Origin of the sequence: Nonomuraea sp. NPDC049504 (assembly GCF_040676845.1) — a bacterium.
In the GTDB taxonomy this organism is placed as follows: Bacteria; Actinomycetota; Actinomycetes; order Streptosporangiales; family Streptosporangiaceae; genus Nonomuraea; species Nonomuraea salmonea.
The window spans coordinates 1-110465 of the sequence record NZ_JBFAPT010000015.1 but is presented as its reverse complement, the minus strand read 5'-3'; the positions used below and the strand labels follow the sequence as shown (position 1 = coordinate 110465).

116 protein-coding genes, 3 tRNA genes and 3 pseudogenes (1 of these 122 running past the window's edge) are annotated in these 110465 nt (G+C 70.0%); 66 read left to right on the top strand and 56 right to left on the bottom strand.

The genetic code is table 11. The features are described from left to right. A protein-coding gene (locus AB0K28_RS27565) for a hypothetical protein (protein ID WP_364375527.1) crosses the window boundary here: on the bottom strand, positions 1 to 235 show its 5' portion. Its footprint begins 11 nt before the window's first position; 235 of the gene's 246 nt are visible here — the first part of the coding sequence; it begins with the start codon at positions 233 to 235; the stop codon falls past the left edge of the window. 83 nt (positions 236 to 318) lie between these two features. Between AB0K28_RS27565 and AB0K28_RS27560 the strand changes: the two genes are divergently transcribed. Beyond that, the gene (locus AB0K28_RS27560) at positions 319 to 441 is read left to right on the top strand and encodes a hypothetical protein (protein WP_364375524.1); all 123 of its coding nucleotides are present in this window, start codon (positions 319 to 321) and stop codon (positions 439 to 441) included. A gap of 191 nt (positions 442 to 632) precedes the next feature. Beyond that, on the top strand, positions 633 to 1622 hold the full coding sequence (locus AB0K28_RS27555) for a LacI family DNA-binding transcriptional regulator (RefSeq protein WP_364375522.1): 990 nt from the start codon (positions 633 to 635) through the stop codon (positions 1620 to 1622). A 195-nt stretch (positions 1623 to 1817) separates the two neighbouring features. On the opposite strand, the gene AB0K28_RS27550 is transcribed toward AB0K28_RS27555, so the two are convergent. The 7 genes from AB0K28_RS27550 to AB0K28_RS27520 all read right to left on the bottom strand — a co-directional run bounded on the left by AB0K28_RS27550 (position 1818) and on the right by AB0K28_RS27520 (position 7345). Further along, the gene (locus AB0K28_RS27550) at positions 1818 to 3308 is read right to left on the bottom strand and encodes an altronate dehydratase family protein (protein WP_364375520.1); all 1491 of its coding nucleotides are present in this window, start codon (positions 3306 to 3308) and stop codon (positions 1818 to 1820) included. Next, complete coding sequence (locus AB0K28_RS27545) at positions 3305 to 4477, bottom strand: amidohydrolase family protein (protein WP_364375517.1); 1173 nt, start codon at positions 4475 to 4477, stop codon at positions 3305 to 3307. The genes AB0K28_RS27550 and AB0K28_RS27545 overlap by 4 nt, the downstream gene beginning before the upstream one ends. 1 nt (position 4478) lies before the next feature. Further along, positions 4479 to 4622, bottom strand: a complete 144-nt coding sequence (locus tag AB0K28_RS27540; protein WP_364375514.1) for a hypothetical protein — start codon at positions 4620 to 4622, stop codon at positions 4479 to 4481. A 4-nt stretch (positions 4623 to 4626) separates the two neighbouring features. Further along, positions 4627 to 5406, bottom strand: coding sequence for a glucosamine-6-phosphate deaminase (locus AB0K28_RS27535; RefSeq protein ID WP_364375511.1), 780 nt, complete (start codon positions 5404 to 5406; stop codon positions 4627 to 4629). Positions 5407 to 5556: 150 nt separating this feature from the next. Next, positions 5557 to 5700 carry a hypothetical protein gene (locus AB0K28_RS27530; RefSeq protein WP_364375508.1) on the bottom strand — a complete coding sequence of 48 codons (144 nt, stop codon included), beginning with the start codon at positions 5698 to 5700 and terminating at the stop codon, positions 5557 to 5559. Positions 5701 to 5764: 64 nt separating this feature from the next. Further along, complete coding sequence (locus AB0K28_RS27525; protein ID WP_345394800.1) at positions 5765 to 6313, bottom strand: VOC family protein; 549 nt, start codon at positions 6311 to 6313, stop codon at positions 5765 to 5767. Between the two features lie 87 nt (positions 6314 to 6400). Next, positions 6401 to 7345, bottom strand: coding sequence for an acyltransferase domain-containing protein (locus AB0K28_RS27520; protein WP_345394803.1), 945 nt, complete (start codon positions 7343 to 7345; stop codon positions 6401 to 6403). Positions 7346 to 7405: 60 nt separating this feature from the next. Here AB0K28_RS27520 and AB0K28_RS27515 point away from each other — a divergent pair, with 60 nt between their 5' ends. The 4 genes from AB0K28_RS27515 (at position 7406) to AB0K28_RS27500 (ending at position 10265) form a co-directional block, all read left to right on the top strand. Beyond that, the gene (locus AB0K28_RS27515) at positions 7406 to 8314 is read left to right on the top strand and encodes an alpha/beta fold hydrolase (protein ID WP_364375504.1); all 909 of its coding nucleotides are present in this window, start codon (positions 7406 to 7408) and stop codon (positions 8312 to 8314) included. Continuing rightward, a complete protein-coding gene (locus AB0K28_RS27510) occupies positions 8292 to 8876 on the top strand; it encodes a TetR/AcrR family transcriptional regulator (RefSeq protein WP_364375501.1) in 585 nt (194 codons plus the stop codon). Before AB0K28_RS27515 ends, AB0K28_RS27510 begins: the two co-directional genes overlap by 23 nt. 60 nt (positions 8877 to 8936) lie before the next feature. Next, complete coding sequence (locus AB0K28_RS27505; RefSeq protein WP_345394812.1) at positions 8937 to 9515, top strand: cyanamide hydratase; 579 nt, start codon at positions 8937 to 8939, stop codon at positions 9513 to 9515. Between the two features lie 183 nt (positions 9516 to 9698). Continuing rightward, on the top strand, positions 9699 to 10265 hold the full coding sequence (locus AB0K28_RS27500; RefSeq protein WP_345394815.1) for an NUDIX domain-containing protein: 567 nt from the start codon (positions 9699 to 9701) through the stop codon (positions 10263 to 10265). 4 nt (positions 10266 to 10269) lie between these two features. Here AB0K28_RS27500 and AB0K28_RS27495 read toward each other — a convergent pair whose 3' ends face one another. Further along, a complete protein-coding gene (locus AB0K28_RS27495) occupies positions 10270 to 11631 on the bottom strand; it encodes an SLC13 family permease (RefSeq protein ID WP_364375498.1) in 1362 nt (453 codons plus the stop codon). 78 nt (positions 11632 to 11709) lie between these two features. After that, a complete protein-coding gene (locus tag AB0K28_RS27490; RefSeq protein WP_364375495.1) occupies positions 11710 to 12897 on the bottom strand; it encodes a CoA transferase in 1188 nt (395 codons plus the stop codon). A gap of 111 nt (positions 12898 to 13008) precedes the next feature. On the opposite strand from AB0K28_RS27490, the gene AB0K28_RS27485 reads away from it, so the two are divergent. Beyond that, positions 13009 to 13890 carry a LysR family transcriptional regulator gene (locus AB0K28_RS27485; RefSeq protein WP_364375492.1) on the top strand — a complete coding sequence of 294 codons (882 nt, stop codon included), beginning with the start codon at positions 13009 to 13011 and terminating at the stop codon, positions 13888 to 13890. On the opposite strand, the gene AB0K28_RS27480 is transcribed toward AB0K28_RS27485, so the two are convergent. Beyond that, positions 13883 to 15265, bottom strand: a complete 1383-nt coding sequence (locus tag AB0K28_RS27480) for a tannase/feruloyl esterase family alpha/beta hydrolase (protein ID WP_364375490.1) — start codon at positions 15263 to 15265, stop codon at positions 13883 to 13885. The two genes, AB0K28_RS27485 and AB0K28_RS27480, sit on opposite strands and share 8 nt — an antisense overlap. Positions 15266 to 15559: 294 nt before the next feature. Between AB0K28_RS27480 and AB0K28_RS27475 the strand changes: the two genes are divergently transcribed. Genes AB0K28_RS27475 through AB0K28_RS27455 form a run of 5 tightly spaced genes read left to right on the top strand, consistent with a single transcriptional unit; the run spans position 15560 to position 20319 of the window. After that, the gene (locus AB0K28_RS27475; protein WP_364375487.1) at positions 15560 to 16375 is read left to right on the top strand and encodes an ABC transporter ATP-binding protein; all 816 of its coding nucleotides are present in this window, start codon (positions 15560 to 15562) and stop codon (positions 16373 to 16375) included. Beyond that, positions 16362 to 17072: an ABC transporter ATP-binding protein gene (locus AB0K28_RS27470; RefSeq protein WP_364375484.1), complete on the top strand. Its 711-nt coding sequence runs from the start codon at positions 16362 to 16364 to the stop codon at positions 17070 to 17072. The genes AB0K28_RS27475 and AB0K28_RS27470 overlap by 14 nt, the downstream gene beginning before the upstream one ends. Before the next feature lie 59 nt (positions 17073 to 17131). Further along, positions 17132 to 18373, top strand: coding sequence for an ABC transporter substrate-binding protein (locus AB0K28_RS27465; protein ID WP_364375481.1), 1242 nt, complete (start codon positions 17132 to 17134; stop codon positions 18371 to 18373). A 9-nt stretch (positions 18374 to 18382) separates the two neighbouring features. Beyond that, positions 18383 to 19246, top strand: a complete 864-nt coding sequence (locus AB0K28_RS27460; protein WP_345394836.1) for a branched-chain amino acid ABC transporter permease — start codon at positions 18383 to 18385, stop codon at positions 19244 to 19246. A gap of 2 nt (positions 19247 to 19248) precedes the next feature. Next, positions 19249 to 20319, top strand: a complete 1071-nt coding sequence (locus AB0K28_RS27455) for a branched-chain amino acid ABC transporter permease (protein WP_364375832.1) — start codon at positions 19249 to 19251, stop codon at positions 20317 to 20319. On the opposite strand, the gene AB0K28_RS27450 is transcribed toward AB0K28_RS27455, so the two are convergent. The 3 genes from AB0K28_RS27450 to AB0K28_RS27440 form a co-directional block, all read right to left on the bottom strand. After that, entirely contained in the window at positions 20201 to 22117 is a 1917-nt protein-coding gene (locus AB0K28_RS27450) for a GAF domain-containing protein (protein WP_364375478.1), read from the bottom strand. The two genes, AB0K28_RS27455 and AB0K28_RS27450, sit on opposite strands and share 119 nt — an antisense overlap. Before the next feature lie 316 nt (positions 22118 to 22433). After that, positions 22434 to 23066 carry a TetR/AcrR family transcriptional regulator gene (locus AB0K28_RS27445; RefSeq protein WP_364375475.1) on the bottom strand — a complete coding sequence of 211 codons (633 nt, stop codon included), beginning with the start codon at positions 23064 to 23066 and terminating at the stop codon, positions 22434 to 22436. A 193-nt stretch (positions 23067 to 23259) separates the two neighbouring features. Beyond that, positions 23260 to 23697: an HIT domain-containing protein gene (locus AB0K28_RS27440; protein WP_345394843.1), complete on the bottom strand. Its 438-nt coding sequence runs from the start codon at positions 23695 to 23697 to the stop codon at positions 23260 to 23262. A 346-nt stretch (positions 23698 to 24043) separates the two neighbouring features. Between AB0K28_RS27440 and AB0K28_RS27435 the strand changes: the two genes are divergently transcribed. Further along, the gene (locus AB0K28_RS27435; RefSeq protein WP_364375472.1) at positions 24044 to 24589 is read left to right on the top strand and encodes a dihydrofolate reductase family protein; all 546 of its coding nucleotides are present in this window, start codon (positions 24044 to 24046) and stop codon (positions 24587 to 24589) included. Positions 24590 to 24628: 39 nt separating this feature from the next. Here AB0K28_RS27435 and AB0K28_RS27430 read toward each other — a convergent pair whose 3' ends face one another. Continuing rightward, complete coding sequence (locus AB0K28_RS27430; protein WP_364375469.1) at positions 24629 to 26254, bottom strand: AMP-binding protein; 1626 nt, start codon at positions 26252 to 26254, stop codon at positions 24629 to 24631. 131 nt (positions 26255 to 26385) lie between these two features. On the opposite strand from AB0K28_RS27430, the gene AB0K28_RS27425 reads away from it, so the two are divergent. Both AB0K28_RS27425 and AB0K28_RS27420 read left to right on the top strand, forming a co-directional pair. Next, on the top strand, positions 26386 to 27438 hold the full coding sequence (locus AB0K28_RS27425; protein ID WP_364375466.1) for a serine hydrolase domain-containing protein: 1053 nt from the start codon (positions 26386 to 26388) through the stop codon (positions 27436 to 27438). A gap of 56 nt (positions 27439 to 27494) precedes the next feature. After that, positions 27495 to 28163, top strand: a complete 669-nt coding sequence (locus tag AB0K28_RS27420; RefSeq protein WP_364375463.1) for a flavin reductase family protein — start codon at positions 27495 to 27497, stop codon at positions 28161 to 28163. On the opposite strand, the gene AB0K28_RS27415 is transcribed toward AB0K28_RS27420, so the two are convergent. The 3 genes from AB0K28_RS27415 to AB0K28_RS27405 form a co-directional block, all read right to left on the bottom strand. Then, positions 28160 to 28657, bottom strand: coding sequence for an NUDIX domain-containing protein (locus tag AB0K28_RS27415; RefSeq protein WP_345394854.1), 498 nt, complete (start codon positions 28655 to 28657; stop codon positions 28160 to 28162). The two genes, AB0K28_RS27420 and AB0K28_RS27415, sit on opposite strands and share 4 nt — an antisense overlap. Positions 28658 to 28699: 42 nt before the next feature. Continuing rightward, positions 28700 to 29443 (bottom strand): ABC transporter permease, encoded by a 744-nt coding sequence (locus AB0K28_RS27410; RefSeq protein WP_364375460.1) that lies wholly within the window; start codon positions 29441 to 29443, stop codon positions 28700 to 28702. Positions 29444 to 29732: 289 nt separating this feature from the next. Continuing rightward, positions 29733 to 30704: an ATP-binding cassette domain-containing protein gene (locus AB0K28_RS27405; protein WP_364375457.1), complete on the bottom strand. Its 972-nt coding sequence runs from the start codon at positions 30702 to 30704 to the stop codon at positions 29733 to 29735. 230 nt (positions 30705 to 30934) lie between these two features. On the opposite strand from AB0K28_RS27405, the gene AB0K28_RS27400 reads away from it, so the two are divergent. The 11 genes from AB0K28_RS27400 to AB0K28_RS27350 all read left to right on the top strand — a co-directional run bounded on the left by AB0K28_RS27400 (position 30935) and on the right by AB0K28_RS27350 (position 38340). Beyond that, positions 30935 to 31477, top strand: coding sequence for an AAA family ATPase (locus tag AB0K28_RS27400; RefSeq protein WP_364375454.1), 543 nt, complete (start codon positions 30935 to 30937; stop codon positions 31475 to 31477). Between the two features lie 8 nt (positions 31478 to 31485). Further along, positions 31486 to 32490: a lysozyme gene (locus tag AB0K28_RS27395; RefSeq protein ID WP_364375452.1), complete on the top strand. Its 1005-nt coding sequence runs from the start codon at positions 31486 to 31488 to the stop codon at positions 32488 to 32490. A gap of 20 nt (positions 32491 to 32510) precedes the next feature. Continuing rightward, positions 32511 to 33056, top strand: coding sequence for an NlpC/P60 family protein (locus AB0K28_RS27390; RefSeq protein WP_364375449.1), 546 nt, complete (start codon positions 32511 to 32513; stop codon positions 33054 to 33056). A gap of 427 nt (positions 33057 to 33483) precedes the next feature. Then, a tRNA-Thr gene (locus AB0K28_RS27385) sits at positions 33484 to 33559 on the top strand. Positions 33560 to 33927: 368 nt separating this feature from the next. Then, positions 33928 to 34001 (top strand) — tRNA-Met (locus tag AB0K28_RS27380). A 71-nt stretch (positions 34002 to 34072) separates the two neighbouring features. Next, the gene (gene rpmG, locus AB0K28_RS27375) at positions 34073 to 34237 is read left to right on the top strand and encodes a 50S ribosomal protein L33 (protein WP_019632658.1); all 165 of its coding nucleotides are present in this window, start codon (positions 34073 to 34075) and stop codon (positions 34235 to 34237) included. Between the two features lie 200 nt (positions 34238 to 34437). Beyond that, complete coding sequence (locus tag AB0K28_RS27370) at positions 34438 to 34887, top strand: MaoC family dehydratase N-terminal domain-containing protein (RefSeq protein WP_345394869.1); 450 nt, start codon at positions 34438 to 34440, stop codon at positions 34885 to 34887. Between the two features lies 1 nt (position 34888). Next, complete coding sequence (locus AB0K28_RS27365; RefSeq protein WP_345394872.1) at positions 34889 to 35317, top strand: MaoC family dehydratase; 429 nt, start codon at positions 34889 to 34891, stop codon at positions 35315 to 35317. A gap of 173 nt (positions 35318 to 35490) precedes the next feature. Continuing rightward, entirely contained in the window at positions 35491 to 36492 is a 1002-nt protein-coding gene (locus AB0K28_RS27360) for a hypothetical protein (RefSeq protein ID WP_364375444.1), read from the top strand. 11 nt (positions 36493 to 36503) lie between these two features. Next, positions 36504 to 37541, top strand: coding sequence for a UDP-N-acetylmuramate dehydrogenase (locus AB0K28_RS27355; protein ID WP_364375441.1), 1038 nt, complete (start codon positions 36504 to 36506; stop codon positions 37539 to 37541). Positions 37542 to 37773: 232 nt separating this feature from the next. Beyond that, a complete protein-coding gene (locus AB0K28_RS27350; RefSeq protein WP_345394878.1) occupies positions 37774 to 38340 on the top strand; it encodes a TMEM165/GDT1 family protein in 567 nt (188 codons plus the stop codon). A gap of 9 nt (positions 38341 to 38349) precedes the next feature. On the opposite strand, the gene AB0K28_RS27345 is transcribed toward AB0K28_RS27350, so the two are convergent. Then, positions 38350 to 41202, bottom strand: coding sequence for an AAA family ATPase (locus tag AB0K28_RS27345; protein ID WP_345394881.1), 2853 nt, complete (start codon positions 41200 to 41202; stop codon positions 38350 to 38352). Positions 41203 to 41326: 124 nt separating this feature from the next. Beyond that, the gene (locus AB0K28_RS27340; protein ID WP_345394884.1) at positions 41327 to 41473 is read right to left on the bottom strand and encodes a hypothetical protein; all 147 of its coding nucleotides are present in this window, start codon (positions 41471 to 41473) and stop codon (positions 41327 to 41329) included. Between the two features lie 230 nt (positions 41474 to 41703). Between AB0K28_RS27340 and deoC the strand changes: the two genes are divergently transcribed. Genes deoC through AB0K28_RS27320 form a run of 4 tightly spaced genes read left to right on the top strand, consistent with a single transcriptional unit; the run spans position 41704 to position 45083 of the window. Continuing rightward, complete coding sequence (deoC, locus tag AB0K28_RS27335; RefSeq protein WP_364375436.1) at positions 41704 to 42633, top strand: deoxyribose-phosphate aldolase; 930 nt, start codon at positions 41704 to 41706, stop codon at positions 42631 to 42633. A 3-nt stretch (positions 42634 to 42636) separates the two neighbouring features. Further along, the gene (locus tag AB0K28_RS27330; RefSeq protein ID WP_364375433.1) at positions 42637 to 44058 is read left to right on the top strand and encodes an aldehyde dehydrogenase family protein; all 1422 of its coding nucleotides are present in this window, start codon (positions 42637 to 42639) and stop codon (positions 44056 to 44058) included. After that, a complete protein-coding gene (locus AB0K28_RS27325; protein ID WP_355416814.1) occupies positions 44048 to 44245 on the top strand; it encodes a hypothetical protein in 198 nt (65 codons plus the stop codon). The genes AB0K28_RS27330 and AB0K28_RS27325 overlap by 11 nt, the downstream gene beginning before the upstream one ends. Further along, a complete protein-coding gene (locus AB0K28_RS27320; protein WP_364375430.1) occupies positions 44238 to 45083 on the top strand; it encodes an aldehyde dehydrogenase family protein in 846 nt (281 codons plus the stop codon). The genes AB0K28_RS27325 and AB0K28_RS27320 overlap by 8 nt, the downstream gene beginning before the upstream one ends. Positions 45084 to 45150: 67 nt before the next feature. On the opposite strand, the gene AB0K28_RS27315 is transcribed toward AB0K28_RS27320, so the two are convergent. Continuing rightward, the gene (locus tag AB0K28_RS27315) at positions 45151 to 46593 is read right to left on the bottom strand and encodes an amidase family protein (protein ID WP_364375428.1); all 1443 of its coding nucleotides are present in this window, start codon (positions 46591 to 46593) and stop codon (positions 45151 to 45153) included. Positions 46594 to 46649: 56 nt separating this feature from the next. Between AB0K28_RS27315 and AB0K28_RS27310 the strand changes: the two genes are divergently transcribed. Beyond that, entirely contained in the window at positions 46650 to 47828 is a 1179-nt protein-coding gene (locus AB0K28_RS27310) for a pyridoxal-phosphate dependent enzyme (RefSeq protein ID WP_364375425.1), read from the top strand. Positions 47829 to 47831: 3 nt separating this feature from the next. Here the strand turns inward: AB0K28_RS27310 and AB0K28_RS27305 are convergent, their stop codons facing one another. From AB0K28_RS27305 to AB0K28_RS27295, 3 genes are read right to left on the bottom strand one after another with little or no spacing between them, the layout of a single operon-like run. Further along, on the bottom strand, positions 47832 to 48512 hold the full coding sequence (locus AB0K28_RS27305; RefSeq protein ID WP_364375422.1) for a hypothetical protein: 681 nt from the start codon (positions 48510 to 48512) through the stop codon (positions 47832 to 47834). After that, a complete protein-coding gene (gene hrpB, locus AB0K28_RS27300) occupies positions 48464 to 50854 on the bottom strand; it encodes an ATP-dependent helicase HrpB (RefSeq protein ID WP_364375419.1) in 2391 nt (796 codons plus the stop codon). The genes AB0K28_RS27305 and hrpB overlap by 49 nt, the downstream gene beginning before the upstream one ends. Positions 50855 to 50872: 18 nt before the next feature. Next, positions 50873 to 51256: a metalloregulator ArsR/SmtB family transcription factor gene (locus tag AB0K28_RS27295; RefSeq protein ID WP_364375416.1), complete on the bottom strand. Its 384-nt coding sequence runs from the start codon at positions 51254 to 51256 to the stop codon at positions 50873 to 50875. A gap of 88 nt (positions 51257 to 51344) precedes the next feature. Between AB0K28_RS27295 and AB0K28_RS27290 the strand changes: the two genes are divergently transcribed. Both AB0K28_RS27290 and AB0K28_RS27285 read left to right on the top strand, forming a co-directional pair. Further along, a complete protein-coding gene (locus AB0K28_RS27290; RefSeq protein WP_364375413.1) occupies positions 51345 to 52496 on the top strand; it encodes an MFS transporter in 1152 nt (383 codons plus the stop codon). A gap of 66 nt (positions 52497 to 52562) precedes the next feature. Continuing rightward, a complete protein-coding gene (locus tag AB0K28_RS27285) occupies positions 52563 to 53246 on the top strand; it encodes a hypothetical protein (protein WP_345394914.1) in 684 nt (227 codons plus the stop codon). Here AB0K28_RS27285 and AB0K28_RS27280 read toward each other — a convergent pair. Then, entirely contained in the window at positions 53215 to 54045 is an 831-nt protein-coding gene (locus AB0K28_RS27280) for an undecaprenyl-diphosphate phosphatase (protein WP_364375410.1), read from the bottom strand. The two genes, AB0K28_RS27285 and AB0K28_RS27280, sit on opposite strands and share 32 nt — an antisense overlap. Before the next feature lie 216 nt (positions 54046 to 54261). Between AB0K28_RS27280 and AB0K28_RS27275 the strand changes: the two genes are divergently transcribed. The 3 genes from AB0K28_RS27275 to AB0K28_RS27265 all read left to right on the top strand — a co-directional run bounded on the left by AB0K28_RS27275 (position 54262) and on the right by AB0K28_RS27265 (position 55946). Further along, on the top strand, positions 54262 to 55182 hold the full coding sequence (locus tag AB0K28_RS27275) for an AraC family transcriptional regulator (protein ID WP_364375407.1): 921 nt from the start codon (positions 54262 to 54264) through the stop codon (positions 55180 to 55182). Beyond that, positions 55179 to 55688, top strand: coding sequence for an HAD domain-containing protein (locus tag AB0K28_RS27270; RefSeq protein ID WP_364375404.1), 510 nt, complete (start codon positions 55179 to 55181; stop codon positions 55686 to 55688). The genes AB0K28_RS27275 and AB0K28_RS27270 overlap by 4 nt, the downstream gene beginning before the upstream one ends. A gap of 66 nt (positions 55689 to 55754) precedes the next feature. After that, on the top strand, positions 55755 to 55946 hold the full coding sequence (locus tag AB0K28_RS27265) for a PspC domain-containing protein (RefSeq protein WP_345394922.1): 192 nt from the start codon (positions 55755 to 55757) through the stop codon (positions 55944 to 55946). Here the strand turns inward: AB0K28_RS27265 and AB0K28_RS27260 are convergent. Further along, the gene (locus AB0K28_RS27260; RefSeq protein WP_364375401.1) at positions 55931 to 57121 is read right to left on the bottom strand and encodes an MFS transporter; all 1191 of its coding nucleotides are present in this window, start codon (positions 57119 to 57121) and stop codon (positions 55931 to 55933) included. The genes AB0K28_RS27265 and AB0K28_RS27260 overlap by 16 nt on opposite strands. A gap of 84 nt (positions 57122 to 57205) precedes the next feature. Here AB0K28_RS27260 and AB0K28_RS27255 point away from each other — a divergent pair, with 84 nt between their 5' ends. The 3 genes from AB0K28_RS27255 (at position 57206) to AB0K28_RS27245 (ending at position 60117) form a co-directional block, all read left to right on the top strand. Next, positions 57206 to 57784 (top strand): TetR/AcrR family transcriptional regulator, encoded by a 579-nt coding sequence (locus tag AB0K28_RS27255; protein WP_345394930.1) that lies wholly within the window; start codon positions 57206 to 57208, stop codon positions 57782 to 57784. Between the two features lie 45 nt (positions 57785 to 57829). Beyond that, positions 57830 to 58465 (top strand): lipoyl(octanoyl) transferase LipB, encoded by a 636-nt coding sequence (lipB, locus tag AB0K28_RS27250; RefSeq protein ID WP_364375398.1) that lies wholly within the window; start codon positions 57830 to 57832, stop codon positions 58463 to 58465. 122 nt (positions 58466 to 58587) lie between these two features. Beyond that, complete coding sequence (locus tag AB0K28_RS27245; RefSeq protein WP_364375395.1) at positions 58588 to 60117, top strand: alpha/beta fold hydrolase; 1530 nt, start codon at positions 58588 to 58590, stop codon at positions 60115 to 60117. 50 nt (positions 60118 to 60167) lie between these two features. Here the strand turns inward: AB0K28_RS27245 and AB0K28_RS27240 are convergent, their stop codons facing one another. Both AB0K28_RS27240 and AB0K28_RS27235 read right to left on the bottom strand, forming a co-directional pair. Next, positions 60168 to 61700 carry an amino acid permease gene (locus tag AB0K28_RS27240; protein WP_364375392.1) on the bottom strand — a complete coding sequence of 511 codons (1533 nt, stop codon included), beginning with the start codon at positions 61698 to 61700 and terminating at the stop codon, positions 60168 to 60170. Positions 61701 to 61844: 144 nt separating this feature from the next. Beyond that, a complete protein-coding gene (locus tag AB0K28_RS27235) occupies positions 61845 to 62393 on the bottom strand; it encodes a type 1 glutamine amidotransferase domain-containing protein (RefSeq protein WP_345394942.1) in 549 nt (182 codons plus the stop codon). A 120-nt stretch (positions 62394 to 62513) separates the two neighbouring features. On the opposite strand from AB0K28_RS27235, the pseudogene AB0K28_RS27230 reads away from it, so the two are divergent. After that, positions 62514 to 62717: pseudogene (locus AB0K28_RS27230) on the top strand (cation transporter); the annotation flags it as partial. 70 nt (positions 62718 to 62787) lie between these two features. On the opposite strand, the gene AB0K28_RS27225 reads toward AB0K28_RS27230, so the two are convergent. Next, positions 62788 to 63495 carry an SDR family NAD(P)-dependent oxidoreductase gene (locus tag AB0K28_RS27225; RefSeq protein ID WP_364375388.1) on the bottom strand — a complete coding sequence of 236 codons (708 nt, stop codon included), beginning with the start codon at positions 63493 to 63495 and terminating at the stop codon, positions 62788 to 62790. Between the two features lie 89 nt (positions 63496 to 63584). Between AB0K28_RS27225 and AB0K28_RS27220 the strand changes: the two genes are divergently transcribed. The 6 genes from AB0K28_RS27220 (at position 63585) to AB0K28_RS27195 (ending at position 70297) form a co-directional block, all read left to right on the top strand. After that, positions 63585 to 64430 (top strand): helix-turn-helix transcriptional regulator, encoded by an 846-nt coding sequence (locus AB0K28_RS27220; RefSeq protein ID WP_345394947.1) that lies wholly within the window; start codon positions 63585 to 63587, stop codon positions 64428 to 64430. Between the two features lie 150 nt (positions 64431 to 64580). Further along, complete coding sequence (locus AB0K28_RS27215; protein ID WP_364375385.1) at positions 64581 to 66395, top strand: ABC transporter substrate-binding protein; 1815 nt, start codon at positions 64581 to 64583, stop codon at positions 66393 to 66395. Continuing rightward, on the top strand, positions 66392 to 67444 hold the full coding sequence (locus tag AB0K28_RS27210; protein WP_345394956.1) for an ABC transporter permease: 1053 nt from the start codon (positions 66392 to 66394) through the stop codon (positions 67442 to 67444). The genes AB0K28_RS27215 and AB0K28_RS27210 overlap by 4 nt, the downstream gene beginning before the upstream one ends. Next, entirely contained in the window at positions 67441 to 68322 is an 882-nt protein-coding gene (locus AB0K28_RS27205; protein WP_345394959.1) for an ABC transporter permease, read from the top strand. The genes AB0K28_RS27210 and AB0K28_RS27205 overlap by 4 nt, the downstream gene beginning before the upstream one ends. Continuing rightward, positions 68319 to 69296 carry an ABC transporter ATP-binding protein gene (locus AB0K28_RS27200; RefSeq protein ID WP_364375380.1) on the top strand — a complete coding sequence of 326 codons (978 nt, stop codon included), beginning with the start codon at positions 68319 to 68321 and terminating at the stop codon, positions 69294 to 69296. Before AB0K28_RS27205 ends, AB0K28_RS27200 begins: the two co-directional genes overlap by 4 nt. After that, positions 69293 to 70297 carry an ABC transporter ATP-binding protein gene (locus AB0K28_RS27195; protein ID WP_364375377.1) on the top strand — a complete coding sequence of 335 codons (1005 nt, stop codon included), beginning with the start codon at positions 69293 to 69295 and terminating at the stop codon, positions 70295 to 70297. The genes AB0K28_RS27200 and AB0K28_RS27195 overlap by 4 nt, the downstream gene beginning before the upstream one ends. A 3-nt stretch (positions 70298 to 70300) precedes the next feature. On the opposite strand, the gene AB0K28_RS27190 is transcribed toward AB0K28_RS27195, so the two are convergent. Further along, positions 70301 to 70948 carry a response regulator transcription factor gene (locus AB0K28_RS27190; protein ID WP_364375374.1) on the bottom strand — a complete coding sequence of 216 codons (648 nt, stop codon included), beginning with the start codon at positions 70946 to 70948 and terminating at the stop codon, positions 70301 to 70303. A gap of 31 nt (positions 70949 to 70979) precedes the next feature. Further along, positions 70980 to 72095 (bottom strand): histidine kinase, encoded by a 1116-nt coding sequence (locus AB0K28_RS27185; RefSeq protein WP_364375371.1) that lies wholly within the window; start codon positions 72093 to 72095, stop codon positions 70980 to 70982. 147 nt (positions 72096 to 72242) lie between these two features. On the opposite strand from AB0K28_RS27185, the gene AB0K28_RS27180 reads away from it, so the two are divergent. Further along, on the top strand, positions 72243 to 73349 hold the full coding sequence (locus tag AB0K28_RS27180) for an alpha/beta fold hydrolase (RefSeq protein ID WP_364375368.1): 1107 nt from the start codon (positions 72243 to 72245) through the stop codon (positions 73347 to 73349). Between the two features lie 34 nt (positions 73350 to 73383). On the opposite strand, the gene AB0K28_RS27175 is transcribed toward AB0K28_RS27180, so the two are convergent. Together AB0K28_RS27175 and AB0K28_RS27170 are read right to left on the bottom strand one after the other, a co-directional pair. Beyond that, positions 73384 to 74019: a maleylpyruvate isomerase N-terminal domain-containing protein gene (locus tag AB0K28_RS27175; protein ID WP_364375365.1), complete on the bottom strand. Its 636-nt coding sequence runs from the start codon at positions 74017 to 74019 to the stop codon at positions 73384 to 73386. Positions 74020 to 74121: 102 nt separating this feature from the next. Further along, a complete protein-coding gene (locus AB0K28_RS27170) occupies positions 74122 to 74850 on the bottom strand; it encodes a nucleotidyltransferase domain-containing protein (protein ID WP_364375362.1) in 729 nt (242 codons plus the stop codon). Positions 74851 to 74860: 10 nt separating this feature from the next. Between AB0K28_RS27170 and AB0K28_RS27165 the strand changes: the two genes are divergently transcribed. After that, positions 74861 to 75472 (top strand): SDR family NAD(P)-dependent oxidoreductase, encoded by a 612-nt coding sequence (locus AB0K28_RS27165; RefSeq protein ID WP_364375359.1) that lies wholly within the window; start codon positions 74861 to 74863, stop codon positions 75470 to 75472. Positions 75473 to 75609: 137 nt separating this feature from the next. On the opposite strand, the gene AB0K28_RS27160 is transcribed toward AB0K28_RS27165, so the two are convergent. Both AB0K28_RS27160 and AB0K28_RS27155 read right to left on the bottom strand, forming a co-directional pair. Next, a complete protein-coding gene (locus AB0K28_RS27160; protein WP_364375357.1) occupies positions 75610 to 76047 on the bottom strand; it encodes an ATP-binding protein in 438 nt (145 codons plus the stop codon). A 143-nt stretch (positions 76048 to 76190) separates the two neighbouring features. Further along, positions 76191 to 76604, bottom strand: coding sequence for a GntR family transcriptional regulator (locus AB0K28_RS27155; RefSeq protein ID WP_364375355.1), 414 nt, complete (start codon positions 76602 to 76604; stop codon positions 76191 to 76193). Positions 76605 to 76840: 236 nt separating this feature from the next. Between AB0K28_RS27155 and AB0K28_RS27150 the strand changes: the two genes are divergently transcribed. The 3 genes from AB0K28_RS27150 to AB0K28_RS27140 are packed head-to-tail and all read left to right on the top strand — an operon-like array spanning position 76841 to position 77931. Beyond that, positions 76841 to 77233 (top strand): hypothetical protein, encoded by a 393-nt coding sequence (locus AB0K28_RS27150; RefSeq protein WP_364375352.1) that lies wholly within the window; start codon positions 76841 to 76843, stop codon positions 77231 to 77233. Positions 77234 to 77284: 51 nt separating this feature from the next. Beyond that, the gene (locus AB0K28_RS27145) at positions 77285 to 77608 is read left to right on the top strand and encodes a hypothetical protein (RefSeq protein WP_364375350.1); all 324 of its coding nucleotides are present in this window, start codon (positions 77285 to 77287) and stop codon (positions 77606 to 77608) included. Positions 77609 to 77655: 47 nt separating this feature from the next. After that, entirely contained in the window at positions 77656 to 77931 is a 276-nt protein-coding gene (locus AB0K28_RS27140) for a transposase (protein ID WP_364375829.1), read from the top strand. Between the two features lie 200 nt (positions 77932 to 78131). On the opposite strand, the gene AB0K28_RS27135 is transcribed toward AB0K28_RS27140, so the two are convergent. Both AB0K28_RS27135 and AB0K28_RS27130 read right to left on the bottom strand, forming a co-directional pair. Continuing rightward, positions 78132 to 78533: a hypothetical protein gene (locus AB0K28_RS27135; protein ID WP_364375347.1), complete on the bottom strand. Its 402-nt coding sequence runs from the start codon at positions 78531 to 78533 to the stop codon at positions 78132 to 78134. Between the two features lie 560 nt (positions 78534 to 79093). Further along, positions 79094 to 79519 carry a hypothetical protein gene (locus tag AB0K28_RS27130; RefSeq protein ID WP_364375344.1) on the bottom strand — a complete coding sequence of 142 codons (426 nt, stop codon included), beginning with the start codon at positions 79517 to 79519 and terminating at the stop codon, positions 79094 to 79096. 207 nt (positions 79520 to 79726) lie between these two features. Between AB0K28_RS27130 and AB0K28_RS27125 the strand changes: the two genes are divergently transcribed. The 6 genes from AB0K28_RS27125 to AB0K28_RS27100 all read left to right on the top strand — a co-directional run bounded on the left by AB0K28_RS27125 (position 79727) and on the right by AB0K28_RS27100 (position 83462). Beyond that, on the top strand, positions 79727 to 79909 hold the full coding sequence (locus AB0K28_RS27125) for a hypothetical protein (RefSeq protein ID WP_364375342.1): 183 nt from the start codon (positions 79727 to 79729) through the stop codon (positions 79907 to 79909). 6 nt (positions 79910 to 79915) lie between these two features. Beyond that, a complete protein-coding gene (locus AB0K28_RS27120; RefSeq protein WP_364375339.1) occupies positions 79916 to 80281 on the top strand; it encodes a hypothetical protein in 366 nt (121 codons plus the stop codon). After that, entirely contained in the window at positions 80282 to 80518 is a 237-nt protein-coding gene (locus tag AB0K28_RS27115) for a hypothetical protein (protein WP_364375336.1), read from the top strand. It begins immediately after the preceding gene. 194 nt (positions 80519 to 80712) lie between these two features. After that, positions 80713 to 80901, top strand: a complete 189-nt coding sequence (locus AB0K28_RS27110) for a hypothetical protein (RefSeq protein WP_364375333.1) — start codon at positions 80713 to 80715, stop codon at positions 80899 to 80901. A 33-nt stretch (positions 80902 to 80934) separates the two neighbouring features. Beyond that, entirely contained in the window at positions 80935 to 81276 is a 342-nt protein-coding gene (locus tag AB0K28_RS27105) for a hypothetical protein (protein WP_364375330.1), read from the top strand. Beyond that, entirely contained in the window at positions 81276 to 83462 is a 2187-nt protein-coding gene (locus AB0K28_RS27100) for a cell division protein FtsK (protein ID WP_364375327.1), read from the top strand. Before AB0K28_RS27105 ends, AB0K28_RS27100 begins: the two co-directional genes overlap by 1 nt. 714 nt (positions 83463 to 84176) lie before the next feature. Here the strand turns inward: AB0K28_RS27100 and AB0K28_RS27095 are convergent. Next, positions 84177 to 84836, bottom strand: a complete 660-nt coding sequence (locus AB0K28_RS27095; RefSeq protein ID WP_364375324.1) for a hypothetical protein — start codon at positions 84834 to 84836, stop codon at positions 84177 to 84179. Between the two features lie 63 nt (positions 84837 to 84899). Further along, positions 84900 to 86432 carry a recombinase family protein gene (locus tag AB0K28_RS27090; RefSeq protein WP_364375321.1) on the bottom strand — a complete coding sequence of 511 codons (1533 nt, stop codon included), beginning with the start codon at positions 86430 to 86432 and terminating at the stop codon, positions 84900 to 84902. Here AB0K28_RS27090 and AB0K28_RS27085 point away from each other — a divergent pair. After that, on the top strand, positions 86420 to 86710 hold the full coding sequence (locus tag AB0K28_RS27085) for an SDR family oxidoreductase (protein WP_364375318.1): 291 nt from the start codon (positions 86420 to 86422) through the stop codon (positions 86708 to 86710). The two genes, AB0K28_RS27090 and AB0K28_RS27085, sit on opposite strands and share 13 nt — an antisense overlap. Here the strand turns inward: AB0K28_RS27085 and AB0K28_RS27080 are convergent. Together AB0K28_RS27080 and AB0K28_RS27075 are read right to left on the bottom strand one after the other, a co-directional pair. Beyond that, a complete protein-coding gene (locus AB0K28_RS27080) occupies positions 86697 to 87635 on the bottom strand; it encodes a ribose-phosphate pyrophosphokinase (protein WP_364375315.1) in 939 nt (312 codons plus the stop codon). The two genes, AB0K28_RS27085 and AB0K28_RS27080, sit on opposite strands and share 14 nt — an antisense overlap. A gap of 66 nt (positions 87636 to 87701) precedes the next feature. Then, positions 87702 to 88340 carry an HAD family phosphatase gene (locus AB0K28_RS27075; protein WP_364375313.1) on the bottom strand — a complete coding sequence of 213 codons (639 nt, stop codon included), beginning with the start codon at positions 88338 to 88340 and terminating at the stop codon, positions 87702 to 87704. Positions 88341 to 88437: 97 nt separating this feature from the next. Between AB0K28_RS27075 and AB0K28_RS27070 the strand changes: the two genes are divergently transcribed. Beyond that, positions 88438 to 90240: an alkyl sulfatase dimerization domain-containing protein gene (locus tag AB0K28_RS27070; protein WP_364375310.1), complete on the top strand. Its 1803-nt coding sequence runs from the start codon at positions 88438 to 88440 to the stop codon at positions 90238 to 90240. On the opposite strand, the gene AB0K28_RS27065 is transcribed toward AB0K28_RS27070, so the two are convergent. Next, complete coding sequence (locus AB0K28_RS27065) at positions 90237 to 90698, bottom strand: hypothetical protein (protein ID WP_345394988.1); 462 nt, start codon at positions 90696 to 90698, stop codon at positions 90237 to 90239. The genes AB0K28_RS27070 and AB0K28_RS27065 overlap by 4 nt on opposite strands. A 22-nt stretch (positions 90699 to 90720) precedes the next feature. Further along, complete coding sequence (locus AB0K28_RS27060) at positions 90721 to 92136, bottom strand: cytosine permease (RefSeq protein ID WP_364375307.1); 1416 nt, start codon at positions 92134 to 92136, stop codon at positions 90721 to 90723. 104 nt (positions 92137 to 92240) lie between these two features. Here AB0K28_RS27060 and AB0K28_RS27055 point away from each other — a divergent pair, with 104 nt between their 5' ends. Together AB0K28_RS27055 and AB0K28_RS27050 are read left to right on the top strand one after the other, a co-directional pair. After that, positions 92241 to 93641, top strand: a complete 1401-nt coding sequence (locus tag AB0K28_RS27055; RefSeq protein ID WP_364375304.1) for an MFS transporter — start codon at positions 92241 to 92243, stop codon at positions 93639 to 93641. 88 nt (positions 93642 to 93729) lie between these two features. Then, a complete protein-coding gene (locus tag AB0K28_RS27050; protein WP_364375301.1) occupies positions 93730 to 94803 on the top strand; it encodes a HAMP domain-containing sensor histidine kinase in 1074 nt (357 codons plus the stop codon). Positions 94804 to 94807: 4 nt separating this feature from the next. On the opposite strand, the gene AB0K28_RS27045 is transcribed toward AB0K28_RS27050, so the two are convergent. After that, positions 94808 to 96595, bottom strand: coding sequence for a bifunctional metallophosphatase/5'-nucleotidase (locus AB0K28_RS27045; RefSeq protein ID WP_345395006.1), 1788 nt, complete (start codon positions 96593 to 96595; stop codon positions 94808 to 94810). Between the two features lie 108 nt (positions 96596 to 96703). Between AB0K28_RS27045 and mshD the strand changes: the two genes are divergently transcribed. After that, a complete protein-coding gene (gene mshD / locus AB0K28_RS27040) occupies positions 96704 to 97612 on the top strand; it encodes a mycothiol synthase (RefSeq protein ID WP_364375298.1) in 909 nt (302 codons plus the stop codon). Between the two features lie 15 nt (positions 97613 to 97627). On the opposite strand, the gene AB0K28_RS27035 is transcribed toward mshD, so the two are convergent. The 3 genes from AB0K28_RS27035 to dcd form a co-directional block, all read right to left on the bottom strand. After that, positions 97628 to 98635, bottom strand: coding sequence for an inorganic phosphate transporter (locus AB0K28_RS27035; RefSeq protein ID WP_364375295.1), 1008 nt, complete (start codon positions 98633 to 98635; stop codon positions 97628 to 97630). An 8-nt stretch (positions 98636 to 98643) separates the two neighbouring features. Next, positions 98644 to 99261, bottom strand: coding sequence for a DUF47 family protein (locus tag AB0K28_RS27030; RefSeq protein WP_106243913.1), 618 nt, complete (start codon positions 99259 to 99261; stop codon positions 98644 to 98646). 251 nt (positions 99262 to 99512) lie between these two features. Further along, entirely contained in the window at positions 99513 to 100088 is a 576-nt protein-coding gene (gene dcd, locus AB0K28_RS27025) for a dCTP deaminase (protein WP_364375826.1), read from the bottom strand. Between the two features lie 98 nt (positions 100089 to 100186). Between dcd and AB0K28_RS27020 the strand changes: the two genes are divergently transcribed. Beyond that, positions 100187 to 100257 (top strand) — tRNA-Gly (locus AB0K28_RS27020). Between the two features lie 250 nt (positions 100258 to 100507). On the opposite strand, the gene AB0K28_RS27015 is transcribed toward AB0K28_RS27020, so the two are convergent. The 6 genes and pseudogenes from AB0K28_RS27015 to AB0K28_RS26990 all read right to left on the bottom strand — a co-directional run. Further along, positions 100508 to 101746, bottom strand: coding sequence for an IS256 family transposase (locus tag AB0K28_RS27015; RefSeq protein ID WP_364375823.1), 1239 nt, complete (start codon positions 101744 to 101746; stop codon positions 100508 to 100510). A 75-nt stretch (positions 101747 to 101821) separates the two neighbouring features. Then, entirely contained in the window at positions 101822 to 101947 is a 126-nt protein-coding gene (locus AB0K28_RS27010; protein ID WP_364375292.1) for a hypothetical protein, read from the bottom strand. Between the two features lie 195 nt (positions 101948 to 102142). Next, positions 102143 to 102367: a hypothetical protein gene (locus AB0K28_RS27005; protein ID WP_345395012.1), complete on the bottom strand. Its 225-nt coding sequence runs from the start codon at positions 102365 to 102367 to the stop codon at positions 102143 to 102145. Continuing rightward, complete coding sequence (locus AB0K28_RS27000; RefSeq protein WP_345395015.1) at positions 102364 to 103176, bottom strand: N-terminal phage integrase SAM-like domain-containing protein; 813 nt, start codon at positions 103174 to 103176, stop codon at positions 102364 to 102366. Before AB0K28_RS27000 ends, AB0K28_RS27005 begins: the two co-directional genes overlap by 4 nt. Next, positions 103176 to 103382 carry a helix-turn-helix domain-containing protein gene (locus AB0K28_RS26995; protein ID WP_345395018.1) on the bottom strand — a complete coding sequence of 69 codons (207 nt, stop codon included), beginning with the start codon at positions 103380 to 103382 and terminating at the stop codon, positions 103176 to 103178. Before AB0K28_RS26995 ends, AB0K28_RS27000 begins: the two co-directional genes overlap by 1 nt. A 12-nt stretch (positions 103383 to 103394) precedes the next feature. Continuing rightward, positions 103395 to 104510 (bottom strand): annotated as a pseudogene (locus tag AB0K28_RS26990) (replication initiator); the annotation flags it as partial. Between AB0K28_RS26990 and AB0K28_RS26985 the strand changes: the two are divergent. Together AB0K28_RS26985 and AB0K28_RS26980 are read left to right on the top strand one after the other, a co-directional pair. Beyond that, positions 104435 to 104761, top strand: a pseudogene (locus AB0K28_RS26985) (DUF5919 domain-containing protein); the annotation flags it as partial. The pseudogenes AB0K28_RS26990 and AB0K28_RS26985 sit on opposite strands and share 76 nt — an antisense overlap. Positions 104762 to 104920: 159 nt before the next feature. Next, on the top strand, positions 104921 to 105760 hold the full coding sequence (locus tag AB0K28_RS26980; RefSeq protein ID WP_364375820.1) for an inositol monophosphatase family protein: 840 nt from the start codon (positions 104921 to 104923) through the stop codon (positions 105758 to 105760). Positions 105761 to 105797: 37 nt separating this feature from the next. Here AB0K28_RS26980 and AB0K28_RS26975 read toward each other — a convergent pair whose 3' ends face one another. Further along, positions 105798 to 107627: an IS481 family transposase gene (locus AB0K28_RS26975; protein ID WP_364375817.1), complete on the bottom strand. Its 1830-nt coding sequence runs from the start codon at positions 107625 to 107627 to the stop codon at positions 105798 to 105800. A 359-nt stretch (positions 107628 to 107986) separates the two neighbouring features. Between AB0K28_RS26975 and AB0K28_RS26970 the strand changes: the two genes are divergently transcribed. Continuing rightward, complete coding sequence (locus tag AB0K28_RS26970) at positions 107987 to 108670, top strand: SMI1/KNR4 family protein (protein ID WP_364375287.1); 684 nt, start codon at positions 107987 to 107989, stop codon at positions 108668 to 108670. Positions 108671 to 109678: 1008 nt separating this feature from the next. Here the strand turns inward: AB0K28_RS26970 and AB0K28_RS26965 are convergent. Together AB0K28_RS26965 and AB0K28_RS26960 are read right to left on the bottom strand one after the other, a co-directional pair. After that, positions 109679 to 109999 (bottom strand): hypothetical protein, encoded by a 321-nt coding sequence (locus AB0K28_RS26965; RefSeq protein ID WP_364375284.1) that lies wholly within the window; start codon positions 109997 to 109999, stop codon positions 109679 to 109681. 46 nt (positions 110000 to 110045) lie between these two features. Then, positions 110046 to 110465, bottom strand: a 420-nt coding sequence (locus AB0K28_RS26960; RefSeq protein ID WP_364375281.1) for a transposase, incomplete at its 5' end; no start/stop codon positions are given.

Below are 110465 nucleotides of genomic sequence, written 5' to 3'. Positions count from 1 at the left end.
GCTCGGCGATGTCGATCGGGCGCCGCTCGACGGCCGAACGCCAGATCGCCTCGCCCGTCGCCACCGCGAGCGCCCCCTGCAGGGCGTCGGCGGGCAGGCCGAGGCGCAGCGACTCCGGCTCCGGCGTGCCGAACAGCGGGGAGAACGTGAACGTGCCGGAGCCGGGCAAAGGGGTGCAGTCCGGGGTCCTGCCGTGGCGGGACTCGATCTGGCCGTGGGTGCCGCTGATCACCACGCGGAAGCCCTCCCAGGGTGAGGAGAAGTCGAGGGTGTACGCCAGACTTGCGCCGTTCCGGTAGCGACCAGCGCGGAGTAGGCGTGCTCGATGTCGATCTCGTCGTCGTACAGATAGGTGTCGGTGGGGTATTGGTGCTCGTACGCCAGGCCGTACAGGCCGGTGCGCACACCGCCGGGCTCGCGAGCGTGCCGCTGCCCGCCTGACCCCGATGGTAGGGGTCGCGCTCGTAGAGGTCCGCCCCGGTGTACGGTTCCCCGGCCGCGTCGTGGGGGCGGCGCGGGCTACGCAATCGATGGCCGCAATGGCAGCATTATCTTGCAAACGCGGTCGCTTCGGCCGGTACGCACCTGCGATATGGTCGCCTTCGTTGCAGCAAACCAGGAGGGTCAGGCACATGCCAGTCACGCTTGCGGACGTCGCTCAGGCAACGGGGCTGTCTGCGTCGACCGTCTCGCGGGCGCTGTCCGACCCCGACAAGGTCAACGTGCACACGCGCGAGAGAGTTCGCCGCGCGGCCCGCGAACTGGGCTACGTCCCCAACCAGACGGCCCGCTCGCTGATCTCGGGGCACCACGACATCCTCGGCCTCATCGTGCCCGACATCGCCAACCCGTTCTTCCCGCCGATCATCAAGGCGATCCAGGCGCGGGCGGGCCTCAAGGGCAAGACCGTGATCATCACGGACGTCGACGAGCACCCCGGCGACGAGGTGGAGCGGGCGCAGATCCTCCGCAAGCGGGTGGACGGGCTCATCATGGTCTCGCCGCGCACCGGCGACGAGCGGCTCGCCGAGCTGGCCAGGCTCAAGCCCATCGTGTTCGTCAACCGGCGGGTCGAGGGCGCGGCCAACGTCCTGGTCGACAACGCCGACGGCATGATCGAGGCCGTCGAGCACCTCGCCGCGCTCGGCCACCGCAAGCTCGCCTACCTCAACGGGCCACGGCGCTCGTGGTCCAACGCGCAGCGGCGCAAGGCCGTCGTCGCGGCCTGCCTGGCGCAGGACATCGAGCTGGTCGAGTACGGCCCCTTCGAGCCGCAGGTCCAGGCCGGAGTGCGGGCCGCCGACCTGGTGCACGCCGGCGACGTCACCGCGGTCATCGCCTACGACGACCTGATCGCCCTCGGCCTGATGACCCGGTTGGCCGAGCGCGGCGTACGGGTCGGCCAGGACCTCAGCGTGATCGGCATCGACGACAGCCCGATGTCCGGCATGGCGTACCCGACGCTGACCTCCATCCACGTGCCGGGCACGGAGGCCGGGATGGCCGCCGTCGACCTGCTCCTCGACATGATCGCCAACCCGACGGACGAGGAACCCCCGGTCGTCCAGCTCGAAACCCGCCTGGTGGTCCGCGGCTCCACCACCCCAGCCCCCGCCTCCTGACCACCGATGTTCCCCGCCGGCCGGGCGCCGCGTTGGGAGGTGAGGTGTCGCGTCGGTCCTGTCCTGTGACGCACGCGGGGCGGGGCGAGAAGCCTCGGGGTTGTTCCTCGCGACCTTTCGGCCGGGTCACATGATGGCGCTGGGCCGGATCACATGATGGCGCTGGGCCGGATCACATGATGGCGCTCGGCCGGGTCACATGACGGCGCCGAGGTGCCAGGGGGCGAATTCTTCGTCGCCGAAGCCGAGCAGTTCGCTGGCCGTCTGACAGCCTGATGCGGTGGCCAGGATCAGGTCGTAGACGGCGCGGCCGATCTCATCGATCGTGGCTTCGCCTGTGGCGATCGGGCCGCAGTCGATGTCCATGTCGTCGCGCATGCGCCGGTAGACGTCGCTGTTGGTGGCGAGCTTCAGGCTCGGGACCGGTTTGCAGCCGTAGACGGAGCCGCGTCCCGTGGTGAAGCAGACGATGTTCGCGCCGCCGGCCACCATGCCGGTGACCGAGACGGGGTCGTAGCCGGGGGTGTCCATGAAGGCGAGGCCGGGCTGTCGTACGGGCTCGGCGAAGCCGTGGACGCCGGTCAAGGGCGCGCTTCCGGCCTTGGCGACCGCGCCGAGCGACTTCTCCAGGATCGTGGTGATCCCGCCCTCCTTGTTGCCCGGGGACGGGTTGTTGTCGAGGGAGCCGCCGTGCCGCGCGGTGTAGTCGCGCCACCAGTCGATGCGGTCGAGCAGTGCCCGCGCGACCTTCTCGTCCACGGCCCTGGCCGCGAGCAGCCGCTCGGCGCCGTAGATCTCCGGCGTCTCGGCCAGGATCGCGGTGCCGCCCTGCGCGATCAGCAGGTCGGCGGCGACGCCCAGCGCGGGGTTGGCGGTGATGCCGGAGTAGCCGTCGGAGCCGCCGCACTTGAGCCCGAGCACCAGGTGCGAGGCGGGCACGGGGGTGCGGGTCACGTCGAGCGCGGGCAGCAGCTCGCGGATGGCCTCGACGCCCTTGCGCACGGCCGCCGCCGTGCCGCCCGCCTCCTGGATGGTCATCGTCGCGATCGGGGTGCCGGCGGGCAGGTCCAGCTCGGCGATCTGGTTGACCTCGCAGCCGAGGCCCAGCACCAGCAGCGCGCCGAAGTTGGGGTGGGCGGCGTAGCCGGACAGCGTACGGCGCAGCAGGTCGAGCCCCTCGCCGTCGGAGGCCAGCCCGCATCCGCTGCCGTGGGTGATGGCGACCACGTCGTCCACGTGCGGGGCCGCGTCCAGCACCCCTGAGCGGCGGGTCTGGTCGGCGATGAGCTTGGCGACGGTCGCCGAGCAGTTGACGGAGGTGATGATGCCGACGTAGTCGCGGGTGGCGATCCGGCCGTCGGGACGCACGATGCCCTGGAACGTCTCGGGCTCCTGGGGGACGACCGTCCCCGGCGTGGGGACGACCTCGGCGCGCTCGGTGTCGTGGAAGCCGAGGTTGTGCGTGTGCACGTGGCGGCCGGGCGCGATGGGCTCGGTGGCGTGCCCGATGACCTGGCCGTACTTGATGACCTCCGCCCCGGGCTCGACGGCGGTGAGGCTGACCTTGTGGCCGGGCGGGACGTCCTGGGCCGCCGTGAGCCCGTACCCGATGGGGTCGCCGGCGGCGAGCCCGCCGAGCGTGACGGCGACCGTGTCGCCCTCCCGCAACCGGATGACTCTGGTCATGCGCTGTTCCCTTCTGGGCCGATCCACCTGCCGCGCAGGACGGTCGCCCACGGATGGAAGCCCTCGTCGAAGACGGCGAGGTCGGCGTCGGCGCCGGGCGCGATCACGCCCTTGCGGCCGGTCAGTCCGAGCACCCGCGCCGGCGTGGCGGTGGCGGCGGCCACGGCCTCGGGCACGGGCCAGCCGAGGTCGCCGGTCAGGTGGCGGAGCATGGCGGGCAGTGCCGAGGTGGAGCCGCCGAACGCGTCCGCGCCCACCACGAGCCCGACGCCGTCGCCGACCTCGCAGGTCACGGTGCCGAGTCGGTAGCGGGCGCCGCGCGGCAGGCCGGTGCCGGGCGTACCGTCCGAAACCACGCACAGGCGATCGCCCACGCAGCGGCGGGCGATCTCCAGCAGCGCGGGCGGCAGGTGGCGGCCGTCGGCGATCACCTCGGCGGTCAGGTGGTCGGCGGCCAGCGACTCCTCCAGCAGGCCGGGCAGCCGCCACGGGCCCTGCCTGATCGTGCTCGACTGGCCGCTCCACAGGTGGGTGACGTGGGTGAGCCCGGCGTCGACGGCCGCGCGCAGGTCGTCGCCGCGTGCCTCGCTGTGACCGGCGGCGACGACGACCCCGGCGGCGGCGAGGCGGGCCGTGGCCGCGACGGCGCCGGGCAGCTCGGGGGCGAGCGTGATCATGCTGAGCACGTCGCGGTGCTCCAGGAGCACGCCGACGTCCGCGGTGGTCGGCGGGCGCAGCACGGCGGGGTCGTGCGCGCCGCACTGCGCCGCCGCCAGGAACGGCCCTTCCAGGTGGACGCCGAGCAGCTCCGCGCCGCCCTCGACGGTACGGTTCACGCCGCCGAACCCGGCCAGCAACTCCTCCAGCCGCCCGACGGAGGCCGACACCAGCGACGCCTGCACGCTGGTGACCCCCTGCCCGGCCAGGCCACGCAGCACCGCGACCCCCTGGCCGGGCCCCTCGTCGAAGCACGCGCCCGCGAACCCGTGCACGTGCAGGTCGATCAGCCCCGGCGTGACCAGCCGTCCACCGACGTCGATCGCCTGCCCGTCGGCACGGCTCCCGCGCGCCGCCACCGCCGCGACGCGCTCACCCGAGACGACCACGTCCACGTCATCACGAACCCCCTCGGCCAGCACCACCCGGCCACCGGTCAGGATCACGCCCACGTCACCACGCTTCCGGATGGGGGAAGGTCAGGATCACTTCCACGTCACCGCGCTTTCGGATGGGGCCGCCGGTCAGGGTCGCGTCCGTGGCGTAGCGGACGCCCTCAGGAGGGGTCACGTCGGCGCCGCCTTCGAACCGGAGCACCCGATCACCGCGGCAGGTCGAGCTTGCCGGCGGAGTCGGGGTCGAGGAACAGGGTGGCGTGGGAGGTGCGGCGGAGGATCGTGGCGGGGCAGGCGGGTGAGATCGGCTCGGTGAGGGTGGCGGCGATGGCGGCGGCCTTGCGCTGCTCGGGGACGCACACCTGCACCGACGCGGCCGCCAGCAGGGCGGGCACGGTGAGCGAGATCGCGGTCTCGGGCACGTCGGCGACGGTCGCGAAGTGGCCCTCGCCGACCTGCTGCTCGCGTGAGCGCTGCGTCAGCGTGATCACCCTGGCCCACCGGTCGTCGTCGAAGCGCGCCTGGTGCGGCTCGTTGAAGGCCAGGTGGCCGTTCTCGCCGACGCCCATGCACACCAGGTCGAGCGGCAGCGTACGCAGCTCGGCCTCGTAACGGGCGCACTCCGCTTCGGGGCCGGGGGCGTTGCCGTCGATGTAGTGGACGGCGGCGGGCGCGAACGGGTCCTCGATGCGCTCCTTGATCCACCGGCGGAACGAGGCGGGGTGGTCGGCCGCGATGCCGACGTACTCGTCCATGTGGAAGACCGTCACCCGATCCCACGGGATCCCCTGCTCGCGCAGCGCGTCGGTGAACGCGTACTGGGAGTTTCCCGTGGCGATGACGACGCGGGCGGTGCCGCGCCGCGCCACCGCGTCCCTGATGGTCGCGGCGGCGCGCTCGGCCGCGGCGCGGCCCAGGTCCGCCTCGCTCGGGTGAACCTCGACGGGCAGGCTGTCCGCCGTGAACCGGGTCAGTGGGGTGGACAAGGTGCTCCTCCTCGGGCTGGGCGTACACCACCTTTGCAAACGCATGCAGCACTTGCAAGGAGGAGCAGCGACCGTCCCGGGGACGATTGCGGTGATCCCCGTGGAAGCGATTGCCACACGAACGTCCGTGTGGCAATCGCTGCAAGCCGGCTACGGGCGGCGCGCGTCCGTCCGCCGGAGTTCGTGCCTGATGGCGAGCCTGATCGTCCAGTAAAGGAAGAAGAGGACGACTGCCGCTGGAATGACCCAGGAGAAAAGCAACATCAGCACGTCGGGCAGCCCGATGTTCATCACGTCGATCCTCCTCCGGGACGGCAGGCGTCCAGCATCCCTCAGGCGTTTCCGCACGTACAGCGGATCATCGATCGCGCGGGTCCTTCAGCGAGCGCATCGTGTCGACCAGGGTCTCGTGGATGTACTCCAGCTCCGGCGAGGTGAAGCCCGTCCAGTCACCGGCGTCCTGGTCGGCGGCGTCCGCCGACCAGGACGCCTCGTCGGAGTCGCTCCAGGTGCTCTCGGCCGCCGCCGGGTCGTGGCGGTACACCCACCACAGGTTCCCCGAGGGGTCCTGGAAGCGGGCGAGGGTGTCGCCGAAGAAGTCGGTCGGGCGGGTCACGATGCGGGCCCCGCGCGCCGCCGCCCGGTCGAGGGTGGCCTCCACGTCGTCCACGTAGACGCGGGTGAGCGCCGGCGTGAACGGCCAGTCGGGCTTGCGGTCGGCGATGGTCAGCAGTGAGTCGCCGACGCGCAGCTCGGAGTGCAGGATGAGCCCGTCCTTGTCGTTCGTACGGGCCTCGGGCACGTCCACCGCACCGAACACCGCGATGAGGAAGTCGATCAGTCCGGCGGCGTCGTCGGTGACGATGAACGGGTTCACGGTGTTGGAACCCGCGGGCACTGCGGTCATGGTGCGTCCTTTCAGCAAGCTGAACGAAGGGATGCACGTATGGTCGCCAGCGGTGCGGCCACTTGATGTCCTGAATGCGGCCGCTTTTCAGATGGGGAAGCGGCCGTCGCGCCACTGCCAGTGGCGGCCCGCCTTGAGGTGGTCGATGACCGCCCGTTGGAGCGCGGTGCGGCGCGGCAACTGGTCGAGCGGCGTGGTCAGCGTGCGGAAGACGAACCGCAGCACCTCGACGTCGGCGTCTATCCCCTTGGGCTCCTCGTACGGCTCCAGCTCGAACCTGCGCTGGAACCGCACGATGTTGGAGTCGGCCGGCAGATATTCGCTGAGCTGCGGATCGAGCAGCCACGAGCCGCACGAGAACGCCGTGCGGTGCTCGTCGGGGAAGTGGCGGGGGAAGAACGCGCGGGCCCGGTCGAGCGAGGCGTCGATGGCCTCGGGGGTCAGCGGACCCGACTCGGGGATGTGCAGCTGAACGGCGGTGTCGCCGCGGTGGAACTGCAGCCGGCCCAGCTCGTAGAGGCCGCCGCGGACGTGCAGCGTCAGCCAGCTCTGGATGACCGGCCAGCCCTCGCGCTCCATCCGCCGGTCGACGGCGAGGTTGCGGCCGAGGTCGGCGAGGGTCGTCCAGGACACGTCCTCGGGTACGCCGTGGTCGCGGTGGTAGCCGAGGACGACGTCGATCAGCGCGAGGTAGGCGTAGACGTACAGGTGCCGCCAGGCGGGGCCCCGATCGCGCGGCAGCGAGGGGCCGAACGGCAACCAGCCGTAACCGCCGAGGTCGGCGCGGACCATGGCGGTCGCGCGGTCGAGCAGCCAGCGCAGCTCCGGCGTCCACAGCGGGGAATCGGGGTCCGGCCAGCCCTCCATGATCTCGGCGGCGTCGTCGGGGCGTACGGCGAGCCGGTCGAGGATCGCGGGGGCGTCGGTCTTGGCGGGCAGCGGCGCGGACGGGAGATCGCCGGCGAGGCGATGGACGCGCTCGACGTCCTCGAGGGGAACCCCGAGCCGGGAGGCGATGTCGTCAAGCTTCATCTCGCCGACTTTACTCGCGATAGGTTAGGATACGACTGTATCCATAAGGAGGTCGCCAGCATGCCTGACCAGCCGTCCGCCTTCACCAGCGACCGTGCCCGTGACCGCTACCACGCCGTTTACGACCGCGTGGTCCAAGAGTTGTGGCCGGTGCCCGTGGACGCCTTCGACGTCGAGACCCGCGCCGGCACCGTCCGCGTGCATCGCGCGGGTCCCACGGCCGGCGACCCCATCGTGCTCCTGGCCGGGGCCGGGGGGAACGCGCTCGCCTGGCACGCCTCCATCGAGCCGCTCGCCCGCGCCAGGCCCGTCCTCGCCGTGGACCCGCTCGGCGAGCCGGGCCGCTCGATCCAGCGCTGCCCGCTCACGAGCGGCGCCGACATCGGCGGCTGGGTCGCCGACCTGCTCGCCGTCGTCGGAGCCGAGCGCGCGCACCTTGCGGGCTTCTCGTCCGGCGGGTGGGCCGCGATGGAGCACCAGCGTGCGGGAGGCGGCGGGGTCGCGGCGCTGACGCTGGTGGACCCCGGCGGTCTCGCGCCGCTGTCCAGGAGGTTCGTCCGGTGGGCGGCGGCCGGGGCCCTCGCCTCGATGCTGCCGGGCCCGCTGCGCCGCCGCTCGGCCGGCCTGGTGAACAACGGGGTGTTACGCGATGACGGGCTGGTGGCGCTGCTGCGGGCCGGCTGGTCCTTCCGCCGGCGGGTGCCGATCCCGCCCGGCTACCGCGACGAGGAGCTCCGCGCGGTGTCCGTGCCCGTACAGGTGCTGATGGGCGCTCGCAGCGCGCTGTTCGACGTGGGGGCGCTGGCCGCCCGGCTGGCGGAGGTGGTGCCGTCCTGGCGGGTCGAGATCGTGCCTGGCGCTGGCCATTCGCTGTCCGTCGAAGCCCCCGAGCTGGTCGCCGACCGTATCCTCTCCTTTCCCGGGACCGAGCAGGCGGGAGACGCGCATGCCCCGACAGGTGGATCATGACGAGCGGCGGCGGCAGCTGACCGACGCGCTGCTGCGCATCGCGAGCACGCGCGGGCTGGGGGCGGTGTCGATGCGCGAGATCGCCGCCGAGGCCGGGGTCTCGCTGCGCGTCGTCCAGTACTACTTCGCCAACAAGCAGGCCCTGCTCGAATCAGGCCTGACCGAGCTGGGCGCCCGCATGAACCACCGGGTCAGGCGGCGGATCACCGACTCGGGCACGCCGGCGCCGCGCGAGCTGCTCGCCGCCGTGCTGGCGACGATCGTCCCGTACGACGAGCAGAGCCGCCTCGACTCCCTGGCCTGGACCGCCTACTACACGGCCGCGCTCACCGACCCGGCGCTCGCCGCCGCCGGCCTCACCCTGCCCGACGCGCTGGAGGACTTCCTCACCGTACGGCTGACCGGCGCCATCGCCGCGGATCGCGACCCGCGCATCGAGGTCGCGTCCCTGCTGGCCCTCGCCAACGGCCTGACCTCCAGCGTCCTCAGCGGCCAGCGCAGCCACGAGGACGCCCTCGACATCATCGACTACCGGCTGGACCGCCTCTTCGAGCAGGACTGACCGGCGACACGCACCCCTGACCACCGGGCCGCGGCCTTTCCCGTGACGGACACTCGACTCGTGACCTCGGAGACTCCCGCCACCACGGCGGCACTGACGGTGGCCCGGCGTTTCTATCCGCCGGCGCTGCTCGACCACTGCGTCCGCACCCGCCTGTGGGGCACGACGTACGCCGCGGCGCACGGCATCGCCATCGACGACGAGCTGTTCTCCGTCGCGGCCCTGCTGCACGACATGGGCCTGACGAAGGCGTTCGACAGCCACACGGTGCCGTTCGAAGAGGCGGGCGGGTGCCTCGGCTGGGTCTTCTGCACGGCGGCCGGCTGGCCGGACGAGCGGGCCGCCAGAGCCGAAGAGATCATCGTGCTGCACATGCGCGCCGACGTGCCCGCCGCCGACGACCCCGAGGCGCACGTCCTCCAGGTCGCGTCGAGCTTCGAGGTGGTGGGGCGATGGCACGAGCAGTTCCCCGACCACGTACGCGCGGACGTGCTCACCCGCCATCCCCGCCGCGACTTCCCGGCCGGCCTCCTGGCCGCCTTCGAGGACCAGGCGCGCCGCAAACCCGGCAGCGCCGCCGCCCGGTCGGTGCGCAACGCGCTCGCCGAGCGGATGGCCGCCAACCCCCTCGACAGCTGAGGTCAGAACCAGGCGACCGGCGCCCCGGCGAAGGAGGCGCCTACCGGCCGCCCGGGTGATGCGGGCGACGCGAGAACCCCTGACCCACGCCGCCCGAGCAACCGTCCCCACGCTACGGCTCCGCGGGCCCGTCCGGTGTCCGGTGAACACCCGACAACCGCGCCTTCCCGTACGGTGGCGATCATGGCGGACGGATTCCGAGAGCGGCTGGCGCGGCAGGTCGCCGGCATCACCCCGTGGGACGAGCAGGAGGCCGCGCACCTCGCCGAGACGCTCGCCTGGATCGACAGCGGCGCCCCGCTGCACCGGGCGGACGCGCCCGACGTCCCCGACCCGCATCTCGTCGCCTACACCGTGGTCATGGACCCGGACGGGCGGCTGCTGCTCGTCGACCACCGCAAGGCGGGGTTGTGGCTGCCCAGCGGCGGCCACGTCGAGCCGGGCGAGGAGGTGTGGCAGACCGTCGAGCGGGAGTGCCAGGAGGAGCTGCACATGGCGGCGCGGCCGGGTCCCGTCGCGGGGCGGCGGCCGTTCTTCGCCACCGCGACGCGGACCAGGGGCGCGCACCCGCACACCGACGTCTCGCTCTGGTTCCTGCTGGAGGCGGACACCGTCACCTCCTACGACGAGGGGGAGTTCGCCGGCATCAGATGGCTGTCGCCGCGCGAGGTGCTCGACGAGCCGGCCGGGCGGCTCGACCCGCACATGCACCGCTTCACCGCGAAGCTCATCGACGCCGTAGGGGCGTGACGCCTCACCACCATCCGAAGGCGGCCCAGGTCAGGGCCGGTGCGACGACGATCGAGATCAGTCCGTACGTGAGGAGCTGCCGGAACAGCCTGGGCCGCACCGCGGGCTCGGCGGCGCCCAGGATGAGGCCGCCGGTGATGCCCAGCGGGTTGAGGTCCACCAGCACCGAGGCCAGCGCCAGGGCCAGCACGCCGCCGACCGGGGATAGACTGGCGTCCACCAGCGGGGGCAGCAGCGGCGTGACGGTCGCGAACACCGCGATCGAGCTGGCCGCGAAGGACGTGATGCCGGCGACGTAACACAGCACGAGCAGGCTGAGCAGCGGCGCGCCCGTCACCCCGAGCAGGTCGCTGATCTGCTTGAACGCGCCCAGGTGCTGCATCAGCCCCACGTACGTCAGCAGGCCGCCGATCAGCAGCACCACGTTCCACGGGATCCGCGACACCACTTCGCCGATCGGCATCCTGAACGCCAGTTGCAGGATCAGGGCGGCGGTCAGGCCGAGGTACCCCACGTTCATGTCGAACCCGACGGACAACACGACCACCGCACCCATGCACACCAGGGTGAAGGCGCGAGCCCCCGACCGCTGCGGCGCCATGGCAGGCGCCTCCGGCTCAGCGGTCACCGTCACCGCGCCGCTCCCGGGAGAAGCCGGGGTGGGGACGGGCGCCACCGGAGCCGGTGCGCCCGGCGCTTCCGTGGCAGGGACGGGGGTGGTCGGGGTTTCGGCGGGCGTTGAGGTGCGGCCGCGGGGGATGCCGCCTTTCCAGCGGCCCACCGCCAGGACGCCCGCGCACACGACGAGCCCGGCGAGCAGGCCCCCGGCCAGGAACGTGACCGGGGCGGAGCCGGGCAGGCCGATGCCGAGCTTGCCGCTCAGCTCGCGCGCCGTGACCCCGTACACGGCGAGGGGTGACAGCAGGCCGCTGATGATGCCGGTGACGCCGAGCACGGCGGCGAGCATCGGTGAGATGCGGTAGCGCGCGGCGAAGCCGAGCGCGATGGGGGAGACGATGGCGGTCGCGGCGGCGGGCAGGGTGCCGGCGGCGGTGAGGACGGCGCCGATGGCGAACGGGGCCAGCGCGATCAGCACGAGCCGCCCGCCGGCCAGCCGTAGCAGCAGGTCGAGCAGCCAGTCGAGGGTGCCGTTGTGCTGGGCGACGGCGAACAGCGCGGTCACCCCGACGATGAGCACGAAGAAGTCGGCGGGGAAGAACGCCGTCACGTCGTTCTCGGTGACGCCGGCCGCGAGTCCGAGCAGGAACGCCGCCGCCAGGGCGCCGAGCCCGAGGTCGAAGCCGGGGATCAGGGTGGCCGCGAGCAGTCCGGCCAGCACGATGATGGACAGGGTCGCCAGGGTCATGGGCAGCCTCTTCCGTCGGTCAGGCGAGCCCTGCGCGGGCAGGGACGGTTCGCTCGGGGGGTGTCAGGGTCAGGTCGGTCAGACCACTCCTCGGTGGTGCAGGGCTTGGATCTCGGAGTCGGTGAGGCCGGCGAGGTCGCGGAGGACGTCGGCGGTGTGTTCGCCCAGCGCGGGGGCGGGGGTGCCGGGTGCGGGGTCGAAGCCGGAGAAGCGGCCGGCCGGGGCCTGCATGAGCCGGGGGCGGCCGGTTCTGGCGTCGGGCACCTCGACGATCGAGCCGCGGGCGCGGATGTGCGGGTCGGCGCAGATGTCGGCGGCGGTGTTCACCGGTCCGGCGGCCACGCCGGCCTCGGTGAGCAGCGCCATCAGGGGGTCGAGGTCGTGCGCGGCGACGAAGGCGGCGACCCGCGCCTCGATTTCGGTGCGGTGGTCCAGCCGGGCGGTCATGGTGTCGTGGACGGCGAGGTCGTCGGCGTCCATGACCTTGACGAGCCGGCGCCACATCTGCTCGGTCGAGGCGGGCAGGGCGAGCCAGCGGCCGTCGCGGGTGCGGTAGAGGTCGTTCGGGCTGATGTGCGGGTTGCGGTTGCCCTGGCGTTCGCGGTTCTCGCCGGTGACGCCGTACTCGACGATGAAGTCCTCCATCATCCGCAGCAGCGGCTCGTACAGGGGGATGTCGGCGAGCTGGGCCTGCCCCGTGCGGTCGCGCTGGCGCAGCGCGAGCATGGCGGCGAACGCGGCGTAGATGCCGGTGACGCCGTCGGCCACGGGATAGCCGGCGAAGATCGGCGGCCCGTCGGGCGAGCCGGTGCGGTGGGTGAGGCCGGCGAACGCCTCGGCGACGCGGGCGAAGCCGGGCCGGTCGGCGTAGGGGCCGGTCCTGCCGAACGCGCTCACCTGCACCATCACCAGGTCGGGCCGGTAGGCGCGCAGGTCGTCGAAGTCGATGCGGAAGCGGCGCAGGGTGGCGGGGCGGAAGTTGGTGACGACGACGTCCACGGCCGCGGCCAGCCGCCCGACCAGACCGGCGGCCTCGGCGTGGTGCAGGTCGATGGTGACGCTGCGCTTGCCGCGCCCGACCATCGTCCAGGCGGCGGACTCGCCGTCCTCCAGGGGCGGGTAGTGGCGGGCCGGGTCGCCCGTGGCGGGATGCTCGACTTTGATCACTTCGGCGCCGAACTCTCCGAGCAGCGCGGCCGCCAGGGGCCCGGCCAGGATCGTCGACACGTCCAGGACGCGCACTCCGCTGAGCGGACGATCAGACAAAGAACTTTCCTTTCACCCGAGAGTACGAGGGTCACGATCCCCCTCAGCCGGAGCGGCGGGAAGACGGCGGAGGGATTCACAGGTGAAAGGATTCGCCTTTATGGTGGCGCGGTGCGGGTGGAACGGGCGCGATACTTCCTGGCGGCGATCGAGACGGGCTCGCTGCGTGCGGCGGCGGCCAGGTGCGGGGTCAGCCAGCCGACCGTCGGGCAGCAGATCGCCCTGCTGGAGGAGGAGCTCGACGTCGTGCTGCTCACCCGCAGCAGGCACGGCGTGCACCCGACGCCGGCCGGCCAGGCGCTGATCGAGCCGCTGCGCAGGCTGGTCGCGGCCGAGGAGGCGGTGCGCGAGTCGGCGATGGAGACGAGCGGCTCCTATCGCGGGCGGGTGCAGATCGGCGGCGTCACGGTGGCCGTGGAGACCGTGATCGCGCCGGTGGTGGGCCGGTTGCGGCGTTATCACCCGGGGCTGCGGTTCAGCGTGCGCGAGGGCGCGTCGGCGGCCGTCGAGGCGGCGGTGCTGGACGGCGAGCTGGACTTCGGGGTGGTCACCATGCCGGCCGGGCCGGCCGCGCCGGGACTGCGCAGGATCCCGCTGGCGTCGGCGCCGGTCGGCGTGTACGCGCGTACCGACCACCCCTTGGCGGGCCGCGACCAGGTGCAGTGGCGTGACCTGGAGAGCTGGCCGGTCGTCACCATGCGGGCGGGCACCGTCATGTGGGAGACCCTGCACCGGCACGTGCCCGCCCCCGACGTCGTCGTGCAGGCCATGTCGGCGCGGACGGTCAAGGTGATGGTCGGCCAAGGGGTCGGGCTGGGCGTGCTCGCCCGCTTCGACACCTCGGCCGACATCACCGACGTGGTGTGGCTCCCGCTGTCCGACGCAGAGCCCGTGCACCTGTGCCTGACCCAGCGTCAGGACAGCAGGCCGTCGCCGTCCGCGCTCATCGTGCGCCGGCTCATCAGGGACCGGGCGGGCGAGCTGGTCAGCTGATGGCGCAGGTGTTGACCAGGTCACCCGAGGTCGCGCGGGGGACGGTGGCACTGCGCGGCGGCTGCTTGCCGCGGTCGGTCCAGCGCTCCAGGGCCTCGAACGCCGTCCGCATGCACGGCAGCAGGGGCCGCATGCGGTCGGGGAACATGTCGTACTCGATGTCGAGGTGCGAGGCGCCCTCCATGCGGTAGTAGCGGTGCAGCGCGCCCCTGCCCTGCTCGCGCACGGCCTGGGCGTAGGCGTCGCCGTGCACCCTGATCGGCAGCAGCGTGTCGAGCGTGCCCATCACGGTGATCAGCGGCTTGCCGATGCGGCCGGAGTGGGAGGCCCGCCGTACGGCGTCGTGCACGCTCTTCGGGCGATTGGCGTAGTCGTAGTCGGCGTCGCAGTTGGGGGTGCCGCTCTGGCAGTACGGGATGCCGGCGTCCAGGTCGCCGTCGAAGCCGGGGTCCACCTCCTCGCGGTAGCGGCGCTGGGTGCCGTCCCACAGGACGCTGTAGTTGAAGTCCCACAGGAACTCAGAGCCCGGCGCGAAGCCCGCCCGCAGCATCGCGGCGTGCGCCTGCTCGTCGCCGGTCGCCTTGTACTTGGGGTATTCGCGCAGCGCCACCGGCAGGTACGTCAGCGCGTTGCGCTGCTGGCCGCCCGGCGGCCAGTAGGTGCCCTCGGAGTCGACGCCGCCGTCGTACAGCTCGGGGTGGTTCTCCAGCGCCCACCGGACGAGCTGGCCGCCGTTGGAGATGCCCATCGCGTACGTCCTGCGCGCCTGCCGGCCGTAGTGGCGGGCCACGGTGGCCTTGGCGGCGACCGTCACCTCGGTCATCCGGTGGTACCACTCCCGGATGGCGTCGCCCGGCCGCTTGCCGTCGTGGTAGAAGTTCGCGTCCACGTTGCCCTTGTCGGTGGAGGCGTAGGCGTACCCCTTGGCCAGCACGAAGTCCGCGATCGTGTAGTCGTTGGCGTACTGGCGGCGGTTACCCGGCGCGCCGGCGACGACCAGCCCGCCGTTCCACCGCTCGGGGAGGCGGATGACGAACTGGGCGTCGTGGTTCCAGCCGTGGGTGGGGTTGGCGGTGGAGGTGTCGGCGAAGTAGCCGTCGATCTGGATGCCGGGCACGCCGCTCGGGTTGCGGGTGCCGGCCGCGTGCAGGCCCTGCCAGTCGGCCTGGTCGGTGTGGCCCGAGGCGAGCGTGCCGGCCGTGGTGAGGTCGTCCAGGCAGGCGGCGACCTGGTGCTGCGCGCCGGGCACGCGCAGCCGGTTGATGCCGTGGCAGCGGGCGTCCGCGGCGGCGGGGGACGCCACCGGCGCCAGGGGGATCGCCACGAGCGCGGCCATCAGGGCGGAGAGAGACGTTCGGCGAAGGGACAGAGGCATGTGCGACTCCCATCGATCAGACGGACGCCATGCTGATCCAGCGTTCCCGGCGCGGCGACGTACGTGATCTCCACTGTTCGGCGGCGACCTGTGGAGGGGGTGTCCACCGGTTCGCCGGTGAGAGCCCGATCGGCCGGCCGGAAGGCCGGAACAGGCGCCGGATGCCGCGTACCGGTGTGTGTCACCGCATAACGGGCGGCCCGAATGTGTGGGTGCCTCACCTGGTCCGCCGTCGTGGGCGCGACCTAGCGTTCACGGTGTCCGAGGTCGCGTTGTGACACGTGAGGAGGGCGCATGGGAGCAGGCCCCACGGGCTCCGCGGGTTCCGCGGCGCAGGCGGCGAGCCCGCCCGCCGGGCCGGTGCTGCGGGCGCGCGGGCTGGTCAGGGAGTTCCGCGGGTTCCGCGCCGTGGACGGCGTCGATCTCGACGTGGCCGAGGGCAGCGTGCACGCGCTGGTGGGGCCGAACGGCGCCGGCAAGACCACCCTGTTCAACCTGCTCACCGGCTTCCTGAAGCCCACCGCGGGCAGCGTGGTGATCGACGGGCACCGGGAGCTGGTCGGCCGCAGCCCCGAGGCGATCAGCCGGCTCGGCGTGGCGCGCTCGTTCCAGATCACCAGCCTGTTCACCGACCTGACCCCGCAGCAGCATGTGGAGCTGGCGCTGGCCGGGCCGACGGGCCTCGGCTGGCGGTTCTGGCGCTCCGACCGGGCGCTGGAACGCTTCGCCGCGCCCGCCGCCGAGCTGCTGGACCGGGTCGGGCTCGCGGGCCACGCGGGCGTCCCGGCCGGCTCGCTGTCGTACGGCCGCAAAAGGGCGCTCGAGCTGGCGCTCGCGCTGGCCATGGACCCCAAGGTGCTGCTGCTCGACGAGCCGACCGCCGGGATGGGCGTCGAGGACGTGGACCGCACCATCGAGCTCGTCCGCACCATCCGCGCGGGCCGCACCGTCGTCATGGTGGAGCACAACATGAACGTGGTCGCCAGCCTCGCCGACCAGGTGACCGTGCTGCAGCACGGCAAGGTGCTGGTCGAGGGCGCGTACGCCGAGATCCGCCACGACCCCCGCGTCATCACCGCCTACCTCGGAGACGCCGATGCTGCGCGTTGAGGGACTGTCCGCCTGGTACGGCGAGGCGCAGGCGCTGCGCGAGGTGTCCATGCAGGTCGACGAGGGCGAGATCGTCACCCTGGTCGGCCGCAACGGCGCCGGCAAGACCACGCTGCTGCGCTGCCTGATGGGCCTGCACGGCACGTACGGCAGGACGACCGGCACGATCGCGCTGTCCGGCGCCGACGTCACGGCGCTGCCCCCGCACGCCAGGGCCAGGCGCGGCCTCGGCTACGTCCCCGACGACCGCGGCATCTACGCGACGCTGTCGGTGGAGGAGAACCTGACGCTGGCGCCGCCGGTCAAGGGCGGCGGCCCGGAGCCGTGGTCGCTGGAGCGGGTCTACGAGACGTTCCCGCACCTGAAGGAGCGGCGCCGCTCGCCCGGCACCACGCTGTCGGGCGGCGAGCAGCAGATGCTCGTGCTGGCCAGGGTGCTGCGCACCGGCGCCAGGCTGCTGCTCTGCGACGAGCCCACCGAGGGCCTGTCGCCGCTGTTCGTGCAGCGCATCGGCGAGATCCTGCGCGAGGTGCGCGCGGCGGGCACGACGGTGCTGCTGGTCGAGCAGAACGTGCACTTCGCCGCCACGGTCGCCGACCGCCACTACCTGCTGGCCGAAGGGCGGATCGTCGAGTCGCTCGACCGCGACCAGGTACGCGAACGCGAGCACCAGCTCCTCGAATACCTCGGAATCTGACGACATATGGACGATTCGCCACCCCTGAGGAAGACAGAACGGTAGAGGAGATGCCGCACATGAGAATCACGGGCTGGAGCGGCGGGCTGGCCGCCGCGACGCTGGTGCTGGCCGGATGCGGCGGCGGGCCCGGCGGTGGCGGCGGCGCGATCAGCGACGGCGGGGTGGTGCTGGCCGTGCTGAACGACCAGTCGGGCATCTACGCCGACACCTCGGGCCGCAGCACGGTCGAGGCCGTCAAGATGGCGGTGGACGACTACCGCGCCAAATACGGCGACAAGGCGGTGGCCAAGCAGGTCGAGGTGGTGGCCGCCGACCACCAGAACAAGCCCGAGATCGCCAACTCCAAGGCGCAGGAGCTCTACGACCGCGAGCACGCCGACGTCATCCTCGACGTGCCCACCTCCTCGGCCGCGCTCGCCGTCGCCACGGTCGCCAAGAACAAGAAGAAGGTCTTCATCGACGTCGGCGCCGCCAGCACCGAGCTGGAGGGCAAGGCGTGCAACAAGTACACCTTCCACTACGGCTACAACAGCTACATGCTGGCCCACGGCACCGGCACCGAGGTCACCAAGGACGGCGCGAAGAACTGGTACATCGTCTACCCCGACTACGCGTTCGGGCAGGACATGAACAAGACGTTCAGCACCGCCATCCAGGGGGCCGGCGGCTCCGTGGTGCAGTCGGACCCGACGCCGTTCCCCAACGACAACTTCTCCACGTTCCTGCTCAAGGCCCCTGGGCTCGACCCGAAGCCGCAGGTGCTCGGCACGATGCACGCCGGCGGTGACCTGATCAACCTGGTCAAGCAGTATAACGAGTACAAGCTGCGCGACAAGGGCGTGCAGCTCGCGCTCGGCCTGCTGTCGATGAGCGACATCCACTCGCTCGGGCCCGACGCCCTGGCCGGCACCCGCTACACCACCATGTGGGCCTGGACCTTCGACGAGCAGACCCGCGCCTGGGCCGACAAGTTCCAGGCCAAGGTCGGCAAGCGGCCCACCTCCAACATGGCCGCCAACTACTCGGCCGCCCTGCAGTACCTGGAAGCCGTGCAGCGCGCCGGCACCGACAACTCCGACAAGGTGGTCGCCCAGCTCGAAGGCCACTCCATGGAGGACATGTTCGTCCGCAACGGCACCATCCGCGCCCAGGACCACCTGCTGCTGCACGACGCGTACCTGACGGAGGTCAAGGCGAAGAGCGAGGTCAAGGAGCCGTACGACTACGAGAAGGTGCTCAAGACCATCCCGGCCGCTGAGGCGTTCCAGCCGCAGCCCGACCCGGCCTGCAAGCTGTAGGCGGCCGGCGTGCTCCAGCAGGCGTTCAACGGGCTGGTGGGCGGGTCGTTCTACGCCCTGCTCGCCCTCGGCCTGGCCGTCATCTTCGGCATGCTGGGCGTGGTCAACCTCGCCCACGGCGCGTTCTACATGCTCGGTGCCTTCGGCGCGTTCATCGCGCTCGACTCGTTCGGGCTGAACTTCTGGGTGGCGCTCGCGCTGGTGCCGCTGGTGCTCGGCGTGGCGGGCGCGGTGCTGGAACGATTGTTCATCCGGCGGCTCGCGCCGCTCGACCCGCTCTACAACTTCCTGTTCACGTTCGGGCTCGCGCTGATACTCCAGGACCTCATCCGCCGCGAGTACGGCGTCAACTCCCAGCCCTACCCCCGGCCGCCCGCCCTGGAGGGCACGGTCGACCTGGGGCTGTTCACCTATCCGGCGTACCAGGTGTTCGTGCTCGGCGTCTCGGTCCTGATGTGCCTCGCGGTGTGGGTGGTGCTCACCAGGACCCGCGTCGGCATGATCGTCAGGGCCTCGACCGAGCGGCCCGAGCTGACCCGCGCGCTCGGCATCGACGTCGGCCGCTGGGTGACGCCGGTGTTCGGCTTCGGCATCGCGCTGGCCGCCTTCGCCGGGGTGCTGGCCGCGCCGATGCGCGCGGTCAACCCGCTGATGGGCGCCGACCTGATCATCACGGTCTTCGCCGTGGTCGTGATCGGCGGGCTCGGCTCGGTGTTCGGCTCGGTCGCCGCCGGGTTCGCCGTGGGGCTGGTGTCGGCGCTGGGCAACCTGTACGTGCCCGCGCTCTCCCAGATCCTCGTCTTCATCCTGATGGCCGCCGTGCTGCTGTGGCGGCCCGCCGGGTTGTTCGGACGCGAGGAGGCGTACCGGTGATCATGTCCAGGCTGGCCCGCTCCGGCAGGGGCGGGATCGTGCTCCTGGTGGCCGGGCTCGTCGCCGCCCTCGTCCTGCCGTGGCTCATCTACCCGCCGGTCGCGCTGGACATCGTCTGCTGGGCGCTGTTCGCCGCGGCCGTGGACCTGCTGCTCGGCTTCACCGGGCTGCTGTCGTTCGGGCACGCCGCGTTCTGGGGCGGGTCGGCGTACGCCACAGGGCTGATCGTGCTGCACGGCGGGCTGCCGTTCCCGGTGGCGATCATCGGCGGCGCGGTGTTCGCGGCACTGCTCGCACTGCCGATCGGCTACCTGTCCGTCCGCCTGACCGGCATCTACTTCGCGATGGTCACCCTGGCCTTCGCCCAGATGCTCTACTTCCTGGCCAACCAGTGGCGCGGCGTCACCGGCGGCGAGAACGGCCTGCAGGGCATCCCGCGCGACCTGCTCGGCCTCGACCTCAACGACCCCTTCTATTTCTATTACGCGGGGCTGCCGTTCGTGCTGCTCGGCCTCGCCGCCGCCTGGCGGATCGTGCGCTCGCCGTTCGGCCGGGTGCTCGTCTCCATCAGGGACAACCCCTCCCGCGCCCGCGCACTCGGCTACCCCGTCGAGCGGTACCGGCTGCTCGCGTTCGTGCTGTCGGCCGCGCTCGCGGGCGTCGCCGGCGGCGTCTTCGCCATCGGGCACGGCTTCGCCTCGCTCGACGGCCTCTACTGGACCACCTCGGGCCAGGTCGTGATGATGGTCATCCTCGGCGGCATCGGCACGCTGTGGGGCGGTGCCATCGGCGCCGCCATCGTCGTCCAGCTCCAGGACTTCCTCGCCACCGCCGGGTTCGAGGGCATCGGCATCGTCACCGGCACCATCTTCATCGTCATCGTGCTGCTGTTCCGTCGCGGCATCTGGGGGACCGTCCGCCACCTGATCGCCACCCGCCGTACCACGCCGCCGCTCAGCTCCGCAGCCGATGCAGGCGCAGCGCCAGCTGGATCTCCAGAGCCCGCTCCGGCTCCTGCCAGTCCTCGCCCAGCAGGCGGCTCACCCGATGCAGCCGCTGGTGAACGGTGTTGATGTGGACGTGCAGCCGCTCCGCCGTCCTGGACAGCGCGCACCTGCTGCCGAAGTACGTCTCCAGCGTCCGCACCAGCGACGTGCCCCGGCGCGCGTCGTAGTCGAGCACCGGGCCCAGCGTCGCCTCCAGGAACCCCTTGGCGTCGCGGTGCGCGCCGATCAGCAGGCCGACGAAGCCCAGCTCGCGGGCGTCGGCGCCGTCGTCCATGCGGTCGAGCGCGAGCAGCGTGTCGGCGCACCGCCTGGCCTCCCGGTGCGCGGCGGGCACCCCGGACAGGTCGCGCACCGGGCCCGCCGCGCCGACCGTCACCGGCGCCGCCAGCGCCGCCCCCAGCTCCTTGGCCACCCGCCGTGCCGTCTCACCAGGCACGTCGCCGGGCAGCAGCAGCACGACCTCCTCCCCGCGCGCCGCCGCCAGCCCGTGCGCCGCCGCCGCATAGGACGCCGCCCAGAACGCGGCCCGTCCGCGATGCCTGGGCGAGGCGCACCGCGCCGACAGCACCACGTAGGGCACGTTGCGCTCCAGCCCCACCCGCCGGATCCGCGCCTCAAGCGCAGCCGCCCCCTCTGCCCGGGAGTCCGTGCTGTCGCGGGCCTTGCCGTCCAGGAGGTCGTCGAGCAGCTCGCCCTGGACGCGCGCCTCGGCCTCCGCCGGGCTTCTGCGCAGCAGCATCACCAGCGCCGTCACCAGCGCGGCGCGTTCCAGGATGCGGCGGTCGGCGTCGTCAAGGTCGGCGTCCGTACGCAGGGCCAGCGTGCCCAGCACCTCGCCGGGCGTCGAGATCGGGGTGATCCATAGGTCGCCGTGCCGGGTGGTGCCGCCCCGGGGATGCGTGGGGGCGGTGACGGCCGGCAGGTCGTCCTCGGCCGGCGGCACCGCCTCGCCCGAGGCGACCAGGCAGCGGCCGGCCGCGTCCAGCACGTACAGGGTGCCGCCCAGCACCTCGGTGACCACCGCCGCCACGTCGCCCGCGTCGCCGCCCTTGACGACCAGCGCCGTCATCCGGTCGTGCGCCTGCGCCGCCCGCTCGATCGCCGCGCCGCGCGCCCGCAGCCGCCCGTTGACCGCGTCCAGCTCCTCGACCGTCGCCCTGGTCTCCGCCAGCAGCCGCGCGTTGCCGATGGCCAGCGCCGCGTGCGCGGCCAGCGAGCCCAGCAGCACCGCCTGCTCGGGCGCGAACGGCCGCTCGGTGCGGTTGGCCGCGTACAGCACGCCGATCACCCGGCTGCCCACCCGCATCGGCACGCCCAGGATCGCCACCAGCGCCTCCTCGGCCACCGCCGCGTCGATGAACGCCTGGTGCCTGAACTGCGGATCGCGCAGGTAGTGCTCGGTGCTGTACGGCATCGCGGTCTGCGCCACCAGCCCGCCGAGGCCGTCACCGAGCGGGATCCGCAGCCGCCGGAACGCGGCCGAGATCGAGCCGTCCGTCATGCGCATGCGGGTCTCGCCGCACTCGTCGTCGTTGAGCGTCACGTACGCGATGTCGGCGTTCAGCAGCCGCCTGGCGCGGCGCACGATCGCCTCCAGGATCGCGTCGAGGTCGCGCAGCCCGGCCAGGTCGCCGGCCAGGTCGAACAGCGCGGTCAGCTCGGCCTCGCGGCGCGCCTGCCTGCGCATGCCGGCGCTCACCCGCAGCGCGGTCAGCTTGGCCGCCTCCAGCTGAGTCAGCGTCTCAGGGGTCGCGCCCGCCGCGCGGGCCGAGGCCACCGGCTCCTCGAACTCGACCGGCGCGGCCTCCCTGGCCAGCAGGTCGAGGAAGACGTTGCACGAGGCGAGGGGGGTTTGCACGGTCATTTGCACGGTCATCGGCGCGTCCGTCCGGGTGCGGGGGGTCGGCGGCGGCACAGTCTGGGGCACGCCCTGGGGCGCTGGCCGGGGCGCTGTTCGGGGCGCTGTTCGGGGCGCTGCCCGGGGTGCGGGCCGGGGCGCGGGCACGGCATGGTCACGCATGCGGGCCGGCGGGTCGTGTGCGTGGAAGGGTGGTCAGGTCCTGCGGCAGGGCATGCAATGGGGCCTCCAGAGCACAACGAGCAGGGGTCTGATCGGAGTCCGCCAGGTTACTAAGCGCATAGTCAGTCCGTGAACGGTCGCTTGTCAACCGGTGGCCGGACTATTCGCCGTCCGGCGCCAGCAGCTTCAGCGCGAGGTCGGCGTAGAACTCGCCGAGCTGCTCAGGGGAGTCGGGCCCGTCCAGCCGGTACCACCGGACCAGGTCTATGGTCAGCGACAACATCGCCCGCGTGACCCGCTTGACGTCGACTTTCGCGAACGACCCGTCCGCCACGCCGCGCGCCACCGCGCCCCTGAAGTAGCCGTTGGTCTGGTGGCGCAGTTCCACGATCTCGCCGTAGTGTTCGGGGGTCAGATGGTTCAGCTCCATCTGGCAGACGCGCGCCGTCACGTGGTGACGGGCATGCCACACCGTGTACGCCGACACGATCGCCCGCAACCGCTCCGCCGACCCCTCAAGCGCCACGATCGCCGGGTCCCTGATGTGCGCGAGCACCCGCTCATGGCCGGCCCTGATCACCTCGAACAGGACCAGCTCCTTCGACGGGAAGTGCACGTAGAGCGCGGCCGGGCTGAGCCCGACGCACTCGGCGATGTCGCGCGTCGTCGTGGCGTGGAAGCCGTTGGCGGCGAAGCAGCGCACCGCCGACGACAGCAGGCCGCGCTGCACCTCCCCGAGGTCCGCCCGCCACAGATCGGGAGAGTGGTCACGCAGCCGGGGATCTGCCGCCAAGTCCTGCGCGGTGAATCGGGCCTGCCGTCGGGCCATCCGCGACCCTCGCCCCCTTCGACTCCGAGTGCGTGGTATCGATGCCGCCCGCGGAGCCCGCCGGCCACCTGGTCGTGACCTCTTGCCGCGAGTGTTTCGTACTCGCAGTCTAGAGCTGACTATGCGCTTAGTCACCACCTCTCTCGAAGCCCGTTGCTCAGCCGGGCAGCGCGTCCCGGATGAGCGCCGCGTCACCGTCGAGCAGGCCCCGCGCCCGCCGCCGCCCACCGGCCGCGATCACGATCCCGTCACCCGGATGACGCGGCACCACATGCAGGTGGAGATGGAAGACGTCCTGCCCGGCAGCCACCCCGTCGGCCAGCGACAGCCGCACTCCTTCACACCGCACCCCGGCTCCCTGCGAGCCGGCCGCTGCGCGCAGGCCGGCGGCGACCCTCCGGGCGGCGTGCCAGAGGGGCGCGCCGATCTCGTCGGTCGCGTCGGTGAGGCCGACCATGTGGGTGCGGGGGATCACGAGCGTGTGGCCGATGGTGGCCGGGTGGATGTCGAGGATCGCCATCACGCTGTCGTCCTCGTGGACGACGCTCGCCTCGGCGCGCCCGGCGACGATCTCGCAGAAGATGCAGCCGTTCATGCGCATCATCCTTCCGGGCCGCGGCCGCTCATCGCATCCGCATCACACGTCGCCGCATCCGCTTCCGGACGCGCGGACGGCATTGCGCCGTACGAGGGCGGTGACCGCGGCGCCGGCGAGCGCGCGGGGCCGCCGGCGAGGACGGCCGGCTCGTACGCGTCCCTGACCCCTCCCATGACGACGCGCCTGACCCTGCCCCAGGCCGCCGCAGGCGCGGCACGGGCCACCTCCTACCGCGCATGCCACCAGGGAAGCGCCGCTGTCGGTTCTGTACAAGACCGGGAGGGGCTCGGCCGCCTAATGTCACGTTCATCGACGAAAGCGACGAAGGAAAGAGGACGCAGCCGTGGGCAAGATCGTGTCGAGCTTCTTCATCTCGGTGGACGGCGTGGTCGAGTCGCCGGACCAGTGGCACTTCCCGTACTGGTGCGATGAGATGGGAGCGTTCGTCCAGGCCGGGATGGAGAGCGCGGCCGGCTTCCTGATGGGCAGGAAGCTGTACGACGAGTGGTCCGGCTACTGGACGACCACCGACGCCGACCCCGAGATCGCCGCGACGTTCAACGAGGCAAGGAAGTTCGTCGTCTCCAGCTCCCTGGAGAAGGCCGACTGGGCCAACACCACCGTCATCTCGGGCGACGTCGCCGCCGGGCTGCGCGAGCTCAAGGAGCGGAGCGAGGGCGACCTGCAGATGTCGGGGTCGGCGACGACCGTGCGGTGGCTGCTCGCCAACGGCCTGCTGGACGAGCTGCACCTGCTCGTCCACCCGATCGCGGTGGGACGCGGGCAGCGACTGTTCGAGGACACACCGACGCACCCGCTCAAGCTGACCGGGTCGGAGACGTGGTCGTCGGGCGTGATCCTGGCGAGTTACGCCCCCGCCGACGCCTGAGGGGGCACGCTCAACGGGGGCGGGCGCGGCTGGGTGGCCTCAGCGCGAGACGTCGTGCAGGCCGAGCAACTCCACGGCCTTGTCACGCATCTCGACCTTGCGGATCTTCCCCGTCACGGTCATCGGGAAGGCGTCCACGAGGTGCACGTACCGGGGGATCTTGAAGTGGGCGAGGCGTCCGGCGCAGTACTCCCTGACCGCCTCGGCGGTGAGCGGCGGCGCGCCGGGCCGCAGCACGATCCAGGCCATCAGCTCCTCGCCGTACTTGGCGTCCGGCACCCCGATCACCTGGACGTCCGCGATGTCGGGATGCGTGTAGAGGTACTCCTCGACCTCGCGCGGGTAGACGTTCTCGCCGCCGCGGATCACCATGTCCTTGATCCGGCCGACGATGTTGACGTACCCCTCCTCGTCCATGGTGGCGAGGTCGCCGGTGTGCATCCAGCGGGCGGTGTCGATGGCCTCGGCGGTCTTGTCGGGCTGGTCCCAGTAGCCGAGCATCACGGAGTAGCCGCGGGTGCACAGCTCGCCGGGCTCGCCGCGAGGGACCGCGAGGCCGGTCTCCGGGTGCACGATCTTGATCTCCAGGTGCGGCATGACCTGCCCGACCGTCTCCGTACGCCGGGCCAGCCCGTCGTCCCGCCTGGTCATCGTGGACACCGGGGAGGTCTCGGTCATGCCGTAACAGATCGCCACCTCGCTCATGTGCATCTCGCCGATCACCCGCTTCATCACCTCGACCGGGCACGGCGAGCCCGCCATGATGCCGGTGCGCAGCGACGACAGGTCGTAGCCGGCGAAGCGCGGATGGCCCAGCTCGGCGATGAACATGGTCGGCACGCCGTACAGGGACGTGCACCGCTCGCTCTCGACCGCCCGCAGCGTCGCCTCGGGGTCGAAGCCGGGCGCGGGCAGCACGACGCAGGCCCCGTGGGAGGTCGCGCCCAGGTTGCCCATGACCATGCCGAAGCAGTGGTAGAGCGGCACCGGCAGGCACACCCGGTCGGCCTCGGTGTAGCCGACGCCCTCGCCGACGAAGTAGCCGTTGTTGAGGATGTTGTGGTGTGACAGCGTCGCGCCCTTGGGGAAGCCGGTCGTGCCCGAGGTGTACTGGATGTTGATCGGGTCGTCGAACGACAGCGTGGCGGCCCGTTCGCGCAGGGCGGCGGGGTCGGCGCGACGGCCCGCGGCGACCAGCTCGTCCCAGCCTGGCTCGCCGATGAACACCACGGGCTCGAACCCGATCTCGGCCAGCATCGCGCGGTAGTCGCTGGTCTTGTGCTCGACGGCGCTGACCATCAGCCGCAGGCCCGACTGCCGGACCACGAAGTCCAGCTCGTGGCCGCGGTAGGCCGGATTGACGTTGACGAGGACGGCGCCGATCTTGGCGGTGGCGTACTGCGTGAGCACCCATTCGGCGCAGTTCGGCGCCCAGATGCCGACCCGGTCGCCCTTGGCGATGCCGCGCGCGAGCAGGCCGAGCGCCACCTCGTTCACGGCGGTGTCGAACTCCGCGTACGTCCACCGCCGCCCCGTCGCCACCTCCACCAGCGCCTCCCGGCCGGGGTGCCGGGCCACCGTGCGTTCCAGGTTCTCCCCGATCGTCTCGCCCAGCAGGGGCACGGCGGAGACGCCCGACGCGTACGAGAGCGGTGAATCACTCATGATGCGAAGCATCCGTCAGCGGGGACGCCCGCGCCAGCCCCGGCTCACGGAGCGCCCTGCGGTTTTCCGCAGGAGAAGTGGACGGAGCACCGCATTCTGCCGCGATCCGGCGGTCCCTAGCGTTAGGGATCATGATGCAGACGCTGATGAACGTGCTGGTGGCGGCGAGCGTGGCGACGGCCGGACCGGGGGTGGGCCAGGACCTGGAGAAGATCGTCGCGGGCAAGGGCGCGACGGCCGCGCTGGCCCGCGTGACCGACGGCGGGAAGACGTGGGCGGGCGCCGCCGGCGTACGCGACCTGCGCCGCGCCGGCAGACCCGCGCCGAACGGCTACTTCAGGATCGGCAGCGTGACCAAGACCTTCGTCGCCACCGTGGTGCTCCAGCTCGTGGACGAGGGCAAGGTGCGCCTCGACGACCCCATCGCCGATCACCTGCCGGGGCTGGTGCCCGGTGGCGAGAAGATCACCGTCCGGGCGCTCCTCGACCACACGAGCCACCTGTACGACTACATGAGCGAGCCCGGCCATTCCACCAACCGGTGGCGCGGCACGGCCAGGTTCCGCTCGTACCGGCCGAAGGACCTGCTCAAGGTGGCCTTCGCCAAGAAGCTGCCCGACGACGGGAAGTGGCACTACTCCAACACCAACTACGTGGTGCTCGGCCTGCTGGTGGAGAAGCTGACCGGCCGACCGTACGGGAAGGAGGTCGAGCGCCGCATCCTGCGCCCGCTGAAGCTGCGGCACACGCTGGTGCCGGGCAACAGGGCGGGGGTGCCGTCGCCGCACGCCAAGGGGTACGAGCCGGTGGACGGCGAGCTGGTGGACGCGACCAGGATGAACCCGTCGCTCGACTGGGCGGCCGGCGAGATGATCTCGACTGCGGCCGACCTCGACCGGTTCATGGCGGCGCTGCTGGGCGGCAAGCTGACCAGCGCCGAGTCGCTGCGCGCCATGCGGACGACCGTCGAGACGGGGGCCGGGTTCGGCTACGGGCTGGGGCTGCAGGCGTACAAGCTGCCGTGCGGCACGGTCTGGGGGCACAGCGGCGAGCTGATCGGCTATCTGACCTTCGTCTTCCGCTCCGACACCGGCAAGTCGCTCACCCTCTCGCTCAACCCCTCGACCCGCAACCCGTCGACGGAGGAGGTCATGGGCATCGCGGTGAAGACGTTCTGCGGCTGACGCGAGGTCCGAAGGCCGCCAGCGCACGCGGTGAGCACCCGCGACAGTGGACGTTCATGACCACGACCGTCCACGCTCACACCGCGATCGAGCCGAACATCCTCTACTTCGGCACCCCCGTCGTCCTGATCTCCACCGCGAACGAGGACGGCACGCCCAACCTGGCCCCGATGTCGTCGGCCTTCTGGCTCGGCTGGCGGGCCGTGCTCGGCCTCGGCCGGCGCGCCAAGACCGCGCAGAACCTGCTGCGCACCCGCGAGTGCGTGCTGAACCTGCCGTCGGACGCGCTCGCCGCCGCCGTGGACCGGCTGGCGCTCACCACCGGCTCCGACCCCGTGCCCGAGGGCAAGCAGCGGCGGGGCTACCGGTTCGTCCGCGACAAGTTCGGCCGCGCCGGGCTCACCCCGCTCGCCTCGGAGACGGTGGCGCCGCCCCGCGCGGCCGAGTGCCCGGTCGCCATGGAGGCCGTGCTGGAGCGCCACCACCCCGTCGACGACGGCGGCGTGCTGGCGTTCGAGGTGCGGGTGCAGCGCGTCTGGGTGCACGAGGACATCCGCATGACGGGCACGGACGACCGCGTCGACCCGGACGCCTGGCGGCCGCTCATCATGAGCTTCCAGCACCTGTACGGCCTCGGCCCCCAGGTCCACCGCTCGACCCTGGCGACGATCCCCGAGCGCCTCTACCGGCCGGACGACGACCTGGAGCGCGCGCACGGCGTCTAGAGCAGCAGCGACCACGTCTGCTCGCCGCAGAGGCGGTCGATCTCGGCCCGCGTGAGCCACGCCGCCCTGGTGCTCTCGGACCCGGCCGGCGGGCGGGTGGCGGCGCCGGGCCCCGGCAGCGCGGCCCGGCACATCACCATGTAGGCCAGCGAGGGGTAGCGGTAGCCGGCGGGCGGCGGCTCCAGCAGCTCGATGCGCTGCCAGGCGAAGACCGACAGGGCGGACGGCGGCAGCCGCAGCCCGGTCTCCTCATGGAGCTCCCTGGCCGCCGCCTCGACGGCGCCCTCGCCCGGCTCCAGGTGGCCGCCCGGGATGTCCCAGCCGCGGCCCTCGCGGTCGACGCACGTCATCAGCGTGCGGCCGGCGGAGTCGGAGACGAACGCGAACGCCGACGTCGTCCGCCCGTCGGGCGGCAGGCTCGCGGCCCTGACGACCTCGAGGCGGTGGGCCACCGGGATCCACGGCACGGTCAGCGTGGCCAGCACTTGAGTCACCGGCTCACTCTGGTCCCCGCCGCGCGGGGGTGTCAAAACGGCTCAGAGACCCTTGCTCATGGCGCGGTTGCCCAGATAGAGGCCGATCGCGGCGACGACGCAGGCGGTGAGCGTGCCGTACAGGACGCTGGGCGCGGCCAGGTTCCCGGCGAAGAGGGCGCGCTGGGCGTCCACGATGTACGTGACCGGGTTGATCTGCCCCAGCACCTTCAGCCATCCCGGCGCGGTCTCCAGCGGCAGCAGCACCCCCGACAGCAGCAGCAACGGGAACAGCAGCGACTGGCTGACCACGTAGAACAGGGTGCCGCTCGGCACCGACTTCATCGCCAGCACGAACGACAGCGCGCCCAGCCCCACCCCGAAGATCGCCAGTTGCGCCAACCCGGCCAGCACCCCCGCCGCGTGCAGCTCGAACCCGAGCGGCAGCGCCAGCACGATGATCAGCACGGCCTGCACGACCAGCGTGACCACCGCTTTCATGCTCTTGCCGATCAGCATCGCCGTACGGCTCAGCGGCGTCACCATCATGCGCTCCATCGCGCCGCCGATCAGCTCGACCAGCAGCGTGTATCCGGAGCTCATCGGCCCGGTCAGGCACATCATGACCAGGATGCCCGGCACGAACCACTGCCACGACGGCCCGACCGCCCCGCCCAGCAACGACCCGAACAGGAACAGGAACAGCAGCGGCTGCCCCATGTCGAAGAGCATCGCGGCCGGGTTGCGCAGGCTGGGCCGCAGCTCCCTGGTGAAGACGGTGGCGGTGTCACGCAGGAACGTCGTCATCAGATACCTCCGAGGAAACTCCCGCCTTCAGGCGGGAGAGGAATCGGACCCCTGCGGAGCAGGACAGGGGCAGCCGGTTCGCCGTCAGGCGAACCGGCGTCAAAACGCCGTGCGGCACCGCAGGGTTCGGTAGTGTGTTCGACGGTGGCGATGACCAAGCCACCGGACGAACGATCGGAAACATCCTCGCCGCCGGGCCGGCGGAGAGGTGAAACGCCTGTGGAGCTGGTGTAAGACCTCAACGAGAGTTCCTTTCTCGGGCGGGCGACCGGCTGTGAAGCAGGAAGCCTCACGGGCGACCGTGGGAATCCCCCTCGTTCACGAGTGGGAGGAGGTCAACTTCGAGGCTTCTCCCTGTGAGGGTCAGGAACACGTCGTCGAGGGTCGGGCGGGTGGTCTCGGCCGTGGTGACCTTGATGCCGGCGGCGTCGAGCGCCCGCAGGTAGTCGGGCAGCGCGGCGGGTGCCTGGGCGACCCGCAGCCGCACGGTGGTGCCCTCGGCGCTGCCGCCGCCGATCCCGGCCGCCGCGGCGGCCTCGCGCTCGGTGCCGGTGGTGACCGTGATGTGGTCGCCGGCCAGGTCGTTCTTGAGCCGCTCCGCGGTGCCGTCCGCGATGATCAGGCCGTTGTCGATGATCACCACCCGCTCGGCCATGGTGTCGGCCTCCTCCAGGTAGTGGGTGGTCAGGAACAGCGTCGTCCCGTACGTCTCGCGCAGCCGCAGGATGTGCCGCCAGACGTCGGCGCGGCTCTTGGGGTCGAGCCCCGTCGAGGGCTCGTCGAGGAACAGCAGGTCGGGGCGGTGGATGAGGCCGAGCGCGATGTCGAGGCGGCGGCGCTGGCCGCCCGAGAGCGTGCCCGGCGCCCGCTTGGCCAGCGGGGTCAGCTCCAGCAGGTCGAGCAGCTCGTCGGCGCGGGCGCCCGCCTCCTTCGGGCGCAGGCCGTAGCAGCGGCCCTGGGAGACCAGCTCGTCGCGGACGAGCTGGTCCTCGCCCGCGCCGTTGCGCTGCCCGACGTAGCCGATGCGGGAGCGCACCGCCCTCGGGTCGGCGGCCACGTCGTGGCCGGCCACGGTGGCGGTGCCCGAGGTGGGCGGGAGCAGCGTGGTGAGCATCCGCAGGGTGGTGGACTTCCCCGCGCCGTTCGGGCCGAGGAACGCGACGAGCTGGCCGGCTTCGACGTCGAGGTCGATGCCGCGTACGGCGGTGACGGTCTCCTTCTTCACCTTGAAGTCACGGGTCAGTCCCCGTGTGTGGATCATGGTCGGCCTCCTGCGGGCATGACGAAGAAACCCCTGGTCGGGGCCGCATTCGTGGGTCGGCTCAAGTTTGGGCGCCGGAGCGGATTTCAGCAAACGTGAATGTCACGTACACAAACGGCTCTGACCTGCGAAAACGACGTCATTCCGACGTCTTCGACATAGGCCGATTTCCGGCCGCTGAAGTGCGGTTTCTCCCTACGTCATGAAGATTTTTTGCCACGATGCCCGTCATGTGCGAACTGGTCGTCCTCGTGAACGGTCTTCCCGGCTCGGGAAAGACCACGCTGGCCCGCGAGCTCGGCTGGCGGCTGCGGTTGCCCGTCTTCACGAAGGACGTGATCAAGGAGACGCTGGCCGACACGATCCCGCGTCCCGAAGGCGTGGAGCCGCGCGAGTGGAGCAGGCATCTCGGCAGGGCAGCGGCCGAGAGCCTGTGGACGCTGCTCGCCACCGCCGGGCCCGGCGCGGTCCTGGAGAGCCCCTGGCTCGCACCGCTGCGGCCGGTGGTGGAGGCCGGGCTGCGGCGGGCGGGCATCGAGCCGGGCCCGCACGTGCGCGAGGTCTGGTGCGACGTCCCGCTCGACTTCGCCAGGACCCGGTACGAGAGCCGCGTACGGCATCCCGTGCACCACGACGACGAGGTCGGGGACGAGCGATGGGCCGAATGGGCGAACGGGGCGCGGCCTTTGGCGCTGGGTCCGGTCCAGCGGGTCGACACCACAAAAGACGTTGATATTTCCGAGCTTGCGAAATGGTGTAAGGGTCCGGAATGATCACCGGCGTGAAACGTCTGTTGTTATCTACGGTGATCGCCTCGATCGGCATGACCGGCGTCGCCCATGCCGCCGATGACGTGCCCGGCGTGGACGTCAGTAATTGGACGGGCGAGATCGACTGGCCCGCCGTCGTGGCCGGTGGCGGGAAATTCGCGTTCGTGCAGGCCACCGAGGGCACGAACTATCGCAACCCGATTTTCGACTCCCAGTACGGCGGCGCCGCCGCGGCCGGTCTCATCCGCGGCGCATATCACTTCGCGCAACCGCACGAATCCGATGGGACAGCGCAGGCCGACTATTTCCTGCAGAACGGCGGTAACTGGGTCAGCGACGGCCAGACACTTCCGGGTGTGCTCGATTTGGAGGACAACCCGTACCAGTCGAAGAACGGCAAGAACTCGTGTTACGGCCTGACCGCCAAGGACATGGTCAGTTGGATCACGGACTGGACGAAGAAGTACTACGAGGCCACCGGGCGGCGGGCGATCATCTACACCACCACGAGCTGGTGGCGTACGTGCACGGGCGACTCCAAGAAGTTCGCCGCCAACCCGCTCTGGCTGGCCCGCTGGGGGAGCGAGCCGGGCGAGCTGCCGAAGAGCTGGAAGAAGCACACGTTCTGGCAGTCGGCGGAGAAGGGGCCGCTGGTCGGCGGCGGGAACGCGTTCAACGGCTCGGAGTCGCGCCTGAAGGAGCTGGCCAACCCGCCCGCCGAGGTGCGGGTGTCGGGCCGGGTCGGCGGCAGGACGTCGTACGCGGTCACGATCGCCAACACCGGCCCGCACCCGGTCACGAACGTCAAGCTGTCCGGCCGCGCCTTCGGCGGGCAGCGCGTGGTGAAGGCGCCCGGCTGCACGTTCAGCGGCACGGCGGTGCGCTGCGTGGTCAAGGAGCTGCCGCGCAGGAAGAAGATCACCTTCGTGTTCACGACCAAGCCGAGGAAGTCGAAGGGCACGGTCGGGATCAACGTGACGGTCGGATCGGTGAAACTTACCCTTAAAGCCCGATAAATCGGTGTTTGGGGGGCGGAATGAGGCGGCGGTCAGCCGTGGCGGCGGCGCTGCTCCTGCTGACCGCCCTGGCATCGGTCACGGCACTGGTCACGGCATCAGTGCCACTGGGGCTGTCCCTGCCCCCATTGACCGTGCGGCTCGCGTACGAGATCCAGCAGCGCGGCATCGCCTACTCCTGGGGCGGCGGCCACGCCCCCGACCCCGGGCCGTCCAAGGGCACCTGCCGGGGCTACCGCGGCTCGATCAAGCCCTGCCCGGCCGCCAAGACGCGCGGGCTCGACTGCTCAGGCTTCACCCGCTGGGTGTACGCGCTGGCGCACGGCCGCGACGTGCTGGGCCCCGGCAACACCGACGCGCACGTGCGCAGGATGCACCGGGTCAGCCGGCCCAAGCCGGGTGACCTGGTCTTCTTCGGCAAGATCGGCAAGAAGCGGATCAGGACCCACCACGTCGGCATCTACCTCGGCGGCGGCAGGATGATGAACGCCCCCGAGACCGGGGCCGTGGTGCGCGTCGACTCCATCGCCGAGAAGAAGGACCTCGCCGGCTTCTACCGCTACTGAACGCCCGGCTCCTACCGATTCGGTATACCGGTAACGCGTGGTGCGTGACGAAAAATGAGAGACCCCAGGGCTACTCTGTGCCGTTGTGGAAAGGCCAACGGGAAGGCGCTGGGTCGGCGTCGACGGCTGGGAGGTCGTCGGAGCCGTGCGCGCGGGGCGGCAGGTGCTGCGGGTGCGCAGAAACGGGTGGGTGGTCGCCGACTGCTCGTCCGTGGCGGAGGTGGCCTCACTCGTCGATCTGGCCGATCTGTGCGAGGTCGTCGAGTTCCCGCGGCGGCGGCCGGTCGGCTCCGTGAATGACTCCGTGACGGATTCCGTGACGGACTCCGTGACAGACCCTTCTGCGGGCTCTTCTGGAGAGGGCCGAACGAGTTCGCATCATCGGTGAGTGCCGTGTATGGTTACACCTGTCCGCAGCGCCGGACAGGCCCCTATAGCTCAGTCGGCAGAGCGTCTCCATGGTAAGGAGAAGGTCAACGGTTCGATTCCGTTTGGGGGCTCCACTTCGCACCGACATCACGCCCGCTCCGGGTTTCGGAGCCGGGCGTTTTTCGTTGTCCGGGCCCGCCCGCTGGGGGAGCGGCCGGGGGCGCGGCCCGGATTCGCGCCGGGGCCGCGCCCGGGGCGTCGTAGGGCGGGGGCCGCGGGCGGCCGTACGGGTGGCTGCGCGGGCGCGTGCGGGTTCGCGGCGGTCGGGTGGCGCTGCTACGCTGATCACCCTCGCGTGGTGCGGCATGGGGGATGCCGCACAAACGATTTCGATTGACGGGGGTTCCTGAGGCATACTGGGAGCACCCCACCCGATCGGGCGAGTTACTCACGTGCTCACCGCTTCGGGTATCCTCTACGGGCCGGGTCGTTCCGGCTCAAAGGCGGAGTAGCTCAGTCAGGCAGAGCAAACGGCTCATAATCGTTGTGTCGCCGGTTCAAGTCCGGCCTCCGCTACTGCCCTCGCCCAGGTCCACCGACCTGGGCACGGGCGTGTCCATGTCCCGAACGTAGAAAGGCACTCCCAAGTGGCTGCCACCGACGTTAGGCCGAAGATCACGCTGGCCTGCCAGGAGTGCAAGCACCGCAACTACATCACGCGGAAGAACCGGCGCAACGACCCGGATCGGCTTGAGCTGAAGAAGTACTGCCCCAACTGCCGCTGCCACCGCGCGCACCGCGAGACCCGCTAGGTTCTCCGGGCAGGGCTTCTGCCTCCAATATCTCTTCATAACGCACAACCGGCGTCCCTTCGCAGGGCGCCGGTTCGTCGTGTCTGAGGCCCCGGTTCCGTGCCCTCGGCAAAAAGGCTTTCATAGCAGGGACAGCCGAACGTTGTTCTGTTAGCGTCTCGCACATCGACGCCGGTACGGAGACATGCGAGGGAGCAACCATGGCCTTGAACCGTGACTTCGTGGGCAGAACGTATCCGCCCAGCGCCCCGTACGAGGTCAGCCGGGTGAAGATCAGAGAGTTCGCGGCCGCCATCGGCGACAACAACCCGCTCTACCGCGACCGCGAGGCCGCCAGGGCCGCCGGTCACCCCGACGTCATCGCGCCCCCCACGTTCCCCATCGTCTTCAGCCTGCAGAGCGGCGGCGAGGCGCTCGTGGACCCCGACCTGGGCCTCAACCTCGCCATGGTCGTCCACGGCGAGCAGCGCTTCGAGTACGTCCGCCCGATCCACGCCGGCGACGAGCTGGTCATCAGCTCCGCCATCACCGACATCCGCACCGCCGGGCACAACGAGCTGCTGACCGTCAGGAGCGACGTGCGCACCGTCGAGGGCGAGCCGGTCTGCGTGACCTACAACACGATCGTCGAGCGCGGAGGGGCGAGCTGAGATGGGCGCTGCGGTGAAGTACGACGAGGTCGAGGTCGGGCAGGAGATCCCGGGCGTGGACTACCGGGTGCGCCGCCTGGACCTGGTGATGTACGCGGGCGCCTCGGGCGACTTCAACCAGATCCACTGGAACGAGCGCTTCGCCAAGATGGTCGGGCTGCCTGACGTGATCGCGCACGGCATGTACACGATGGCGCAGGCCGGCCGGTTCGTCACCGACTGGGCGGGCGACCCGGGGGCGGTCGTGGACTTCGGCGTGCGGTTCTCGTCGATGGTGGTCGTGCCGGACGACGACAGGGGCGCGACGATCACGGTGAGCGGGGTCGTCGAGGACAAGCTGCCCGACAAGCGGGTGGTCATCGGCCTGACCGCCACGTCGGGCGACGCGAAGGTGCTCTCCAAGGCCCGCGCGGTCGTCCAGCTCGCCTGACTCGCTCCGGCCCCCGCGGTCGTCCGGCTCGCCTGACTCTCCCCGGCCCGCTCGGGCGTCCGGCTCGCTTAAACGGTCAGTGATAAGTGGGCGGGTCTCGGGTAGCGCGTGACTCTATGAGTGAAGCCGTACGACACATTTGGCCCACGGTTCGATCGATCCCCGTTTCCGCCGTGACGGATGCGAGACCCCCAGGACATCTCAAGGCCGCCCGCATCGAGCAGGTCGCGGGCGGCACCGGCACCGGGCGTGACACGGCGGGCGGCGCGCCTACCGATGCGACCACCGGGGTGGAAGGCAGGCGGGCGTCCGGGGTGGGGACGCGCGGCACCCACGCCCGCATGAACCCGGCCGCCGAGCTGGGCTTCTCCGGCGACCCCGGCCAGCACGGCGACCCCGGTGACGAGATGCTGCACGCCCAGCGCACCTGGGACGGCACGCTGGCCACCAACCGGCTCGACGACCTCGGCGTGAACGTCGAGCGGCAGCGCGTGGCGACCCAGGACGTGACGGAGTGCGTCGGCGTGCTGGTGGACGGCTGGCCCGAGGACGTCAGGCGCTGCCTGGAGTCGGTGATCGAGCACACCAGGGCGAAGGTGCTCGCCCTGGACCTGGGCAACGTGGACGGCGCCGGGGACGTGCTGGCCGAGCTGGCGCAGCGGCACCCCGAGCGGATCATCGCCTGGCACGTGGCCGAGACCCCGCACTGGCGCGGCGGCACGGCCACCTGGGGCGAGAGCCGCGCGAAGCTGCTGCACCTGGACGACTCCGAGGTGCACGTCCTCTTGGAGACCGGCCTTGAGCTGCACGGCGACGCGCTGACCCCGCTCGTGGCCGCGGTCAACGAGGGCGCGGTCGCGGCCGGTTGGCAGGGCGCGGAGCCGGCCGACGACGGGCGTACGTGGCTGGAGGCGGGCCCCGGCAAGGTGCGGGCGCTCACGGGCGGCATCATCGCCGTGCGCCGGGCGCAGGCCCTGGCCGCGCTGCCCGAGGACGCCAACTACGGCCGCCACGCCGACCTGGAGCTCTCCCTGGCCCTGCGGGGTGACCTGGTGGTGCCCCAGGGACGGCCGCCGGTGCTGCCGCTGCAGCCGCACGACGTCTCCGCCGACTACCTGGAGCGCGAGTCGCGCCGGAACCACGACGAGGTGCTGCGCAGGCTGCATGCCTCATAAGCTTGTCGGTCATGGAGATGCTCGCGCCGTACACCACGCTGCACCTGGGAGGCCCCGCCCGAGACTTCGCCGAGGCCACATCGGCGGAGCAGCTCGTCTCGCTGGTCGCGGAGGCCGACAGGACCTCGACCCCCACGCTGGTGCTCGGCGGGGGAAGCAACCTCGTGGTGGCCGACGAGGGCTTCGACGGGCTGGTCATCAAGGTCGCCACCGAGGGCGTCACGTTCACCCGCGACGGTGAGCAGATCGTCGTGACCGCCGAGGCCGGCGAAGACTGGGACGCCCTGGTGGCCCGCGCGGTCAGCGAGGGCTGGTCGGGCATCGAGTGCATGTCCGGCGTGCCGGGCCAGGTCGGCTCGACGCCGATCCAGAACGTCGGCGCCTACGGGCAGGAGGTCGCCCAGACCGTCCGGTGCGTGCGGGCCTACGACCGGCTCACCCGGCAGGTCGTCGACATCGAGGCGCGGCAGTGCGGGTTCTCCTACCGCGACAGCGTCTTCAAGCGCGACCTCTCGCGCTACGTGGTGCTCGCGGTGACGTACACGCTTGAGGTGTCCGGGCTGTCGGGGCCGCTGGCGTACGAGGAGCTGGCCCGCAGGCTCGGCACCGAGGTGGGAGGCCGGGTGCCGCTCGCCGAGGCCCGAGAGGCCGTGCTGGGGCTGCGCAGGGGCAAGGGCATGGTGCTCGATCCCGGCGATCCCGACACGCGCAGCGCGGGCTCGTTCTTCACCAACCCGGTCCTGACCGCCGAGCAGGCGGCGGAGCTGGCGGTCCGCGCGCTGGGGCATCCGCAGTGGGAGGTGCCCGGCGGACTGGTCAAGGTGCCGGCCGCGTGGCTGATCGAGCAGGCGGGCTTCGCCAAGGGCTACGAGCGCGGGCCCGTACGCATCTCGACCAAGCACACGCTGGCCCTCACCAACCCCACCGGCGCCGCCACCACGCGCGACCTGCTGGCCCTGGCCAGGGAGGTGCGCGACGGCGTGCGGGAGAAGTTCGGGGTCACGCTGGTCAACGAGCCGGTGATGGTGGGCTGCACCCTGGGGGAATAGCCACGGGCGGGCTGCTGTTAGGGTGTTCTGGAATTACCGAAGGGGAGTAGTCCCAATCGTGTGATCGACACACTGGCGCCTCAGGGCGCCCGGTCATGCGGGCCTTCGCGGGCGGACGAGACCTTCGGCCTGGCAAGCCATGTTGACGAGGCGTTGCCGGGCCGAACGTCGTGCCCGAAATCCCCTGGGTGCCGCGCTTCCGGTCCGGTCGCGCGGAAGGGGACCCCCTCTCTTGGAAGCGTTCTGGATCAGTCTCGGCGCGATCTTCATCGCCGAACTGGGCGACAAGAGCCAGTTGATGGCCATGACGTTCGCGACCCGGTTCAAGATCTGGCCCGTGCTGGCCGGCATCACGATCGCCACCACGGCCGTCCACCTGGCCAGCGTCGCCCTGGGCGGGCTGATCGGCACCGCGCTGCCCACCACGGCCATCTCGATCGTGGCGGGGATCGCCTTCCTCGGCTTCGCGGTGTGGACGCTGCGCGGCGACGAGCTGACCGAGGAAGAGCAGAGCAAGGCCCGCCGCACCACCAGGAACGCCGTGATCGCGGTGACCGTGGCGTTCTTCCTGAGCGAGCTGGGCGACAAGACGATGCTGGCCACGATCACGCTGGCCACCCGGCACGACTGGCTGGGCACGTGGATCGGCTCGACGATCGGCATGGTGGCCGCCGACGCCCTGGCCATCGTGGTGGGCCGGCTGCTCGGCAAGCACCTGCCGGAGAAGGCCATCAAGTACGGCGCCGCCGCCGCGTTCGCCGTCTTCGGCGTGGTGATGCTGGCCGAGGCGATCTTCTGAGGCGTTCCGTTAGGTCAGCAGTGACAGGCGGTGGGCCGCGGCGGCGGCCTCGCCGCGCGTCGTGACGCCGAGCTTGGCGAGGATGTTCGAGACGTGCACGCTCACCGTCTTCGCCGAGATGAACAGCTCGGCGGCGATGTCGCGGTTGGTCCGGCCCTGGGTGACCAGGCGGAGCACCTCCAGCTCGCGCGGCGTCAGCAGCTCCGACGGCTCCTGGGCGAGGTCGAGCCCGCCCACCCGGCGGCAGAGCGTCTCGATCTCCTCGATCAGCGGCGTGGCGCGCAGCGCCTCGGCCAGCGGCAGCGCCACTTTCAGCCGGGCCGCGGCGCCCTCCCTGTCGCCGGACCGCGCGCTCATCCCCGCCGCCCTGAGCAGGGCCTTGGCCTGGTTGTGCGGGCGGCGCAGCCGCTCCCACGCGGCCGCGGCGGCGTCGAAGTCGCCCGTGTACGACAGCCGGTACGCCTCCACGACCGGCCCGTCCACCGACAGCCCCGCGGCCACCTCGGCGGCGTGCGCCCGCACGGCGGCGCTGCGCTCAGGCTCGGTCTCCTGGGCCGCGTCGCACACGTTGCGCAGCACCGCGAGCAGCCGCCACGACAGCATGGCCTTGCTCGACCGCTTCGGCTGGGCCAGCACCTGCTCGGCCGCGGCCAGCGCGGCGGCCGGCTCGCCCCGGGTGAGGTGCCAGCCCATGAGCAGCCTGGCGTTGCTGATGATGTCCTGGACGAACTCCTCCGCCCGTGACGTGAACAGCCCGATCTCCGACAGGATGCCCTTGACGAGCGGCATCTCGCCCCTGGCCAGCGCAATGTCGGCGCGGACGCGCAGCAGGGCGTAGCGGGTGCGCAGCACGGGGCCGTGGCTGAGCGCCGTCTCGACGGTCTCGACGGCCTCGTCCCAGCGGCCCAGCGCCTCCAGCGCCTCGGCCCTGTTGTTCAGGATGAACGTGCCGCTGCCGCGCAGCCGCCCGTACTTCTTGGCGACCCGCCAGCCCTCGTCGGCCCGGCGCAGGGCCTCGTCCGCGCGGCCCATGTCGGTCAGCGTGTCCACCAGGTTGCCGATCGCGCGGCTGATGACGCGGCCGCTGCGCTGCTCGCGGCCGATCGCGATCGCCTGCTCGTTGATGACGTTCGTGCTCTCCAGCTGCCCGCGCAGCGAGTGGCCGAGCGCCTGGTTCATCAGCAGGTCGCCTTCGAGGCAGCGGTCGCCGTGCTCCCTGACCCAGCGCAGGCCGTCGCTGATGAGCCGGTCGGCCTCCGCCAGCTCGCCGCGCAGCATCAGGTGGCGGCTCAGCGGGGTGACGACCTCCGCCCAGTCGAGGGTGTTCTCGGGGACGAGCCGCAGTGCGTGCCTGAGGTCGTCGATGACGCCCGGCTGGTTCTTGGAGTTCTTGAACGCGGCCCTGCGCACGATGAGTTGCGACACCCGGGCGGGCTCGCGGGTCTCGTCCAGCTCGGCGAGCGCCGCCTTGACGAACTTGACCCCTTTGTCGACGTCGCCGCCGGCGTTGGCGGCCTCGGAGGCGCGCTCCAGCACGGCGGTGTGGTCCACGCCGGTCAGCTCGGCCGCGTCGGGGACCCGGACCCAGAGCATGAGCACGCGTTCGAGCAGTTGCAGGGCCTCGGTGTAGGCGAACGTCTTGAACGACTCGTGGGCGGCGTCCCAGGCCGACAGCAGGGCCCAGCGGTCGTCGCGGGCGCCGTACCAGTGGTGGGCCAGCTCGACGGCGGCCCTTCCCGGCGGGACGAGCGTGCGGTCCTTGGAGATCTCCTCGGCGTAGCGCGCGTGCAGGCGCTGGTGCTCGCCGGGCAGCAGCTCGTCGTGGACGGCCTCGCGGATGAGCGAGTGGCGGAAGACGTACGCGCGGTTGTCGGCGATCTGCAGCACGTTGCCGGCGATGGCGGGGCGCAGCGCGGTCTCCAGCGCGACGTCCGTCAGGCCGCTGACGGCGGCGAGCAGCGCGTGGCCGACCCGGTTGCCGCCGGCGGCGGCGACGCGCAGCACCCGCTGGGTCTCCTCGGGCAGGCGCTCGACGGAGGCGAGGATGAGGTCCTGCATGGAGTCGGGGAACGTGCACCCCTCGCCGTTCTCCAGCATGGCCTCGACGAACAGCGGGATGCCCTCGCTGCGCTCGTAGACGTTCTCGATCTTGGCGTACTCGGGGGTCCTGCCGAGGATGGCGGTCATCTGCTGGGCGACCTCGTCCCTGGACAGGCGGGGCAGGTCGAGGCGGAGCACGCCCTGCACGCGGCCCAGCTCGGCCAGCACGGGCCTGAGCGGGTGCTGGCGGTGCAGGTCATCGGAGCGGTAGGTCATCACCATCAGCACCTGCGGGGTGCGCAGGTTGCGGCTGAGGAAGGCGATGAGGTCGCGGCTGGAGCGGTCGGCCCAGTGGATGTCCTCGATGACGAGGACCGTGGGGCGGTGGTCCGCGAGGCGTTCAAGAAGGGTGAGGAACTGCTCGAAGAGCCGGGCGCGGCCGGTGTCGGTCTCGCCGTCGCCGTTCGGCTCGCCGAACTCGGGCAGCAGCCGGGCGAGGTCGCGCTCGGCGCCGTCGGGCAGCAGCCCGGTCACCGCGGCCGGGCCCTGCTCCCTGACGAGCTGGCGCAGGGCGGCGGTGAAGGGCGCGTACGCGAGGCCCTCGGTCGACAGCTCCACGCAGCCACCGACGAGCACGTGCGCCCCGCCGGCCGTGCACTGCTCGGCGAAGCGCTGCACCAGCCGGGTCTTGCCGACTCCGGCCTCGCCGCCCAGCAGGACGGCGGTCAGTGTGCCTTTCCTGGCGTCGTCGAGGCTTTCAGATAGAGCCGTCAGCTCCTCTTCCCGCCCGACGAAGACGGGACTGACAGATCGTCCCCGCATGTCATCCAGCATGTCACGCCACATCCGCTGCTATCGACGCTTTTGTCCGGCTGTTGGACACGGTCTCAAGGGGGCTGGGAGGCCCGGCCACGTGGCAGTGGGTGGCCGGGCTCTCGTGCGGCGGTCATGCGTGACGGCGGCGGCCGAAGAGCGAGCGGCGCTCGGACTTGTTGTGCCGCTCGGCGTCACGGGCGAGGCGGTGCTCGGCGGCGGCCGCACGCAGCTCGCGGGCCTGGCTCTTCATGTACTCGAACTCGATCTCGGGATGCATCGAGAATCTCCTGAAATGTCGTGCTTCTTGCTGACATCTTCAAGATTCGGGCTAAGGCCCGGCCCCGCACATCAGGTGGATGCCCTATCTCTCCCGTCGCGCCGCCTCCGGCATACCTAGCCCGGCCGCCTCAGACCTCCCCGCATCCCTAGGACCAGGCCCGGCGTGCCCTAAGGTGATCCGGTTTGGAGGAGGCGGCCCTGGTCGGCGATGCTGTCTAGGTGTCAACTGTGACTACCTCGCTTGCCGGCGTCGCCTCGTCCGACGCGGCGCTGCGAGCATTCCTGCACGGCCTGCCCGGCGTCGACCGGGTCGGCGCCGACCAGCGGGCGGCGATGCTCGGCACCCGATCGATCAAGACCACGGCCAAGGCGCAGGCCATCGACCTCGCCATCTCCATGGTCGACCTGACCACACTCGAAGGGGCCGACACGGCCGGCAAGGTGCGCGCGCTGTGCGCCAAGGCCGTGCGCCCCGGCGGCGACGCCCCCTCCGTCGCGGCCGTCTGCGTCTACCCCGACCTCGTCGCCGTCGCGGCCGAGGCGCTCAAGGGCAGCGGCGTCAAGGTCGCCTCCGTCGCCACCGCGTTCCCCAGCGGGCGCACCTCGCTGGAGGTCAAGGTGAGCGACACCAGGCTCGCCGTGGCCGCCGGCGCCGACGAGATCGACATGGTGATCGACCGCGGCGCGTTCCTGTCCGGCCAGTACATGAAGGTCTACGAGCAGATCGTCGCCGTGAAGGAGGCCTGCGGCGCCGCCCACCTCAAGGTGATCCTCGAGACCGGCGAGCTGTCCACCTACGACAACGTGCGGCGGGCGTCCTGGCTGGCGATGCTGGCGGGCGCCGACTTCATCAAGACCTCCACCGGCAAGGTGTCGCCGGCCGCCACGCCGCCGGTGACGCTCATCATGCTGGAGGCCGTACGCGACTTCCGCGAGGCCACCGGCCGCCAGGTGGGCGTGAAGCCCGCGGGCGGCATCCGCACGTCGAAGGACGCCATCAAGAACCTCGTGCTGGTCAACGAGACCGCCGGCGACGACTGGCTGACCCCCGACTGGTTCAGGCTGGGCGCCTCCTCGCTCCTCAACGACCTGCTCATGCAGCGCGAGAAGCTCGCCACCGGCCGCTACGCGGGCCCCGACTACTTCACCCAGGACTAGACGATGTTCGAATATGCACCGGCACCCGAGTCGCGCGACGTCGTCGATCTGAAGTCCTCCTACGGGCTGTTCATCGACGGCGAGTTCGTCGACGGCTCAGGGCCCTCGTTCAAGACCGTCAACCCCGCCACCGAGGAGACGCTGGCCGAGGTCGCCACCGCCTCGTCCGACGACGTCGACCGCGCCGTGCAGGCGGCGCGCAAGGCGTTCGGCGTGTGGAGCGCCCTGCCGGGCGCCGAGCGGGCCAAATACCTCTTCCGCATCGCGCGGATCATCCAGGAGCGGGCCAGAGAGCTGGCCGTGCTGGAGACGCTCGACAACGGCAAGCCCGTCCGCGAGTCGCGCGACGTGGACCTGCCGCTGGTCGCGGCCCACTTCTTCTACTACGCGGGCTGGGCCGACAAGCTGGAGTACGCCGGGTTCGGCACGCCCAAGCCGCTCGGCGTGGCCGGCCAGGTCATCCCCTGGAACTTCCCGCTGCTCATGCTGGCCTGGAAGATCGCCCCCGCGCTGGCCTGCGGCAACACGGTCGTGCTCAAGCCGGCCGAGACCACGCCGCTGACCGCGCTCGCGTTCGCCGACATCTGCCGCCAGGCCGACCTGCCGCCCGGCGTGGTGAACATCGTCACCGGCGCGGGCGAGACCGGCGCCGCCGTGGTCGCGCACCCCGACGTCGACAAGGTCGCCTTCACCGGCTCCACCGAGGTCGGCCGGATCATCGCCCGCACGGTCGCGGACACCGGCAAGAAGCTGACGCTGGAGCTGGGCGGCAAGGCCGCCAACATCGTGTTCGACGACGCCGCCATCGACCAGGCCGTCGAGGGCATCGTCAACGGCATCTTCTTCAACCAGGGCCACGTCTGCTGCGCCGGGTCGCGGCTGCTGGTGCAGGAGTCCGTCCAGGAGGAGCTGCTGGCCGCGCTCAAGCGCCGGCTCGGCACGCTGCGGCTCGGCGACCCGCTCGACAAGAACACCGACATCGGCGCCATCAACTCCGCCGACCAGCTCGCCAAGATCCGGCAGCTCAGCGACCTGGGCGAGACGGAGGGCGCCGAGCGCTGGTCGCCCGCCTGCGAGCTGCCCGAGCGCGGCTACTGGTTCCCGCCGACGCTGTTCACCGGGGTCGCGCAGTCCCACAGCATCGCCAGGGAGGAGATCTTCGGGCCCGTGCTGTCCGTGCTGACCTTCCGCACCCCGGCCGAGGCCGTCGAGAAGGCCAACAACACCCCGTACGGGCTGTCGGCCGGCGTCTGGACCGAGAAGGGCTCGCGCATCCTGTGGATGGCCGACCGGCTGCGCGCCGGCGTGGTGTGGGCCAACACCTTCAACAAGTTCGACCCCACCTCGCCCTTCGGCGGCTACAAGGAGTCGGGCTACGGCCGCGAGGGCGGACGCCACGGGCTGGAGGCCTACCTTGACGTGTGAGTACCGCAGGCCCCGCCGCAGGAAGCTGCGCGCCCAGGCCACCAGGGGGCACGCCTACGCCAGGGCCGGGCGGCCCGTACGCACCGGCTGGTACGCCCACCGCTGCGGCGTCAGCCGGTGCGGCCAGGTCTTCGTGCCGGTCCAGATGTCGCAGGAGTCCACGTGGAGGGGTCGGGGCGATGAGTAGGTTGTCCGTCAGAAAGACCTACAAGCTGTACATCGGCGGGGCCTTCCCGCGCTCCGAGAGTGGGAGGTCCTACCCGGTGACCTCGGCCAAGGGCGACTTCCTCGCCAACGCCTCGCGGGCCTCGCGCAAGGACGCCCGCGACGCCGTGGTGGCCGCCCGCAAGGCGTTCCCCGGCTGGTCGGGGGCGACGGCGTACAACAGGGGGCAGATCCTCTACCGCGTCGCCGAGATGCTCGAAGGGCGGCGCGCGCAGTTCGCCGACGAGCTGGGCGGCACCAAGCGGGCGGCGCTGGAGCAGGTCGACGCGACGATCGACCGGCTCGTCTGGTACGCGGGCTGGTCCGACAAGATCGCCTCCGTGCACGGCGGCGCCAACCCCGTCGCCGGCCCCTACTTCAACCTGTCCACCCCCGAGCCGACCGGCGTCGTCGCCGTGGTGGCGCCCGACGACCCGCTGCTCGGCCTGGTGTCGGTGGTCGCGCCGGTGATCGTGACCGGCAACACCTGCGTCGTGGTGGCGTCCGAGCCGTCCCCGCTGGCGGCGATCACCCTGGCCGAGGTGCTCGCCACGTCCGACCTGCCCGGCGGCGTGGTGAACATCCTCACCGGGCAGCGCGCCGAGCTCGCCCCCTGGCTGTCCGCCCACATGGACGTCAACGGGCTCGACCTGACCGGCGTCTCCGACGCCGAGCTGGCGCTGAGCTGCGAGCAGGCGGCCGCCGAGAACCTCAAGCGGGTCTCGCGGCCGGTCCAGGAGGACTGGACGGCCGACCCCGGGATCGGGCGTATGACCCGCTTCCTGGAGACCAAGACCGTCTGGCACCCCGTCGGCATCTGACGCTCACGCGGCGGGCCGCCCATCCGGCCGTTGAGGGCCGCGCGGGCCGTCCGCTGCCTGTGCGCTCCTAGCGGGCGAAGCCCGGTGGGCTGAGCGTTGGGTGTGCGGCCTGGAGCTGGGCGGCCAGTCCCAGGAGGTGGGGCTCGCCGCCCGGTGGGGCGACGATCTGCACGGCGATCGGCAGGCCGCTCGAATGGGTGGCCAGCGGCACGGCGACGGCGGGCCAGCCGCACATGTTCCACGGCCCGGTGGCGGGCGCGTAGGCGACGTTGGTGAGGGCGTTGCGCAGGAAACCGCGCTCGCCCCACCGTTCCGCCTTGGGCGGGATGCCGGCCAGCGCCGGTGTGACGAGCGCGTCGGCCCGGCCGAACCACTGGTCGGCGCCGTAGCCGCTCCAGCGCTCCCGGCCGCGCACGCCGTCCAGCTTGAGCGCCGCGAGCACCCGGCCCGTCCTGGCCAGCCCCTTGGTACGCCGTTCGAGCCGCTGCCGGTCCAGCCCTTCGACCGCCTCGGCGGCCCTGACCAGCCAGGTCGCGATCGTGCTCGGCCCCAGCCAGGCGGGCAGCGACCGTTCGTGCTCCACCACCGTGTGCCCGGAAACCCGCAACGTCTCGGCGGCGCCGCGTACCGCCGCCTTGAACTCCGCGTCCACCCGCAGCCCCGGCGGCAGCGGCTGCGGCGCGTACGCCACCCGCAGATCGAACGGCTCAGGGCTGTCGGGCGGCGGCTGCGGCTCCCACACCTCGTCGTCGTCCGCCCAGACCGAGCGCAGCATGCGCGGCGGCGGCTCCACGCGACGCCCGGCACGCCACGCCTCGGCCAGCGCCGGATCGGCGGCCAGCACGGACAGCGCGAGCGCCAGGTCGGCGGCGGTCCGCGCGATCGGGCCGTTCTCGGTCAGGTGGTCCCAGTCGTTCACCGGCGGCGGCACCAGGCCGAGACCCGGCTTGATCGCCAGCACGCCGCAGCAGGCCGCGGGGATGCGTAACGAGCCCATGCCGTCGTTGCCGAGCGCGATCGGCACCATGCCGGCCGCCACCGCCGCCGCGCTGCCCGAGGAGGAGCCGCCGGCCGTGCGTTCGGGGTTCCAGGGGTTGCGGACGATGCCGTACGCGCTGTCGCCGAACGCCACCAGCCCCAGCTCCGGCAGGTTCGTCAGCCCGACGATCAGCGCGCCCGCCGCCCGCAGCCGCGCCACCGTCTCGTGATCGTGCGGCGCGGGGGCCTCGGACGTCGCCGCCGAGCCGCCCCTGGTGGCCTCGCCCGCGACCTCCAGGTTGTCCTTGACCGCCACCGGCACCCCCGCCAGCGGCAGGTCGGCCAGGTCGCGCCGCTTCTGCAGGGCCCGGGCCTCGTCCACGGCCTGCTCCCTGACCAGCCGGAACGCCCCGATGCCAGGATCGCGCCGCGCGATGACGTGGAGGTGCTCCTCCACCACGGTCGTGGCCTTGACGTCACCGCTCCTGACGGCCGCCGCGATCTCGATGGCGGACTTTCCTGCCCACACCATGGTTAGAGTGTGCAGCTTTTCACTGATCGTTGCGAGGATCGGTAGGGTCCTTGCACGTGAACGGACCTTCGCTTGCCCTCCGCCAGCGCTCCCTGGGCGACCTCTCGGCCGAGTTCCCGCTGTTCCCGCCGCTGACGCGCGGCTGCCCCAAGACCAGCACCGCCGAGCTGGCCTACCCGCTGGAGGTGGTCTACGACTACGCGAAGGTCGACAGAGACCTGTTCACCGGGCCGCCTGGCCCCGACATCGCGCGCTGGTCGCCGCTGCTGCCGCCGCTCGACGCGCCCACGCTGGGCGAGGGCGGCACGCCGCTGATCACGTTCGGTGACGTGCACATCAAGGACGAGTCGCGCAACCCGACCTGGTCGCACAAAGACCGGCTCAACCGGGTCGCCGTCAGCGCCGCCGTGGCGTCCGGGGCGCCGGGCGTGGTCGTCGCCTCCTCCGGCAACCACGGCGCCTCCGCCGCCGCCTACGCGGCCAGGGCCGGGCTGCCCGCGATCGTGCTGGCCTCCGCCGACTCGCCGCCCGCCGTGCAGGCGTTCGTGCGGTCGTACGGCGCCAAGGTCGTCTCCGTGCCGGTCGAGGCGCGCTGGCCGCTGCTCCGGCAGGTCGTGGACGAGCTGGGCTACCACCCCGTCAGCAACCAGACCGCTACGCACACCGGGCATCCGTTCGGGCCCGAGGGCTACAAGACGATCGCGTACGAGCTGTTCCTGCAGCTCGGCACCGTCCCTGCCGCCGTCTTCACGCCCACCGGCTACGCCGAGCTGCTGTACGGCGTGTGGAAGGGGTTCGCCGAGCTGCGGCTGCTGGGGGTCGCCGACCGGACGCCGCGGATGTTCTCCTGCGAGACGGCCGCCGGCGGGCCGCACGCCAAGGCCCTGGCCACCGGCGCCCCCGCGGCCGTCGTCGGGCTGGGGCCGACGGACGCGTACGGGGTGGCCTGCTCCGTCGGCGGGCACCGGGGCGTGGCGGCCGTCCGCGACAGCGGCGGCGACCCGGTCCTGGTCACCGACGAGGACCTCCGCCTCGCCCAGCGGGATCTGGCCCGTGCCGGCCTGTGGCAGGAGCTCTCCGGAGCCGCCGGCCTCGCCGGCTACCGCCGCCTGCGCCGCGACTTCGACGGCCCCGTGGTGTGCATCGCGACCTCCAGCGGCTTCAAGGACGTCGGCGTGGCCACCGAACGCCACCCCGCCCTCGAAGAGCCGACCTTGGAGGACCTCATCCCCTGAGCTTCACGGTTTGTGCCAGACCCGGAGGGGGCCGGTGGTGGTGAAGCCGTGGGTGAGGGCGTCTGAGGGGTCGATCTCGTAGCCGGCCAGCGGGCGGCCGGGGAACAGGTGGGCGGCCATGGCCGTCACGCCCTCCCAGGCCGAGCTCGGGCCGAACACGTTCGAGACGCCCACCACCGGGCCGGTCGAGGTGAGGACCGCGCCCTCGGTGACGGCGTCGCCGGTGCGGGCGTACACGATCGTGGCCCCCGGCTCTTCGAGGAGGGCCGGGGTGAACAGGTCGGTGAGGTCGCAGGCGCTCGCCCAGGCGGCGAGTGTGGCGGCGTCCTCCACCACCTGCCAGGTCGTCTCCGCCGGGCCGGGGGCCGGGCGGTGGATCCAGTGCGCCTCGAACAGGACCTCGAAGCCCGGCAGGTCGAGCGTGGCGAAGCTGTCCTTGACCGAGGCGCCGGAGCCGGCGTCGATGTGGGGCAGCACGTCGGTGGCCGTGGCGAGCGGGGAGAGCGTGACCGCGTCGGGGTAGAAGGGCGGGGTGCGGACGGGGTTCGTCCACGCCACGCCGGCGAACATGCCGGGCCTGCCGTGCGCGCGGCACATCAGGTCACACCAGGCGGCGTTGTCGCGGGCCGCCGCGATCACTTCGTGCGGCGCGTCGGCTGAGCGGTGAGGGGGTCTTCCGGCCATGGGTGCTTAGGGTAACGACCGCGCATTTCCGCCCGTACGTGCCGGTAGCCCTCACGCCAGAACGACGCCAGGTCCGCCGTCACCGCCAGCGGGCGGCCCGCGGGGGAGAGCAGGTGCACGAGGACCGGCACCCCGGCGATCCGCGGGGTCTCCTGCCAGCCGAACAGCTCCTGCAGCTTCACCGCCAGCACCGGCTGCTCGCCCGAGTAGTCAATGCGGATCTTGGAGCCGGTGGGGACCTCGATGCGTTCGGGAGCAGTCCGGTCCAGGCGTTCGCTCCACGGGATGAGGCGTTTGAGTGCGCTCGCCACGTCGATGCGTTCCAGGTCGGCGCGGCGGCGGGCGCGGGACAGCTCGGGCTCCAGCCACTGGTCGGCCAGGTCGATGAGATCCTTCATGTCGCCGGTCGGTGGCCAGGGGGCGCCCAGGGCCCGATGGCAGAAGGTCAGGCGGTCTCTGAGGTCTTTGGCGGCCTTCGTCCAGGTGAGGACGTCTTCGGTGCGCAGGCCGTACAGGATGGCCTCCCGTACGTCGGCGTCCTTGAGCGGGGTGGCGGTCAGCTCGATCGCACCCATCCGCTCCACGCGGCGGGCCGACACGTCGCCGCGGCGCTCGCCCGGCGGGACCTTCCAGGCGACCTCGTCCTCGACCGTCGTTCCCACGGCCATGCGGGCGGTGGCCTCGTCGATCGCCACGGCCTGCCTGATGCGGGCCGACGCCGCCCCTGCCGGACGGTCGGCGACCGCGATCGCCAGCCACTCGGCGCTCCCCAGCCGCGAACCCTCGGGCAGCTGGGCCTGGGTCCCCGACACCATGAGGTACCCCCCACCCCGCCGCCGCGCCACCCGCTCAGGAAACGCCAACGCCACCGCCAACCCCGCCACCTCATCCTCGGACCTCCTCGCGGAAGGGGTGGAGGAGCGGTGGAGGCGGCGGGTTTCCTGCTTCCAGCGGGTGGCGAAGGGGGTGTTGGCGCGGCGGGTGGTGCGCCAGACGTGCACCAGGTCGTCCGACGCGTCGCGGGGGAGTTGTTCCGAGAGCAGGGCGACCACCTCGGCGGCTTCCTGGCCGAGGTCGAGGAGGGCGCGGGCCAGGCGTGGGTGGACGCCGGCCAGGGCCATCCGCCGCCCCCGCTCGGTCACTCGCAGGCCCGCTTTGCCGGGTTCGAGGGCGCCGAGCATGGTGAGGGTCTCGGTGGCGGCGGTGAGGGCCGCGGGCGGGGGCGGGTCCAGGAGGGCGAGGGCCTTGGCGTCGGGGGCGCCCCAGCAGGCGGCCTGCAGGGTGAAGGCCGTCAGGTCGGCCAGGGCGATCTCCGGGCGGGGGTGGTCGGCCAGGCGGGCGTGGTCGGCCTCCGTCCAGCAGCGGTAGACCGTGCCGGGGGCCTCGCGGCCCGCCCGGCCCGCTCGCTGGGTGGCCGCCGCCTTCGAGGCTCTGACCGTGGTGAGGGAGCCCAGGCCGCGGGAATGGTCGGTACGCGGCTCGCGCGCCAGCCCGGAGTCCACCACCACGCGTACGCCGGGGACGGTCAGGCTCGACTCTGCCACCGACGTGGCCAGCACCACGCGGCGGCCCGCTCCGGGGGTCAGGACGGCGTCCTGGACGTGGGCCGGGGCCTGGCCGTGTACTTGGAGGACCTGGTCCACGTCGCCCGCCAGCTGCCCGGCCACCCTGGCGATCTCGGCGACGCCGGGCAGGAAGCACAGCACGTCGCCGTCCCGTTCCGCGAGGGCTCTGCGGACGACCGAGGCCACGTGGTTGAGCAGCGCGGGGTCGACGCGCAGGCCGTGGGGCGGGGCGACCGGGCGCGGCGGAGGGGCCCAGATCGTCTCCACGGGGTGGGTGGCGCCGGTGGCGGCCACCACCGGGCCGCCGATCAGCCGCGCCCACGGTTCGGCGTCGGCGGTCGCGGACGTGGCCAGCAGGCGCAGGTCGGGCCGGAGCGTGTCGCGTACGTCGAGGAGGAACGCGAGCGCGGTGTCGGCGTCGAGGTGGCGTTCGTGGCACTCGTCGAGGATGACCGCGTCCACGCCGGTCAGCTCCTGGTCCCGCTGGAGGCGCTGGAGCAGGACGCCGGTGGTGACGACCTCGACCATGGGGTTGGCGCCTTTGTGGCGTTCGCCCCTGATCGTGTAGCTCACGCCCATGCGGCGGGCCGCCGCGCGTACGGCCAGGCGGCGCGGCTCGGCCACCAGCACCCGCAGGCCCGCCTCGGCCAGCGCCGGCGGCACCACGGTCGTCTTGCCGGTGCCGGGCGGCGCGGTCAGCACCGCGCTGCCGTGGCGTTCGAGCACGGCGAGCAGCTCGGGCAGCACGCCCCTGATGGGCAGGTCGGTCTCAGGCACAGGCGGCGACTCTGCTCGTCAGCGGGACCCGGCGGAGGCGCGCGCACTTGCGGTGGCGCTCACCGTGCTTTCGGACGTGGTGGGGGCGCGGTGGAGGGTGGTGGCGGTGAGGATGGCCGGCAGGAGGCCGGGGAAGCGGGATTCCAGGTCCTCGTGGCGCAGGCTCATGTATTTCAGGCGGCCGTCCTGCTCCGTTCGCACCACGCCGGCCTCGCGGAGGATGCGGTAGTGGTGTGAGGCGGTCGACTTGTGCACGCCGAGGGCGTCGCCGGCGACCGTGCAGTTCATCTGCCCGGCGGCGGCCAGGCGGGCGACGATCTCCAGGCGCACGGGGTCGCTGAGCGCCCGCAGGACCTCGGTGAGCTGGATGTTCTCCGTGGCGGGTTGCGGGAGCAGGCGCATGGGGAAACCCTACCTCCGTCCCATGGTTTGACAACAATCCAACTATACGTCAGTTTGATGGGCATCCAACTTTTTCGGGGAGGCCCACATGCGCTCGCGGCTCTATCCGCTGGCCGCCGGAAATTTCGCGATCGGTACCGGTACGTTCGTCACCGCCGGTCTGCTGGCACCCATCTCCGCCGACCTGGGAGTGTCCCGGCCGGCCGCGGGCCAGCTGATGACGGTGTTCGCCCTCGCGTACGCCGTGCTCTCCCCCGTGCTCGCCGCCCTCACCGCCCGCATGTCCCGCAGGACCCTGCTGCTGCTCGCCATGGTCGTGTTCGTGGCGGGCAACGTGCTGACCGCGCTGGCCCCGACGTACGCGCTGGTGCTCATCACCCGCGTGGTGGCGGCGGCGGGTGCGGCGATGTTCACGCCGACGTCCTCGGCCGTGGCCAACGCGCTGAGCGCCCCCGAGCGGCGCGGGCGCGCACTGGCACTCGTGATGGGCGGGCTGAGCGTGTCGTCGGCCATCGGGGTGCCGCTCGGCACGTGGCTGGGCGAGGCCGTGAGCTGGCGGGCCACGCTCTGGCTGGTCGCCGGGCTCGGCGTGCTCGGCCTCGCCGGGGTGGCGACGCTGGTGCCGGAGCTGCGGCTGCCGGCGTCGGGACGGCTGCGCGAGCGGTTCGAGCCGCTGCGCGACCGGCGGGTGCCCGCGGTGATGGTGACGCAGCTGCTGCTCTTCGCCGCCGGGTTCACCGCCTACACCTACATCGGCTCGCTGTTCGACCTGCCGCTGGCCGCGCTGCTGTGGGCGTGGGGGCTGGGCGGCATCGTGGGCAACCTGCTGGGCGGGCGGCTCACCGACGCGTACGGCCCCCGCAGCATGATCATCGGCGGCCTGGCCATGGCCGTGGTGTTCGTGGCCCTGATCCCGGTGGCGAACCTGGCGCTGCCCGCCGCCCTCGTGTGGGGCTTCCTGTGGGGCGCGATCGGCTGGATGATCGCTCCCGCACAGCAGTTCAGGACGGTCACGGCGGTGCCGGGCAACGTCTCGATCGGGCTGGGGCTGCTGTCGTCGGCGCAGTACCTCGGGCTGGTGGTGGCGGGGCTGGCCGGCGGGGCGGCGCTGGAGACCTACGGGAGGACGGGCGTGGTCGTGCTGTCGGCCGGGCTCGGCCTGGTGGCGCTGATCTTCACGCTCGTGACGTACCGGCCGGCGAGGATCCTGGCGGCCGAGCCCGCGCCCGCCTCCTCCTGACGGCGGACGCCCGGTCACCCGCCGGGCGGACGACCGGCGGCCACCCGCCCGCCTACGGTCGGCGGCATGCTCAGAGACCAGGTGACCTTCCGCCGCGTCGCGGCGGGCGTGCTGCTCATCGTGGCGCCACTGCTCCAGGCCGTCGCCGTCGCCGTCGATCCAGGGACCTGGGGCGACGAGCGCGAAGCCGTCAGCTTCGGCGCGAACCCCGCGCTGGCCCAGGCGCAGTCCGTGCTCTACCACTGGAGCTGGATGCTCATGGTGGTCGCGGTCATCGGCCTGACGCACCTGACCAGGCGCCGGGCCACCCGGCTCGGGCACGTCGGCGGGGCGCTGGCGGTGATCGGCTACCTGCAGCTGTCGGGGCTGCTGATCGTCGACCCCGTCGAGTGGTGGCTCGGGCGTCACCACTCACCCGAGGAGGCGCAGCGCATCCTCGACGAGATGATGGACCTGCCGGGCGTGACGTTCGGCTTCCAGCTCCCGTGGATGTTCCTCGGCTTCGTCGGGCTGCCGCTGCTGACGGTGGCGGTGTGGCGGGCCGGGTTCGCGGGGTGGTGGGTGCCGGTGCTGGTGGCGGCCGGGTATCTCGGCGGCTTCCTGGTGTCGTACGGGCCGCTGACCGTGCCCCTGTGGGCCGCCCCCGCCGTCGCCCTCGGCTTCCTGGGCCTGAAGGTGCTGCGCATGGGCGACGACGAGTGGGCGGCCTACTACCGGCTCAGCCCTGAGCGGGAATCCAGCCCAGTGTGACGGCCAGGATGACGAAGAAGCCGAGCGCGATGCGGTAGATGACGAAGCCGGTGAAGCGGTGGGTGCTGATGTAGCGCAGGAACCAGGCCACCGCCGCGTAGCCGACGAGGAACGAGATGACCGTGGCCAGGATGGTGGGGCCCCAGTCGGGGGCCGGGCCCTCGCCGATCTCGGCCAGCTCCAGCACCCCCGAGGCCAGCACGGCCGGGATGGCCAGCAGGAACGAGTATTTCGCCGCGTCCTCGCGGCGGTAGTCGAGCAGCAGGCCGGCCGTCACGGTGCCGCCCGAGCGGGACACGCCGGGGACCAGGGCGAGCGACTGGGCGAAGCCGTAGATGATCGCGTGGGTGAAGCTGAGGTGCTTCTCCAGCGTCAGCTTGTTGCGCGCCGTGTGGTCGGCGAACCACAGGACGACGGCGAAGACGATGAGCGTGGTGCCGACCAGGCGCAGGTCACGGAACGAGGTCTCGATCTGGTCCTTCAGCGCCAGGCCGAGTATGGCGATGGGCAGGGTGCCGACGATGACGTACCAGCCCATGCGGGCCGCCCAGTGGCCGCGCAGCTCCTTGACGAACAGCGAGCGCGTCCAGGTGGAGATGATCTCCCAGATCTCCTGACGGAAGTAGATGAGCACGGCGGCCTCGGTGCCGAGCTGGATGACCGCCGTGAACGCCGCCCCCGGGTCCGGCCACTGGGCGAAAGCGGACACCACCCGGATGTGGGCGCTGGAGGAGATCGGCAGGAACTCCGTGAGCCCCTGGACCAACCCCAGAACCACCGCTTCTAGCCAGCCGATCACGACGACACCTTCCGTGGACGCAGCGAGTGTGAGGGTGAGGCTAGCGGAATCGAAGGTCAAGCGATTGCTCTCGTAAGGCGTTGAGCTGCTGTGATCGCGCGTCGTAGCGAGGTAGATGCGTCCTGTTCATGAAGAATTGGCCGGTTGTTCGCCCCTTCGTAGGGCGGAGTGCCCCGCCGGTTGAGCAGGGCAATCCCATGTGCCATCGTCTCACCCATGGATCAGCTCGCGGCGCTGCTCGACGGGCCCAGAGCGCACGGCGCCTTTCTCCTCCGCTCGATCCTCGATCCGCCGTGGTCCCTGCGCATCCAGGACGAGGCTCCGCTGTCGGTGGTGGCGCAGGTGCGGGGCGAGTCGTGGATCACGGTCGACGGTGGCGAGCCCGTACGCGTCGAGCCGGGGCGGGTGGCGATCGTCCGGGGGCCCGAGCCGTACACGGTGGCCGACGACCCGGCGACCAGGCCGCAGGTCGTCATCCACCCCGGCCAGCGCTGCACCACCCTCGACGGCGAGTCCGTCTACCAGGCGATGGACCTCGGCGTCCGTACGTGGGGCAACGACCCCGGCGGCGGCACCGTGCTGCTCACCGGCACCTACAACCTGGAGGGCGAGGTCAGCAGGCGGCTGCTCGACGCGCTGCCCCGGCTGATCGTGGAGCCAGGCGGGCCGCTCATCGGGCTGATGAGCGCCGAGATCGTCAAGGACGAGCCCGGCCAGGAGGCCGTTCTCGACCGGCTGCTCGACCTGCTGCTCATCGCGGTGCTGCGGGCCCACTTCGCGGCGAACGAGGCGCCGGGCTGGTATCGCGCGATGAGCGACCCGATCGTCGGCAAGGCGATGCGCATGCTGCACAACAACCCGGCGCACCCGTGGACGGTCGCCGCGCTGGCGGCGGAGGTGGGGGTGTCGCGGGCCTCGCTGGCGCGGCGCTTCACCGACCTGGTGGGCGAGCCGCCGATGGCGTTCCTCACCGACTGGCGGCTGGCTCTGGCCGCCGACCTGCTGCGCGAGCCCGACGCCACGATCGGCTCGGTGGCGAGGAAGGTCGGCTACTCCAGCCCGTTCGCGCTCAGCGCGGCGTTCAAGCGGGTCCGCGGGGTCAGCCCCCAGCAGCACAGGGCCGGGGCCGTCACGTGAAACCCCTGCTCCTGCTCGACGTGGACGGCGTGCTGAACCCCATGGGCCGGCCCAGCCCCGACTTCCGGCCCTACCGGTGCACGATCGGCACGGAGGTCTACACCGTCTACCTCAACCCGCGCCACGGCCGCCGCCTGCTGGAGCTGGCCCTGGCCACCGGCTCCGAGCTGGTCTGGGCCACCACGTGGGAGCACCACGCCAACGAGTGGATCGCGCCGCGCGTCGGCCTGCCGTCGCTGCCGGTCATCGCCGTGCCGCCCGACGTGCCGCCCAGCGAGCACGGGGAGATGTTCAAGTCTCCGCACGTGGCGGCGTACGCGGGGCGGCGGCCGTTCGTCTGGTTCGACGACCAGGTGTTCGCGGAGGACGAGGAGTACCTCAGGGTCCATCAGGGATTGACCGATTTCCTGCTCGTGCACGTCGATCCGAGGCGGGGACTGACCAGCCGCGATCTGGGCATGGCACAGGAGTGGCTGACCCTCTCAGGGTTTTCTCAGGGTCCCTGACGGGAGTCGGGCCGCTGTGTCGTCCGTTCTTCAAGTAGGTCGACAACCACGACGGAGGAACAGCACATGTACCGCTCACGAGAGCACAGGATCCTGGCCGGCGTCTGCGGCGGCATCGCCGACAAGACGGGCATGCCCCCCACGCTCGTCCGGATCCTCTGGCTGCTGCTGTCGCTCATCCCCGGCCCGCTCTGGGTGGTCTACGTCGCCATGTGGATCCTCGTCCCGGAGGCGCCGAAGGGCTACCGGGCGGCATAGCGGCCCCGGTCCGCCGCACGGAAGAGCGCGAGCGCGATCAGCTCGGCGCCGACCGCGGCGGCCGGCAACCACCCGCTCCCGTACGTCTCCAGCACCACCCCGCCGAGCGCGGCACCGCAGGACACGCCCACGTAGACGGCACTGCTGTTGAGCGCGAGCGCCTGCGGGGCCGCAGGACCGGCGAGGGCGATCATGCGGGACTGCGCGGGCGGCGGGATCCACCACGACGCACCCGCCCAGAGCAGCAGCAGCGGCAGCAGGGCGAGCAGCGGCACGGGCCTGAGGAGCTGGCAGCAGGTCAGGGCGGCCATCACCGCCGCGAAGGCGGCGACGCCGGTGGTCATCGCCCGGCTCGCGCCCCAGCGGTCGGCGGCCCGGCCGCCCAGCTGCCCGCCGGCCAGTCCGGCGAGCCCGGCCAGCACGAACACCCAGCCCAGCTCAGTGGGCCCGGCACCGGCCAGGTCGCGCAGGAACGGGGCGAGATAGCTCAGCACCATCATGCTGCCCAGCACGATCGCGACGATCCCGAGCAGGCCGAGCAGCACCTGGGGGCGGGCCAGCGGGGCCAGCCGCCGCCCGATGGGCATGGCGGGCGCGGGCGGCGTCTCGGGCAGCGTGGCCCGTACCGCGATCAGCGCGACGAGCCCCAGCAGAGCTCCCAACCCGAACGTGGCCTGCCAGCCGAAGGCGCCGCCGACCCAGGTGCCGAGCGGCACGCCGAACGTGAGCGACGCGGTCAGCCCGCCCATCACCAGCGCGAGGTAGCGGCCCTGCCGCTCGGCGGGTGCGAGGGAGGTGGTGATCGCGTACGCGGCGGGGACGACCGCCGCCGCGGCGACGGCGGCCAGCACGCGCAGGCCGAGGAGCAGCGCGTACGAGCCGGCGAACGCGGCCGCCGCGTTGGCCACGACGAACAGCGCCAGCGCCCAGGTCAGCAGCCCGCGCCGCGCCCAGGTGGCGGTCACCACCGACGCGACGGGTGCGGCCAGGGCGAACGCCAGTGAGAAGCCGGTGACGAGCTGGCCGCCCACGGCCTCGCTCACCCCCAGGTCGGCGGAGAGCGCGGGCAGCACGCCGGCGATCACGTAGTCGTCGGTGGCGAAGGTGAAGGTGGTGAAGACCAGCGCGAGCAGCCACGTGGGCAGCCGGGCACGCCGGCGCACGTCGATGGGCATGGGTATCCCCTGGAATTAAGGTAACAGTCGTTTCCTCGATAGGGTAACAGTCGTCACCTCAATGGCGTCAAAGGGGAATCGCGCATGGCCAGGACCGCCGACCCGCACCGCCGCGGCGAGCTGCTCGACCAGATCATCGACTACCTGGCCGAGCACGGCCTGTCCACGCTGTCCATGCGCCCGCTGGCCCAGCACCTCGGCAAGTCCACCCGCGTGCTCACCCACCACTTCGCCGACAAGGAGGAGCTGCTGTCGGCCACCATGGAGCGGCTCGACGAGCGCCACCGCGACTGGCTGCGCGGGCTGCCCGGCTGGTCGGGCTCCGACAGCGTGGGCACGATCATCCGCCGCACCTGGGACTGGCAGACCCGCGAGGACAACCAGCCGATCGCCCGCCTCATCCACGAGATCGAGGGGCTCGCGGTGGCCGGCAAGCTGGCCGGGCACGTGCCGCGGCTGCTGTCGGACCGGTCGGAGTTCGTGGCCGGGCTGCTGCGCGAGCGCGGGGTGCCGGAGCCCGAGGCGACGCGGATCTCGACGCTGACGAACTCGGCGTACACCGGGCTGCAGATCGACTTCCTCACGACGGGCGAGCGCGAGCGGGTGGAGGCCGCGCTGGACCGGCTCTGCGCGCTGGTGGACGAGTGGGTCGCGGCCTGCTGACGACCTGCGGCGGGGTCAGCCAAGGGACGGGCATATCCTCGAAACATGAGGGCAAGGCCGCTGACGCTCATCCACGATGGGCTCGTCGATTACGACCAGGCGATGGAGCGCATGACCGACCTCGTCGGGCAGCGCCAACGGGACGAGCGGCCGGACACGCTCTGGCTGCTGAGTCACCCGTCCGTCTACACGATCGGGCGCCGCACCCCGCTCACCCACCTGCCCGACCCCTCGCGCGGCATCCCCGTGGTCGAGACCGGCCGGGGCGGCCAGCTCACCTATCACGGTCCTGGCCAACTCGTCGGCTACCTCATCGTCAAGCTGGACGAGGGCGAGGGCATCGTCGACTACGTCCGCGAGGTCGAGCTGCGGCTGGTGGAGGCGCTGGGCAAGCTGGGGCTGCCGGCCGAGCGCCGTGACACGCCGCCGGGCTCCGAGCTGCTGACCGGCGTGTGGACGGTGGAGACCAGGCGGAAGATCATCTCGATCGGCATGCGCCAGAGCAGGGGCGTCACCAGCCACGGGTTCGCGCTCAACGTCGACGGCGACCTGACGCCGTGGAACTGGGCGGTCGCGTGCGGGATGCCCGACGTCGACATGACCTCGCTCAAGCGCGAGCTGGGCAGGGCGGACATGGACGAGGTCCGCGAGGTCGTGGCGGAGGCGTTCGAGGCGTCCTGACGGGACGAGTCATCCTCAGGGATGAAAAATCGTCATTTCTCCCCGCACATAACTCCAGATAAGCGATGATCCATCTTCGGTCGCACGCCCCGACGGGGGGATCGACAGAAGATTGGAGCATCGTGCGAAAGAGGTTCACGCTGCTCGCCGCCGCCTTAGTGGCGGTGGCGACATTGTCGCCAGCGGCGCCCGCCAACGCGGCGGCCCCGCAGGCGCAACGCACCATCACCTGGGCTCCGTGCGAGGAGGAGCCGTCGGCCGAGTGCGGCACGCTCACCGTGCCGATCGACTGGTCGAAGCCTGACGGCCCGACCGTCGACATCGCGGTCGCCCGCCGCAAGGCCACCGACCCCGACGCCAGGATCGGCTCGCTGGTCATCAACCCGGGCGGCCCGGGCGGCTCGGGGGTCGAGGCCGTGTACGGCGCGCCCGGCTCCTACACCGAGGAGCTGCAGCGCCGCTTCGACATCGTCGGCTTCGACCCTCGGGGTGTGGGTCGCAGCCACCCGGTGATCTGCTCGGCCTCGGTCTACAACCAGATGCCGCACACGGTGATGAAGAGCCAGGCCGACTTCGAGGCATGGGACGCCTTCACCAAGCGCCTGCACCAGGACTGCCGCGAGCGCACCGGCCCCCTGTACGACCACGTCGACTCCGTGGACGTGGCCCGCGACATGGACGCCCTGCGCGCCGCCCTCGGTGAGGAGAAGCTCACCTACTACGGCATCTCGTACGGCACCCTGATCGGCCAGATGTACGCCGAGCTGTTCCCCGACCGCGTCCGCGCGCTCGGCCTCGACAGCAACATGGACCACAGCCTCGACGTCGTGGGCTTCCTGACGACCGAGGCGCTGGCCGTCGAGGACGCCTTCGACCAGTTCGTCGGCTGGTGCGACCAGGAGCCGAGTTGCGTCCTGCACGGCCAGGACGTGCGGGCGATCTGGAAGAGTCTGCGGGAGAAGGCCAAGCGGGGCGAGCTGGTCTACCCGAGCACCGGCACCAAGATGACGGAGCTGCAGCTCATCTACAACGCCGCGCTGGGCAACGAGGGGCCCGACTGGTGGACGCTCAGCCAGACCATCAACTGGCTGAACGGCGGGCCGGAGCCCGACTGGGTGCCGCCGCTGCCGGGCCGGGGGCCCGTGGAGGGCGACGTGGCCGAGCTGCCGACCACGATCCTGTGCCAGGACTACAACCTCAGGGTGCGCAACTACGCCGAATACGCCGCCCTCATGGCGATCTCCGGCAAGCTGGCGCCCGACACGCGGTACCACCCGTACCCGGTGGACGACCTGCCGATCTGCATGAACTACCCGACGACGAACAAGCCCCACAAGCTGCGGTACACGGGTGACGCTCCTCTGCTGCTCGGCAACTCGCTGCACGACCCCGCCACGCCGTGGATCTGGTCGGCCAACGCGGCCCGCCAGCTCGGCCCGAAGGCGGTGCTGCTCACGTACGAGGGGTGGGGGCACCGCATCTACGGCAAGGACAAGTGCCAGACGGACATCTTCGACGAGTACCTGATCTCGCTGAAGGTGCCCGCGCACGGCACCCGCTGCGCGGTGGGCACGCCTGAGGAGGAGAGCCTGCTCAAGCGCAAGGCCGGCACGCACGCCTGGCCGACGGACCGGCTGAGCTGGGCCGGCTAGAGCACGTTCGCAGGACGCCCGGGGGCCGGCGAACCCCCGGGCGTTTCGCGTCAGGAGACGAGGTTCTCGTCGTCCACCGTGCGGCGCGGCCCGGTGAACCAGTGGCGGGCCGACAGCGCCCACCACAGCGCGATGCCGACCAGCACGATGCCCACCGCGACGGGCGCGTAGTTGACCGACGTCCAGGTGAAGTCCGCGCTGCCGGGCACGCCGGCCGGCGAGAACGGCATGATGAAGTAGACCGACACGATCACGATCTCGACGCAGGCGATCCAGCACAGCGCCTTGTACTTGCGGCCCAGCGTCCACGGTCCCGGCGTGAAGGCCTCGCCCATGCGCAGCCGCAGCCAGATCGGGATGAGGAAGGCCAGGTAGAGGCCGATGACCGCGATCGAGACGACGGCGTAGAACGCGACCGGAGTGGTCAGCCCGGGAGGGGCGTAGAGCGCGGGCAGCGTGATGAGGGCGGCGGCCACGCAGCCGGCCACGATGGCGTTGACCGGGGTGCGGTTGCGGTCCACCTTCGACCAGAGCCGCCAGCCGGGCACGGCGCCGTCGCGCGAGAACGCGTACGTCATGCGCGACATCGAGGTCACGCAGCTCATCCCGCAGAAGAACTGCCCGATGGTGGAGATCGCGAAGATCGCGGTGGCCAGCGGGGACGACAGCGCGGTCTCGAAGATGGCGCCGACGAAGCCGGACTGGGCGTTGAGTTCGTCCACGTTCGTGGCCGCGAACAGGAACGCGAGCAGCAGGATCCAGCCGCCGATGGCCGAGTAGAAGATCGACTGCCACAGGCCACGGGCGGCGCTCTTCGCCGCTCCCTGCGTCTCCTCCGACACGTGGGCGCAGGCGTCGAAGCCGGTGATCGTGTACTGGGTCAGCAGGAAGCCGAGCGGCAGCACGTACAGCCAGAAGGGCAGGCCGTCGGAGCCGTCGCCGAAGCCCGAGGTGTTGTTGGTGCCGAAGAAGACGAAGCTCGCCGACTGGTGCTCGCTGGGCGCGAAGACGAGGATGGCGACCACGATCGCGGCGCCGGCGACGTGCCACCAGACGGAGATGTTCTGCAGCAGTGAGATCAGCCGGTGGCTGAAGATGTTGATCAGTGCGTGCAGCGCCAGGACGATCACGAACAGCAGGAACGCCTGGGGGAGCGTGGCCTCCCACGCGCCGCCGGTCAGCCGGTTGAGCGTGATGTTGAGGAACGTCGCGCAGCCGTAGTCCACCGAGGCGGTGACCGCGATGAGCCCGATGAGGTTGAGCCAGCCGGTGAACCAGCCGTGGATCGGTTTGCCCAGCTTGGCGGCCCACCAGTAGATGCCGCCCGCCGTCGGGTACGCCGACACCAGCTCCGACATGCAGAAACCGATGATGAGGATGAACAGGGAGATCAGCGGCCAGCCCCAGGAGATGGCGATGGGGCCGCCGTTGTTCCAGGCCTGTCCGAAGGTCGTGAAGCAGCCGGCGAGGATGGAGATGATCGAGAAGGAGATCGCGAAGTTGGAGAAACCGCTCCAGGTGCGGGCCAGCTCCTGCTTGTAGCCGAGCTCGGCCAGTCGCCTGGAATCCTCTTCTGTGCTCATTGAGGTCTCCCTGGGGGGCGCGGAGGACGCTCCTTTTGGTCTACGTCTAGACCATTTCTCCCCAGGGGACAAGGCGTTACGGCCGGGTTTCGATCCGGCGGGGCCGGGGCGGCCGCCTTTTCCGCGAGGCCGCCCCGGCGGGTCCTACTTGTCGCCGAAGAGGTCGGTCACGGCCTGGCAGAACGCCTTGAGGTCGTCCGGCTTACGGCTGGTCACCAGCGTGTTGCCGCCTTCCGTGCACACCACGACCTCCTTGTCCACCCAGGTCGCCCCGGCGTTGCGCAGGTCGGTCTGCAGGCTCGGCCACGAGGTGAGCGTGCGCCCGCGGACGACGTCCGCCTCGACGAGCGTCCACGGCGCGTGACAGATGGCCGCCACCGGCTTGCCGGCGTCGAAGAAGGACTTGGCGAAGCGCACGGCGTCCGGCGACATGCGCAGGAAGTCCGGGTTGGCGACGCCGCCCGGCAGCACCAGGCCGTCGTACGAAGCCGGGTCTGCCTCGTCCACGGTGTCGTCCACGGCGAAGGTGTCGGCCTTGTCCAGATGGTTGAACGCCTGGATCCGGCCGGGGGAGGTGGAGACCAGCCTGGGCGTGCCGCCCGCCTGTTTGACCGCCTTCCACGGCTCGGTGAGCTCCACCTGCTCGACTCCCTCGGGTGCCACCAGGAAAGCGATGGTCTTGCCGTCCAGCATGAGAACCCCCTTGGACTGCGTGTTTCCCGTCCCCTTACCGGGCGGCGCGCAAGTATGCGTCTTTACCCCTAGGGGGTATAGGGTGAGCGCATCGGAGCCGATCCAGGAAGGAGCGTTCGCATGACCGTCGCCACGTACCAGGTCGAGGGCATGACCTGCGGCCATTGTGTCAGCGCCGTGACAGAAGAGGTGAGCGGCATCGCCGGGGTGAGCGGAGTCGAGGTCGATCTCGCCTCCGGAGCGGTGACCGTCACCAGCCAGGCCCCCATCGACGACGCGCTGATCGGCGTCGCCGTCACGGAGGCCGGCTACGAGCTGGCGGGCGCGGCGGCTCCCGTCGAGCTGCTGCCCATGGCCGGCGAGTCCTGCTGCGGCAGCGGCGGCTGCTGCTGACTCACCAGGGCAGCGGGCCCTGCGCGGTGAACAAGCCCCCGGTGGGACCGTCGGGGGCCACCTGCGCCATCCGTACGATGATCTCCGCGCCCTCCTCGACGGTCTGCGTGCCGGTGTTGAAGTTGAGGTCGGTCCTGGTGTAGCCGGGCTCGACCGCGTTGATCCGCATCTCGGGGAACGCCTTGGCGTACTGCACGGTGAGCCGGTTGACCGCGGCCTTCGAAGCCGGGTACGCGACGCCGGGGTAGGCGTACACCGGGGTGCCCTCGGTGGTGCCGATGGCCAGCGAGCCCAGGCCGCTGCTCACGTTCACCACGACGGGCGCGGCCGAGCGGCGCAGCAGCGGCAGGAACGCGTGCAGCACGCGCACCACGCCGAACACGTTCGTCTCGAACGTCGTGCGCATCTGCTCGGCCGTCACCTCGGCCGGCGTGTAGACCGTGCCGTCCGGCCGCCGCTCCTCGATCCCGGCGTTGTTGACCAGCACGTCGAGCCCGCCGTCGGCCTCCACCGCGGCGGCCGCGGCGGCCACGGACGCGTCGTCGGTGACGTCGATGAGCACGTGCCGCGCCCCCAGCTGCTCCGCCGCCCGGCGGCCGCGCTCGGCGTCCCTGCTGCCCACGTAGACGGTGTGGCCCGCGGCGACGAGGCGGCGGGCGGTCTCGTATCCGAGCCCCTTGTTGGCTCCGGTGATCAGTGTCGTCGTCATGGTTCCAGCCTGCGTCGCGGCCCGCTGACCAGCCAGCACCCTCGCCGTCCTGGGACTCGCGGTACCAGGGAGGGGGCAGACTGGGGAGCATGACCACGAAGGAGTTCGGGCAGGCGGTCAGGCGCTGGCGCGAGCGCATGCCGCCCGAGGCCGCCGGGCTGCCCACGAGCGGTCACCGCCGCACCTCCGGGCTGCGCCGCGAGGAGCTCGCGACCCTCGCCGGCATCTCCGTCGACTACGTCATCCGCCTGGAGCAGGGCCACGCCACCAACCCCTCGCCGCAGATCGTCGAGGCGCTGGCGCGGGCGCTGCGGCTGTCGGAGGAGGAGCGCGCCTACCTGTTCGAGGCCGCCGGGCTCGCGCCGCCGGGCCCGGAAACGGTGCCCGCGCAGATCACGCCCAGCGTGCTGCGGCTGATCGACCGGCTCGACGGCGCCGCCGTCGCCGTCCACGACGCGACCTGGACGCTGCTGCTGGCCAACCCCCTGTACGCGGCCCTCGTCGGCGGCCCGGCCGACTGGCACGGGCGCGAGCGCAACGCCCTGTGGCGCATCTTCCTCGGCTCCGGCTCGACGACGCCGGTCAGCCGGACCCCTGACGAGCGGGCCGCGTTCGAGGCGGCGCTGGTCGGCGACCTGCGTGCCACGGCCGGCCGCTACCCCGCCGACCGCTCGCTGCGCGAGCTGATCGCCGAGCTGCGCGCGGGCAGCCCCCGCTTCGCCGCGCTGTGGGACTCCGGCACGGTCGACCGTCAGCTGGGCGGGCGCAAGACGTTCGACCACCCCCGGGTGGGCCCGATGACGCTCGACTGCGACATTCTCAGCGTGGCCGGCAGCGATCTTCGCGTCATCGTCTACACCGCCGAGCCGGGTACCCCCGACGCCGAGCGACTCGCTATTCTGGCGCGCCAAGTGATGGCGCCCGCGGGGACATGACACCAGCTCACGGCCGTGCCAAGGGCACTGAAAATTTACACCGCCGTTGGAAACGAAGATGAAACAATTTTCCGCCACTCGTTGACACGCGGTCTCCGTATGGTGTGCCTTCTTCTACACAGAGACCCCCCGCCTGAAGGTGAGGCACTTATGAGGAAATGGTTCGCACGCCTGGCTGCGCTGGGCGTCGCGCTATTAGTGGCCGGTCAGGGCACCACGGCTGCCCTCGCCCAGGACCCGGCGGCGGGGAAGAAGATCGTACGCGTCGGCGCCACGCAGGCGATGGACTCGATGAACCCCTTCCTCGCGGTCCGCCTGGTCTCCACGTCGATCCACCGCTGGATGTACGGGTTCCTCACGGTGCCCGACTCCAAGACGCTCGCGCCGAGCCCCGACCTGGCCGAGTCGTGGAGCACGTCGGAGGACGGGCTCACCTGGACGTTCAAGATCCGTGCCGCCAAGTGGTCCGACGGCCAGCCGATCACGGCCGAGGACGCCGCCTGGACGTTCAACAAGATGATGACCGACGAGGCCGCCAAGACGGCCAACGGTCCCGCGGTGGAGAACTTCGAGAGCGTCACCGCCAACGGCCAGGACCTGGTCATCAAGCTCAAGGCGCCGCAGGCCAGCATGCTGGACAACCCGGTCCCGATCATGCCCAAGCATGTCTGGGAATCGGTCACCGACATGGCCAACTACGACGCCGAGAAGTACCCGACCGTCAGCAGTGGCCCGTACTTCGCGATCGAGCACAAGAAGGACCAGTACGTCAAGCTGCAGGCCAACCCCAACTACTGGCGGGGCAAGCCCAAGATCGACGAGCTGCAGGTCATCTTCTACGACAACCCGCAGGCCGCCATCGCGGGCCTGAAGAACGGCGACATCGACCTGCTCGGCCGGATGAACCCGCCGGAGTTCGAGGCCATCCAGAACGACCCCAACATCGTCGCCTGGAACGAGCAGGGCCGGCGCGCGTCGTACCTGCAGATCAACCACGGCGCCACCACCAGCGACGACAAGCCCGTCGGTGACGGCCACCCGGCGCTGAAGGACCAGAAGGTCCGCCAGGCGCTCCACTACGCCATCGACAAGCAGAAGCTCGTCGACGAGGTCCAGAACGGCCTGGCCAAGCCGGCCGACGGTTCCATCGTCCCGCCGATGTACCAGGACTTCTTCTGGGAGGCCACCGGCGACGAGAAGGTCAGCTACGACCCGGCCAAGGCCAACCAGATCCTCGACGACGCCGGCTACAAGAAGGGCGCCGACGGCGTCCGTACGATGCCCGACGGCAAGCGCAAGCTGGAGTTCCGGTTCAGCATCCACACGGACACCCCCATCGAGGACAAGCTGGCCGAATACCTGACGGGCTTCTTCAAGGAGATCGGCATCACGCTGACCACCAAGAAGCTCGACTCCAGCAAGTTCACCGAGGAGACCGGCGTCACCGGCCTGTTCGACATCGCCATCAGCGGCTGGTCGGTCAACCCCGACCCCGAAGAGGTCCTCGCCACCCACCTGTGCAGCCGGCGGCCCAGCCCGACCGGTGAGGGCGGCGGCACCGAGTCCTTCTACTGCGACGACGAGTTCGAGCAGCTCTACAAGGACCAGCAGAAGGAGCTCGACCGGCCCAAGCGCGCCGAGCTCATCAAGAAGATGCAGGAGCGGCTCTACACCGACGCCCCGGTCATCGCGATCTACTACACCAACGACCTTGAGGGCTACCGCAAGGACCGCATCACCAGCATCACCCCGATCCCCGAGGACAGCGGCATCCTCTACGGCGGCAGCGGCTACTGGCCGTTCTACACCGTGGACGCCAAGGCCGTGGCCGCGTCCGGCTCTAGCGCCGAGGGCGGCTCCAACACCGGCCTCATCGCGGGCGTCGTGGGCGGCGTGGTGGTCATCGGTCTCGCGGTGTTCCTCCTGAGCAGGCGGCGCAAGAGCACCGCAGACGAACGCGAATGACGACACCGCTCGAAGCAGCAGAGCCCGCCGCCCAGGCGGCGGGCCCTGGTGACGAGCGCCCCACCCGCCGCGGCGCGCTGCAATACGCGCTGTCCAAGGCCGGTGGGGCGCTGTTCAGCATCGCCATGGTGATCATCGGAACGTTCTTCGTGTTCCGGCTGCTCCCCGGCGACCCCGTACGCAACCTGGCCCAGGGCCGCAACATGACCCCGGCCCAGCTCGACCTCGAACGCCGCAGGCTCGGCCTGGACAAGCCGCTCATCGACCAGTTCTTCCAGTTCGTGGGCGACACGCTCAGGCTCGACCTCGGCACCTCCTACGAGTACAAGCGCCCGGTCATCGACCTCATCGGCGAGCGCATCGGCCCGACGCTGCTGCTCGCCGGCACCGGCCTGGTCATCGCGGTCAGCCTGGGCGTCTGGCAGGGCACCAGGGCCGGCTGGCACCACGGCAGCCGCTTCGACCGCTTCTCCACCGGGCTGTCGCTGCTGCTGTGGTCGGTGCCGACATTCTGGCTCGGCCTGCTGCTGATGATGGTCTTCGGCGTCGGCATCGGGCCCATCCCCGGCATCTTCCCCTTCCGGGGCATCGAGAGCGTGGACGCGCCCGACGGGTTCGCGTACGTGCTGGACGTCGCCTCCCACATGGTGCTGCCCTGCCTGACGCTGGTGGCCGTCGTGTACGCCCAATACCTGCTCATCATGCGCTCGTCGCTGCTTGAGGAGGTCAGCCAGGACTACGTGACGGTGGCCAGGGCCAAGGGGCTGCGCGACGACGACGTACGACGCAGGCACGCGGTGCCCAACGCGCTGCTGCCCACGGTCACGCTGGTGTTCATGCGCATCGGCTTCGTCGTCGGCGGCGCCGTCACCGTCGAGACGATCTTCACCTGGCCGGGGCTCGGGCAGCTGTTCTACGAGGCGGTCAGAGTGCCCGACTTCACGCTCATGCAGGGGACGTTCCTGCTGATCACGGTCGCCGTCATCGTCATGAACACGCTGGCCGACGTGGTCTACCACGTGCTCGACCCGAGGGTGAGGTCCGCATGACGGCTGTCGCCACCGAACGCAGGAAGCAGGCGCTGAGCCGCTTCTGGGCCGGATTCCGCACCCACCGCGGCGGCGTCGCGGGCCTCGTCGTCCTCGTCGTCGCGGTCGTGCTCGCGCTCGCCGCGCCGCTGTTCATCGACGAGACGGTCACCAGCGTCATCCAGAACACCGGGCAGCGGTGGGCCGCGCCCAGCCTCGCCGAGCCGTTCGGCACCGACGAGTCGGGCCGGTCGATCCTGCTCATGGTCTGGTGGGGCTCGCGCACGTCGCTGTTCATCGGCTTCCTCGCCGCGCTGCTCAGCATCGTGATCGGGCTGATCGTGGGCGTCGCCGCCGGGCACTTCAGGGGCTGGGCGGGCGGCGCGCTCATGCGCGTCACCGACTGGTTCCTGGTGCTGCCCTCGCTGGTCACCGCGCTCGTCCTGGCCGCCATCCTGGGCGGCAGCACGTTCACGATCATCACCGCGATCGGCATCACCACCTGGCCGTCCACCGCCCGGCTGATCCGGGCGCAGACGCTCGCCGTCGAGGCCAGGCCGTACATCGAACGCTCCAAGGCGCTCGGCGCGGGCCACTGGCACATCACCACCCGGCACGTGCTGCCGAACGTGGCGCCGCTGCTGCTGGCCAGCACCACCCTGGAGGTGGCCAGCGCCATCGTCACCGAGTCCACGCTGGCCTTCCTCGGCGCCAGCTCCAACCGCACGTCCTGGGGCACCATGCTCCGGGCCTCCTACGACTTCGGCGCCACCACCCAGGGCGCCTGGTGGTACATCCTCATCCCCGGCCTCGCCATCCTGCTCGTCGTGATGGCGTTCACGCTGGTCGGAAGGGCGCTGGAGGCCGTGCTCAACCCGAGGCTGAGGAGGGCCGCATGAGCCTGCTCGAACTCGACGACGTGTCCGTGACCTACCGCATCGCCTCGGGCGAGGTGCCCGCCGTACGCGGGGTGTCGCTGGCGCTCGACGCCGGAGCGGCGCTCGGCGTCGCCGGCGAGTCGGGGTCAGGCAAGTCGACGCTGGCCATGGCGCTGCTGCGGCTCCTGCCGAAGGACGCGCAGGTCGGCGGCCGGATCCTGCTCGACGGCGAGGACGTCCTGACCATGAAGTGGGGGCGCATGCGCGCCGTCCGCTGGGCCGAGGCGTCCATCGTCTTCCAGGGCGCCCAGCACGGGCTCAACCCCGTGCGCAGGATCGGCGAGCAGATCGCCGAGCCGCTGCTCGTGCACGACCTGGCCAAGCCCGAGGCCGCCCGCGCGCGCGTCGCCGAGCTGCTCGACCAGGTGGGCCTGCCCGCCTGGCGGGCCCGTAGCTACCCGCACGAGCTGTCCGGCGGCCAGCGGCAGCGCATCATGATCGCGATGGCGCTGGCCTGCTCGCCGCGCCTGATCATCGCCGACGAGCCGACCACCGCGCTCGACGTGATGGTGCAGGCGCAGGTGCTCACCCTGATCAAGGACCTGGTCGCCGAGCACGGCATCTCGCTCATCATGATCTCGCACGACCTGTCGGTGCTCGCCGACGTGTGCGACCAGCTCGCGGTCATGTACGCCGGCCGCGTCGTCGAGCACGGCCCGTCCGCCGAGGTGTTCCACGACGCCAAGCACCCCTACAGCAAGGCGCTCGCTGCGGCGTTCCCCACCGTCGGCGACCCGGTCTCGCGCATGGCCCCCAAGGGCCTGGGCGGCGACCCGCCCGACCCGATGGAGCTGCCCACCGGCTGCGCCTTCCACCCGCGCTGCCCGGTCGCGCTCGACACGTGCGCCGACCTCGACGTGCGGCTCTGGCCGGCCGGGCCCAACCGTACGGCGGCCTGTGTGCACGCCAGGGTCGACGAGGAGGTCGCCTCATGACGGAGACCCGCACCGCCGCGGAGGAGGTCGGCACCACCAGGTCCGCCCTGCTCGAAGCGCGGGACCTGCACGTCGAGTTCGCCTCCAGGGGCCGCCGCGCCCGCGCCGTGGACGGCGTGAACCTGGCCATCGGGGAGGGCGAGATCGTCGCCCTGGTCGGCGAGTCGGGCTGCGGCAAGACCACGCTCGCCCGCACCCTGCTCGGCCTCGAACGCCCCACCTCGGGCGAGGTCCGCTACGACGGCGCCGGCCTCGGCTACACCACCAAGGCGCTGCGCGCCTACCGCAGGCAGGTGCAGCTCGTCCTGCAGGACCCGACCGGCTCGCTCAACCCCCGCCACACCGTGTACGAGGCCGTCGCGGAAGGCCCCCGCATCCACGGGCTGGCCGACGAGCGCGACATCGTGGCCACCGCCCTGTCCAGGGCCGGGCTGCGGCCGCCCGAGCGGTTCTTCCAGCGCTACCCGCACGAGCTGTCCGGCGGGCAGCGGCAGCGCGTCGTCATCGCGGGCGCGCTGGCGCTCAACCCGAAGGTGCTGGTCGCCGACGAGCCCGTGGCCTCGCTGGACGCGTCCGTACGCGGGGAGATCCTCGCCCTGCTGCTCAAGCTGCGCGCGGAGCTGGGGCTGTCGGCGCTGGTCGTCACCCACGACCTCGGCCTGGCCTGGAACATCGCCGACCGGGTCGCCGTGATGTACCTCGGCAGGATCGTCGAGTCGGGCCCCGTCGAGCAGGTGCTGACGGCGCCGCGGCATCCGTACACGCAGGCGCTGCTGTCGGTGCTGCCCGAGTCGCCCGAGCGGATCGTCCTGACCGGCGAGCCGCCCGACCCGACCCGCATCCCCGGCGGCTGCCGCTTCCACGCCCGCTGCCAGGTGCTGGCGTCGGGCAAGGCGGCGGAGGCGGGAGTGGACGGCCGCTGCCGCAGCCAGCTCCTCGACATCCTGCCCGCCGTCCCGGACGCCCAGGCCGCCTGCCACTACGCGGAGACCGTCTCCTGACGCTCAGGTGAGGTCGGCGTCGTGGACGAGGATGGCCGCCTGTACGCGGTTGGCCAGGCCCAGCTTGGCCAGCACGCGGCTGACGTGGGCCTTGACCGTGGCCTCCGTCAGGCGCAGCTCGCGGCCGATCTCCGCGTTGGACAGGCCGCGGGCCAGGGCCCTGATGACGTCCTCCTCCCGGCCGGTCAGCCCGGCGAGCTGCCGGCGGGCGGCCTCGGCGCGGGAGGGGGCCCGGTCGGCGTAGGAGGCGATCAGGCGCTTGGTGACCGAGGGGGAGAGCATCGCCTGACCGGCCGCGACCGTGCGCACGGCGGCGGCCAGCTCGCGCGGCGGGGTGTCCTTCAGCAGGAACCCGACCGCGCCGTGCCGCAGCGCCTCGTGGACGTACTCGTCGAGGTCGAACGTGGTCAGCATGATCACCTTGGGCGGCTCGGGCAGCGCGAGGATCCTGGCCGCCGCGGCCAGCCCGTCGAGGCCCGGCATGCGGACGTCCATCAGCACCACCTCGGGCCGCAACCGCCGTACGGCCGACACCGCCTCCGCACCGTCCCGCGCCTCACCCGCGACGGCGATGTCCCCCGACGCCTCCAGGATCAGCCGCAGCCCCGACCGCACCAGCTCCTCGTCATCCACGACGAGCACCCTGATCACGCGAGAACTCCGGCACTCTCGAGACGCCCGGTCATGTGGGGAGCCTGGCGCTCACGAGGAAGCCGCCGCCGTCCTGGGCGCTGCTGCGGAGCGTGCCGCCGAGGAGTTCGACGCGCTCGCGCAGCCCCACCAGCCCCCATCCCGCTCCTGGCACCGCCTCGCCCGCGTGGGGCGCGGGCGGGGCCGCGTTGCGTACCTCCACCCGCAGCTCGTCCTCGCCGTAGCGGATCAGCACGTCGGTGCCCGCGTCGCCCGCGTGCTTGTGCACGTTGGTGAGCGCCTCCTGGATCACCCGGTACGCCGTGCGCTCCACCGTCTCCTCCACCTGCCGGGGCTCGCCCTCGTCGCGCCTGGTCACGTCGATGCCGAGGGCCCGCGACTGGTCGAGCAGCCGGTCGAGGTCGCCGAGCGTGGGCGGCGGGCTGAGGGCGGCGTCGGTCGGCTCGTGCCGGGGCGCGCGCAGCACGCCGAGCACGTCACGCAGGTTGGCCAGCGCCTCGCGGCCGATGCCGCCGATCAGCGCCGCGGTCTCGGCCGCCTCGGGGTCGCCGGTACGCAGCTCCAGCGCCCCCGCGTGCAGCACGATCAGCGAGACCCGGTGGGCCACCACGTCGTGCATCTCCCGAGCGATCCTCGCCCGCTCCTGCGCCCTGGCCTGCTCGGCCCGCATGACCTGCTCGCGTTCGAGCCGCTCCGCCCGTTCCTTGGCGGCGGCCAGCACCTCGGCCCTGGCCCGCGTCCACATGCCGAGCGCCAGCGGCAGCCCGACGACGGCCACCGCCATGAGCAGCGCGTTGCCCGGCCCGGTGGCGGGCGTCTGCTGCGGCCCGCCGACCGCGAGCGGAAGGGCGCACACGACCAGGCAGCCGGCGACGTACGCGACGAGGTGACGGGCGCCGCGCAGCGTGCGGCCCGCCTGGTAGGAGGCGATCAGCAGCGGCGGCCACATCAGCAGCCACACGTACGCCAGCGCGCCCACGGCGGCCAGCGGCCACCAGGCGCGGCGCGCATGCCAGGCGGCGACCCCGGCCACGGCGGCGATCAGGACGAGCACGGGGACCGGCAGCCCGGACGGCACCCCCGCCTGCCCGGCCCCGGCGAACCACGACAGCCCGGCCACCGCCGCGCCGAGCAGAACGAACCGCATGGCCACAGCGTAGGGCGCACGCCGCGCGGCGCTTTACGACGAAAGTAGTAACCCGCCGATCGGGCCGCGCCTTACGACGAAAGTAGTAAGCGGCGATCGACGATCGGGGCGGACGCCTCGGCGGCCCGGCAGGCCAGCCTGGCAGCCATGCACAAGTCCCTGGCCCTCACGGCCCTCACCCTGACCTTCCCCGCGACCCTCGCCACCCCACCGGCCCACGCGACGGCCACGGCCCCAGTACAGGCCCACGTCTCTGAGCTCAAGCTGCCGGCTCCCACCGGGCGGCGGCCCGTGGGAACGGAAAGCCTGCACCTTGTGGATCGCAGCCGGCGGGACCCGTGGAACCCCGACGCTGAGCACAGGGAGCTGATGGTGACGCTCTGGTACCCGGCGAAGAAGGCCGTCGGGGCGCGGGCGGCGTACATGACGCGGGCGGAGTCGGAGGCGGTGCTCGCCGACTACGACGTGCCGGACAAGAGCGTGTTCAGCCGGGTCGTCACGCACGCGCGGCTCAAGGCGCCCGTTGCCAAGGGCAGGCTGCCGCTGGTCGTCATGTCGCCGGGGTTCAGCTTCCCGAGGGCGACGCTGACGTCGCTGGCCGAGGACTTCGCCGCCAGGGGGTATCTCGTCGCGGCGGTGGAGCACACGTACGAGTCGGTCGGCACCACGTTCCCCGACGGCCGCACCACCACCTGCCTGGCCTGCGAGCAGCGGCCGGACGGCGCGGACGTGGCGGCGGGCCGGGTGAAGGACGTGCGGTTCGTGCTGGACGAGCTGCTCGACGGCCGCTGGGCCCGGCGCATCGACCGCGGGAAGATCGCCATGGTGGGCCACTCCATGGGCGGGTACGCCGCCGCCCAGACCATGCTCGCCGACCGCCGCATCAAGGCGGGCGTCAACCTGGACGGCACCTTCAAGGTCGGCAAGCCGCTCAAGCGCCCGTTCATGGTGATCGGCACCCCGTCACACGCCCCCGGCGAGGGGAGCGGCAGCTGGGACGAGGCATGGACGCACCTGAAGGGGCCGAAGCGGTGGATCACGGTGGCGGGCACCGACCACGCGGCGTTCGTCGACTACGCGGTGCTGCGCAAGCCCCTGGGCATCCCGGCGCAGCAGCTCGACGGCGCCCGGGCGTTGGAGATCACCCGGGCGCACCTGGCCGCGTTCGTGGACCGGCACCTGCTGGGCCGGCGCACCCCGGTGAAGAACCATCCGGAGGTCACCGACCACTCCCGTACCGCGGCGAAAAGCTGAGCGGCCCTCAGACGGCGCTTGAGCGCCCCGGCCGTCAGAAGGCGCTGATGGTGGCGGGGGCGCGTTCGGCGCGGCTCAGCGTGCGGATGACGGCCGTGGGGCCGTGGCGGTGGACGGCGAGGCGGGCCAGCAGCTCGACCACCGGGTCGATCACCGACGGCGGCAGCCCCGGCGTCTCGACGCCGACGCTGGCGGCCAGGTCGTCGCCGTGGACGACCAGCTCCACGAGCCGGGTGAGCAGGAAGTCGTCGAGGAGCAGCGGCCAGCCGGCGGGCGTGTTGACGACCCGGTCGGCGGGCTCGGAGGCGAGCGCCGCGCGCTGCATGTCGAGCAGCGCCTGGCTGCGCTCGACCAGCAGGGCGGGCCCGGCGGCCGCGGCCGCCTCACCGCCGCGCCTGATGCTGAGGTTGCTCTCGTGGTCGAGCCCGGCCTGCACCCACGGCGAGCGCGTGTAGTGCTCCAGGAGCGTGATGGGCGGCTGGACGGCCCCGTTGGGGGCGAGCGCCTCGCCGACCCTGACGAGCTGATGGGCCAGGTGCCCGGCGAGCCCCGCGACGCTGAACTCCACCAGCGCGCTCGGCTTGTCCCATGACGCCGCCACCGCCGGGTGGCGAAGGAGCTCCACCGCCGACTCCGCGGCCAGCAGATAGGACTGCCTGCTTTCGACCATAGGTCGCACTCTCCCGGGATGAGGTGTGTCGATACGTAGCTCGTAACAACCGGACGTAGCTCGTAACAACCGGCTCCCGGATTGCCATCCCGCTCCGGGGGTTCAGGCCAGCGCCCGGCCGATCGCGGATCTGACGAACGCGCGCGCCAGCCGTCCCCGCCGATAGCGGCTGAGCACCGGCTGCTCGGTGCCGTAGCGGCGGGCGCGGATGTCGGCGATCAGCACGGCGGGGGCGCCCAGCTCGTGCAGCACCTCGAGTGCCTCCCGCTTGCTGATCAGCCGGCCGTCCTGCAGGGTGACCGTGGCCCTGGCCACCGTCACCATGCCTAAGTCCACCCACACGTCCTGCAGCCAGCGCCGCCGCCCCTGCGCCCGGACGAGCCAGAAGTCGCGCAGGTCCGCGCGGATGAAGCGGGCCAGCTCCTCGTCCGAGACGGGGGGCAGCAGCTCGGTGGGCGGCGGGCCGTACAGGACTCTGGCGCCCTCGTGCAGCTCGCGCCGCGTCACCGCCGTCACAGGGCGCCGGAAGATGTGCTCCTGCGCCCACGTGATGTGCTCGGCGCCGAGGTCGTCGAGCTCCTGTCTCGCCATGTACGAGCAGTGCAGCCGCTCCGCGAGCGGCAGGCGTAGCCTCCTGTGCACCGCCTTGATCCGCCGCCAGTGATCCATGGTCGGCGTGGTGTCGAGCACCGCGACCAGGTCGAGGTCACTGCGTCCTGGTTGATAGTCGCCGGTCGCTAACGAGCCGTGGGCCCAGAGCGCGACCAGGGGGACGGCCGGCTCGACGCCCTCGAGAAAAACCTCCAGCAGGCGTTCCGTCGCTGCGTGCATGATGGCAACTATGATCGAAACCCGGCTGTCTGGAAAGGTCGCGCTGATCACCGGAGCCAACCAGGGCATCGGCGCGGCGGCCGCCCGCGCGCTGGCGGCCGAGGGCGTGGCGGTCTTCCTCACGTACAAACGGCTGACGCCGCTGAGCGACCCGGTCTATCCCGCGGCCTACGACCAGGCGCGCGCCGCCGACGCCTCCGAGGTCGTGGCCCGCATCCGCGAGGCGGGCGGCACGGCGGAAGCGGTGGAGGCCGACCTCGCCGACCCGGCCGTCGCCAAGGCCCTGTTCGACCAGGCCGAGAAGGCGTTCGGCCCGGTGGAGATCCTGGTCAACAACGCCAGCGGCTGGCTCAGCGACACCTTCTCGCCCGCCGAGCGCGACGGGTTCGGCCGCCCGCTGCGCCCGGTCGACGCCGAGACCCACGAGCGGCTGTTCGCCGTCGACGTACGCGCGCCCGCCCTGCTGATCGCCGAGTTCGCCCGCCGCCACCTGGAGCGCGGCGCGAGCTGGGGCCGCGTCATCGGCCTCACCTCGGGCGGCCCCGACGGCTTCCCCACCGAGGTCAGCTACGGCGCGGCCAAAACCACACGTTCTCTAGTTAGTTACCAGCATGCTGCTTGACCTGCGAGGATACGTCAAGATCTTTACCATTGCCAAGTCGGCTTCTGAGGGCGAGTGTGATCCATGAGGATGGGAGGTCTCGTGGAAGCGAAGCCACACCGAGCGCCTCGCCCCACGGCTGCCATGGGCCGGCCTTCTTAGAGCGGTTCTGCTGCCGTGCCTGGCATAGCCTCTCCATCGTCCTCGGCTGCATCCGCCCGACCGACGTAGAAGCTCAGGCGGGACCTCCCGCCAGGATGGTCTATGCGGACCTCTCCGCAGATTCGACGGATGATCCACAGGCCCATACCGCGCTTCGCATCAGGGCTGGGTTCCAGAGTGAGATGACCGGCGTGTAACGAATTCCCTGAGTCGACGATCTCAACTCCCACACCGACCTGGCGCTCGAACAAGGTTACCGTCCCTGGCATGTCGCCGTGTTCGAGCGCGTTGCTCATACCCTCGTTGACGGCGATCAGCAGGTCCTGTAACCGGTCTCCTTTGAGGCCGCACGCCACGCCGAACAGTTCGACGTTCGCGCGCATTCTCGCGAGGTCGGGTGTGATCTCCCAATGTGTACGGAAGTCGGCGGACATGCTTTGCCTCCGCTCGCCAATGGACCGAGACGGATACTCGACTCAACAGCCAGTATGCCGCGATGCCTCGCTTTCCGGGTTTGGACAGCGCGGAACGTCAGCACGTGGCCTCATGCCCGGTGGGGGATGTCGGGCAGGGGATCTCAGGACTTCGGGCCGCGAATCTCAACCCTGTCAGCAGGCAACACTTGAACGTCTCCACCGGGCCGTTCCACGACAACCACAGAGGCCCCCTCCGGTAGGTCGAGTTCACGTTGCTCCGAATCGCTCGCCTGGCGCACGATGATGCGCACGCCTGGCTCCGGCGTAATCACCGTCAGGAAGTCTGCGCCGACCTTCACGAAGCTCCCACGGTTCTTGACCGTGTAGACGATCCCGAGATCACGAAGAACGCTAAGCGCCTGCAACACAGTCTGGCGGGCAACGCCGTATTCCTGCTCTAGGTGCGTGACGCTGGGGAGTCGCTGGCGGGGGGCCCACTCCCCAGCCTCGATGCGGGCGCGGAGTAGCGCTGCGATCTGCTCATACACCGGGGAGTCCGCCTCATAGTTGATCACATACTGACCATAGGTAGGCGTACCGCCCCTCCCTGGTTGGGCTCAATCTATACCGTGAGACATCTACTGGAAGCTTGTAATGGGTTTACTACGATGCAAACTACTGGCGAGTAACCCTCTATCATCGAGGACGTGACCCCGCTTCAGACCTTGGACGGCTCCGGCCACGCTGTCGGTCGGCGGTCTCCGCACGACCAGATGCGCGCCGTGGGCACGCCGGGATGGGGAGACCGGGCATGACCAAAATCTCGCGCATAGTGCTGGAGGACATCGCGCGCCTACGCGCAGCGGGACTCACGCCGGGCCAAATATCCCGAACGGTCGGCGCAAACATTCTCACTATTACCGAAGCCATCAATCAGTTGGAACAAGAGGCCCAGCTAGAAGCGGAAACTGTAGCGGAACCGAAGAGTGAGTTTGATGCGCAGCCTCCGCCCTGGCATGACGGCGCGTGGTTGGCCGAGAGAGCAGCCCAATTGGGAGAGGATCACGCGTCGCGCGAGGCGTTGCAGAGAGTGGCGTTCTTCGATCTCTTTCATCTGAGCATCGATGACATGCGCGATGGCTATAGCGCCAGCGCGTTGTATCAACTGTATTTGCGCCATCGAGTTCGGGGGCGGATGCGTTAGTGCCCATGTGAGGAGACGGTAAGGCCCTGCGGATGGAGATGGGAGAGCGAAATGAGTTCTGAGAGAATCGACCTGGAGATTAACCTCGAATTCATCAAGCGAATCTTCGATCAGATGGACACGCAACTTGAATCCATGTCAGACTTCGATGAAGCCTACGAGATCGCAACTCGCCTGGCTGTCGCCATGCGAACGATTGCCGATAGGGCCGCCATGGCTCGCGCGAAGTCCGCAGCAAAGATATCCGAGTCAGAACAACTGTCCCTGCAAGGGCTTGCCGACAAGTTGGGTATCTCCAAATCCCGTGCTGCTCAGCTACTTCGAAACGCAGATCATGACCAGAGTATGAATTGCCCTGAATTAAAAGCAAGTTAGATGTGATCATCGTAGTGTCACTTCATATCCCTCCACTGGAATCGATTATGTCAGCGAACGGCTATCTAGATCGCGACGAGTTGACCGATGACGAGTGGGAGCGACTGAAACCGCTACTTTGGCCGCTGGCACTCCAGCACACGACACGCTATCTACACCACCGGACCGTGATAAACGCTGTCCTCTACCGGATGCGGACCGGCTGTCCGTGGCATCGCTTGCCGGAAGGTTATGGGAATTGGAGAACAATCTACCAACGGCATCGTCGCTGGACGAGAAATAGAACATGGGACGCAATTCTGAATAGCTTGGGCATCGAATAGCGGCGAGTCCGATCGCCGCTCTCAAACTCCGGCAGGTGTAGTTGCCGCCATCTCTGCCGGGGCGGGAAACATTCACGCCATGGAGGGGTTAGTGAATGGCTCCCGTGACACCACAAGGCCCCCAGCAGCTTCCTAATCCGCACAGGGGAGAGGGGAAGATGCTGGGGGCCTTCTGCTGGTCGTTGGGGGTGCCGCCCCCCTCACTCGACGTCTGCGATGATGTCTACGGATAGGTCTAGGTAGTTGTCCCGAACCGTAGCGAAGAGGCGTGTGCCCCCCGCGTCGTTCGTCTCGCTCGGCTGCACTTCGGCGTAGAGAGCTTCGCGCCAGGCTTCGAAGTCCGAGCGGCGTTGCTCTGGAGACTCTGCATCGCAGACGCCTGTGATGGCGGCCGATTCTGGCCTGCTTATCAGGGACCAGGTGATTATGGGCAGATTTTCGTTCACTGCTCTTGCGAGCAATCCCTTGAGGGCTTCTGCTGCCCACTGTTGCGCTTGTAGCTGCTCCTTGTTGGTTTCCTTTCCCGAAGAGCCCTCGCCCTTTAGATCAGCTGAGCCTGATATGGCTGTGTCGTCGTGTTTTTCCTCTGAGCCATTCGTCATTGTGTCTCTCGCTCCTCGGTAAGTGTGAGTGGTTCTTGTCCGTGCTCGTGGTCGTACATTCCTGCCAGCGCCGGCCGGAATGCTCTTAGGTGGTCCGGCCACCTGCCACAGAGCGCTGACCGGGCGGCTGAGTCGGTTTGTAGCAAGAACTGCAAATGCCTTAGACCATGCATGAGCACATCGATATATCGAGGGATAGGTGCTTCTGTTGCCTCGACGGGGATTGGCTTTCCAACTGCATCCGGTAGGGCTGGACTAATAGGCGCTGCGTTCTTCCACTTATCTCGCACGAATGCGTTACAGCCGATGATGGCGATGTAGGTAAGAATGACGGCGGTATCTTCCGCCCGCCATGAAGTCGAGTGCAGCAGTTTCACGCCATCCGCAGCGTCATTAGCGGACAGAAGATCCGTGACAGCGGTGTGAGGGTCGCTGTCCTGTCGAACCGCCTCAGAACGCCAGGCGTCCTTGCCGCTTATCAGCCACAGCCCAATGTCATCTGCTGATACCGGCCAGACCTCAACAATTACCTCTGTCCGCTCGCTCACCCTAGTTTCCCCTCACTGCGTTTCGTCTTGGGTGTCGGATGTTTCGGCCCTTTGTGCTGCTGCTAGTCGGCGGGCGTGAGCTGCGGATATCCCCAGCTTTGTTCCCCCCAACATGATTCGTTCGTCTCGCTCGCTTTGAACTTTAGGGTCTTTGGCGGTCTTTATTAGTTGGGCCGCGCGTGCTTTCGATACGCCTATGCGGTCAGCAAGACTGGCCAACGACAATTCTTCTTGCTCGAAGATGCGGGCCGCTGAGAGTGCTCTCTGATTTCCAGACTTCTCAAAGAGCCGCCTCATGGTCTCAACCAGCTCTGTTGCGCCTGTGTACGCCTGGTTGTGATCGGTATCCGCATCTATCGCCATAAGTGCTGCATCGAAAGCGCGTTCGAGGTCGGCCAGCGCGGACAGTACCGCCTCGCTCACGCCTTCACTTGCCATACGGGCAGCGTAACGCGCTTCGGACAGGGGGGACTAGACGCGCCGCGTGTAGCCCCCCCTTGACGGTCGTGTAGGGGTCCCTGTACGGTCCTTCGTGTAGCCCCCCCTACACGGCTGTAGGCCAGGGGAAACGCTGAACGAGTTCCAGAAGATTCGGATGGGGGTGATCTTGTGGTGACTAGCACGGAAAGCCCGTACAGCTCACGCTTGATCGCTGTTGTGCGGATCTTGGCCGAACTGCTGGACAACTGCACGGACGGCATGGCCTCAAGTGCTCTCGCCGCCACGGCGCTGCTGTTCGCGGTCATCGCGCTGCACGTGTTGGCCGATGCCCTGGAGAACTGCCCCGGCGTGCTGGCGCTCTACATCCCGCTCTTCGAAAGGAGCTGATCTCCCATGGCTTACGCCATCACCTCAGACGCCCATCGAGGCCGATTCGTCGAGGCCCTGCGGGGGCTGGCTGACTTCCTGGACAGGAACCCGGACCTACCGGTTCCCCGGTATGCACCGGTGCGGATGTCAGTCCACCCGCTCTACGACACCGATGCCGCTACCGAAGCCGATGCACTCGCCGAGGTCGAGCGGATCGCCGCCGTGCTGGGCGTGACGATTCGATCCGAAGCGGGACACCACATCGCCTGTCTGGACTTCGGCCTGGTCGCGTATGAGGCGGTCCTGGTCACGCAGGCGGCCATGGACCGCCGCGAGGCCCGCAACTCTTACCGCGACTGCGTCTCAACAGACCCGCCCTCAGGGGCCTGAGTGGACATCCCCCTGATGATCGTCATGTTTGCGCTGACCGTGGCGCTGATCATCGCGGGGCTGTTCGTGGTGCTGGCCTGCGGCATCCGATCCGCAGACCGGCGCAAGAGTCCATGCGACCGCCCCCTCAACACCGCTGAATTCCTGGCGCGGAGCGTGCTTCTGTACGCCCGCCGCGCTGGTCGGCCCAAGAACGCCGACATCTCGTCCAAGTCCGACAGAGCAAGAAGCAGGTAGGTGATCAACGCTGCGCACTTTCCCGATCAACCATGGGTGCCCCTGTGGCGCTGCCGTGGAGTCTGGTGCCAAGAGCTGCCGGAAGTGCCGTGCCCGCTCCCGCTGGCGCCGCCGCAAGTCCCGTCACGACGGCATCTGAGCCCTCGCGTCTCCCGCCGCCCACACTCGTCCTGGAGAAGGAGGTGATGCCCCCGATGAACGTGTCGATTCCCCTGGTCGTGTTGCTGGCGATCGTGATGCTGGTCGCTGTGCGGTTCCTCAAGCTGCGGATGTGGATGGCGCTGGTCTGCACCGTGTTCGGCTTCCTGCTGGCCGCGACCGCGCTTGCCCCCGACATCAACCGTGCGCTCAGGGCCCTGCTGTCCTGGCTCACCGGTTCCTGACCTGCCCGCCGACCGAAGGAGAGTGATGCCCGAGTGCCTAACCGCCACCCGTACCCCGGACCCGATCTTCAGGAGGTCACCCACCGCCACGGCACCGCCGAACAGCTCATCGCCACCCTCGCCCGCTCTACTCCGGCCTTGAGCGACCTGTGGCGGGACGTCACCGCAGCCCTGCACGACATTCCCGCCCTTGTGGTGGAGATCCGCCGACTCCGCCGCGAGGTCACCACGCTGCGGCTCAGCAGAGCCAACTACCTCGCCGCCATCAACGCCACCCTCAACGCGCACGCCGACGGCGAGCCGGACCCCCTCGCCTACCTGCGGGACGAACTCGCCGACCAGGCCAGCGGGCCACGGCCGGGAGGTCGTGCCTGATGCGGCCAACGCTGGATGGGTTCGCCTGGAAGGACGAGCCAGACAACGCCGGCGAGCAGCCCGCATCAAACGCCGGCACCGCCGCCGCACCCGACGACGACCAGGACGCGCAAGAGGATGAATTCTTCGATCAGGAGTCCGTCTCCGACGATCGACCGGTGATCGGGCCGCCGGTCGATCCGCCCGACGATGCTGGTGCGCTCCCCGACCCGTCTAAGGACGGTCGGGGGCGCGCCCCCATCCTGCCTCCGTGGACGCGCACGCGTGCTGGTCGTCGTGCGATGCTCACCTGGTGGGTCCGGGATGCCGGGTACGTGATCGGCTACCACGTGGTTCGCCTGCCCAAGTACGCGGTCAAGGCGCTGGTCTATGCGCCAGTCGGGTTCTTCTCCGGCATTGCCCGCGTGCTGCGCTGGGCCAGCGCGGAAGAGGGCAACTGGGCGTTGCGGCAGGCCGCAGCCGACCGCAACGATCCGGCCACCTGGCTCAAGCTGGATAAGCAACGGGAACGGCAGGCGCGCTGGCGCTGGTCGGTGCTGCTGGCGATGGCCGTGCTCTCCGGCGCTGCCGTGCCGCTGGCGCTGGCGCTGGACGTGCACGTACCGGTCTGGGTAAGGCTGGCGGTGCTGGCCGCTCTGGTGCCGGTCCTGGCGCGTCTCGGGCGTCCGGAAGACAAGCCGATCACCGATCGGGTCAGTCAGGGGCCGCGCTACCGCAAGCTCACGGCCGAGTTGGTACGCCGTGGCCTGCTCAGCACCGGCATTGCGGCGATCAATCAGGCCGTGGCCAAGGACCAGCACGCGATCAGCTTCCCACAGGAGATCCACCGCGACGGCCCCGGGCACCTGGCCATCGTGGATCTGCCGTTCGGGGTGGAGGCTGCCGACGTGGTTGCGCGGCGGGGCAAACTGGCTTCGGGCATGCGGCTCCCGCTCGACCAGGTATGGCCAGAAGCCGCTACAGGCCATCCTGGACGACTGGCGCTGTGGGTCGGCCACCAACCGGCCAGCACGATGGACACCCCACCGTGGCCGCTGCTGAAGGGCGGCAGCGTGGACGTGTTCAAGCCGTTCCCAGTCTTCATCACGCCCCGCATGGAGACCGTGAACGCCATGCTGATCTTTCGTAACTGGCTGATCGGCGGGCAGCCCGGTTCGGGTAAGACGTTCCTGCTGCGCCTGCTGGTGCTCGCCGCCAGCCTCGACCCTCGCGCCGAGATCCGGGGGTATGAGTTCAAGGGCGTCGCGGACTTCAAGGCCGTCGAACCTGTCTGCGCCGAGTACGGCAATGGGCAGGATGACGACACCATCGGCCGTGCCGCCGCGCTGATCAAATGGCTCTACCACACGGAGTGTCAGCAACGCGCCGCGAAGATCAGCCACTATCACGAGCTGGGCCTGGCCCCCGAGAACAAGGTCACGCCCGAATTGGCCTCGCGTCCGGGGTCCGGATTGCATCCGCTCGTGGTGTTCCTCAACGAGGTCCAGGAGCTGTTCCAACACAAGGACTACGGCTCAGAAGCTGGGGAGCTGTGCGAAAAGGTGATCAAACTGGGTCGCGCGCTGGGCGTGATCCTGCTGCTGGACACGCAGATCCCGGACAAGGACAGCCTGCCAACCGGCATCACACGCAACGTCAACACGCGCGTGTGCCTGTCGGTCCGCGATCAAGTCGCCAACGACATGATCCTCGGTACCGGCATGTACAAGGCGGGCTTCCGCGCGACCGTGTTCGAACCGGGCGAGGACGCCGGGTGGGGCGTGGTCGTGGGCGTGGGCAAGCCCGGTGCGCGCCGTGGCTTCGAGATCAACGGTGACCAGGCCAAACAGGTCGTAGACAGGGCGATCAAGGCGCGTACCGAGGCGGGCACCATGCCGGTCCCCGAGATCCAGACCCGACCCGAACCGCCTGCCTATGACCTGCTGGCCGATGTTGCCACCGTATGGCCAGCAGGGGAAGACGCGGCCTGGAACGCCTACCTGTGCGAACGGCTCGCCGAACTACGACCGAGTGTCTACGGCGGGTGGCGCTCCGAACAGCTCACCAGCGCCTTGAAGCCGCTCGGGGTCAAGGTCGGCCCCATTGGCCGCCGCATCGACGGCAAGAAGCACACCCGACGCGGCATCTACCGCGCCGATCTTGCTCACGCGATCGCGGAACGTAACCAAAATCGTCCCGCTGACTAAAGCGTTGAGCGTGCTTCCGGAAGCGGCTGACACTGCTTCCGGAAGCACCCCCGCTAGCAGCGTGACACGCACATTGACCAGGCCGTTAGCAGGTAGCAGCCTGCCCGCCGGCAACCCCCGCAAACCAGCTCAGGAGGTGGTTGTGACCCTAGACACGCTCGCTGCTGGCGCAGCAATCGCGATCCCCGTCCTGCTCACACTCAGCTACGTCTACAACTGCTACGCCCACCCGTTCGCAGAGCATCGCCGCTGCCACGGCACCGGCCGCATCCCCTACCTGTTCGGCCGTGGCTGGCGCTTCTGTCCCCGATGCCAGGGCACCGGCCTACGCCTACGGATCGGCCGCCGCCTCTGGAACCACATCCACCGACTCCAGCGCGAGGCCGCTCCACCCGATGACCGGTCAACATCAGAAGGGAAGTGATGTGCAACGAGAAAACGGGAAAGCGATAAGCCGAACAGAAAGAGGGTGGTTATCCCGACACCACAGGAATGGGCAGAAGAGCAACTCAAAGATGCACCCGAGCGTTCGAGTGAGTGGGTGAAGGAAGTGGCCCGGATCTACTGCCTCGACACTGAATAGAGTGTACCCGATCGGCTCCTCCTTGCATGGGAGGAGCCGATCGTCTTTGTGTGTCGCATTAGCTGTAGGTGGATGGGCTGACATTCGCGAGCGTGATTAGTTCAAAGGAAGAGCGGCTGACCGGCGCTCGGCTAGCCATGGTTCGGGTCCCGAATGTCAGCGTTCCGATTCATCTGGTTCGCACTTTCGGCGGCTCGTTCTGCTTGCCACCGTTCCGCCCTCTTCAGTATTCCGGTGGCCTCCCGAAGCGTTGGATGACGGCCATGATTGATGCCGGATGTGGCCAGCGCCAATGCGAGGGCAGCGATTAGCTGCAACAGGATAACCAATAGCAGTGCTACTGCGATTACCCAGTCAAGCCATCCGGGGAACTCCAGGATGATGCCAATGAGGGCGGCAAGTTCGCCGATTAGGGATGCACCCAGAACGAAGATCGACCAGCCTGCGATATCGTACTCGCGATTAAGGCTGTTAAATAGTTTTTCCAGTCTCGCTAGGCACTCCTCGCTGCGCGCATAAGCGACGCTGTCCAAGCTCAGGAGATACTTCTTTACGTAGTCGGATGATGGCCCTCTTTCTTCGTCCTCGTCTACAAAGCGATCCTCGTAAACGTGAGCTGGAATGCGGGGGAACGCGAGTCCTCCGGCGGCTAGCTTGCGCGTTAGCGTCTTACATTCATCAAGCTCGCCTTCGACGCCTCTCAACGCTGCTCGTATCTCTAACACTAAGGCGATTATTAGTGTCGGGATGACCTGTGCACTTACAGTAAACAGCTCTTCGTGAGGTGCCACACCAACGAGTGTGGCACCTCTTGATTTCAGTGTCTAGGGGGCGGTGGTATCGTCGAACCTCGCTCACGGTGTCGCCGGTTCGGCCTCTTCTCGCCAGACCGGTCTGAGTAGGCTTGGGTCAAACCGCGCTCCCTTCTTTGAAGGTAGGACGATTACGGCCGTGAGGCTTTTTGCGATGGCCGCCTGCTTCTGTTCCAGCGTAAAGTCAGGCTCGTTCCATATTTTTGCGAGATCAATCGTCTCGGATTTCTGAATATGTTGTTGTGCTTCGTACGCTCGCTTCTCTCGCTTGAGAACAGACTCCCTGGCTTCCATCCTTGCCAGGCTCGGAAAGTAGCGTTCGCTGGAGTATCTTCCGGCCTCATACTCGGCAGTCGATTCTTCGATCCGTTTCTGTAGATCGGCTAGTTCCTGCTCCTTGGGCCATGGAGGAAGATCGGCAGGCTTGCGAAGCTTGATTCGTCGATTGTGCTCTGCGATAACGAGAGCAGTGATGTATTCGTCGATGGGTGCTGCGAGGCGTGCGATTCCTCCACAGCCTCCCATGCCCTTGGCTCGACACGTATAAATCACCACCCGCTTTCCCCGCCGTGTGGCGGGGGTTCCGTTCAGGCGTGCATGACACTTTCCACAGCGAAGGAACGGAGATAGGAGGTACTTGGTCCTGTGGCCGGTGCCCTTCCCGCCTAGGCGTGACGGCTTATGCTCGTTGGGCTTCCATGCGCTGACTACGGCTTCGTACTCTTCGACTGTCAGGATGGGTTCCCAAATGCCCTTCACGGGCTTCCCGTCCTCGTCTCTGATTATCTCGCCTCGGTAGGTGCGTAGCCCGCATATTCGCGGATTTAGATAGATCCCTTGTATCGTGCTTGCGTGCCACTCCCGTGCGCCGGTGACTGTCGGAATCTTCCGTTCGGTCCATTCCTTTGCGAGCGTTAGAGGGCTGACACCTGAGGTTATCCTCTGGAGTTCACGCCTAATATGTGCGACTTCTCGCTTGTTTATCCTGATTCGATCCTTACGCCATCCGAATGGACGCAGCGGGCCACCGCTATTCAGGCCCTTTAGTGCGGCATGGCGCTTCCCGGTGCTGACGCGCCGGGATGTGTTTCGTGATTCCTGGTTCCGCTGGTTCACGAGGTCGCGAGCGGCGGAAATGCCCGCGTCCGTCGTGAGGTCGATGTTGCCCGTCATGCTGACGACGTACGCGCCGTAATGCTCGACGACTTCGATGAGATCTTCGAGTAGACGTGGATCTCTCGTCGCTCTGTCTAGGTCCGGTACTGCGAGTGCATTACATTCTTGACGACGCAGTGCAGTGAGAATCGCTTCCCACTCGGGTCGCACAACGCGATACCCATACGTTCCGTCCGGTAGCCGAACGCGCGTTTTCTTGTACGATGAAACCGCATTTTCGGGCACTTCGCGATCAATTCGTCCCCCCACGCCCCGGACGAACTGACGCAGGTCAGTGAACTGGTTCTCAAGCTGGTCCTTGCGGTCGGCGGACTCCCGCCCGGACAAGATCCATACGAGTTGCTCGGGGTCCTGCTCGATGAGCGTGCGCCCCCCGGCTCGACGCGGTGAGGTCGTCATGTGTCGAAGTATGCACTAGAAGCGGCGTAGCTAAGGCCGCCCAGGAGAACTACACCATGTCGGCCGCGCGCGAACTGGGCCGCCACGGCGTCACGGCCAACATGGTCCATCCACCCGTCACCGACACCGGCTGGGTCAACGAGAAGGTCGCCATCGCGGTCGCCGCCGACGGCGTGCTGCCCGAGGTGGCGCAGCCCGATGACGTCGCCGAGGTGATCACGTTTCTGGCCTCGCACCAGGGGCGGCGGGTGACGGGTCAGGTGGTCAAGATGTACTGAACAGGGCGCTGACCGACTCGCCGTCGTGGATCCGCCGCATGGCCTCGGCCAGCGCGGGCGCGATCGACAGCACGGTCAGCTTGTCGGCCGGCTTGGGCGGCGGCACGGTGTTGGTGCAGACGATCTCCTCGACCTCGGGCAGCGAGGTGAGGCGTTCGAGCGCGCCGCTGGAGAACAGGCCGTGCGTGCACGCCACGCGTACGGACCTGACCTTCTGCTCGCGCAGCCGGTCGAGCAGCTCGATGACCGTGCTGCCCTTGGCGATCTCGTCGTCGAGGATGATCACGTCTTTGCCGGTCACCTCGCCGATCACGGAGCTGATCACCACGCGGTCGTCGCTGAAGCGCTGCTTGGCGCCCATGGCGACGCCGGTGCCGAGCAGCCGCGCGAAGGCGGCGGCCTCTTTGGCGTTGCCCAGGTCGGGGGAGACGACGACGGTGTTGGACAGGTCGTAGCGGCGGAAGTGGGCGGCCAGCTCGCGCAGCGCGTGGAGGTGGTCGACCGGCACGCTGAAGAAGCCGTGCACCTGCGGCGAGTGCAGGGTCATGGCCAGCACCCTGCTGGCGCCCGCGGCCACCATCAGGTCGGCGACCAGGCGGGCGCCGATGGAGATGCGCGGGGCGTCCTTCTTGTCGCTGCGGGCGTAGGCGTAGTGCGGCAGCACCACGGTCGTCCGCGCGGCGGAGGCGCCGCGCGCGGCGTCGAGCATCAGCAGCAACTCCACGAGGTGCTCCTGTACCGGCGGGACGAGCGGCTGGATGAGGAACACGTCGCGCTCCCGGCAGTTGGCCTGGAGCTGCACTTCGAGTACGTCGTTGGCGAAGCGGTTGATCTGTACGGGGTGGAGAGGAGTGCCCAGCTGGGCGCAGATCTCCTCGGCCAGCTCGGGGTGGGCACTGCCACTGAAAACCGTGATGTCTCGCACGATTCCCACATCGTAGCCACCGGCACTGACATGGCCTGGCAGCGGCCCCGCGAGTCGTGAAGGGGCTCAGCGGATCAGCTCGGGGGTGAGCGCGTCGAGGCCGGGCAGCACCCGCCAGGCCAGGGCGAGCGCGTCGGGCGCGGGCGGGTAGCGCGGGTGCGGCACCGCGATCACGTGCATGCCCGCCGCGTACGCCGACCGCAGCCCGTTGCTGGAGTCCTCGACCGCCACGCAGCCCCGGGGATCGACGCCGAGCCGCCGCGCCGCCTCCAGGTAGCCGTCGGGCGCCGGCTTGCCCCGCTCGACCTCCTCGGTGGACACGGTGGCCGCGAAGCACTCCGTCAGCCCCGCCGCGTCGAGCACGACGTCGATCAGCCGCCGGGGGGACGAGCTGGCCAGGCCGAGCGTGGCCGTCGCGGCCAGGCGGCGGACGGTCTCGACGGCCTTCGGCATGAGCGGCACGCCGTCGCGGTAGCGGGCCGCCATCTCGTCGATCACGCCGCGCGCGATGTCGCCCGGCTCCTGCTCGACGCCGATCTCGTGCAGGTAGGCCGCCCATTCGCCGGTGCTCATGCCCATCAGCTTCGTCTGCGTGTCGGGCTGCCAGGTGCCGCCGTGGTCGGCGACGTACGCCCGCCGCACCTCCTCCCACACCGGCTCGGAGTCCACCAGCACACCGTCGAGATCGAATACGCACGCATCCACGTGACCACCCTAATCACCTCCGGACTTGCCGGAGATTCATCCTCTTTAGTGCATCTATTGGGCTATATGTCTGGTTTTCTGGGGCATGCGGCTTGGCATGGCAGACCTTCCATTTCACGACCGTGCCGACTTCGAGGACGCCGACCGGGGCTTCATCGCCGCCCTCACCCCAGGCGTCGTCAAATCGGTGGACGGCGACGTCGTGTGGGACAACGACGCCTACGACTTCCTCAAGGAGGACTGCCCGCGGACCGCCCATCCCGGCCTGTGGCGGCAGGGCGCGCTCTGCGCCCGCCAGGGCCTGTACGAGGTCACCGACGGCATCTACCAGGTACGCGGCCTCGACCTGTCGAACATGACGCTGGCTGAGGGCGAGACCGGCGTCGTCGTCATCGACCCGCTGATCTCCACCGAGTGCGCCGCCGCCGCGCTCAAGCTCTACCGCGCCCACCGCGGCGACCGCCCGGTCACCGGCGTCGTCTACACCCACTCCCACGTGGACCACTTCGGCGGCGTGCGCGGGGTGACCGGCGGCGGCGTGCCGATCCTGGCCCCGGCCGGCTTCATGGAGCACGCGGTCACCGAGAACGTCTACGCGGGCCCCGCCATGGCCCGCCGCGCCGTCTACATGTACGGCCCCGCCCTGCCCCGCTCTCCGGAGGGCCAGGTCGGCGCCGGGCTCGGCATGACGGTCTCGACCGGCACGATGTCGCTCATCCCGCCGACCACGGAGGTCACGCGTACCGGTCAGGAGGAGGTCGTGGACGGCGTACGGATGATCTTCCAGCTCACGCCCGGCGCGGAGGCCCCCGCCGAGATGAACGTGTTCTTCCCCGGCCGCCGCGCCCTGTGCCTGGCCGAGAACGCCACCCACAACCAGCACAACATCCTGCCGCTGCGCGGCGCCCAGGTCCGCGACGCACGCGCCTGGGCCCGCTACCTCACCGAGGCACTCGCCCTGTTCCTCGACGGCACGGACGTCGCCTTCGCCTCCCACCACTGGCCGACCTGGGGCCGCGAGCGCATCGAGCGCTTCCTGTCGCAGCAGCGCGACCTGTACGCCTACCTGCACGACCAGACCCTGCGCCTGCTCAACAAGGGCCTGACGGCGGCCGAGATCGCCGAGGTCGTCCAGCTCCCGCCCGAGCTGGAGCAGGCATGGCACGCGCACGGCTTCTACGGCAGCGTCAGCCACAACGTCAAGGCCGTCTATCAGCGCTACCTCGGCTGGTTCGACGGCAACCCCGCCCACCTGTGGGAGCACCCGCCGAAGGACAGCGCGATCAGGTACGTCGAGTGCCTGGGCGGGGGCGCGGCCGTGGTGGCCTTCGCCCGCCGCTACATCGACGAGAACGACCTGCGCTTCGCCGCCCAGCTGCTCAACCACGCGGTCTTCGCCGACGAGGGCAACAAGGAGGCCCGCGACCTGCTGGCCGAGGTCTACACCCGGCTCGGCCACGGCGCCGAGAACGCCACCTGGCGCAACTTCTACCTGATGGGCGCGCTGGAGCTGGCCGACGGCATCGTCCCGGCCACGGCCGACCGCCCCGAGGCCGACTTCTTCGCCGCGCTCTCCGTGGAGCAGATCTTCGACTCGATCGCCATCAGGGTGGACGGGCCGCGCGCCTGGCACGAGCGGCTGACCATCGACTGGCACCTGACCGACCTCGGGCGGCGCTACCGTACGTCGCTGTCGAACGGCGCGTTCGTCCAGCAGCGCGACCCGGGCGACGACGGCGCCGCCGACCTCACCCTGCGGCTGACCAGGGCGCAGCTCGCCGGCCTGCTGTCGGGCAAGGGCGTGGAGGGCGTCGAGCGCGAGGGCGACACGAACGTGCTGCGCCGGCTGGTGGCCGTGCTCGACCACCCGGTGCCGGACTTCGCGATCGTGACCGCCTAGCGCCCCAGCTCGGCGCGCAGCGCCCTGCAGGCGAGCGCGAGCAGCGTCACGACGGCCGCGGCCACGCCCGGCCCGACCAGCAGCGGCAGGGTCAGCTCACCGGCGTGCCAGGCCGCCGCGATGATCGCCGACGAGGTCAGCACCGACACGCCGAACATCGCCGCCCACAGCGGCAGCACGTGCAGGTACGCGAACAGCAGCGGGAACGCCAGCCACACGAACGGCGGCGCCGCCACGGCCAGCACCGCCCACCCGGCGCTCACGAGCCCGAGCCACACCGCCCTGGCCGGGCCCGGGGTGGCGGGCGCGGCGGCGTAGAGGAGGCCGAGCAGCACCCCGCCCGACGCGACCGCCAGGCGGTCCTGCTGCCACGTGGTGACCACGGCGACCGCCAGCACGCCGAGCCCCGTCGCGTGCACCGCCCAGGTGAGCAGCCGGTACGGAACGTTCATCGTCACGCACCAAGCGTAACCGCCCGGGTCAGCTCCGCACGTGGGTGCGCAGCCGCGGCACCGCCGACAGCGCGAAGTACAGGATCCCGGCCAGCACCAGCGCGATCACCACGCCGATGTTCGCCGACCCGAACGTGCCGCCCTCCAGCTCCGCGCTCATGAGGAAGCCGACCACGTTCGCGATGTTCGGGTCGGCCGAGGTGATCAGCCCGAGCCCGACGATCGACGCCACGACCAGCGACAGCAGCCCCGCCCAGTTGAGCGCGGGCGCGCCGGCCCGCAGCAGCCGCTCGTCGTAGCCCCGGCCGCCGGCCCGCAGCCGCCACATGTCCACCAGGAAGATCGCGGCCCAGGCCGCCATCACCACGCCCACGATCGCGAGGAACGCCTGGAAGGTGGCCAGGAAGCTGGTGGAGACGAACAGCAGGTAGTAGCCGCCGAGCACCATGAGCAGCCCGTCGATCAGCACCGCGTAGTGGCGCCTGATCGGCACGCCGAGCGCCAGCATCGACAGCCCCGACGAGTAGATGTCCATGATCGCCCCGGCCAGGAACCCGCCGATCGCGGTCAGCAGGTACGGCAGCAGGAACCACGTCGGCAGCGCCGCCGCCAGCGCCGCCACCGGGTTGGCGCCCGCCTCCTCGGCCAGCTTCGGGTCACCGCCCGCCAGCAGCACGCCGAACACCAGCAGCACCATCGGCGGCAGCGCGCCCCCGAGCGTCGTCCACAGGGTCACCGAGCGCGGGGACGAGGTGGCGGGCAGGTAGCGGGAGTAGTCGGCGCCGCAGTTGACCCAGCCGAGCCCGAGCAGCGTCATGGCGAAGATGACGCCGCCCACCCAGCCGCCGGGACCGGCCGTGGTCTCCAGCGAGACGCCGAGGTTGGGGGCCATGAGCACCATGTAGACGACGGTGAGCACGACGAACACGTACGTCAGGTAGCGCTGGACGACCATGATCATCGCGTGGCCGTACACGCCGACCGCGATCACCACGACGGCGGCGACGACGAAGCAGATCGCGGTGGTCGTCGTCTCCGGGATGCCGGGCGCGACGCGGCCGAGGATCTCGGCCCCGCTCTGCGCGGCGAGCGTGACCAGCACGATCTCCCAGCCGACGTTCGAGATGTAGGAGAACAGGGTCGGCAGCTTGTTGCCGTGGTAGCCGAACGGCGCCCGCCCGAGCGTCATCGTCGGCACGCCGGACCGCGCCCCGCCCACCGCGACCAGCCCGACCAGCAGGAACGACAGCACGTAGCCCACGGCGCCGGTGATGATCGCGGGCACCACGCCGAGCTGCAGCCCGACGATGTAGACACCGAACGCCACCCCGAACAGCGACAGGTTCGAGCCCGCCCAGGGCCAGAACAGGTCGCGCGGCCTGCCGCGCCGCTCGCCTTCGGGGACGGCGTTGATGCCGTTCTGCTCGACCTCCATCGTGCTCATGATCGGACGGTACTCGTCAGGGGGCATTCCGGGCAAAGAAAATCCTGGTGGGCGATATCTCCGCTTTCCCGGGGAATCATCCAGCTCGGTTTCCGGCGGAGGAGGTGATCGGCGCGTTCGGCTCCGACCCGCGACGGCGCGCCCTGGCCGTATGCCTGACCTCCGCCTTCATGACGGGGCTCGACGTGAGCATCGTCAACGTCGCGCTGCCGTCGATCCGCGAGGCCCTGCACGCCGGCGACGACGCCCTGCAGTGGACGGTGTCCGGCTACGCCCTCACCTTCGGCCTGTTCCTCATCCCCGCCGGGCGGCTGGGCGACGCCAGGAGCCGGCGCACGATCTTCCTGTGGGGCGTCACGCTGTTCACCCTCTCCAGCGCGTTCTGCGGCCTCGCCTGGCAGATGCCCGTCCTGATCGTCTCCCGGCTCGTCCAGGGCATGGCGGCCGGGCTGCTGAACCCGCAGGTGTCCGGGCTGATCCAGCAGATGTTCCGGGGCTCGGAGCGAGGCCGCGCGTTCGGGGCGCTCGGCGCCACCATCGGCGTCTCCACCGCCGCCGGACCGCTCATCGGCGGCGCGCTGGTCAGCGTCTTCGGGCCCGAGCTGGGCTGGCGGTGGGTGTTCCTGGTGAATGTGCCGATCGGGCTGGCGCTGCTGCCGCTGGCCTGGCGGGTGCTGCCGCGCCCCGACGTCGATGAGCGCCGGCGCGAGAGCATGGACCCGGTCGGCGTGCTGCTTCTCGGCGTCGGCGTCGCCGGGCTGCTGGTGCCCGCCATCCAGCGGCACCGCTGGGACGCTCAGGTCTCCACGCTGATCGCCGTGTCCGCGCTGGTCGTGCTGGCCGCCTTCGTGGCCTGGGAACGCCGCTATCCGCGCGAGCCGCTGGTCAACCTGGAGCTCTTCCGCAAGCGGTCGTACCGGCTGGGCACCGCCATCGCGCTGTTCTACTTCTCCGGCTTCACCGGCATCTTCTTCATCTTCACCCTCTACCTGCAGAGCGGCCACGGCTACAGCGCGCTGCTCGCCGGGCTCGCGATCACGCCGTTCGCGCTCGGCTCCGCCTCGGCCGCCGTGCTCGGCGGGCACCTCGTCTCCCGGATGGGGCGGCGGCTGACGGCGATCGGGCTGTGCATGGTGATCGCCGGGCTCATCGCCACGATGATCGCCACCGCGCTCGTCCCAGGGCCGCGTACGGGCCTCGCGACCGCCCTGCCGCTGCTGCTCGCGGGCCTCGGCAGCGGCCTGGTCATCTCGCCCAACCAGGCCATCACGCTCTCCGAGGTGCCGCCCGCGGGCGGCGGCAGCGCGGCCGGCGTCCTGCAGACCGGGCAGCGGCTCGGCTCGGCCATCGGCATCGCGGCGGCCGGCTCGACCTTCTTCGGCTCGCTGGGCGACGGCTGGGCGAGCGCGTTCCGCCACGGACTGATCGTCGTGGTGTCGTCGATCGGCGTCGCGCTGCTCGCCGCGCTGTACGACCTGATGCGCAGCCGCCGTGACGCTCACTGAGCGTGTCTATCGGAGAAGTGTTCGCAGGTTAGGGAGAACGTCAACGGAGGGTAAAGTCACGGACAGTGACGTGGGAGGGTGGGATGGGATGACAGTCCGGCTGGTGCCGCTGGTTCCGCGCTCGATCAGAACCCCGGGCAGGACCCCGGGCGGCACACCAGGTGCGCTGCGCGCGCTCCCGCGCTCGATCCGGGCGCGGCTGACCACGATCGCGACGCTGGCCGCCGCCGCCGTCTTCACCACCGGGGTCGTGCTCGCGCTCGCCGACCCGCGGCGGGCGCTGCTGTGGACGTCGCTCGGCGCGCCGCTCGTCCTGCTGGCCGTCGGCGGGCTCACCTGGAGCGCGGTCAGGTCCGCGCTGCGCCCGGTCGAGCGCATCCGCGCCGAGCTGGCCGAGATCACCGGGCAGGACCTGAGCAGGCGGGTGACCGTACCTGACACAGGGGACGAGATCGCCGGGCTGGCGGTCACCACCAACCACACCCTCGACCGGCTCGAACGCTCCGCCGAGACCCAGCGCCGCTTCGTCGCCGACGCCTCCCACGAGCTGCGCAGCCCCATCTCCGCGTTGCGCGCCCAGCTGGAGGTCGCGGGCAGCTACCCCGACGAGACGGACTGGCCGGTCACCTGCGCCCGCGCGCTCGCCGCCGCCGACCGGCTGACCTGCATCATCGACGAATTGCTCATGCTGGCCAAGCTCGACGCGGGCGCCGTCACGCGGCGCCGCGTGGTGGACCTGTGCGGCGTCGCGGAGGAGCAGGTACGCCGCCGCGAGGGCGCCCGCGTGCCCGTGCACCTGCGGCTCAGCGGCCCCGCCCCGGTGCTCGGCTCGCCCGTGCAGCTCGACCGCCTGCTGACGAACCTGCTCGACAACGCCACCAGGCACGCCGCCACCCGCATCGACGTCTCCGTGGCCGTGCGCGGGAACGAGGTGGTGGTGACCGTCACCGACGACGGCGACGGCATCGCGCCGCAGGACCGCGAGCGGGTCTTCGAGCGCTTCACCCGGCTGGAGAGCGCCAGGGCCAAGGACAGCGGCGGCTCCGGGCTGGGGCTGCCGCTGTCCAGGGAGATCGCGGTGGCCCACGGCGGCACGCTGACCGCCGCCGACCACCGCCCCGGCGCCCGCTTCGTCGCCGTCCTGCCCCTGCACACCGCCTAGCTGGTCACTGCACCACCGTGATGCGGTCGGTGGCCGGCGGGGCGATCGGGTTGTCCCTGCCGAGGTGGTCGACGAAGGCGTCGACGTCCAGCGGCCCGCTCCACAGGTCCGTGCCCTCGGTGAAGCCGAGGAACGCGTCGCCGCCGCCCACCAGGAAGTTGTTCGCGGCCACCCGGATCGTCTGGGCGTCCGTCACCGGCTGGCCGTCGATCGTCATGCCAGACACCTTCGAGCCCCACGGCGCGCTCTGGCTGTAGGTGTAGGTGAAGTTCGCCGAAGGCTGCAGGATCTTGGTGAACGCCTGGTTGTTGGGGCCGCCGGTGAACTGCTGCTCCAGCACCGTCTTCAGCTGTGCTCCGGTCAGCGTGACGACCTGCATGAGGTTGTTGAACGGCTGCGTGGTGAACGCCTCGCCGTACGTCACGACCCCGTCGCCCTCACCGGCCGGCGAGCCCGCGTACGTGAGGGGCGCCCGCACCCCGCCCGGGTTCATCAGCGCGATCTGCGCGTTGCCGCCCTCCCGCGTGGCGGCGAGCTGGGCGTCGGCGATGAGGTTGCCGAGCGGCGTCTCACCGGACGGCGCCGCGGCCGTCGTGATGTCGGCGCTGATCGTGCCGACCGCCCGGTTCGCGACCGGGGCCACGCGGTCCTTCCAGGTCTGGACGAACGCCGAGATCTCGGGGTCGGGCGTCACCGTACGCGTCACCACGTGGTTGTCGGCCACGACGGAGGCCCGGTCGATGTCCCGCGTCTTGACGTTCACCTTCATGTCGACCTGGGTGATGACCCGCCCGAACGAGCCGCCCTGCGAGAAGAGCCGGTCCTTGCCCGCCGGGTCCTTCACCTTGCACACGTACGCCTGGTGGGAGTGGCCGCTGAGCACGATGTCGATCTCGGGGTCCACCTGGGTGGCGATGCGGTTGCCCGCGCTGGGGACCGCGCTGCACGCGTCGGGCGACTGCCCCGCGTTCACCTGGTCGCCCTCGTGCACCAGCACGACCTGGGCCTTCACGCCGACCAGCTTGAGCAGCTTGGAGGCGACGTTCGCGGCCTTGACCTCGTCCACGAACGTGAGGTCCTTGATGCCCTCCGTCGTGACGATGCTCGGGGTCGTCTGCGTGACCAGGCCGATGAAGCCGATCGGCACGCCGTTCATGATCTTGATGCTGACCGGCGGGAGCGCGGGCACGCCCCAGTCGGACAGCAGCTTCTTGATCTTCGAGCTGTGCGCGCCGCCGAGCGCGGCCAGCGCGTCGGTCTTCTCGTGCTTGTTCTTGAACAGCACGTTCGCGCCGACGTAGTCGAACGCGGCGCCTTTCCACTTGCCGGCGGGCGAGCAGCCGTCCACGGGGTGGCAGCCGCCCTTCATGATGCGGCGCAGCTCCGTGTAGCCCTCGTCGAACTCGTGGTTGCCGACCGCGGCCACCTTGAGCCCGAGCTTGCCCATGAACTCGACCGACGGCTCGTCGTGGTAGGCGGCCGAGATCAGCGGCGTGGCCCCGATGAGGTCGCCCTGGGCGACGGCGATCGTGTTCCTGTCGCGCAGGGCCTTCATGTGCGTGGCGACGTAGGCCGCGCCGCCGGCGTCGACCGTGTTGCCCTGCTCGTCCACCATGCGGCCTGAGGACCCGGTGGGAGGTTCGAGATTGCCGTGGAAGTCGTTGAGCGCCAGGAGCCGGACGGGAACCGTCCTGGGCGCCTTGCTCGCGTTCGCCGGGATGGTGGCCATCAGCACCGCACCCGAGGCGACGGCTCCGGCGAGCGCCAGCCGGAGGAAGGAACCAGACGTCATGGCCCAAGACGTTACGGCGGGAAGCTATGCAACCAATGTCGCAAAGGTAACGATTTGCCGGGGTGCCTGATGGCGTTATTTGCCAGTCGTACGCCTAGAGTTCGTTCTGTGAACGTGCGCGTGGATATCCGGCAAAGGCTCGCTGACCAGGAGATCGCCGACGTAGTCGGCTTGGTGGAGGCCGCGACGGAGGCCGACGGCGTCCGTCCGCTCAACGAACACGTCATGCTGCACCTGAGATACGGCGGCGACCCGCAGGCCCGCTCGCTCCTCCTCTACGCCGGCGACGCGCTCGCCGGCTACGCCCACGTCGATCCCACCGACGAGGTCGAGGGGCCGAGCGCCGAGCTGGTCGTCCACCCCCAACACCGCCGCCGAGGCCACGGCGCCCGCCTGCTGCGCGCCGTCATGGACGCCGCCGGCGGCCGCCCCCGCCTGTGGGCCCACGGCGACCACGCGGGCGCGGCCGCGCTCGCCGCCGCCTTCGGCTTCGACCGCGTCCGCTCCCTGTGGCAAATGCGCCGCCCCCTGGCGGAACCGCTGCCGCCGGCGACGCTGCCGGTCGGCGTGGAGCTGCGGACGTTCGTCCCAGGGCAGGACGAGGAGGAATGGCTCAAGGTGAACGCCGCCGCCTTCGCCCACCACCCGGAACAGGGCGCCTGGACGATGGACGACCTGCTGCGGCGCGAGCAGGAGCCCTGGTTCGACCCCGAGGGCTTCTTCCTCGCCCAGCGCGGCGACCGCCTCGCCGGCTTCCACTGGACGAAGGTGCACGGCTCGTCCGAGCACGGGCACGACCCGCTGGGCGAGGTCTACGTCGTCGGCGTCGACCCCTCCCAGCAGGGCACCGGTCTCGGCAAGGCGCTCACCCTGGCCGGGCTCGAACACCTGCGCTCGCGCGGTCTCGCCCAGGCGATGCTGTACGTGGACGAGACCAACACGGCGGCGATCCGCCTCTACGAGGGCCTCGGTTTCACCCGCTATGACGTCGATGTCATGTACGCGCCCCCGCAGTAGGGGTCTTTCCGGGGGTCAGCCCTCCACGATGGCGTGCAGGACGAAGTAGGACACGGCGGCCACGATGGCCGCGGCCGGGATGGTGAGGATCCACGCGGTCACGATGTTGCCCGCGACGCCCCACCGCACCGCGCTGAGCCGCTTGGTGGCCCCCACACCCATGATCGCCGTGGTGATGGTGTGGGTGGTGGAGATGGGGGCGCCGAAGCCGATGGCCGCGCCGTACAGGACGGTCGCCGCCGCCGACTCGGCCGCGAAACCCTGCGGCGGGTCCAGCGCGATGATGCGCCGGCCCAGGGTCCGCATGATGCGCCAGCCGCCCGCGTACGTGCCGAGGGAGATCGCCCCCGCCGCGGAGAGGATGACCCACTGCGGGATCGGGTCGGACGGCTGGGCGAACCCGCCGACGGTGAGCGCCAGGAAGATGACGCCCATCGTCTTCTGCGCGTCCTGCAGGCCGTGGCCGAGCGCCATCGCCGCGGCCGAGACGGTCTGCGCGTACCGGAAGCCCCTGTTGGTCTTGCCGGGTTGCCCGTTGCGGAAGATCCAGTAGATTGCGATCATGATCGCGGCGGCCAGACTGAACCCGATCACCGGCGACAGCACCATCGGGATGACGACCTTCTCCACGACGCCGTCCCAGTGCACGACGCTGGCGGAGGCCAGCGCCGAGCCCACCAGGCCGCCGATGAGCGCGTGACTGGAGGAGGACGGCAGGCCGAAATACCAGGTGATGAGGTTCCAGACGATCGCGCCTATCAGCGCGGCCGCCACGATCACCAGGCCGTGCGAGCCGTCGGGGGCGTCGATGATGCCTTTTCCGACGGTCTGCGCGACCTGGGTGCCGAGATGGGCGCCGATGAAGTTCATCGCCGCCGCCATGAACAGCGCGGCCCTGGGGGTCAGGGCCCGGGTCGATACGGAGGTCGCGATCGCGTTCGCCGCGTCGTGGAACCCGTTGGTGTAGTCGAAGGCCAACGCGATGACGACCACGCCGATGACGAGGCCAAGCGTGAGGTCCACTGCCGGGCCTAGCTTTCCTTGACCGCGATCGACTCGACGGTGTTGGCGACGTGCTCGAAGGCGTCGGCCGCCTCCTCGAGGGCGTCGACGACCTCCTTCATCTTCATCACGGTCAGCGCGTCGTACTCGCCGCTGAACAGCTTGGCCAGCAGCCGCCGGTAGACCTGGTCACCCTGGTTCTCCAGGCGGTTGACCTCGATCCAGTACTCGTTCAGGTTCTTCATCGAACGCAGGCGCGGCATGGCCTCGGCCGTCAGCTCCGCCGCCCGCTCCAGCACCTCGACCTGCCGGACGACGTCCTTCGGGAGATGGTCGATCTGGTAGAGGACGATCAGGTCGGAGGCCGCCTCCATGGCGTCCATCACGTCGTCGAGGTTCGAGGCGAGCCGGTAGATGTCCTCGCGGTCGAACGGAGTGATGAAGCTCTCGTTGAGCCGGTTCATGATCGCGTGAGTGCGTTCGTCACCGGCGTGCTCGCAGGCGCGCATCTTCTCGGCCAGGGCCTCCCTGTCCGAGCCGTCACTGATGATCTCCACCAGTAGCCGGGATGCCGTGACCAGGTTGTTCGCCGAGTCGGCGAACAGGTCGTAGTAGCTGTCCTCACGTGGCGTGAGACGCAGGCGCACGTCGTTCTCCAGATGTGCGGGGATGGTCCGTGGAAGAGTATGGCTTACCAGGCGAAATGCGAACTTCATGTCCCCTTCGCCTACTGGCTACCCGGTGTTCGTCCCACAACACCGGTGTAGCAGGTGGTTTCGGGGGCATTCGTGCAGCTCGGACCGGCGTTGCGACCGCTCAGAACGCCTTCATGATGGCTTCTCGACCCCTGCTGTTCACCTACCTGTTCCTCTACTGTTCACCTGTTGTTCACCTGAAGTCAGATCTTGGTCCGGTGGAAGTTCTGGAACGACCGCGACGGGGTCGGGCCACGCTGACCCTGGTACCGCGAACCGTACTTGTCGGACCCGTACGGGTGCTCCGCCGGCGAGCTCAACCGGAACACACAGAGCTGCCCGATCTTCATCCCCGGCCACAACTTGATCGGCAACGTCGCCACGTTCGACAACTCCAGCGTCACATGCCCGCTGAACCCGGGATCGATGAACCCCGCCGTCGAATGCGTCAGCAACCCCAGCCGGCCCAGCGAACTCTTGCCCTCCAGCCGCGACGCCAGATCATCCGGCAGGCTGACGACCTCGTACGTGGAGGCCAGCACGAACTCACCCGGATGCAGGATGAACGGCTCGTCCCCCCGGGGCTCCACCATCCGCGTCAGATCCGGCTGCTCCTCCGACGGATCGATGTGGGGGTAGCGATGGTTCTCGAACACCCGGAAAAATCGGTCAAGCCGGACGTCGATGCTGGACGGCTGAAGCATCTCCAGATCGAACGGATCCAGCGACAGACGCCCGGCGTCGATCTCGGCCAGGATGTCACGGTCAGATAGCAGCACGGTGAGCAACTTACCGGTCGTGGACCGACGTGCGGGCTCGGGGATTGCTGTTGTGGCCCAAGTTTCCGCTAGAGTAGGGGCGCGACGTTCGGTCGTACGCGGGTGTAGTTCAATGGCAGAACATCAGCTTCCCAAGCTGACAGCGCGGGTTCGATTCCCGTCACCCGCTCTCATAGGGAAGGCCCAGGTGGACCGATGGATTCGGTACCTGGGCTTTGGTGGTTCCTAGGGCTGTTGATCTCTGCGTGCCATTAGGTGGAGAGGTGTCCTTGGTCGAGCACTGCTGCGAGTCGATGGTTCGCCAGGTGACTTGGAAGTGTGATCAGCATCCGGACCCGTCCGACTGTCCAGACATGCTCATCGGCCGCGTCCAAGATCGTGGTGTATGAGATTCAACCACTCTGCGATCTAAATCCTATTTAAGCAGCAATAGCACTATTAGTCACATTAGTCTCAATAGCGTCCTCGTGTGCCTTCCTCCCGGCAGCCTTGCGGCATTCGGCGAGGACTTCCAGGCCGAGGTAGCGCCGGCCTTCGGTCCATTCGTCGTGCTGTTCGGCCAGGACGGCGCCGACCAGCCGGACGATCGCGTCGCGGTGGGGGAAGATGCCGACCACGTCGGTGCGGCGGCGGATCTCCTTGTTCAGCCGCTCCTGCGGGTTGTTGGACCAGATCTGCCGCCACACGGTCTTGGGGTAGGCGGCGAAGGCGAGGATGTCCTCGCGTGCCTCGTCCAGATGCTCGGCCGCCTTGGGGTACTTGCCCTCCAGCGCCTGGACGACCTGGCGGTGCTGGGCCCGCACCGAGGCGGCGTCGGGCTGCTCGAAGACGGTGCGCAGCATCGTCGACACCCACGGCTGGGCGTTCTTCGGAACACGGGTCGCCAAATTGCGCGCGTAGTGCGCGCGGCACCGCTGCCAGGAGGCGCCGGGCAGGGTGGAGGCGATCGCGTCACGCAGCCCGGCATGGCAGTCGGAGATCACCAGGCTGACGCCGGACAGCCCGCGGGCGACCAGACCGCGCAGGAACGCCAGCCAGCCGGCCCCGTCCTCCGACGACACCACGTCGATGCCGAGGATCTCGCGGTGCCCGTCGGCGTTGACGCCGGTCGCCACCAGCGCGTGCACGTTGACCGTCCGGCCGCCCTCCCTCACCTTCTGCGTGAGCGCGTCGATCCACACGAACGTATACGACCCGGCATCCAACGGCCGGTTACGGAACTCGCTCACCATCTGATCCAGCTCCCGGGCCATCACGCTGACCTGCGATTTCGACAGCCGGGTCACTCCGAGCTGCTCGGCCAGCCGCTCCACCCGCCGGGTCGAGACGCCCAGCAGGTAGGAGGTGGCCACCACCGAGGCCAGCGCCCGCTCGGCCCGCCGCTGCCGCTCCAGCAGCCACTCCGGGTAATACGAACCTTGCCGCAGCTTCGGGATGGCCAGCTCCACCGTCCCGGCGCGGGTGTCCCACTCGCGCCGCCGGTAGCCGTTGCGCGAGTTGACGCGCTGCTCGGACACCTCGCCGTAGCCGGCCCCGCAGCGCTGCTCGACCTCGGCGTCCATCATCATCTGCGCCATCCGCGCGACCATCTCGCGCAGCACATCGGGCGACGCCGCGGCGAGGGTCTCGTCGAACCACTCACCCTGAGCAGGCAGAATGTCTTTAGCGGCCACTTCTCGTTCTCCTTCTTGCCTTCGACAGCTGTGAAGGATCGCGGAGTGGCCGCCCCCATGTCACATCGATCTTCCCTCGCGGGCATCAAGGTGACGAACGGGTTCAAAACCGTACACCACTCCCGTGGACGCTAACTGCTCATCAGGTTCAACGAGCAGTTCGTCGAGTACAGCTTGCTCATCCACGATGGCGGCAGCTCCTCCATCATCATCTCGTTCTGTCCCTGGTGCGGGACACGCCTTCCCGAATCTCAGCGGGACCGGTGGTTCGATGCGCTCGAAGCACTGGGAATCGAGCCGGGAGATGACGAGATCCCGGTCGAATATCAAGATGGACGCTGGCTGCAGTCCTGATCTCGCACGGCGCGAAGCGGGTCGCATTCACCTCACCGTCGTCAGGGCGGCCGGGCCGTCGTCGTCATCCGCGTCGCTCTGGGCGTTGTCTTCTCTCTTCTGATGCCCGATGAGGTGCTTGTCGATGGCCTCGGTGATCAGCTTGTCGGCTCCCCGGACTGCATGCTGGTAGATCATCGCGGCTCGGACGTTGTCGTGTCCCATGCGTGCCATGAGGTCCTTGAGGCCCGCTCCCGAGTCCGCCGCGATCATGTTGCCCGTGTGACGGAGATCATGGAAGTGCAGCCCCGGAACGCCGATCTCCCGTACAGCCTCCGCTCGCCCCATCGCAGGCTCGCGAAGGTGGCCAGGAGCACGAAGGCTCTGTAGCGCCGATCGTGTGTGCAGTCGGCCTGCCCGGTGTCGATCATTCGCCACAGCGCCCGCTCGGCTTCCACTCGCGTCGGGAAGACCTCCGGGTAGGTCCGCATCTCGCCATGCCGCTGGAACCGGATGCGGTGCCCCTCACCTCTCTTGAGCCCTCGAATGCTGCCCACCGGGCGGCGCCCAACCTTGTCCGCCAGCTCGAAGACCTGCCCGACGGAGAGGACCGGTCGCTCTTCGGCGTGCTCGTCGCCGGCCCCGCGGATTCGGCACGGGTTGCGGGAGATGATCCGGTCATCCTCGGCCGCCGTCATGAGCACGGCACGGAGGAGGCGGTACGCCTTGGCCGCCATGCTGACCGAGACGCCCTTGCCGAGCAGAGCCGCCCGCCACTGCCGAATCATTGCGGTGGAGAGCTTGCCGAGCGAGACGTTGCCGAGGTACGGCGTGATGTGCTTCTTGAGCAGCCAGCCATAGAGGTCGATCGTCCTCGGCCGAAGCCCGGGACGCTGGTCGATCCAGGTTGCCGAATACTCTGCGAGCTTGACCTTGGCCCGCTCAGGGTCGGTCCACGTCCCGGCGAGGATCTTTCCCTCGATCAGGGTCCGGCCGTCCGGTCCGGGATAGCGGATCTGGAACCGCCCTGAGGGCAGCTTGCGGATGTTGCCGAAACGGCGGTGGTTCTCCTTGTTCGCCATCAGGCGGCCCTCCCGGTTGCGTCGCAGGTCGTCATGGGCGCGACGGTCCCGGCGACGACGAAGGCGATCAGTGCGGACTCTCGGATGCGGACGTGCCGCCCGACCTTGACGAACTCGATCCGGCGTTCGGCGATCAGTCGGCGGACGAAGCGAACCGAGGTGCTGAGCAGTTCGGCCGCTTCCGGGACGGTGAACAGTTGGTCCAAGATCTCCTCCGCTCAGGCTGCCTGCGGAGTTGCCGAAAGTTCTTCGAGGCGTCTCAGGTGGGCCCGCCATCGCTGCCGTTCGGCGATGGACCTGAGGAGCCGGACGCCGATCGGAGCGACCTCGGGATCGCCCGGCCTGACCGGTTGCCAGACGTAGCGGTGTGGGTCGGTCGGTTCGTCGGCCTGGCCGAGCGCTTCCAGGACCCAGGTGCGGCGGTCCTGCTTGTGTTCGGCGAGCGTCTTGTTGCTCCACTTCCGGGAGACGAGGACCCGGCGACCGGCGTAGCCGAGGTGTTCGGGCTTGTGAGCCTTGGACCGGCAGCGGCCGGGAACCATCCCCGGCTTGGCGTTCTTGGGCTGCACGCCGTACCGGAGCCAGTTCGGGCGGGTCGGCGAGCACGGCTCGTAGCGCAGGGCATCGACGAAGCGGGCCGCGTGCTCCCGCTGCGCCTGGTCGTCCAAGGTCTCGCCGAGGCTCTTCGTCAGGTACTTGGACAGGTACCGGATGCACTGGTCGGCGTCCGGCGACCCGGCGAGCACACCCTTCACGTCCATCTGATCGCCGAAGCGGATCACGTGCATGGGCTCGTCGCCGAGCTGGTCGAGCGCTTCGTCCCAGGTGGGCAGGACCTCGCCCGTGTCGGGATCCACGTAGCCGTCGTTCCATATGGGCAGGTGGTCGCCCTCGAAACGGACTTCATCCGCCTGAGGCCACCAGACTCGGTGATAGGTGGCCGCCGCGATCTGCTTCATCTCGGTGCGCGGCAAGGTGCCCCGGATGGCCATATGCAGGTGTGGAGCGAGCCGCTTCTGAGACTCCACCGTGGCGAAGTACTGCACGTCGTAGCCAGCGACGCGGCGAAGGTTCTGCACGAACCGGTCCACGAGCTTGGAGAAGTGCAGCGCGTCACGAGCCGTCCGAACGTAGTCATACGTGGCCGGATCGACGGGAGCGCCGTTCATGACCTTGCCGTAGCTCGGCAGGGTGAGCGTGACGAACAGAGAAGGCCGGTAGGTCTTGCCGTTCGCCGCCTCGAAGGTCCGGCCCAGGATTGTGCTGGCCATCTTTCGCTTGGGCAGGTCGGGCGCGTCCTGGCGGCGCTTGGTGGAGCGGACGCGCTTGGACCGCGTACGACCGAGCACGTCGCCAGCTCAAGCGTCTGCTCGACTCCGGCACGCGCATCCGCTGCCTCTTCCTCGACCCGAAGGGCCAAGCGATCCGCGCCCGCGAAGCAGAAGAGGGCTACACCGACAGCACCCTGACGACCCTCACAGCGCTCAACATCAGCATGCTGACCAGGTTGCGCGATCGACTCGACACCACATCGGCCCAGCGCCTTGAGCTCCACCCCTACGGCGAGACGATCCGATTCAACTTGCTCATCGTGGACCGGGCGTTGTGCGTGGTCCAGCCGTACCTCCCGCAGGCGCGGAGTCGATTCACCTACCTTTGTAATCACAGACAACACCGCCGAAGAGGGCTGTTCCCCATTTTCGACCAGGTGCTAAGGGGATATGTGGGAGCGGAGCAAACCCGTATGACCATCGACGCCCGGACCCTTCTCCCTATCGCTGAGCGCGCCGTGTCGATCGCCAGTGAGATCATCCGTACCAAGGCTCCCGGCGTCGTCACGGCGAAGGGTGACCGGGATATGGCGACAGAGGTGGACTACGCCGTTGAGCATGCCGTGCGGGAGTTCTTGTCCCGCGAGAGTCCTGAGATTGGATTCCTTGGCGAGGAGGAAGGCGTCAGCCACCTGGGCGACGGCCTGATGTGGGCGCTGGACCCCGTGGACGGAACTGCCAACTTCCTGCACGGCATCCCGCTCTGCGGCGTCTCTCTGGGCCTGGTCGACAAGGACACGCCCACACTCGGAGTGATCGACCTGCCGTTCCTCAACCTCCGCTACTCGGCGGCCGAAGGTGCTGGCGCTGTCGTCAACGGCTCCGAGATCCGCGTCAGCGATGCCCGCGAGCTGCAGAGCGCGATCGTGGCGATCGGCGACTACGCCGTAGGGGAGAACGCCGACGAGCGCAACCGGCCGCGTCTCGCCCTGACTGAAGAACTCGCCGGACGTGTCCAGCGCATCCGGATGTTCGGCTCGGCCGCGATCGATCTGGCGTGGGTTGCGGACGGCAGGATCGACGCGAACATCATGCTCAGCAACAACCCCTGGGACACCGCAGCAGGGGTCATCATCGCCCGAGAGGCCGGAGCGACGGTGGTCGATCTCGACGGAAGCCCACACAGCATGACCGCCCACGCGACCATCGCCGCAAGCCCCAAGCTCGTGGCCGACCTCGTGGAACTCATTGCCGAGGCCCGTAAGGCCGGGGTGTTCGACCGGGTGTTCGACCGGATGTCTGGTCTCACTTGATGCTTGACGCTTTGGCATCGGATGATGCTTGACACTCCTAGCCGATCTTTCGCTTCTTAGTATGCGCCTGGGACTTGATCCGGGTGATCTCCTGGGTGGTGGTTCGAGGCACGACGCGGATGGGTTCGCCGTTGTCGTGGACGGTGATGTGGGTGTCGTCCACGGTCACGTCCAGGATCTTGCGGGCGTGGACCCGTCCGACCTGGATCTTCTGTCCGACGACCTGGAAGTGGCCGCGGCTGCAGACCACACGCTGGACGGTGACGGGCCCGGCAGGGGAGGTGGGCGGTGGTCCGGCGGCGCGGGCGTTGCGCAGGGTGACGCACTCGGCGAGCGGGAGGGGGCAGGGCACGGCGCGCAGCAGCTGGCGGTCTTCATCCATGACGCGGGCGGTGATGCCGTCCAGGCGCACGGTGACGCGCCGGCCGGCCAGGTGGGCGCCGATGCACAAGGCGCGGCTGGCCAGGCTGATGGTGCCGATGGAGCTGACCTGCCGGTCGATCTCGACGGCGCTGGCCTCGATCGGCGGTTCGGGAACGGGGTCGTCGGCTGCCGGGCGGGCTTGCCCGGAGGCGAGCAGCGCGGCCAGGTCTTTGACGGTCAGCCGGGAGGCCACGCTCTTGAGCCTGCCACCGCCGGTGGTGAACACGTGCAGCCGCTGCGTGCTGATCCACACGGTGATCGGCAGGCCCGCCCGGTCAGGTCCGAGCCAGAGCTGCTGGCCACCGATCGACAGGTTCCCCGAGGCGGGCACGATCCGATCGACCTCGATCGCCTGGCGCGACAGCGGATCGATCGAGGTCCTCAGGACGGGCGCAGGACGTTCAGGCTGATCACCGTGGTCGCCAGCCGGGATCGGGACAGTCGCAGGCGCAGCTTCAGGAGCGGAAGCGGTCACCGTGGTCAGAGCGGCGGGCAGCTGCAGCGGTAGTTCCCGCTCAGCCCGGCGCTGTCCGTCGCTGCGCTCGGCGAAGAACCGGTCGGCGGGGAAGGCCATGTCCAGCGCCTGGTGCGGGCGGGCGGTGTTGTAATGCTTCACGAACGCGTCCGTCTCGGCCTGGGCGGCCTCGATCGAGGCGAACGGCAGCGCCTCATCCAGCCATTCGCGGCGCACGCTCTGATGGAACCGTTCGATCTTCCCCGTCGTGGTCGGGGTCCTGGGGGCGGTGTGACGCAGCTTGATGCCGTTCTCCCGGCACACCCGCTCGAACAGCACCTCACCCGCCTTCGGCCCGCCGAACCGGCCGGTGAACTGCTTACCGTTGTCCGTCAGCACCTCCAACGGCACCCCGTAGCCACGCATCGCCTCGGCGAACGCCGCACACACCATCCGCCCGGTCGGCCGCGCCACCACTGAGGCGATCACACAGAACCGCGAGTGATCGTCCACCCCGGTGATCAGCTTGGCCTCACTGCCGTCGGCCAGCAGCAGCCCGCCCATGATGTCCATCTGCCACAACTGCATCGGCCCCGGCCGCTCCCACCGCCGGTAATCCTCACGCCTGCGCCGCCGCGCAACAGGGTCGACCAGCCCGTTGCGCACCAGCACCCGATAGATGCTCGCCCGCGACGGCAACAACTCCACCCCGCGCCGGCCCAGCTCCCACAACAGGGTGCGCGGCCCCCACCGCGGATGCGCCCGCCGCAGCTCACAGATCAACGCCTCGATAACCGCCGGTGTCTGCATCGGATGCGCCTTGGGCGCATGCGACCGGTCGGCCAGCCCCGCCAGGCCACCGTCTTGATATCGGCGCACCCAGGCATGCACCGACTGCCGCGACACCCCATACCGTCCGGCCACATCGGTGACCTTCGCCCCCGACAACACCTCGATCACCGCGTGATAGCGCTGCTCCACGACACTCAACTCCACCAATGCCACCCGAGCCTCCCCCGAAGCGCCGATAACGCCACGAGCAGGCACAGATAACGATCAAGGTGTCAAGCATCAAGCGAGGCCAGAGTGTCAACCATCAAGCGAGACAGGACAGGGTGTTCGACCGGAAGATTGCCGAATAGCTCTTGTAGGTATCAAGCGGCGGCGCGGCGCGCCGGCGTACCAGGCCCTCCACCGCCTCGCCGGCCGCGCATGCGGCCTGGGGGCCGGTCCCGGCCGGCGGCGGCCCGGGCCGTAGCCGCCCCACACCCCGCCGCAGCCAAACGAGCCCGCCGACCTGAGCGCCACGCTGCCGCCATATTGCCCACGAAGAGCCTCATACTGGCGCCATGGCGACCATGACAGCCAGACTCGACCGACTGCGAGCCGTCGAAAACGGCCGACCCGCACACCTGCATAAGTTCTACCGACGCAACGAGCGGTTCCTCATCTTCGGCGCTAAACGACACCAGTACCGCAACACTCCGCTCAACCCCACCTCGGTCCAAGCTCTAGAAGACGATCTCGGTGTCCCATTACCGCCCGCATACCGGGAGTTCCTCCTCCAGCTCGGCCCCGGAGCGGGCCCGTACTACGGCATCTGGGGACCTGAGGAGATCGAAGCAGAAACCGAGGGCGATCCTGCCAAACCCTTCCCGTTCACCCGTCGCGACGCCGAGCAGATCTACAACGCCTGGTATGCATGGGTCCACAATCCAAAGCCCACCTCTGGTGGCGGCCCCAGCATCCAAGCCCCCGGCCCCACACCCGGCTGCATCTTCATCGGCACCCAGGGTTGCTCGGGTGTCACCGCGTTGGTAACCGCAGGAGAGTTGATGGGCACGGTGTGGGATGTCTGGCTCGACGCAAGCGCCTGGCGACCAGCCAAGACCGCCCCCGCCAGCTTGGAGAGCGAGCTCTACGACCTGACCACACCCATATATCTCGGTCCTGCGCCAACCTTCGACGCTTGGTACGAGGCATGGCTCACACGCGCCGAAGCCGAGCTGTCACCCCCAGGACGAACCTCATGAGCGGTTCCGCAGCATCATCATCATGTAACCCCCGCTGCGCATGACAACCTCTAGGTCAAGAACCAAGCCCTTGCCTCCGGCGGGCCTCAGGCTCCGGGATGATCACTACTCAACGGCTGAGGTTCGTAGGTTGCTGAGGTGGAAGCTGATCATCCCGTCCGCCATCGACCCGGGACGAGCCGAGCAGACCGGGGCCACGGATACCAGATCGTTCGTCCGGTAGGGCGCTCCATCTGGTACCCGTGGCCCCGGCCCGCTTCCCCTTCGGGCGGGTCGACGGCAGACGGGATGATCAGATGGACGGCGTGCGCGCGTCGCGCAGAAGAACACCAGGTGGCGGGCTGATCGCCGGGCCATTAGGAGGGGTGACGGGGGGTCAACCACGGTCACTCAGGACCGGTCTTCCGCCCAGGTCAGCACCTCAGTGGGCCGTGATCGATGCAGTTCCCAAGCTGACAGCGCGGGTTCGATTCCCGTCACCCGCTCCAATCCTTTTCCGGGGCCTCACTGCATGGCCTTCCACATAAAGCGCTTCGCGCATGGGTGTTCCAGTCCGTGTCTCCCAGGGGACTTCGCCCCCTTCGACCCCCCTGAAAACCACGCTCGCTGCGCTCGCCCTCGGCCCCGCCCGTTGCCTGGTTACACGGTGGGCTGGCGGATGCCCGCCCCCGAACGGGCCTCGCTGACGCTCTGCTCAGGCATTCCACCATGCATCGCATGCTGCCGAGATGCTCGCCGGTGTCCCGCACCCGCCCACACCCATCCCGACGGGGGATGGAACGCCTCACGGTATGCGGCCACCCAGCAAAGACTGCAGGCCAGCATCCCCGAGAACGAAGCAGGACGATAATCAGGCCACGACGCCCCGAACAACTCGTTCAGCTCCACCTCCCCGAGCGCGGGGCCCACCTCCAACCTGATTTGGTTCTCTGGAGCCTGGTCGCTCATCGCCATGCCGAGCAGGGCGCCATAGATGCCTCCGGCGGGGGCACTCCGGCTCCGGGATGATCACGCGGACGGCGTATGCGCGTTGCGCTCCCACTCGACCTCGTCGTATTCGTCGATCCACACTTCGGCGCCGACCTCCCCCAGGAGTTTGATCACGGGGGCATCCAACATGAAGCACAGAGCACCAACTCCTGGCCCGAGCAGGTCACGCGTAAGGTGCAGTTCGATCGTTGCCCCCACCCTGGCCAGTGAACCGAGCTCGTCCGCAAGCCCAAGAAGAGGATCAGTCACTGCCCTGATGAGCTCTTCCAGCGAGGCCTCGTTGCCGTGAGCAGATGCTTCGAGTTCCCAATCGCCAGTATGGGTGACGGTCACGTCCACGGACGTGGTGTATGAATCGATCTTCGAGTGATCCTGTTTTTGCAGGTTAAGCGGTAAGTGTCTGTGGAAGCGGGTTCTGGGCCGGTGTGTCGCCGGTGACCAGCCGGACGCGGGCTTTGGCCAGGATGTCCAGGCCCATGTAGCGGCGGGCTTCGGTCCATTCGTCGGTCTGCTCGGCCAGCACCGCGCCGACCAGCCGGATGATCGAGAGCCGGTCGGGGAAGATACCGACCACGTCGGTGCGGCGGCGGATCTCCTTGTTCAGCCGTTCCTGCGGGTTGTTGGACCAGATCTGGCGCCAGGTTTCACGGGGGAAGGCGGCGAAGGCGAGCAGGTCCTCGCGGGCGGCGTCCAGGTGCTCACAGGCGGCTGGGTACTTGGCTTCCAGGGCGTCGATGACCCAGGCGTGCTGGGTGCGCACCTGCTCGGCGGTGGGCTGGTCGAAGATGGTGCGCACCAGGGTGGC

Coding starts and splice junctions, on each gene's coding strand:
- AB0K28_RS27555 (WP_364375522.1), top strand. CDS start 633: ATGCCAGTCACGCTTGCGGACGTCGCTCAGGCAACGGGGCTGTCTGCG.
- AB0K28_RS27550 (WP_364375520.1), bottom strand. CDS start 3,308: ATGACCAGAGTCATCCGGTTGCGGGAGGGCGACACGGTCGCCGTCACG.
- AB0K28_RS27525 (WP_345394800.1), bottom strand. CDS start 6,313: ATGACCGCAGTGCCCGCGGGTTCCAACACCGTGAACCCGTTCATCGTC.
- AB0K28_RS27520 (WP_345394803.1), bottom strand. CDS start 7,345: ATGAAGCTTGACGACATCGCCTCCCGGCTCGGGGTTCCCCTCGAGGAC.
- AB0K28_RS27515 (WP_364375504.1), top strand. CDS start 7,406: ATGCCTGACCAGCCGTCCGCCTTCACCAGCGACCGTGCCCGTGACCGC.
- AB0K28_RS27510 (WP_364375501.1), top strand. CDS start 8,292: ATGCCCCGACAGGTGGATCATGACGAGCGGCGGCGGCAGCTGACCGAC.
- AB0K28_RS27500 (WP_345394815.1), top strand. CDS start 9,699: ATGGCGGACGGATTCCGAGAGCGGCTGGCGCGGCAGGTCGCCGGCATC.
- AB0K28_RS27495 (WP_364375498.1), bottom strand. CDS start 11,631: ATGACCCTGGCGACCCTGTCCATCATCGTGCTGGCCGGACTGCTCGCG.
- AB0K28_RS27480 (WP_364375490.1), bottom strand. CDS start 15,265: ATGCCTCTGTCCCTTCGCCGAACGTCTCTCTCCGCCCTGATGGCCGCG.
- AB0K28_RS27475 (WP_364375487.1), top strand. CDS start 15,560: ATGGGAGCAGGCCCCACGGGCTCCGCGGGTTCCGCGGCGCAGGCGGCG.
- AB0K28_RS27470 (WP_364375484.1), top strand. CDS start 16,362: ATGCTGCGCGTTGAGGGACTGTCCGCCTGGTACGGCGAGGCGCAGGCG.
- AB0K28_RS27465 (WP_364375481.1), top strand. CDS start 17,132: ATGAGAATCACGGGCTGGAGCGGCGGGCTGGCCGCCGCGACGCTGGTG.
- AB0K28_RS27455 (WP_364375832.1), top strand. CDS start 19,249: ATGTCCAGGCTGGCCCGCTCCGGCAGGGGCGGGATCGTGCTCCTGGTG.
- AB0K28_RS27450 (WP_364375478.1), bottom strand. CDS start 22,117: ATGACCGTGCAAACCCCCCTCGCCTCGTGCAACGTCTTCCTCGACCTG.
- AB0K28_RS27440 (WP_345394843.1), bottom strand. CDS start 23,697: ATGAACGGCTGCATCTTCTGCGAGATCGTCGCCGGGCGCGCCGAGGCG.
- AB0K28_RS27430 (WP_364375469.1), bottom strand. CDS start 26,254: ATGAGTGATTCACCGCTCTCGTACGCGTCGGGCGTCTCCGCCGTGCCC.
- AB0K28_RS27425 (WP_364375466.1), top strand. CDS start 26,386: ATGATGCAGACGCTGATGAACGTGCTGGTGGCGGCGAGCGTGGCGACG.
- AB0K28_RS27420 (WP_364375463.1), top strand. CDS start 27,495: ATGACCACGACCGTCCACGCTCACACCGCGATCGAGCCGAACATCCTC.
- AB0K28_RS27410 (WP_364375460.1), bottom strand. CDS start 29,443: ATGACGACGTTCCTGCGTGACACCGCCACCGTCTTCACCAGGGAGCTG.
- AB0K28_RS27405 (WP_364375457.1), bottom strand. CDS start 30,704: ATGATCCACACACGGGGACTGACCCGTGACTTCAAGGTGAAGAAGGAG.
- AB0K28_RS27400 (WP_364375454.1), top strand. CDS start 30,935: ATGTGCGAACTGGTCGTCCTCGTGAACGGTCTTCCCGGCTCGGGAAAG.
- AB0K28_RS27390 (WP_364375449.1), top strand. CDS start 32,511: ATGAGGCGGCGGTCAGCCGTGGCGGCGGCGCTGCTCCTGCTGACCGCC.
- AB0K28_RS27370 (WP_345394869.1), top strand. CDS start 34,438: ATGGCCTTGAACCGTGACTTCGTGGGCAGAACGTATCCGCCCAGCGCC.
- AB0K28_RS27365 (WP_345394872.1), top strand. CDS start 34,889: ATGGGCGCTGCGGTGAAGTACGACGAGGTCGAGGTCGGGCAGGAGATC.
- AB0K28_RS27355 (WP_364375441.1), top strand. CDS start 36,504: ATGGAGATGCTCGCGCCGTACACCACGCTGCACCTGGGAGGCCCCGCC.
- AB0K28_RS27345 (WP_345394881.1), bottom strand. CDS start 41,202: ATGCGGGGACGATCTGTCAGTCCCGTCTTCGTCGGGCGGGAAGAGGAG.
- AB0K28_RS27340 (WP_345394884.1), bottom strand. CDS start 41,473: ATGCATCCCGAGATCGAGTTCGAGTACATGAAGAGCCAGGCCCGCGAG.
- AB0K28_RS27330 (WP_364375433.1), top strand. CDS start 42,637: ATGTTCGAATATGCACCGGCACCCGAGTCGCGCGACGTCGTCGATCTG.
- AB0K28_RS27320 (WP_364375430.1), top strand. CDS start 44,238: ATGAGTAGGTTGTCCGTCAGAAAGACCTACAAGCTGTACATCGGCGGG.
- AB0K28_RS27315 (WP_364375428.1), bottom strand. CDS start 46,593: ATGGTGTGGGCAGGAAAGTCCGCCATCGAGATCGCGGCGGCCGTCAGG.
- AB0K28_RS27305 (WP_364375422.1), bottom strand. CDS start 48,512: ATGGCCGGAAGACCCCCTCACCGCTCAGCCGACGCGCCGCACGAAGTG.
- AB0K28_RS27295 (WP_364375416.1), bottom strand. CDS start 51,256: ATGCGCCTGCTCCCGCAACCCGCCACGGAGAACATCCAGCTCACCGAG.
- AB0K28_RS27290 (WP_364375413.1), top strand. CDS start 51,345: ATGCGCTCGCGGCTCTATCCGCTGGCCGCCGGAAATTTCGCGATCGGT.
- AB0K28_RS27285 (WP_345394914.1), top strand. CDS start 52,563: ATGCTCAGAGACCAGGTGACCTTCCGCCGCGTCGCGGCGGGCGTGCTG.
- AB0K28_RS27275 (WP_364375407.1), top strand. CDS start 54,262: ATGGATCAGCTCGCGGCGCTGCTCGACGGGCCCAGAGCGCACGGCGCC.
- AB0K28_RS27265 (WP_345394922.1), top strand. CDS start 55,755: ATGTACCGCTCACGAGAGCACAGGATCCTGGCCGGCGTCTGCGGCGGC.
- AB0K28_RS27260 (WP_364375401.1), bottom strand. CDS start 57,121: ATGCCCATCGACGTGCGCCGGCGTGCCCGGCTGCCCACGTGGCTGCTC.
- AB0K28_RS27255 (WP_345394930.1), top strand. CDS start 57,206: ATGGCCAGGACCGCCGACCCGCACCGCCGCGGCGAGCTGCTCGACCAG.
- lipB (WP_364375398.1), top strand. CDS start 57,830: ATGAGGGCAAGGCCGCTGACGCTCATCCACGATGGGCTCGTCGATTAC.
- AB0K28_RS27240 (WP_364375392.1), bottom strand. CDS start 61,700: ATGAGCACAGAAGAGGATTCCAGGCGACTGGCCGAGCTCGGCTACAAG.
- AB0K28_RS27235 (WP_345394942.1), bottom strand. CDS start 62,393: ATGCTGGACGGCAAGACCATCGCTTTCCTGGTGGCACCCGAGGGAGTC.
- AB0K28_RS27225 (WP_364375388.1), bottom strand. CDS start 63,495: ATGACGACGACACTGATCACCGGAGCCAACAAGGGGCTCGGATACGAG.
- AB0K28_RS27220 (WP_345394947.1), top strand. CDS start 63,585: ATGACCACGAAGGAGTTCGGGCAGGCGGTCAGGCGCTGGCGCGAGCGC.
- AB0K28_RS27215 (WP_364375385.1), top strand. CDS start 64,581: ATGAGGAAATGGTTCGCACGCCTGGCTGCGCTGGGCGTCGCGCTATTA.
- AB0K28_RS27210 (WP_345394956.1), top strand. CDS start 66,392: ATGACGACACCGCTCGAAGCAGCAGAGCCCGCCGCCCAGGCGGCGGGC.
- AB0K28_RS27205 (WP_345394959.1), top strand. CDS start 67,441: ATGACGGCTGTCGCCACCGAACGCAGGAAGCAGGCGCTGAGCCGCTTC.
- AB0K28_RS27200 (WP_364375380.1), top strand. CDS start 68,319: ATGAGCCTGCTCGAACTCGACGACGTGTCCGTGACCTACCGCATCGCC.
- AB0K28_RS27195 (WP_364375377.1), top strand. CDS start 69,293: ATGACGGAGACCCGCACCGCCGCGGAGGAGGTCGGCACCACCAGGTCC.
- AB0K28_RS27185 (WP_364375371.1), bottom strand. CDS start 72,095: ATGCGGTTCGTTCTGCTCGGCGCGGCGGTGGCCGGGCTGTCGTGGTTC.
- AB0K28_RS27180 (WP_364375368.1), top strand. CDS start 72,243: ATGCACAAGTCCCTGGCCCTCACGGCCCTCACCCTGACCTTCCCCGCG.
- AB0K28_RS27175 (WP_364375365.1), bottom strand. CDS start 74,019: ATGGTCGAAAGCAGGCAGTCCTATCTGCTGGCCGCGGAGTCGGCGGTG.
- AB0K28_RS27170 (WP_364375362.1), bottom strand. CDS start 74,850: ATGCACGCAGCGACGGAACGCCTGCTGGAGGTTTTTCTCGAGGGCGTC.
- AB0K28_RS27165 (WP_364375359.1), top strand. CDS start 74,861: ATGATCGAAACCCGGCTGTCTGGAAAGGTCGCGCTGATCACCGGAGCC.
- AB0K28_RS27160 (WP_364375357.1), bottom strand. CDS start 76,047: ATGTCCGCCGACTTCCGTACACATTGGGAGATCACACCCGACCTCGCG.
- AB0K28_RS27150 (WP_364375352.1), top strand. CDS start 76,841: ATGACCAAAATCTCGCGCATAGTGCTGGAGGACATCGCGCGCCTACGC.
- AB0K28_RS27145 (WP_364375350.1), top strand. CDS start 77,285: ATGAGTTCTGAGAGAATCGACCTGGAGATTAACCTCGAATTCATCAAG.
- AB0K28_RS27140 (WP_364375829.1), top strand. CDS start 77,656: ATGTCAGCGAACGGCTATCTAGATCGCGACGAGTTGACCGATGACGAG.
- AB0K28_RS27135 (WP_364375347.1), bottom strand. CDS start 78,533: ATGACGAATGGCTCAGAGGAAAAACACGACGACACAGCCATATCAGGC.
- AB0K28_RS27130 (WP_364375344.1), bottom strand. CDS start 79,519: ATGGCAAGTGAAGGCGTGAGCGAGGCGGTACTGTCCGCGCTGGCCGAC.
- AB0K28_RS27120 (WP_364375339.1), top strand. CDS start 79,916: ATGGCTTACGCCATCACCTCAGACGCCCATCGAGGCCGATTCGTCGAG.
- AB0K28_RS27110 (WP_364375333.1), top strand. CDS start 80,713: ATGAACGTGTCGATTCCCCTGGTCGTGTTGCTGGCGATCGTGATGCTG.
- AB0K28_RS27100 (WP_364375327.1), top strand. CDS start 81,276: ATGCGGCCAACGCTGGATGGGTTCGCCTGGAAGGACGAGCCAGACAAC.
- AB0K28_RS27090 (WP_364375321.1), bottom strand. CDS start 86,432: ATGACGACCTCACCGCGTCGAGCCGGGGGGCGCACGCTCATCGAGCAG.
- AB0K28_RS27070 (WP_364375310.1), top strand. CDS start 88,438: ATGGCAGACCTTCCATTTCACGACCGTGCCGACTTCGAGGACGCCGAC.
- AB0K28_RS27060 (WP_364375307.1), bottom strand. CDS start 92,136: ATGAGCACGATGGAGGTCGAGCAGAACGGCATCAACGCCGTCCCCGAA.
- AB0K28_RS27050 (WP_364375301.1), top strand. CDS start 93,730: ATGACAGTCCGGCTGGTGCCGCTGGTTCCGCGCTCGATCAGAACCCCG.
- AB0K28_RS27045 (WP_345395006.1), bottom strand. CDS start 96,595: ATGACGTCTGGTTCCTTCCTCCGGCTGGCGCTCGCCGGAGCCGTCGCC.
- AB0K28_RS27005 (WP_345395012.1), bottom strand. CDS start 102,367: ATGATCGCGGCGGACTCGGGAGCGGGCCTCAAGGACCTCATGGCACGC.
- AB0K28_RS27000 (WP_345395015.1), bottom strand. CDS start 103,176: ATGGCGAACAAGGAGAACCACCGCCGTTTCGGCAACATCCGCAAGCTG.
- AB0K28_RS26980 (WP_364375820.1), top strand. CDS start 104,921: ATGACCATCGACGCCCGGACCCTTCTCCCTATCGCTGAGCGCGCCGTG.
- AB0K28_RS26970 (WP_364375287.1), top strand. CDS start 107,987: ATGGCGACCATGACAGCCAGACTCGACCGACTGCGAGCCGTCGAAAAC.